The 111808-nt window shown below is 49.2% G+C and carries 132 protein-coding genes and 1 pseudogene (2 of these 133 only partly in view); 71 read left to right on the forward strand and 62 right to left on the reverse strand.

All coding sequences use genetic code 11. The features are described from left to right. The 20 genes from P5704_026450 to P5704_026545 form a co-directional block, all read left to right on the forward strand. Positions 1–58 carry the final stretch of a hypothetical protein gene (locus P5704_026450; GenBank protein ID WOF81440.1) on the forward strand. The gene continues 92 nt to the left of window position 1, outside the view, so the window shows 58 of its 150 coding nt (coding positions 93–150); its start codon lies beyond the left edge, outside the window; its stop codon occupies positions 56–58. Positions 59–60: 2 nt separating this feature from the next. Then, on the forward strand, positions 61–363 hold the full coding sequence (locus P5704_026455) for a hypothetical protein (protein WOF81441.1): 303 nt from the start codon (positions 61–63) through the stop codon (positions 361–363). Positions 364–484: 121 nt separating this feature from the next. Beyond that, complete coding sequence (locus P5704_026460; GenBank protein WOF81442.1) at positions 485–973, forward strand: hypothetical protein; 489 nt, start codon at positions 485–487, stop codon at positions 971–973. Positions 974–1238: 265 nt separating this feature from the next. Then, on the forward strand, positions 1239–1634 hold the full coding sequence (locus P5704_026465; GenBank protein WOF81443.1) for a histone-like nucleoid-structuring protein, MvaT/MvaU family: 396 nt from the start codon (positions 1239–1241) through the stop codon (positions 1632–1634). Positions 1635–1721: 87 nt separating this feature from the next. Further along, positions 1722–1970: a hypothetical protein gene (locus P5704_026470; GenBank protein ID WOF81444.1), complete on the forward strand. Its 249-nt coding sequence runs from the start codon at positions 1722–1724 to the stop codon at positions 1968–1970. A gap of 42 nt (positions 1971–2012) precedes the next feature. Then, positions 2013–2255: a hypothetical protein gene (locus P5704_026475; GenBank protein WOF81445.1), complete on the forward strand. Its 243-nt coding sequence runs from the start codon at positions 2013–2015 to the stop codon at positions 2253–2255. A gap of 218 nt (positions 2256–2473) precedes the next feature. Continuing rightward, the gene (locus P5704_026480; GenBank protein ID WOF81446.1) at positions 2474–2620 is read left to right on the forward strand and encodes a hypothetical protein; all 147 of its coding nucleotides are present in this window, start codon (positions 2474–2476) and stop codon (positions 2618–2620) included. 50 nt (positions 2621–2670) lie between these two features. Further along, entirely contained in the window at positions 2671–2871 is a 201-nt protein-coding gene (locus P5704_026485) for a hypothetical protein (protein ID WOF81447.1), read from the forward strand. Between the two features lie 232 nt (positions 2872–3103). After that, a complete protein-coding gene (locus P5704_026490) occupies positions 3104–3325 on the forward strand; it encodes a hypothetical protein (GenBank protein WOF81448.1) in 222 nt (73 codons plus the stop codon). A 24-nt stretch (positions 3326–3349) separates the two neighbouring features. Then, the gene (locus P5704_026495) at positions 3350–3556 is read left to right on the forward strand and encodes a hypothetical protein (protein WOF81449.1); all 207 of its coding nucleotides are present in this window, start codon (positions 3350–3352) and stop codon (positions 3554–3556) included. 153 nt (positions 3557–3709) lie between these two features. Beyond that, positions 3710–3982, forward strand: a complete 273-nt coding sequence (locus P5704_026500; GenBank protein ID WOF81450.1) for a hypothetical protein — start codon at positions 3710–3712, stop codon at positions 3980–3982. A 246-nt stretch (positions 3983–4228) separates the two neighbouring features. Beyond that, the gene (locus P5704_026505; protein ID WOF81451.1) at positions 4229–4501 is read left to right on the forward strand and encodes a hypothetical protein; all 273 of its coding nucleotides are present in this window, start codon (positions 4229–4231) and stop codon (positions 4499–4501) included. Between the two features lie 175 nt (positions 4502–4676). Beyond that, positions 4677–5666 carry a hypothetical protein gene (locus P5704_026510; GenBank protein ID WOF81452.1) on the forward strand — a complete coding sequence of 330 codons (990 nt, stop codon included), beginning with the start codon at positions 4677–4679 and terminating at the stop codon, positions 5664–5666. Positions 5667–5745: 79 nt separating this feature from the next. Next, complete coding sequence (locus P5704_026515) at positions 5746–6051, forward strand: hypothetical protein (GenBank protein WOF81453.1); 306 nt, start codon at positions 5746–5748, stop codon at positions 6049–6051. Positions 6052–6102: 51 nt separating this feature from the next. Further along, positions 6103–6297 (forward strand): hypothetical protein, encoded by a 195-nt coding sequence (locus P5704_026520; GenBank protein ID WOF81454.1) that lies wholly within the window; start codon positions 6103–6105, stop codon positions 6295–6297. 21 nt (positions 6298–6318) lie between these two features. Further along, positions 6319–6543, forward strand: a complete 225-nt coding sequence (locus tag P5704_026525; protein WOF81455.1) for a hypothetical protein — start codon at positions 6319–6321, stop codon at positions 6541–6543. Positions 6544–6562: 19 nt separating this feature from the next. Then, the gene (locus P5704_026530) at positions 6563–6784 is read left to right on the forward strand and encodes a hypothetical protein (GenBank protein ID WOF81456.1); all 222 of its coding nucleotides are present in this window, start codon (positions 6563–6565) and stop codon (positions 6782–6784) included. 203 nt (positions 6785–6987) lie between these two features. Next, positions 6988–7443 carry a hypothetical protein gene (locus P5704_026535; protein WOF81457.1) on the forward strand — a complete coding sequence of 152 codons (456 nt, stop codon included), beginning with the start codon at positions 6988–6990 and terminating at the stop codon, positions 7441–7443. A 47-nt stretch (positions 7444–7490) separates the two neighbouring features. Continuing rightward, positions 7491–7943, forward strand: coding sequence for a hypothetical protein (locus tag P5704_026540; protein WOF81458.1), 453 nt, complete (start codon positions 7491–7493; stop codon positions 7941–7943). A gap of 3 nt (positions 7944–7946) precedes the next feature. Further along, complete coding sequence (locus tag P5704_026545) at positions 7947–8420, forward strand: hypothetical protein (GenBank protein WOF81459.1); 474 nt, start codon at positions 7947–7949, stop codon at positions 8418–8420. 137 nt (positions 8421–8557) lie between these two features. On the opposite strand, the gene P5704_026550 is transcribed toward P5704_026545, so the two are convergent. Genes P5704_026550 through P5704_026575 form a run of 6 tightly spaced genes read right to left on the reverse strand, consistent with a single transcriptional unit; the run spans position 8558 to position 10513 of the window. Then, positions 8558–9013, reverse strand: coding sequence for a hypothetical protein (locus P5704_026550; GenBank protein WOF81460.1), 456 nt, complete (start codon positions 9011–9013; stop codon positions 8558–8560). A gap of 24 nt (positions 9014–9037) precedes the next feature. After that, positions 9038–9286, reverse strand: coding sequence for a hypothetical protein (locus P5704_026555; GenBank protein WOF81461.1), 249 nt, complete (start codon positions 9284–9286; stop codon positions 9038–9040). A gap of 19 nt (positions 9287–9305) precedes the next feature. Next, positions 9306–9500, reverse strand: a complete 195-nt coding sequence (locus P5704_026560) for a hypothetical protein (GenBank protein ID WOF81462.1) — start codon at positions 9498–9500, stop codon at positions 9306–9308. Positions 9501–9510: 10 nt separating this feature from the next. Then, entirely contained in the window at positions 9511–9729 is a 219-nt protein-coding gene (locus tag P5704_026565; GenBank protein ID WOF81463.1) for a hypothetical protein, read from the reverse strand. A 23-nt stretch (positions 9730–9752) separates the two neighbouring features. Further along, the gene (locus tag P5704_026570) at positions 9753–9995 is read right to left on the reverse strand and encodes a hypothetical protein (GenBank protein WOF81464.1); all 243 of its coding nucleotides are present in this window, start codon (positions 9993–9995) and stop codon (positions 9753–9755) included. Between the two features lie 17 nt (positions 9996–10012). Next, positions 10013–10513, reverse strand: coding sequence for a hypothetical protein (locus P5704_026575; protein WOF81465.1), 501 nt, complete (start codon positions 10511–10513; stop codon positions 10013–10015). 136 nt (positions 10514–10649) lie between these two features. Here P5704_026575 and P5704_026580 point away from each other — a divergent pair, with 136 nt between their 5' ends. From P5704_026580 to P5704_026615, 8 genes are all read left to right on the forward strand, one after another. After that, complete coding sequence (locus P5704_026580; GenBank protein WOF81466.1) at positions 10650–11063, forward strand: hypothetical protein; 414 nt, start codon at positions 10650–10652, stop codon at positions 11061–11063. Then, positions 11056–11325 carry a hypothetical protein gene (locus P5704_026585; protein WOF81467.1) on the forward strand — a complete coding sequence of 90 codons (270 nt, stop codon included), beginning with the start codon at positions 11056–11058 and terminating at the stop codon, positions 11323–11325. The genes P5704_026580 and P5704_026585 overlap by 8 nt, the downstream gene beginning before the upstream one ends. Before the next feature lie 82 nt (positions 11326–11407). Then, positions 11408–11860, forward strand: a complete 453-nt coding sequence (locus P5704_026590; protein WOF81468.1) for a hypothetical protein — start codon at positions 11408–11410, stop codon at positions 11858–11860. Positions 11861–11866: 6 nt separating this feature from the next. Continuing rightward, the gene (locus tag P5704_026595; protein WOF81469.1) at positions 11867–12034 is read left to right on the forward strand and encodes a hypothetical protein; all 168 of its coding nucleotides are present in this window, start codon (positions 11867–11869) and stop codon (positions 12032–12034) included. A 216-nt stretch (positions 12035–12250) separates the two neighbouring features. Beyond that, positions 12251–12766 carry a hypothetical protein gene (locus P5704_026600; protein ID WOF81470.1) on the forward strand — a complete coding sequence of 172 codons (516 nt, stop codon included), beginning with the start codon at positions 12251–12253 and terminating at the stop codon, positions 12764–12766. Positions 12767–12993: 227 nt separating this feature from the next. Continuing rightward, positions 12994–13494 carry a hypothetical protein gene (locus P5704_026605; GenBank protein ID WOF81471.1) on the forward strand — a complete coding sequence of 167 codons (501 nt, stop codon included), beginning with the start codon at positions 12994–12996 and terminating at the stop codon, positions 13492–13494. A gap of 38 nt (positions 13495–13532) precedes the next feature. Beyond that, positions 13533–13985, forward strand: coding sequence for a hypothetical protein (locus tag P5704_026610; protein WOF81472.1), 453 nt, complete (start codon positions 13533–13535; stop codon positions 13983–13985). A gap of 125 nt (positions 13986–14110) precedes the next feature. Further along, complete coding sequence (locus P5704_026615) at positions 14111–14467, forward strand: hypothetical protein (GenBank protein WOF81473.1); 357 nt, start codon at positions 14111–14113, stop codon at positions 14465–14467. A 60-nt stretch (positions 14468–14527) separates the two neighbouring features. Here the strand turns inward: P5704_026615 and P5704_026620 are convergent, their stop codons facing one another. The 3 genes from P5704_026620 to P5704_026630 form a co-directional block, all read right to left on the reverse strand. Further along, the gene (locus P5704_026620; protein WOF81474.1) at positions 14528–14818 is read right to left on the reverse strand and encodes a hypothetical protein; all 291 of its coding nucleotides are present in this window, start codon (positions 14816–14818) and stop codon (positions 14528–14530) included. A 14-nt stretch (positions 14819–14832) separates the two neighbouring features. Beyond that, entirely contained in the window at positions 14833–15042 is a 210-nt protein-coding gene (locus tag P5704_026625; GenBank protein ID WOF81475.1) for a hypothetical protein, read from the reverse strand. 154 nt (positions 15043–15196) lie between these two features. Further along, complete coding sequence (locus tag P5704_026630; GenBank protein ID WOF81476.1) at positions 15197–15577, reverse strand: hypothetical protein; 381 nt, start codon at positions 15575–15577, stop codon at positions 15197–15199. A gap of 118 nt (positions 15578–15695) precedes the next feature. Between P5704_026630 and P5704_026635 the strand changes: the two genes are divergently transcribed. Further along, complete coding sequence (locus P5704_026635) at positions 15696–16136, forward strand: hypothetical protein (GenBank protein ID WOF81477.1); 441 nt, start codon at positions 15696–15698, stop codon at positions 16134–16136. Between the two features lie 124 nt (positions 16137–16260). Here the strand turns inward: P5704_026635 and P5704_026640 are convergent, their stop codons facing one another. Together P5704_026640 and P5704_026645 are read right to left on the reverse strand one after the other, a co-directional pair. After that, positions 16261–16917: a hypothetical protein gene (locus P5704_026640; protein ID WOF81478.1), complete on the reverse strand. Its 657-nt coding sequence runs from the start codon at positions 16915–16917 to the stop codon at positions 16261–16263. A gap of 9 nt (positions 16918–16926) precedes the next feature. After that, positions 16927–17193, reverse strand: coding sequence for a hypothetical protein (locus tag P5704_026645; protein ID WOF81479.1), 267 nt, complete (start codon positions 17191–17193; stop codon positions 16927–16929). Positions 17194–17732: 539 nt separating this feature from the next. Here P5704_026645 and P5704_026650 point away from each other — a divergent pair. Continuing rightward, positions 17733–18179: a helix-turn-helix domain-containing protein gene (locus P5704_026650; protein ID WOF81480.1), complete on the forward strand. Its 447-nt coding sequence runs from the start codon at positions 17733–17735 to the stop codon at positions 18177–18179. 67 nt (positions 18180–18246) lie between these two features. Here the strand turns inward: P5704_026650 and P5704_026655 are convergent, their stop codons facing one another. Next, positions 18247–19563 (reverse strand): HDOD domain-containing protein, encoded by a 1317-nt coding sequence (locus P5704_026655; protein WOF81481.1) that lies wholly within the window; start codon positions 19561–19563, stop codon positions 18247–18249. Positions 19564–19618: 55 nt separating this feature from the next. Next, positions 19619–19834 carry a hypothetical protein gene (locus tag P5704_026660; GenBank protein ID WOF81482.1) on the reverse strand — a complete coding sequence of 72 codons (216 nt, stop codon included), beginning with the start codon at positions 19832–19834 and terminating at the stop codon, positions 19619–19621. Here P5704_026660 and P5704_026665 point away from each other — a divergent pair. Further along, positions 19833–21086 carry a hypothetical protein gene (locus tag P5704_026665; GenBank protein ID WOF81483.1) on the forward strand — a complete coding sequence of 418 codons (1254 nt, stop codon included), beginning with the start codon at positions 19833–19835 and terminating at the stop codon, positions 21084–21086. The two genes, P5704_026660 and P5704_026665, sit on opposite strands and share 2 nt — an antisense overlap. A gap of 114 nt (positions 21087–21200) precedes the next feature. Here the strand turns inward: P5704_026665 and P5704_026670 are convergent, their stop codons facing one another. Continuing rightward, complete coding sequence (locus P5704_026670; GenBank protein WOF81484.1) at positions 21201–22358, reverse strand: hypothetical protein; 1158 nt, start codon at positions 22356–22358, stop codon at positions 21201–21203. A 132-nt stretch (positions 22359–22490) separates the two neighbouring features. Between P5704_026670 and P5704_026675 the strand changes: the two genes are divergently transcribed. The 6 genes from P5704_026675 (at position 22491) to P5704_026700 (ending at position 28496) form a co-directional block, all read left to right on the forward strand. Continuing rightward, positions 22491–23414, forward strand: a complete 924-nt coding sequence (locus P5704_026675) for a hypothetical protein (protein WOF81485.1) — start codon at positions 22491–22493, stop codon at positions 23412–23414. A 72-nt stretch (positions 23415–23486) separates the two neighbouring features. Beyond that, positions 23487–24080, forward strand: a complete 594-nt coding sequence (locus P5704_026680) for a hypothetical protein (protein ID WOF81486.1) — start codon at positions 23487–23489, stop codon at positions 24078–24080. Between the two features lie 119 nt (positions 24081–24199). Continuing rightward, positions 24200–24550, forward strand: a complete 351-nt coding sequence (locus P5704_026685) for a hypothetical protein (protein ID WOF81487.1) — start codon at positions 24200–24202, stop codon at positions 24548–24550. Positions 24551–24671: 121 nt separating this feature from the next. Then, positions 24672–27224, forward strand: coding sequence for a VWA-like domain-containing protein (locus P5704_026690; protein ID WOF81488.1), 2553 nt, complete (start codon positions 24672–24674; stop codon positions 27222–27224). 55 nt (positions 27225–27279) lie between these two features. Then, positions 27280–27642, forward strand: coding sequence for a hypothetical protein (locus P5704_026695; protein ID WOF81489.1), 363 nt, complete (start codon positions 27280–27282; stop codon positions 27640–27642). Next, entirely contained in the window at positions 27633–28496 is an 864-nt protein-coding gene (locus P5704_026700) for a hypothetical protein (protein WOF81490.1), read from the forward strand. Before P5704_026695 ends, P5704_026700 begins: the two co-directional genes overlap by 10 nt. A 195-nt stretch (positions 28497–28691) precedes the next feature. Here the strand turns inward: P5704_026700 and P5704_026705 are convergent, their stop codons facing one another. From P5704_026705 to P5704_026715, 3 genes are all read right to left on the reverse strand, one after another. Then, a complete protein-coding gene (locus P5704_026705) occupies positions 28692–29039 on the reverse strand; it encodes a DUF805 domain-containing protein (GenBank protein WOF81491.1) in 348 nt (115 codons plus the stop codon). Positions 29040–29205: 166 nt separating this feature from the next. After that, positions 29206–29592, reverse strand: a complete 387-nt coding sequence (locus P5704_026710) for a hypothetical protein (GenBank protein ID WOF81492.1) — start codon at positions 29590–29592, stop codon at positions 29206–29208. Further along, positions 29592–30173 carry a 3'-5' exonuclease gene (locus tag P5704_026715; protein ID WOF81493.1) on the reverse strand — a complete coding sequence of 194 codons (582 nt, stop codon included), beginning with the start codon at positions 30171–30173 and terminating at the stop codon, positions 29592–29594. Before P5704_026715 ends, P5704_026710 begins: the two co-directional genes overlap by 1 nt. A 130-nt stretch (positions 30174–30303) precedes the next feature. On the opposite strand from P5704_026715, the gene P5704_026720 reads away from it, so the two are divergent. Next, complete coding sequence (locus tag P5704_026720) at positions 30304–30939, forward strand: hypothetical protein (GenBank protein ID WOF81494.1); 636 nt, start codon at positions 30304–30306, stop codon at positions 30937–30939. Positions 30940–30994: 55 nt separating this feature from the next. Here P5704_026720 and P5704_026725 read toward each other — a convergent pair whose 3' ends face one another. The 11 genes from P5704_026725 to P5704_026775 all read right to left on the reverse strand — a co-directional run bounded on the left by P5704_026725 (position 30995) and on the right by P5704_026775 (position 40002). Further along, complete coding sequence (locus tag P5704_026725) at positions 30995–32149, reverse strand: hypothetical protein (protein ID WOF81495.1); 1155 nt, start codon at positions 32147–32149, stop codon at positions 30995–30997. A gap of 32 nt (positions 32150–32181) precedes the next feature. Beyond that, entirely contained in the window at positions 32182–33336 is a 1155-nt protein-coding gene (locus P5704_026730) for a hypothetical protein (GenBank protein WOF81496.1), read from the reverse strand. Positions 33337–33397: 61 nt separating this feature from the next. Continuing rightward, the gene (locus tag P5704_026735) at positions 33398–34558 is read right to left on the reverse strand and encodes a hypothetical protein (protein WOF81497.1); all 1161 of its coding nucleotides are present in this window, start codon (positions 34556–34558) and stop codon (positions 33398–33400) included. 64 nt (positions 34559–34622) lie between these two features. Then, entirely contained in the window at positions 34623–35186 is a 564-nt protein-coding gene (locus P5704_026740) for a hypothetical protein (protein WOF81498.1), read from the reverse strand. A gap of 105 nt (positions 35187–35291) precedes the next feature. Further along, on the reverse strand, positions 35292–35513 hold the full coding sequence (locus P5704_026745) for a hypothetical protein (protein ID WOF81499.1): 222 nt from the start codon (positions 35511–35513) through the stop codon (positions 35292–35294). Positions 35514–35552: 39 nt separating this feature from the next. After that, the gene (locus P5704_026750) at positions 35553–36953 is read right to left on the reverse strand and encodes a hypothetical protein (protein WOF81500.1); all 1401 of its coding nucleotides are present in this window, start codon (positions 36951–36953) and stop codon (positions 35553–35555) included. A gap of 138 nt (positions 36954–37091) precedes the next feature. After that, positions 37092–37340, reverse strand: a complete 249-nt coding sequence (locus tag P5704_026755) for a hypothetical protein (GenBank protein ID WOF81501.1) — start codon at positions 37338–37340, stop codon at positions 37092–37094. A 16-nt stretch (positions 37341–37356) separates the two neighbouring features. After that, entirely contained in the window at positions 37357–37749 is a 393-nt protein-coding gene (locus P5704_026760) for a hypothetical protein (protein WOF81502.1), read from the reverse strand. 60 nt (positions 37750–37809) lie between these two features. Further along, positions 37810–38253 (reverse strand): DUF6283 family protein, encoded by a 444-nt coding sequence (locus P5704_026765; protein ID WOF81503.1) that lies wholly within the window; start codon positions 38251–38253, stop codon positions 37810–37812. Positions 38254–38273: 20 nt separating this feature from the next. Further along, positions 38274–38606, reverse strand: coding sequence for a hypothetical protein (locus P5704_026770; GenBank protein ID WOF81504.1), 333 nt, complete (start codon positions 38604–38606; stop codon positions 38274–38276). Between the two features lie 55 nt (positions 38607–38661). After that, positions 38662–40002: a hypothetical protein gene (locus P5704_026775; protein WOF81505.1), complete on the reverse strand. Its 1341-nt coding sequence runs from the start codon at positions 40000–40002 to the stop codon at positions 38662–38664. Between the two features lie 11 nt (positions 40003–40013). Between P5704_026775 and P5704_026780 the strand changes: the two genes are divergently transcribed. Next, on the forward strand, positions 40014–40193 hold the full coding sequence (locus tag P5704_026780; protein ID WOF81506.1) for a hypothetical protein: 180 nt from the start codon (positions 40014–40016) through the stop codon (positions 40191–40193). Here P5704_026780 and P5704_026785 read toward each other — a convergent pair whose 3' ends face one another. From P5704_026785 to P5704_026805, 5 genes are all read right to left on the reverse strand, one after another. Next, positions 40194–41414 carry a hypothetical protein gene (locus P5704_026785; GenBank protein WOF81507.1) on the reverse strand — a complete coding sequence of 407 codons (1221 nt, stop codon included), beginning with the start codon at positions 41412–41414 and terminating at the stop codon, positions 40194–40196. Between the two features lie 79 nt (positions 41415–41493). Then, a complete protein-coding gene (locus tag P5704_026790) occupies positions 41494–42339 on the reverse strand; it encodes a hypothetical protein (protein ID WOF81508.1) in 846 nt (281 codons plus the stop codon). Then, positions 42336–43811 carry a hypothetical protein gene (locus tag P5704_026795; protein ID WOF81509.1) on the reverse strand — a complete coding sequence of 492 codons (1476 nt, stop codon included), beginning with the start codon at positions 43809–43811 and terminating at the stop codon, positions 42336–42338. The genes P5704_026790 and P5704_026795 overlap by 4 nt, the downstream gene beginning before the upstream one ends. A 32-nt stretch (positions 43812–43843) precedes the next feature. Next, the gene (locus tag P5704_026800) at positions 43844–45346 is read right to left on the reverse strand and encodes a hypothetical protein (GenBank protein ID WOF81510.1); all 1503 of its coding nucleotides are present in this window, start codon (positions 45344–45346) and stop codon (positions 43844–43846) included. A 28-nt stretch (positions 45347–45374) separates the two neighbouring features. Next, complete coding sequence (locus P5704_026805; protein ID WOF81511.1) at positions 45375–46751, reverse strand: hypothetical protein; 1377 nt, start codon at positions 46749–46751, stop codon at positions 45375–45377. 108 nt (positions 46752–46859) lie between these two features. On the opposite strand from P5704_026805, the gene P5704_026810 reads away from it, so the two are divergent. Continuing rightward, entirely contained in the window at positions 46860–47120 is a 261-nt protein-coding gene (locus tag P5704_026810) for a hypothetical protein (GenBank protein WOF81512.1), read from the forward strand. Between the two features lie 469 nt (positions 47121–47589). On the opposite strand, the gene P5704_026815 is transcribed toward P5704_026810, so the two are convergent. The 5 genes from P5704_026815 to P5704_026835 form a co-directional block, all read right to left on the reverse strand. Then, positions 47590–48177 (reverse strand): hypothetical protein, encoded by a 588-nt coding sequence (locus P5704_026815; GenBank protein WOF81513.1) that lies wholly within the window; start codon positions 48175–48177, stop codon positions 47590–47592. 1 nt (position 48178) lies between these two features. After that, positions 48179–48430, reverse strand: coding sequence for a hypothetical protein (locus tag P5704_026820; protein ID WOF81514.1), 252 nt, complete (start codon positions 48428–48430; stop codon positions 48179–48181). A gap of 73 nt (positions 48431–48503) precedes the next feature. Next, positions 48504–49097, reverse strand: a complete 594-nt coding sequence (locus tag P5704_026825; protein ID WOF81515.1) for a hypothetical protein — start codon at positions 49095–49097, stop codon at positions 48504–48506. Positions 49098–49516: 419 nt separating this feature from the next. Continuing rightward, on the reverse strand, positions 49517–50200 hold the full coding sequence (locus P5704_026830) for a DUF3841 domain-containing protein (GenBank protein ID WOF81516.1): 684 nt from the start codon (positions 50198–50200) through the stop codon (positions 49517–49519). 10 nt (positions 50201–50210) lie between these two features. Continuing rightward, positions 50211–50741 carry a hypothetical protein gene (locus P5704_026835; protein ID WOF81517.1) on the reverse strand — a complete coding sequence of 177 codons (531 nt, stop codon included), beginning with the start codon at positions 50739–50741 and terminating at the stop codon, positions 50211–50213. A 1215-nt stretch (positions 50742–51956) separates the two neighbouring features. On the opposite strand from P5704_026835, the gene P5704_026840 reads away from it, so the two are divergent. From P5704_026840 to P5704_026850, 3 genes are all read left to right on the forward strand, one after another. Next, complete coding sequence (locus tag P5704_026840) at positions 51957–52832, forward strand: RepB family plasmid replication initiator protein (GenBank protein WOF81518.1); 876 nt, start codon at positions 51957–51959, stop codon at positions 52830–52832. 286 nt (positions 52833–53118) lie between these two features. Further along, positions 53119–53673, forward strand: coding sequence for a hypothetical protein (locus P5704_026845; GenBank protein WOF81519.1), 555 nt, complete (start codon positions 53119–53121; stop codon positions 53671–53673). A gap of 13 nt (positions 53674–53686) precedes the next feature. Further along, positions 53687–53965, forward strand: a complete 279-nt coding sequence (locus tag P5704_026850; GenBank protein WOF81520.1) for a hypothetical protein — start codon at positions 53687–53689, stop codon at positions 53963–53965. 13 nt (positions 53966–53978) lie between these two features. Here the strand turns inward: P5704_026850 and P5704_026855 are convergent. Continuing rightward, positions 53979–54458: pseudogene (locus P5704_026855) on the reverse strand (transposase). Between the two features lie 17 nt (positions 54459–54475). On the opposite strand from P5704_026855, the gene P5704_026860 reads away from it, so the two are divergent. The 7 genes from P5704_026860 to P5704_026890 are packed head-to-tail and all read left to right on the forward strand — an operon-like array spanning position 54476 to position 58528. After that, positions 54476–54703, forward strand: a complete 228-nt coding sequence (locus tag P5704_026860; protein ID WOF81521.1) for a hypothetical protein — start codon at positions 54476–54478, stop codon at positions 54701–54703. Positions 54704–54722: 19 nt separating this feature from the next. Next, complete coding sequence (locus P5704_026865; GenBank protein ID WOF81522.1) at positions 54723–55475, forward strand: hypothetical protein; 753 nt, start codon at positions 54723–54725, stop codon at positions 55473–55475. Positions 55476–55528: 53 nt separating this feature from the next. Next, on the forward strand, positions 55529–56068 hold the full coding sequence (locus tag P5704_026870) for a Fic family protein (GenBank protein ID WOF81523.1): 540 nt from the start codon (positions 55529–55531) through the stop codon (positions 56066–56068). Continuing rightward, on the forward strand, positions 56065–56451 hold the full coding sequence (locus P5704_026875; GenBank protein ID WOF81524.1) for a hypothetical protein: 387 nt from the start codon (positions 56065–56067) through the stop codon (positions 56449–56451). Before P5704_026870 ends, P5704_026875 begins: the two co-directional genes overlap by 4 nt. A gap of 39 nt (positions 56452–56490) precedes the next feature. Continuing rightward, positions 56491–56952 (forward strand): hypothetical protein, encoded by a 462-nt coding sequence (locus P5704_026880; GenBank protein ID WOF81525.1) that lies wholly within the window; start codon positions 56491–56493, stop codon positions 56950–56952. A gap of 29 nt (positions 56953–56981) precedes the next feature. Then, the gene (locus P5704_026885) at positions 56982–57260 is read left to right on the forward strand and encodes a hypothetical protein (protein WOF81526.1); all 279 of its coding nucleotides are present in this window, start codon (positions 56982–56984) and stop codon (positions 57258–57260) included. A 50-nt stretch (positions 57261–57310) separates the two neighbouring features. Then, a complete protein-coding gene (locus P5704_026890) occupies positions 57311–58528 on the forward strand; it encodes a hypothetical protein (protein ID WOF81527.1) in 1218 nt (405 codons plus the stop codon). Positions 58529–58540: 12 nt separating this feature from the next. Here P5704_026890 and P5704_026895 read toward each other — a convergent pair whose 3' ends face one another. Then, positions 58541–59161 (reverse strand): hypothetical protein, encoded by a 621-nt coding sequence (locus P5704_026895; GenBank protein ID WOF81528.1) that lies wholly within the window; start codon positions 59159–59161, stop codon positions 58541–58543. A 75-nt stretch (positions 59162–59236) separates the two neighbouring features. Between P5704_026895 and P5704_026900 the strand changes: the two genes are divergently transcribed. The 3 genes from P5704_026900 to P5704_026910 are packed head-to-tail and all read left to right on the forward strand — an operon-like array spanning position 59237 to position 61119. Next, entirely contained in the window at positions 59237–60094 is an 858-nt protein-coding gene (locus tag P5704_026900) for an ADP-ribosylglycohydrolase family protein (protein ID WOF81529.1), read from the forward strand. 27 nt (positions 60095–60121) lie between these two features. After that, positions 60122–60607, forward strand: coding sequence for a hypothetical protein (locus P5704_026905; GenBank protein WOF81530.1), 486 nt, complete (start codon positions 60122–60124; stop codon positions 60605–60607). A gap of 26 nt (positions 60608–60633) precedes the next feature. Continuing rightward, positions 60634–61119 carry a hypothetical protein gene (locus tag P5704_026910; GenBank protein WOF81531.1) on the forward strand — a complete coding sequence of 162 codons (486 nt, stop codon included), beginning with the start codon at positions 60634–60636 and terminating at the stop codon, positions 61117–61119. 8 nt (positions 61120–61127) lie between these two features. On the opposite strand, the gene P5704_026915 is transcribed toward P5704_026910, so the two are convergent. The 3 genes from P5704_026915 to P5704_026925 form a co-directional block, all read right to left on the reverse strand. Next, a complete protein-coding gene (locus P5704_026915; GenBank protein WOF81532.1) occupies positions 61128–61691 on the reverse strand; it encodes a hypothetical protein in 564 nt (187 codons plus the stop codon). Between the two features lie 66 nt (positions 61692–61757). Continuing rightward, the gene (locus tag P5704_026920; protein WOF81533.1) at positions 61758–62750 is read right to left on the reverse strand and encodes a hypothetical protein; all 993 of its coding nucleotides are present in this window, start codon (positions 62748–62750) and stop codon (positions 61758–61760) included. 5 nt (positions 62751–62755) lie between these two features. Then, positions 62756–64237 carry a hypothetical protein gene (locus P5704_026925; GenBank protein ID WOF81534.1) on the reverse strand — a complete coding sequence of 494 codons (1482 nt, stop codon included), beginning with the start codon at positions 64235–64237 and terminating at the stop codon, positions 62756–62758. Between the two features lie 137 nt (positions 64238–64374). On the opposite strand from P5704_026925, the gene P5704_026930 reads away from it, so the two are divergent. From P5704_026930 to P5704_026955, 6 genes are all read left to right on the forward strand, one after another. Next, positions 64375–64785, forward strand: a complete 411-nt coding sequence (locus P5704_026930; GenBank protein WOF81535.1) for a chemotaxis protein CheW — start codon at positions 64375–64377, stop codon at positions 64783–64785. Between the two features lie 55 nt (positions 64786–64840). Further along, a complete protein-coding gene (locus P5704_026935; GenBank protein WOF81536.1) occupies positions 64841–65194 on the forward strand; it encodes a hypothetical protein in 354 nt (117 codons plus the stop codon). A gap of 76 nt (positions 65195–65270) precedes the next feature. Beyond that, the gene (gene tnpA / locus P5704_026940; GenBank protein WOF81537.1) at positions 65271–65678 is read left to right on the forward strand and encodes an IS200/IS605 family transposase; all 408 of its coding nucleotides are present in this window, start codon (positions 65271–65273) and stop codon (positions 65676–65678) included. Further along, the gene (locus tag P5704_026945; GenBank protein WOF81538.1) at positions 65675–67096 is read left to right on the forward strand and encodes a transposase; all 1422 of its coding nucleotides are present in this window, start codon (positions 65675–65677) and stop codon (positions 67094–67096) included. Before tnpA ends, P5704_026945 begins: the two co-directional genes overlap by 4 nt. A gap of 95 nt (positions 67097–67191) precedes the next feature. Beyond that, positions 67192–67506 (forward strand): DUF4031 domain-containing protein, encoded by a 315-nt coding sequence (locus P5704_026950; GenBank protein WOF81539.1) that lies wholly within the window; start codon positions 67192–67194, stop codon positions 67504–67506. Positions 67507–68568: 1062 nt separating this feature from the next. Beyond that, on the forward strand, positions 68569–68949 hold the full coding sequence (locus P5704_026955; protein ID WOF81540.1) for a hypothetical protein: 381 nt from the start codon (positions 68569–68571) through the stop codon (positions 68947–68949). Positions 68950–69974: 1025 nt separating this feature from the next. Here the strand turns inward: P5704_026955 and P5704_026960 are convergent. From P5704_026960 to P5704_026995, 8 genes are all read right to left on the reverse strand, one after another. Then, a complete protein-coding gene (locus P5704_026960; protein ID WOF81541.1) occupies positions 69975–71231 on the reverse strand; it encodes a hypothetical protein in 1257 nt (418 codons plus the stop codon). A gap of 13 nt (positions 71232–71244) precedes the next feature. Continuing rightward, the gene (locus P5704_026965; protein WOF81542.1) at positions 71245–71844 is read right to left on the reverse strand and encodes a type 4 pilus major pilin; all 600 of its coding nucleotides are present in this window, start codon (positions 71842–71844) and stop codon (positions 71245–71247) included. Between the two features lie 87 nt (positions 71845–71931). Then, positions 71932–73071, reverse strand: coding sequence for a hypothetical protein (locus P5704_026970; protein WOF81543.1), 1140 nt, complete (start codon positions 73069–73071; stop codon positions 71932–71934). Next, entirely contained in the window at positions 73068–74810 is a 1743-nt protein-coding gene (locus tag P5704_026975; protein ID WOF81544.1) for an ATPase, T2SS/T4P/T4SS family, read from the reverse strand. The genes P5704_026970 and P5704_026975 overlap by 4 nt, the downstream gene beginning before the upstream one ends. Positions 74811–74819: 9 nt before the next feature. Next, positions 74820–75410, reverse strand: a complete 591-nt coding sequence (locus P5704_026980) for a hypothetical protein (GenBank protein ID WOF81545.1) — start codon at positions 75408–75410, stop codon at positions 74820–74822. Then, entirely contained in the window at positions 75400–76695 is a 1296-nt protein-coding gene (pilO2, locus tag P5704_026985; protein ID WOF81546.1) for a type 4b pilus protein PilO2, read from the reverse strand. The genes P5704_026980 and pilO2 overlap by 11 nt, the downstream gene beginning before the upstream one ends. A 2-nt stretch (positions 76696–76697) precedes the next feature. Then, positions 76698–78419 (reverse strand): hypothetical protein, encoded by a 1722-nt coding sequence (locus tag P5704_026990; GenBank protein ID WOF81547.1) that lies wholly within the window; start codon positions 78417–78419, stop codon positions 76698–76700. 2 nt (positions 78420–78421) lie between these two features. Next, a complete protein-coding gene (locus P5704_026995) occupies positions 78422–79504 on the reverse strand; it encodes a TcpQ domain-containing protein (GenBank protein ID WOF81548.1) in 1083 nt (360 codons plus the stop codon). Between the two features lie 191 nt (positions 79505–79695). On the opposite strand from P5704_026995, the gene P5704_027000 reads away from it, so the two are divergent. Beyond that, on the forward strand, positions 79696–79902 hold the full coding sequence (locus P5704_027000) for a DUF4031 domain-containing protein (protein ID WOF81549.1): 207 nt from the start codon (positions 79696–79698) through the stop codon (positions 79900–79902). Between the two features lie 10 nt (positions 79903–79912). Here the strand turns inward: P5704_027000 and P5704_027005 are convergent, their stop codons facing one another. Next, complete coding sequence (locus P5704_027005; GenBank protein ID WOF81550.1) at positions 79913–80656, reverse strand: hypothetical protein; 744 nt, start codon at positions 80654–80656, stop codon at positions 79913–79915. Positions 80657–80699: 43 nt separating this feature from the next. Between P5704_027005 and P5704_027010 the strand changes: the two genes are divergently transcribed. Together P5704_027010 and P5704_027015 are read left to right on the forward strand one after the other, a co-directional pair. Then, complete coding sequence (locus tag P5704_027010) at positions 80700–80945, forward strand: hypothetical protein (protein ID WOF81551.1); 246 nt, start codon at positions 80700–80702, stop codon at positions 80943–80945. Positions 80946–81047: 102 nt separating this feature from the next. Then, entirely contained in the window at positions 81048–82532 is a 1485-nt protein-coding gene (locus P5704_027015; protein WOF81552.1) for a hypothetical protein, read from the forward strand. 68 nt (positions 82533–82600) lie between these two features. Here P5704_027015 and P5704_027020 read toward each other — a convergent pair whose 3' ends face one another. Continuing rightward, positions 82601–83203, reverse strand: coding sequence for a hypothetical protein (locus P5704_027020; protein WOF81553.1), 603 nt, complete (start codon positions 83201–83203; stop codon positions 82601–82603). Between the two features lie 216 nt (positions 83204–83419). Between P5704_027020 and P5704_027025 the strand changes: the two genes are divergently transcribed. Next, complete coding sequence (locus tag P5704_027025) at positions 83420–84109, forward strand: hypothetical protein (GenBank protein WOF81554.1); 690 nt, start codon at positions 83420–83422, stop codon at positions 84107–84109. 84 nt (positions 84110–84193) lie between these two features. Here P5704_027025 and dcd read toward each other — a convergent pair whose 3' ends face one another. From dcd to P5704_027045, 4 genes are all read right to left on the reverse strand, one after another. Continuing rightward, a complete protein-coding gene (gene dcd / locus P5704_027030) occupies positions 84194–84727 on the reverse strand; it encodes a dCTP deaminase (protein ID WOF82223.1) in 534 nt (177 codons plus the stop codon). 222 nt (positions 84728–84949) lie between these two features. Next, complete coding sequence (locus tag P5704_027035; GenBank protein WOF81555.1) at positions 84950–86317, reverse strand: hypothetical protein; 1368 nt, start codon at positions 86315–86317, stop codon at positions 84950–84952. Between the two features lie 16 nt (positions 86318–86333). Beyond that, positions 86334–87791 carry a DUF6384 family protein gene (locus P5704_027040; GenBank protein ID WOF81556.1) on the reverse strand — a complete coding sequence of 486 codons (1458 nt, stop codon included), beginning with the start codon at positions 87789–87791 and terminating at the stop codon, positions 86334–86336. An 11-nt stretch (positions 87792–87802) separates the two neighbouring features. Then, positions 87803–89080, reverse strand: coding sequence for a hypothetical protein (locus P5704_027045; protein WOF81557.1), 1278 nt, complete (start codon positions 89078–89080; stop codon positions 87803–87805). A gap of 144 nt (positions 89081–89224) precedes the next feature. Here P5704_027045 and P5704_027050 point away from each other — a divergent pair, with 144 nt between their 5' ends. The 3 genes from P5704_027050 to P5704_027060 all read left to right on the forward strand — a co-directional run bounded on the left by P5704_027050 (position 89225) and on the right by P5704_027060 (position 100655). Further along, positions 89225–94339: a hypothetical protein gene (locus P5704_027050; GenBank protein ID WOF81558.1), complete on the forward strand. Its 5115-nt coding sequence runs from the start codon at positions 89225–89227 to the stop codon at positions 94337–94339. A 187-nt stretch (positions 94340–94526) separates the two neighbouring features. Then, positions 94527–95198: a hypothetical protein gene (locus P5704_027055; protein ID WOF81559.1), complete on the forward strand. Its 672-nt coding sequence runs from the start codon at positions 94527–94529 to the stop codon at positions 95196–95198. 3 nt (positions 95199–95201) lie between these two features. Continuing rightward, complete coding sequence (locus tag P5704_027060; GenBank protein WOF81560.1) at positions 95202–100655, forward strand: hypothetical protein; 5454 nt, start codon at positions 95202–95204, stop codon at positions 100653–100655. A 92-nt stretch (positions 100656–100747) separates the two neighbouring features. Here the strand turns inward: P5704_027060 and P5704_027065 are convergent, their stop codons facing one another. Continuing rightward, positions 100748–101542, reverse strand: coding sequence for a hypothetical protein (locus P5704_027065; GenBank protein WOF81561.1), 795 nt, complete (start codon positions 101540–101542; stop codon positions 100748–100750). A gap of 168 nt (positions 101543–101710) precedes the next feature. Here P5704_027065 and P5704_027070 point away from each other — a divergent pair, with 168 nt between their 5' ends. Genes P5704_027070 through P5704_027085 form a run of 4 tightly spaced genes read left to right on the forward strand, consistent with a single transcriptional unit; the run spans position 101711 to position 108002 of the window. Continuing rightward, positions 101711–102823, forward strand: coding sequence for an efflux RND transporter periplasmic adaptor subunit (locus P5704_027070; GenBank protein ID WOF81562.1), 1113 nt, complete (start codon positions 101711–101713; stop codon positions 102821–102823). Then, a complete protein-coding gene (locus P5704_027075) occupies positions 102820–105918 on the forward strand; it encodes a multidrug efflux RND transporter permease subunit (GenBank protein ID WOF81563.1) in 3099 nt (1032 codons plus the stop codon). The genes P5704_027070 and P5704_027075 overlap by 4 nt, the downstream gene beginning before the upstream one ends. Before the next feature lie 2 nt (positions 105919–105920). Beyond that, complete coding sequence (locus P5704_027080; GenBank protein ID WOF81564.1) at positions 105921–106610, forward strand: hypothetical protein; 690 nt, start codon at positions 105921–105923, stop codon at positions 106608–106610. Between the two features lie 6 nt (positions 106611–106616). After that, positions 106617–108002, forward strand: a complete 1386-nt coding sequence (locus P5704_027085; protein WOF81565.1) for a TolC family protein — start codon at positions 106617–106619, stop codon at positions 108000–108002. A gap of 519 nt (positions 108003–108521) precedes the next feature. On the opposite strand, the gene P5704_027090 is transcribed toward P5704_027085, so the two are convergent. The 4 genes from P5704_027090 to P5704_027105 all read right to left on the reverse strand — a co-directional run bounded on the left by P5704_027090 (position 108522) and on the right by P5704_027105 (position 110895). Beyond that, positions 108522–108803: a hypothetical protein gene (locus P5704_027090; protein ID WOF81566.1), complete on the reverse strand. Its 282-nt coding sequence runs from the start codon at positions 108801–108803 to the stop codon at positions 108522–108524. Next, entirely contained in the window at positions 108800–109030 is a 231-nt protein-coding gene (locus P5704_027095) for a hypothetical protein (GenBank protein WOF81567.1), read from the reverse strand. The genes P5704_027090 and P5704_027095 overlap by 4 nt, the downstream gene beginning before the upstream one ends. Positions 109031–109062: 32 nt before the next feature. Next, positions 109063–109440, reverse strand: a complete 378-nt coding sequence (locus tag P5704_027100) for a hypothetical protein (protein ID WOF81568.1) — start codon at positions 109438–109440, stop codon at positions 109063–109065. Positions 109441–109695: 255 nt separating this feature from the next. Next, complete coding sequence (locus tag P5704_027105; GenBank protein ID WOF81569.1) at positions 109696–110895, reverse strand: hypothetical protein; 1200 nt, start codon at positions 110893–110895, stop codon at positions 109696–109698. Between the two features lie 177 nt (positions 110896–111072). On the opposite strand from P5704_027105, the gene P5704_027110 reads away from it, so the two are divergent. After that, a protein-coding gene (locus P5704_027110; protein ID WOF81570.1) for a hypothetical protein crosses the window boundary here: on the forward strand, positions 111073–111808 show its 5' portion. The gene runs 134 nt beyond the window's last position; 736 of the gene's 870 nt are visible here — the first part of the coding sequence; the start codon lies at positions 111073–111075; its stop codon lies beyond the right edge, outside the window.

Raw genomic sequence — 111808 nt, forward strand, 5'->3', positions numbered from 1 at the left:
AACGGGGCTCAATGCTCTGCTCGACGCGATTGCCGCCAAACTCCCGACAAAGGCCTGATCATGTCAAACACCCTCGTAATTCGCGTAATGAGCACAATGCTGCTCAATGGTCGTGCTGAAGGCCCTGTTGTCGTCACAGCCAGCGATGCGTACGGAAGCGCATATCGGGACAACTGGTCGGGGGATAAGGACTTCCTTGAGGCGTTCCCGACGCAGCAAAGCCTGATCAATGAAGTCGCTGGCTGGGAAGAGTTGAGCTTCGAAGGCACCAATGACAGCGACAATGAGTTTGGGATCGCTATCGAGGGTGTCACCAATATCATCATTGAGGGCTACCCCGTTGATGGGGTGTTCGCCAGCTAGTGGATCGCATGCATGCAGCTCTAGGGAATCGTCACTTCCCCCTGGGGCTGCTTTCATGTATTTAGAGTGGTTGGAAGACTGAGCGCAGCATCATCAATGATCTCTACTGAAGGGCATCACCATGAGCCGTCATGCTTATTTTAAAAGCCAACTGATCGGCTTTTACTTCACGATCAATGATTGTGCGGCTGACGTGGACGTTGAGTCTGATGTCTATGCTGCTGCCTCAAAGATTCATCACCAGGCCTACCAGCTGCTGGAAAAGACGCTGCCAAATCAGCCTTTCTGGGTCAAGCGGGATGCCGATAATCCAGAATTTGAGCATTTTCCTTACGAGCTCTGTGAGGAGTCGTACGAAACTGATTCACACAAGGATCTGATGACATTCAGCTACTGGCTGTATAGCGTTCAGCCTGTGGAACAAGAGGATGCGAAAGCGATGCTGATGGAGATCAGGACAGCTTACCTGGCAACGGCTGCCGTGCTCGGCGGGTCAGTGCGCCTCGTCGGCGTTGAAGCTCAAGTAACAGAGCAGGTAGTGACGACCAGCGCATATCATATCGACTTGGAAGCAGATGAGGCGCCTTGCACAGATAGCAATGGCAATTAATTGTTGACTTGAGAGTATAGGATTAATATACTCAAGATAGCTTAAAAGGAATCACCCTCGCGTCTTCTGGCGCACGATCAAGTCCTCCGCGTTGGACTGGTCTTTAGAGCCCTCCGGGGCTCTTTTTTTTGGGCACAAAAAAGCGTGGAAAAAAATCATAGGAAACTGAAATATTTTATTGACAAGTATCTCAAGTATAATTATATTACACATGCACTGGCGGAACAGCCAAAGTCAAAACCCAACGCATTAAAGGATGGATCTTATGAATATCAAGAAAATCGCTGAGTACCGTGAACTCCAGGCCAAGCTGGAGCAGATGCAAAAAGATCGCGACCAACTGGCTCCGGAAGTTTCCGTGGCAATCCAGTTCCTGGAGAAGGTCGAGGCTGAAGCCAAGGAATTGGGTCTGAGCCTGGTCGAAGTGGCTCTGTATCTGGCTCCGGAACTCAAGGTCGGCGCTCCGGAAAAGACCGCCAAGCAGCGCAAGCCGCACAAGCCGCGCGAGATGAAGGTGTACGTCAACCCGAACACCCAGGAGCGCATCGAGACCAAGGGCGGCAACCACAAGCTGCTCAAGCAGTGGAAAGCCGAGCACGGCGGTGATGTAGTCGAAGGCTGGCGCGAAGTCGACACCGAAGGCGAAAAAGAAGTCGCCTGACGGCATGACGGAAAGCCCCTTTCGAGGGGCTTTCTGCTTTGTGGGGTTGCTGTTAGGTTTTAGAAATTTCAATAAAGGAAAAAAATCATGGGCAGACAGGAATCTATTCAAGAAGAATTCCCGATCTGGCGATTTTCTTTTGCAGTGATGATGCTTGCTCTGACAGCTGCCGCGACAGTTTTTTTTACAACAGCATATCTGCGTGGTAGCAGCTTGAGTGGTCACATTGCGTTGCTGTCGGGATATCTTGCCTGCAATTGTTTTGTGGGCGTGCGCACCTTGTACCAAAAGCATCTTGCCGATGCGATTCAGCCGGGCTTTTCCTCGCACCATTAATTAGAAGGGCGGGTGAAAGCCCGTTTCTCTGTGGGGGTTCTCATGAATTCTTTACGCTCAATCCACGCTCTTTTTGTGCTGTTATTCTCACTGATTTTCTTGGTATTCGTTGTCAAGGCGGGGCCTCTCGTTTATCAGGTCTACGCCGTTCGCAATTCCTACCTGCTCGTGATCTCTGTGGCCTTGTGTCTGTCGGTCGTTGCAAGCTTTGCGCTAGTCATTGGCGTTCTACTTACCAGTTTTGGCTCCAGCCGCGAGCAGGCTTCTGATGAAGCGCGTGTTTAAGCGAGTCGAGCAATTGCTCACCTGGCTCATGATCATTTTGGTCGTATGCCTGGTGTGTGCCTGGGAGCGTATTTTCCCGCCTATCGGCTCGGACAAGCCCAGGGCCTACGAGTGAGTAAGTGGTACTGGATCACTCATGACGGCCTGGGTTAGACTAAAACCTGTGCTGAGATGAACAGGCGCATGGTGCGCATTGTTTGATCATATGAGGTGATTACATGAGTGCTGAAGCAAAACCCGTAATGAGCTGGGACGAGTCGGTTAACGATGAGATGGATGGTGATGATTTCCTGAGTGACACAGAAGCTCAGGATGTACCGAAGGCATGCTCGCTTGACAATCCTGATTGTGAAGCCTGTCAATAAATGCGTATCGAAATGATGGTCATCCGCACCAGCATTTAAGGGGATAAGAGATGCAAAAGCTTTCTAATACCGAGCGATTGATCGCAGACCTTGAAAATGCTGAAAAGCTTGGCCATCAGTCAGTGCATTTCATGACCGGCAAGAATACGGGCAATGGCCCCTCGGTTGTAGCAGCGCTGGCAAGGCGCGGTTTCGATGTAACGCGCTCGGGGTCAGGCTATCTGCTTCGTCGTGGATCTGTGCAAGCCTGATGTCTAAATCAAAATATTGACAGCGGCAACAATGCCTAGTAAGCTCTAATTTTGATTGGGCAATTTTACTTGCTATTCCACCTGACGCGTGAGGTGTTCTATGCGTGATGACTACCAAGGCTTTTAGGTCTTCATAAAAACCGCTCCGAAAGGGGCGGTTTTTGTTTGTATCGGATTGACATTCTAAATTGTTGTGCTACAATAATTGGAAATCGGGATCAAGGGGTTCATCATGGCCTACGTCGTACAGCGCAGCTACAACAAGCATGGCCGAGATTACCTTCATGCCTGGTGCGATGAATGGGGCACCTCGTGCATGATTTCGAAGAAGATGGCCATGACGTTTGATACCGAGGCTGAGGCCGCAGCGGCAGCAGAGAAGGCTCAGGCGGTATGCAAGGGCGCTGATGGCAAGCCAGCAATTGGCTACACCTTCACCCCGGTCGCACTTTAATCCTGTCAGCAAGAGGGCTTCATAATGAGCCACCTGACCGATGAGGTCTTGATTTCCATGGCGCTGTCTCAGTGGGCCAACCACATCGAGACAGGCAACCGGACTGTTTCGGCAGAAAATGCCAAACTCATGGGGCATGAGGAGCAGGCGCTGACCGATCAGCAGCGCAAATTTGCCCAGCGTCTCCGCGATCTGGCCAAGACGGCGTTAAGGGCAGAGAATGGGCGATAGGTCGAAGTCTGCTGTATCCATTGTCTTTCTGCTGATCGTAGCGCTAGCGAGCGCTCTGGGGCCTGAAACGGGAAGCAATCCTGCGACTGGCGTCATTGATCAGCAAAGCTATCTTCCGTAGCATCTCAACGCGCATCCGCTAAGGTGAATTTCATGTCAAATGATGTGATCAGTATCCACGAGGAAAGCTCCTGCAACTGCAATCATGCTTGCAGTTGCCCGGCTTACGACTCGCTGGTGTTCAGGGTCAATGGTATTGGCGGTTATGGGTCGGGAGAATGGGTTGAGTCCATGGGCACTCCCTCGCGCCGTTTCTTCGCCTGCAAGTTCATGGGCCTGGAGTTCGAGGCAAGGAACAAGGCCGATGCGCAGCGCCAGCTCGCTGAGCGCTTCAGTGGATTCAATCATGTAAAGGTAAAGGATTGAGCCGATAATGTGGCGCCAGGTGATACCTTATACAGGATAAGGTGTTACCGGATAAGCGCTTATGAACATCGCCCAAAGGCCACACGACTAAAATACTCGCTTCGGCGGGTATTTTTTTTGGATGCAAAAATATTCTTCAAATATGTAGCACAACTATTGACGATATTAAGATACCTGGTATACTAGGCACCAGATTCAGGAGCATACCTGAGCAGCTTTCTCTGACCAGTCATTCTAGGTGCAACCATGAGCAAAACCACTTCTACTGTCGCCAAACCTTATGCAATGAGCCATCTGAATATCATCCTCGATGACAACCAGGGTGGTCATGCTGTCAAATGCATCCGCATCAAGGGCCATCCGATGAGCCAGAGTGGGTACGCTCGCGCGGTGAAAGAGATCTCCAAGACGGTCAGCAACGGAAACAAGATCCTTGCGGCCAGCATGAGCCTGATCAGTGAGCAGCTCAAAGAGCAGTGCTGCCGAGTATTCCAGCCAGACGTATTCAAATCGATCTGATCCTGGCGATAGAAGAGCCCGCGCCTGCGGGCTTTTTGCGATTATCGTTTAATTTCAATTGGCACGATTTAATTTTAAAATGTTGTGCCACAAGTATTGACGGGTTACGGTATGCTGAGTATACTAGAACCCATAGCCGCAAGATAGCGGCCACAACCAACGCGAGGATGATCGAATGAGCCAGACTGACCTGATGGACAACGTAGGTGTCGCCGAGCAATACGGGCTTTCCACCACCCTGGAACTCAACTATGTGGCTGGCGCTGGCAAGGCTGCCATGAAGAAGATCGGCACTGCAAACGACCTGTTCATGGTCGATGCGCGCAAGCTCAAGATCAAAGAGGGCTTCAACACCCGAATCAAGGATGCAACCTATTGGGAAAAGGTTGAAAAGCTGGCGCTGTCGATGAAGGAAAACGGCTTCTACCGCGATAAGCCTCTGGCTTGCATCGTGGCCAAGGAGGGCGGTGAAGATGTGATTTACGTCGTCGAGGGTGGCCGTCGCCGTGATGCGGTGCTCATGCTCATGTCCTGGATGAAGCCCGATGGCGCCGACCTGTTCCGTGTTCCGGCAGTAATCAAGGATCGCGAAACCTCCGAAGTCGATCTGGTGTACGGGCTGGCGCAGGGCAATAACGCCGAACCGTTCCGCCCTTATGAGATGGCAGTGCTGGTCAAGCGTCTCAAGCAGGTTTACGGTCAGACCGAGCAGCAGATTCTGACCAAACTCGATGGCATCGTGTCGGCCAGCTACCTGAACCACTTGCTGATCGTCTCCGGCGCCCCTCGCAAGATTGCTGACTTGATCATCAGTGAAAAGCTGTCCGTGACCCAGGCCGCTCAACTGATGCTCAAGCACGGAAGTGATGCGGTGTCGATCCTTGAGCAGGCAGAGGCCAATGCCAAGGCTGAAGGCAAGGAAAAGATTACCAACCGCTTCATGCCTGGCAAGCGTCTTGAGGCTGCGTTGAAGAAAGAGGCTGGCGAGCTTTACAAGTCTGCCAAGCAGGTCATGGAAGACCCAGGTTTCGCCGGTCTTTCCGAGGGCACCCGCGCGCTGCTGGAGGATCTGATGAAGGATCTGGCCAAGGCTGAGGATGCTCAGCTGCCACTGGATCAGGCGAACGATGCAAGCATGGGCGATACAGACGCAAACGTGGCCTAAGGGGATGTGCCGAGGGGAAACCCTCGGTCTCTTTATTTGTCAATACCTTCTGTATATAATAAAGCAAAAAGAGGTTTATATGTCTTTCGTGCAAAAATTCAAAAAATTCTTGGCCAATGCCTTCGATCAAGGCGTTGCTCAGGCTCAACCGTTGACCGAGGTTCAGCTTTCAGGCTTGCTGGCGCAGATTTCAGCGGCTGGCGCCGGTCATACCTCTGCAACGCTTGCGCAGGCACGCGGCATCCAGAACATTCGCCAGGGTGACTGCCGTCGCGCGGCAAAGGCTGCATCCCGTGCGATCAAGCAGCGCCGGCAAGGCAGGACGGCGAAACGGGGAAGAAATCTGGATATCTCAAGTTTTCTTCCGATCCATCGAGCGATCTAAACTCTAAGACAAGGCCTAAGGGCCTTGTTTCGGTTATTCAGGAGCTACTTCATGAATGTCACTCAAAAACAGATTCTCCAGAACGTTTTGGATAAGGATCAGGGGCACTGGGTGATGGTCGGTCACAAGCGAGAGTGGCAGGCAGGGGCGAAACTGGTTGAGGCCGGCATTCTGAAGGTGGTGGTCGTAAAGCGCCGCGATTCTGATGGTGAGGTATGCGGCCACTTGCTACAGTTCAATATCTAGGGTGTATCAGGTGGGGGACGCATGGAACTCAAGCAGGATGAGGTAAAGACGCTCGGCGGCAACGTGTTCCGAAAGTTGCGTGAGCAGGCGGGGTGTCAGGAGCTTGAATGCACGCACTTTGCCGGGCTTGAAGATCTTGGTGACGGTATTTGCGTTGGGCATTTGGGGCAAAAGCTCTGGGTTGCCAATTATTTCGCCAGGCACTTCAAGGGCGAGGGTGAGCATTTTAGATCGGAGGTGCTATGAACTTTTGGGGCCTGTGGGGATGAGTATTGAACTTGATGAGGGTGATGTCTCACTCCAGAAAACATTTACCCTGGAAGGCAAAACGCCTGAGGGGGTAGTCACCGCAATGTTTAAGCCACCGAAAGGTGAACGCTTTGTCGTCATGCTGCTGGGATCAATTCCCAATGGTCAGGAGCTTACACGCGAAGGCGTGGAGCGCATGCTTGATGACATCGGCTTCAAGCGCAAGGATGCCGAGTAATGGCGCGGCGGTCAGCCTCAGGGTTGGCCGTTAGGGGATCGCCCCTTCAATCGTAGATTGGCTCGCTCGTTTCGTTTCCTCCGGGCTTTGAAATGTAATACCTGCCCTCTGTCGACATGATCCCGGTTGGCTTTCGCAGCATTCTCTGATCAAAACCACCAGGAGCGAAGCTTCCGTCTCATTTCGGCCTTCAGGCGGCTAGTGTGAATGCCTGGCGCCTGGGCTATCCATATGCATCAACTAAAATAGTGGTTGCATTAAATAATTGTTGTGCTACAATAAATAAAACGAATCCAGGGGCTGGTATGGACATTCTTCCGCTTTTTGTTGATCACTACATCAAGACACTTTTGTGGTCTACGTCTGGTGAAAACTCCGAAGACCTCAGTGCTTATGAGCTAAGTGAGTCGGCGAAAATGGAGATTGCTGAAGAGTGTCAGCAATTTATTTTTGACAATATTGAAAACATCAAGAAAGCCGAAGCCGTTTACGGCCTTCAAATGGTTGCCCATGATTTTTGTCTGACCCGAAATGGTCACGGAGCTGGTTTTTGGGATGGGGATCTTCCGAGTGAGCTTGGGGAGGCACTTACCAAGGCAACAAAGGCATTCGAGCAACAGGATGCCTACGTGGGCGACGATGGGCTGGTTTACGTTTAAGCCGCGTGCGTGGCGAGATAACAGTCGGGCGAACGAGCCTGCTTAAGGTGATTGAAGTGGACAGAGCGACATCAGATAAATCAACGCGGGGCCGTAAGGCGTTACCCGAACAATTGCGCCAGAGCGGGATGATTCGTGAGCGTGTAACGCCGGGTGTTGAAGAGTTGTACACCAAGCTTGGCGGGAAGCTCTTTATGCTTGAGGTGCTTAAGCTGCGGGCAAGGGATTACCGTCAGGGGCGTCGCGTAAAGGCGACATTTGTGCCTCAGGCGTGGGTTAATGATCATGCTGTCGATGTCGATGCAGAGGGGCCAACAACATTCGATGTCACCCATATCGTTCTTGCCATGGGCAAGGAGGCCGCGCTCCAGATTCAGGATAACCGCGATTCGAGTGACGTGCTGCGGGAAAGTGACACGGCGCCCAGCTGGATCGGGAATTGGCAAGGGCCTTTTATTGTCCAAGTTGAAGAGTCAATTAAGGACTATTTTGAGGAGTGACGCATGTGCGATGAGATCTGTAACGTTGTTAAGAGCAGTATGCGAAGCGTGATGGATGTGCTGGATTCGGTAAAGCCTCTGGAGGAGGCCGCATCGAGCGATTATGAGGCGTTGCTGGAGTCGGTGATCAAGGAGGCAACCCAGCGGCTTAAAGCCCATCGTGGGCAAGCTGGAGAGGCCTACGAACCCAATGCGCTGGCTTCTCATGGCCTTCAGCTTCGCAGCATTCTCCCGATTCAAGAGATGGCCTACGATTGCGTCGAAAAGGGTCGCTATGATGAAGCATTGCTTCACCTGGGCATGATGGGCGTCTATCTTGGGCGGCTATCGAAAATGCCATTCATGCAGCTTACAGATGCCGATCTGTCAAAGATCAATGAGTCACTCGAACATGAGTGCCGAGACTCGGTTAGTCAAGAGATGCAGAACAAGTGCATGGCGCTGCTGAACAAGCTCAATGCCGTGGTGCAGTCCTAGCTTTTCGCTCGGTCGCAAAAGGCAGACGTGAGAGATCATGGTCTGCCTTTTTTGTTACCAAAATCGAGTAGTCTGGTATAAAAAATAACCCCTAAAGCCGTCAGGCTAGAGGGGTTGTGTGGTGATGTCAGGGGCGGTTAGAAGTCAGGATCCGGCAGGCAATTGCTCATACGGCAATGGGTAATAGCCTCTTCCTCTGAGGTAAACCCTGCGTGCGAGTGAGATTCTGGCGAAAGAATACTTTCCCAGCGCCAGCTGCCGTCATGACCTCGGGTCACTGAGTAGCCTTCTGGAATCATGTCTCGGCTGTTACGCGGGGGCTCTGTGTCATCCAGTTGCAATGGTTCGCCGACCTTTGCCGGGATGGGCTTGTGTTCTGGGTAAAGAGCGCTTCTGATGTCCGCCTCTGGTGCCGACAGGGGGATGATCGCAAGGCAGTCAAATTCTCCAGAATCAGAATATTTTTTGAATTCGCTCTGGAGGTAGTCAGGGTTATCCGACTGTCCGTTTTCATCCATGCAGCTGAGCGCCTCAAGGGCATATTGACCAGGGTAGCGGCACTTGCGCTGGCCAAATAGTACATATACTTCCATTTCGATATCTCCCTTGAGATGGGTTCAATCCAGTGTCAATAGATTGGTTTCGTTCAATTCCGATCTGTATCGAGATACAAAAGGGGCGTAATTGAGGTTGTATTTACAAGCCAAGGCTTTGGCATGCTCAATCGCATCAAGGTGATCGGAAAAGTTCTGATCATTGACGGGCGAGAATTCGTCTCGCTCGTAGGAAACGCAGTGATCGAGGTCGATCACGGTGATCGTCGTGCGATCCATCCCCTTGAATGAAACGAAATAGAACTGGGTCATGACAAATACCTGTCAATACCTATGGGCAATATGGGGTTTTAGCATCTGGAGGTAATCCACGCGAATCCCGAAATTCCTTCGCCATGGCCGCACGACGCATGTCCGAGAGAATATCGAATTCTCGCTCGTATTCGGGGTTAAGGCCGTTGGTTTTGGCGTATGCCGCGTTGACCTTTTTGGCCTGTGCTTGGATCTCTGGGCTTTCAGTCTTCATGGTTCGTCCTTCAGCCTCCAGTCGGCTGGTAGCTGCAAGGGCTTTCGAGCTCTTGCTCTCGATCATAGAGATCCGCGAGCTCGCGACAGCGTGCGCGCAGCTCTTCAAGCTCGGTTTTAGGATCATCCACAACCGGATTATAGCCAACATTTTCAACGTACCAGGCGCAGAGATCAGCCATCGTCATCTCTTCAAAATCAGGCCCGGTGTGACTCAGTGTAGTTGGCATGAAAATGATCCTGTGTGAGCGTGTTAGCGCTTTTGCTTCAGGGTTGATAGCTTGATCAGATTGTAAAGGCATACCAGCATACAGCCGGCATTAAGTGCCCCTAGCACCCAAAATTCAATAAATGCATGACTGTCAGCAAACTCCGAAACCATCGGGATAAATGCTGCTACCAGCGCCAGCAAAAACAGGCATTTCAGAAAAACTCGCCTTGAGCACCTGAATTCGCTCAGGTGCTCAATCGGCAATCCTTTGGTGGAAAACAGCATCTAACCTCACAGCTTTGTTATGTAGAACTTGTTTTCATGTAGAGGGTGGGGTTGTTCTCGGTCGCCTTGAACATCTCGATGGAGTCCAGTCCGTTAAAGGTAGATCCATCGCCTTTTCTTACTTTTTGATCGACCCATGCCCGATGTTTCGCCTGTTCATCAGGAAATCCAAGGGGGAAGGTTTCGCAAAGCTGTTCAAGGGTGAACGGCTCACCCTCTTTTCTGGATGGCGAATGATACATGGCATGCAGATACATGACCAGCTCGGCAGGCGTCGTGCTCAGTGTACAGGCGAGCAGAGTTGCTGCTGGATCCACTTCAAAGCCGGCCCATTCGCAGCGTAGTGACAGCATGCGATAGCTCTGTTCATCCTTGACCTGATCGGTAAGCTCGGCGATGTCGCCATTTTTGGTAGCCATCAGAAGGCTCAGCAGCACCTTGCTCTCTGTCTCACTCATTGGCTTGACTGGGTAGAGAAAAAGAGGTTTGAAGAAGATTTTTTGAGCAATCTGCGTCATGACATTGAGCTTCAGTGGCCGCTTTGTGCTGTCAATTATAACTGTTCACAACCAAATGTCAAGTATTTCTGAAATTTATGTAGCACAACAATAAAAGAATGGGTACAATGACCAGAAACCAAGCGCTGGAGGCATTATGGAGAGCATCAGTATCAGTCTTGAGGCAGAAGGCTATCTGGAGTACGGACGAGATCCGAAAGCCTTTACTCATGTCACCTACATGTATACCTGTGGTGCTAATTACAAGCATGTGAATGATGTTCAAATTCAGGGCGTAATCAGGCCAGAGGTGTTTGCTCATCTGGATTCCGTCCTCTTTGATGGCGAGTGCTTTCTGCCAAGGCAGCTTGGTCTACCTGCACTGTCTCCTGAGCCCTTTGGCGAGGGATACGACGATGAAGTTGACCACTCGCTACACACGGTTGAGCTGGTGTCGTGGGGGCTTAAAAAGGAAGGCGTCAAAATGGCGGCGGTTGATGCGAAGGCGTTCACTGAGAAAGTGATGGCCGTCACCCGAGAGGCTGACTGGGATTTCGTCAATTATGGCTGATAAGCAAGAAAATGATCCGGTGAGAATTCTTATTATTGGCGATTCAGACAATCTGCACACGAAGGCCATGGTCGGGAGGTTGAAAGAAAGTTTTGGCGCAAGGGTTGTCGTCGCAGAGCATGATTGCCGCGCTACTGGTGATCACAGGCAATACATGATCACTCACTCAGAATGTTCACGGGTGAGGGAGATTTCAACAGACCTGTCACCCAAGATGGGCAAGGGGCAGCGCAAGAGAAATCGCAAAAACCGCTGGCGCTGATGGTTTTGCAAACAAATGATTATACCTGTATTGACATTCCTTAATTTATGTGGCACAATAATTAAAAATCGAGGGAGCCATTATGGGCGTAGCATTTGAGGCATTCAGGGATACCCATCATCCCGTGACTGGCGAGGCGGGCTATGATCGCATGGTCGTCAAGGCAAAAACGGCAAAGGAGCTGATTGGCTTTGCGGTAAGCGCTAAAGACAAGCAGTGGCATCTTGAGTCGGTGAACGAAGAATCCAATTCGCTGGTATTGTACAAGCCAAGCGGCAAACAGATTGGCTGGCACGACCCGGATGCTCCGCAAGTGCCTGGAGCGTTGGCGAGCGAGATTCGTAGCGCGATCAGCAGTGCCGAGTTCGTTCAGCGAACCAAGCATCGAATTGCAATGGGTGAGGTGTATGTCATCTGTTCAGATTGCGGCGGAAAAATTGGTAGCGATGATGCAAGGCCCGGAGAAACCGAGGATCGGGTGGTAAGTTGCCCGAAAAAAGATCGGCTTACCGGAAAATGTGGTTATGACGGGTGATAAAACATGGAGCTGTTGATGTATTTTGTGGCGATGGTTGGTGGCTCGATGGATTACGAGCCACAGTTTTTGCTCAAACTGCTGGGGGTGGTTATCCTTGTGACAGTGGTATTGAGTGGTGTGCTTGATTACGTGGGCAAGCGCATGGACAAGAGCAAGTCCCGTGTAGGGTAGCGGGCATTGAAGAGGGTGAGTGCGTGGCCCTAGGGTAGCGCGTATCGCTTGGTGGCCAATCGGTAGCCAGTAGCTGGGGATTAGCGCCAGCCACCTTCTTGAATGCCCGTAATGATTTCAAAATTAAACCCGGTTTTCCGGGTTTTTTTGTAGCACAACTATTGTAAATTAAGCATGTGCTGGTATACTCCAGATACTTAACGAAGAGATCTGATTATGTCTTCCTTGGTTCAAGCTCTGAAAAAACTAGAATCATCGTGCCGCGTGATTCTTTGTGATGGCACGCAATCTTCGTGGATGCTTGCTTTTGTGGCTGGGCGAGATTTTGATCTGTACGACGATGTGCTTGAGCATGCCGATGAGCTAAAGATCGAACAAATGGCGAACCAAGAACTGATCGATGAGGGTGTCTGCTTCATCGCCGTGAAGGATGGCGTACTGGGCATTATTTTCGAAAGTGAGAATCCCGTTATCGAGAGTGATCAGGATAATGAAGATTTCGAGGGGATTGAGCTGGTAACTCGTGCTGAGATGGGTGAGCGCCTGCGAGGGCAAATCAAGCAGGTAAGCGCCATTTATCCGCAGGTCGAGTTCTGCGTGGTGCTTGAGGGCATGTGGGACAATCGATCCGGGGCATGGGGATTCATGCCGTCCGGTGCGCTTGATCACCAACAGCAAGTCGCCCTCGCCAAGGTATTTGGTTACTTGGGCCAAAAGGACTTCGGTCTCTGAGGGTGTTATGAAAAATTCAATCAGCTGCGCCTTCTCAGAGCCTGCGACATCCCTGAAGGGGGTCAAGGGCGAGGCCTGCAATGTCACTCATTGTCAGGCGCCGAAGAGTGCTCATCATTACAATCGGATCACTCAGGCGTGGTACTGCCTTGATTGCGCCACTCGCATCGAGCGCGCAGCAAAGTCAGACGGTATGTCGTTTTACAGTGACCTTGGTGAGGCCTGCGATGAATAAGCATGAGCGCGCTTTGTTCGAGCTATGGCACAACGAGGCGGTAGAGTTGCTGATTCTCAGGGGTCAGACTGAGCAAGCCAGCAGCCTGGAGGCGGCAAAGGAGGATCGCTGGGCGCTCTGGAAGTCGATCAGGGCAGTCGCGGCAATCGAAGATCCAAGTGTCAAAGTCGGGCCAAATGGATTGCCGGAAACCTTTGAGCAGCATTTCGAGCTCGAATATGCCGGTGGCGTACATGCGTTCGAGCGCCTTGGTGATAGCGCAAGGGTCGTCATCTTCCATGCCAGAAGGGCATGGGACGCTGCTGTTGAGTCGATGAAGCCTCGGGCAAGCGTTCACCAGTACAAGGGCTGGGATGTCGGTGACAAGGTGCGTTGGACGCTTAATGTGGAGGCCTGCAATAAACACTTCGCAACGCCGGGTGAGGCCATCGCATGGGGCATGAAGCGTGGTTACCATATCAGCAACGGTAAAGAATTTGGTGCCGCTGCTTAATGGCGGTATCGCTGATCATTGCCAACAAGGTGAGCTAAATGACGACTCGAAAAATTATCATCAATGGGCATACTCTGAATAATTCAGAAGTCGAAATTCTTCTGGGCGCTTTTGCGTCAAGCAAGGCGGCTATTGTCTCCGGGCCCTCGCGCAACAAGCCCGGCGCGGACGCGATGGTTAAAGCCATCGAAAAACTTGAGGAAATCGCACTCAAGCCGTTGGCTGCCGTGGAAAGAAAAATTCCTGATGTAGCTACATCTCCCACCGGCTTCAATGCGCTTGGCCACCCAGTGCCAGCCACGCGCAAGCAGGCCGGTTACGAGCTTTGCCTCAAGATGGGCATTCAAGATAAGGATGTCGCTTGGCACCTGATTGAAGACATGGCGCGGCTAATCGAGCGTGACAAGCCTTTCGAGGCTCAGGAGCTAGGGCTCAAGCACCTGGATCTCACGGGGCACTATCGGCTAATGGCGGTACTGATGAGTGCCTAAATAGTGACTGCAAGCCCTGCGCAAGGGCTTCACTTCCCATAATAGGGAATGAGAAACTATACGGTTTAAATTGACAGATTCGTGCATTTCGATATCATCGAATTAAACGAATAACGAGGTGTTTTATGTTCTTGAAGAAGTTGGCTTCAGTTCTTGTTCAGGCCGATGATCTATGCAACAAGGTAGTGGATCTGGTCGATCAGGCAAAAGCCCATGTCCGCTTTGAGCGAATGGATGTGGTTTGTGATGGAAAGCGCTGGGTAGGGCGCAACCTTGAGGTATGCCGGGAATGGCGTACTGTGGATGCGGATGATTTTACGGTTACCGTTTTCCACGTTTTTCTCTGCAAAACCAAAGCAGGCGCATTTGCTCGGGTGACTATCGATCACTTGGGGGACGTCAGTGTCGACGAGCTTTCGCGCGAGCAGTTTGATGATCAGATTTTGAAATGCGATGAGAGACCTTCAGCTCAAGAGGCGTAGGTTCGAAAGGGAATGAAAAAGCCGGATGATCTCCGGCTTTTTTATTGTCCCGCCACACTCTCAGGGATGGCGGCGAGCAATGCATGTTGTGTGGTTGACGTAATAATCTGCACCGCTCCGGCGCTTATTGCGGGCGCGTTCTTTTGCAACATCCTCCTCGTCTGCGCAGGAGTCATAGAGTTCTGCGACAAGGTGCTCTTTGGCCTGTTCGGAGTCGCGAGCCTGCACGATGACGAGGGTGTCATCGTCATCAAATGGAATTCGTCCCGTCAAGACGTAGATGTCACCTTCTGGGTCAAGCACGGTGACGTTGCCATTCACGATACTGAAGAGAGTCTGTTCTGTTTGCATTGCCTTGCTCCTGTTCAGACGATCAGCGCGCTAACATTGACATACCCAACCGAATAGGTGTCATAGTATTCGGTGCTTTGAGAAGTGAAAAAAGCCTCAAACTTGGCCGATGCTTCCTCCTCGGTTTCAGCCTGAACCATTCGGATTTCATCGGTTGTGGACATAATGTCCGACCTGTACGCGGTGACGGTTACATTGGCCCGACAAAGAAAAATGCTTGGCATTTTAAACCTCCTGCTTTAATTGCTATCTATTATACCAGGGATAATAGATTAGGCAATATAAATTTTCTTATTTGAAAATTATTTAAAAAGTTGCGATGAGGTAGCTGCCCGAGGGGATCGCCCCTTCGGCATCGCCGGATGTCTCAAGCAGACTTCAATGTCTCGGTCTTGGGTAGGCTATCTCATCATGCCTGGCCAGCTGGGTTGCCATGGAGATAAGTACGGATTCGAGCAGAAGCATTGCGGCATCACCCATGCCTTTTGCAATAACGTTGATTTCCTGCCTGACAATGGATTGCTCATCGTGGATTTTTGAAAACCGCGCGTCATTTGGATTGCTGTCGAAGTTGGCAATAATCTCCTTGAGACCGCTGGAAAAGCCTGCATGCAGCAGCGCAATGACACGATTTACACCCTTGTCATCCAGGATGCACACGTTCCTTAAGTGCTCGATCAGAAGAGGGCGGTAGCGATTTTCAAAAATGCTTGCGGCAACTTTCGGATCTATATCCTGGAGTGTTGGCCTAATATTCATTTGCGGCTCCATATGTCAATAAGAGCAAATTAAATCACTTGCAAATAATTGGCAAGAGAAACTTGACGGCAGGTCGTTGTTCGTTATTATCAACGCATCTTGGGTAGGATCAGCACACATGGAAGCGAGACTGAAGCAACGAGCAACCAGGGAAGAACTCTTCGAGGCGGATGAATATGCGCCAGACTGGAAAACGCATCAGCGCTTTAGGTTGCATAGGATCACCGAGATCAAAGCCAGGGCGTTGTCAGTTCCAGCAGAGTCCATCAGGCTTGGATACCGCGACAAGCTCAAGCTTGAACTGATGAACAAGCATGGTGCGACCATTCGCTACCGACCAGAAGGCGTCATCCTTTATCACGAGCAGGCCGACGACGCCCTTGGGATGATGGAGTTCGAGGTCTGCTGGGTAGACCCATGGGGATATGCGCACAGTGCACAGAGGAGCTTCCTCGATATTGTGATCAACCCGGTTGATGAAATCAGTTACATGCGCATGCTTCGAGAATATCGCAATGCCGTGGCCAAGCATTGGCTAGGCAGCCATTCATCGGTCTAGAAAAACGTCCGGTCTGCACCCCTGCGTCAGGATGCCGTTCGGCGCGAAAGCGCGGCTATCTTGAGCCCGTAGGGCGAGCTGATTTTGATCTCAAACCAGCTTTGCTTTGAGAACAAAAAAGGCTTCAAAGGCACTTGGTGGGGTGCTCCCAGCGTCTGGCACTTGCCCAGCGTTTTGTGGCTTTCAGGCATTGCTTGCAGGTTACCTGGGGCACATAGGAGTCATCGGCACCAATACTGATCGCCGTAGGATTCACCCAGCGCTTACCGTCACTGCCGGATGCAGCTGTGCACAGAAGAGAGCCTTCAGATCTTACGAGGCGGCCATCTCTTAGATCTTCTAGCAGTAGAACGTGCATGACCGTGCGGCTATTGAACCCTTCGCTGAATGAATGCTCTTGCAGGCCGCTAAGGACGGCCTTATACCCTGATGTCCAAGCCACGGGGATGTGGAGTGAAGCATTCACAGCGTTCGCCTCCCTCTCAAGTTGGCGGCGCTGCTCTTGATCTCTGGCAAACTGCTCAGCCTCACGGGTCTTGCGGTGTGCAGCAAGGGCTGCAAGTTCGGCCTCGTGTTCTTCGCGAGTCTTGGCGATCAGATGATGGTCGCCAGCGAAGATCAGCAGCTCCGTGCCAGCCTTGGGCATCACCCCTTCAATCACATGGTCAAGCCGATCCCATGCTGCAACCGTGCCATCGTCCTGGACGATGGCCGAGTGAAGCTCACCACGCTGAACAAACCAGCGTGGGTGAGGAAATGATGGGTACTTGAGGGTGATCATCGCAAGTTCTCAGCTATCGAGCAGCCAGTTTTTGCTGTCGTTTTTGAGGTTCCAGATGCAGCCGCTTGGATCATTTTTGACACGTGCATAGCACTCGTCTGTAACGATGCCGATGCGGATCTCTTCTGTCCTGGAGAACTCTGCCCCGGTATGGCGGTTGATCATTTCAGCCCTTTTCTCAATGGAGGGCCTGTCCACGGCGATAAGGTATCCATCGGGGCGATTTCCCCACCCGCTCTCGTATTCGGTTACGGCGCAGAAGTAAACGGTATTCATGGATGCCTCTCTTCGATGCTTTGGCTTTGCTTTACTGGATTTGGGAGCTTTGTTTTTAACGACCCTGCTTTTGCTTCTGGATTTGCATGTATGCTTACTATACTAGAGTAACTAGTATAAGTCAATTGGAACAATTGATAAGGTTAAACCGTTGCAAGGCAATCGGATGATTGAATCATCGAAGCGCTTCAAAAAGCATGCAATCGTTTTAGAAATGCCGGGGAGGGCAAGCTGAACAATGTGTTTGGTGGGGTGCCGGGGAGCGAAGGGAGAGAGGCTGGAAAGAGCATAAAAGAGGAAAGGGCCAAGACGCTCATCCATCATTTCTTCGGTCGGTTTCGCACAACATGTGAGGATGTCGTATGTGGCAGTGCTTACAGGGCTAGACCCTTCTCACTTAAACCCTGGGGCGGTTTCGAACAAAATACCACGTAAAATGTTCATACATAGGGTGAAGATGCTCAATTGATCACGTTCTGTGTTGATTGCGATGGCGTGGCTCGTTAGAATCACAGTCTTCTCCATGCACTTGGTGTCTTATGGTCAATCAGTCTGGTAGCGAATTTGAGGCTGTGGTCAGCCGACTTGGGCACTTACTCAAAACCAGCAAGGATGCCGATATCCATCGCTTTCTTGGCATGTCTCAGTCGTCGTACAGTAACCGTAAGAAGCGCGGCACAATCCCCTACGAGGAGATTATTCATGCCTGTATTCGTCAGGGTTTTTCGCTTGATTACGTGCTTGCCGCACGCGATCCGTATGACACATCTCGTGTGGCCCCCATCAGCACGGATTTCGCTATCGGCTTCATGATGAATGAGGGTGGCACATCAGAGCGCAAGGCGGGCAAGGCCTTCCGTGGGATATATGCGCACCTGGTCAGTGACGAGGGCAATCTTACCCATCAGCGGATTTCCGATGCGGTTGGGGCGGTCAATCAAGTTCTTTGCGCGCAGCAGGAAGATCAAGACTCCTTTCCTGTCTAACCTTGGGCGCTTTTCAGGTGGTTCCATGGTGAGAATGCCGCGTCCTGCTGGATGATGCGGCTATCGCTTAACGGGCACTTTGGGCCACGCTGGATGAGAAATTCAAAAACTCCTGGATCTTGGCTTCGCTTTTCCTGGCGATTTCTTGACCAAGTGGGAAGCTCGACAAATGCTCCCACCCAAATGGGGCATGGGCATAGGGCATCCTGCCTGCGTCCAGCATATTGACCTGCCAGAGGCGGATGTCTGCGGCAACCTTGTTTTGACCTTCATCGTTGTAGCTTGCAAGGTCGCGCGCCGCAGCCGAAATGGCGGAGGGCATGGCCCAGGCGTCCATCAGCAGATCTGTCGAGCTGGCAAAGCTTACCTTGAACATCTCGCGCGACAAGAGCTCGCGTGACAGGTGAGGGTTGATGCCTTGCGTGATCAAGTACTCTCTTGCCCTCTCCGGGAAGCACTGGATCATCAGCAGCTCACCAAGGTTGTACATCAGGCCTGCGAGGTAAGCTGCGTGCGTCGCCTCATCATCGGTCTGGTGCAGGCTCGAAACAGCCTTGGCACCATGAGCTGAATGAAGCGAGTTGAAGCAAGCAAATTGAATCAGTGGAGCCAGGGCCCTTTCAGTCCTGAACGACTTCATCATGGATGCCTGGAGCGCATAGTCCATGGTGGCGCGTGTACCTAGCCGCTGAATGGCGCCGGTCAACGAGCTGACTTCACCCCTGGCGCCCTTGACGGCTACTGCGTTTGCCCAAGACAGAAGACTGGAGACAATGGGGGAGTCGCGGTCGACAATCCTGACAAGTTCATCAATATCGAATTCTGACTTTTGGCTTAGCTCAATGATGCCTCTAGCAGTCACCGGGAAGGGTGGAATCGATGAAATGTTGTTCATTGCCTGGCGAACCCGAGCTCGACTGAAATCAGATCCGTCAAGCAAGTCGTCAGGCGTGATTTCAAGCGCTGGTAGTTCAATAACCTTAAGCTTTTCACCCAGAATGCTGATCAGATCCTTGGTCAATACACTGAGGTAACGGGTTTTATCACCGACAGGCAGTGTAAGTCTTGGTTCGCTGAGTAGCTTGGCATCGAAATAAACCTGTGCCTTGCCACACAGCAGGGTCATTTTCTCAAGCCCAAGGTTCTTCGAGAGCTTGCGCTGGTCTTCGGCATTGAATGTCTCAAGTTTACCGATTCCATGCGGAGCATTCCTGAGCGTAAGAATGGAATCTTTGGCCATCAGGAAGAAGCTGATCGTTCCAGCGACCTTGGCCAGTACAGGAAAGGATGGTTTGGCAAAAGGTGCGCGCGGCAAGCCCTCGCCAAGTAGTTGATAGTCAACACCGAGAGCATCGAGTTGCGCGTCAAGCCTAGACGTCTGCATGGGCCTCATCCAAATATGTTGCGATGGTTATTTATAACCATTTAATAGCAATTTGTCAAGTTGTGATTGCTTTTAAGCCCTTGAAAAACACATGGATTTGTGACATCGGAATGATTCCATCAAATGATATGAAAAAATTGACAAAAAAGCGTGCAATGCCTAAATCTCCACTGGTAATGTAAAACCATAAGCCTGGTGGGCGGCGCTGATCTCTGCTACCCTTTTCCGATCCCACTGGCGACCAAAAAGACACATAGAGGCTAATTTCCATGTCGCACAAACACCTTAATGCTATTCCTCGCCAGGAAAACGGTCGATTCAGGGGAGTCATCCTGACTGGTCGCGCCGGTATCGGTAAAACCAGTTGCCTGATGGGCATGGTTGAACCAGGAGACGAATTCTGCCGTATCCCAATGGCCTCGCGTACGGCTGAGGACTTTGGTGTGTATCCGGTGCCAGATAAAGTGGGTATCTATAAAGACCCAGAAACTGGTGTTGAAAGAAATATGTGGGAGATCGCCCAGCCGCTCATTGAGGCTCAGCTCAAGCCGTTTCTCCATGATGCGATTGGTGACAAGTACGGCGTTGTTCTACTCGACGACGTGACACTGGGTGATCCACGCTTGCAATCTGGCTTGCTTGAGCTGGTGCAGTTTGGTCGGATCGGTGATTTCCAGTTGGGCAAGAACGTTGTGATCGCCATGACCGGTAACGGTATCGATGATGGCTGTTCGGCTGTTGAGTGGAACAAGGCACTTCTCGGTCGTTCGATGCTGGTCGAATACGAGCCAGATTTCGAAACCTGGATGGATCTTGATTGCAACAAGAACATCGACCCTTCCGTGGCAGGTTTCCTTAAGGCTTTCATTGGCAACTTCGCGCCAAAATCCGATGATGACAAATTCGCTGACGAGAATGGCAAGTGCCCATCTCCCCGTGACTGGACGTCCCTGGGTATCGAGCTTGCTCAGAAGCATGGCGGTGGACGTAGCTACCAGAAGAGCCTTCTGTGGCCAACGCTGTCCAGCTTTGTTTCCTCGATGGTGGGCAAGAAGGCAGGTTCGGCTTTCATCAGCTATGCCAATATCATCATGAACTACCCAACTGCCGAAGAGATCCTCAACGATCCTAAGAAGTGGGCGAACCTGGAGCCGGAAAAGAAGAACAACAAGGCAGCCGTTTACGCAATTGCGCACGCGATTCGCTCGCACGTTCTGATGGCCAACGAGAAGTTCAACAACGAGCACGGCGTGGCAGCAAAGGGGAAGAAGGCCGAGGAGTTCAAGAGCAAGCTGGTGGGTCAGTTCTCTCACGCTGTGGCGGCTCTGATGCAGAACGACCGTGAAATGGGCGCCTTCTGCTTCCGCTTCCTGTTGTCCAAGACCGATGACAAGGACATCATCGGTGGCGTTATCGCTGACTACTGCTACAACATCAACGATATCGATCCAGTCCTGAAGAATGCTGGCATGGACAAGGTGCTGGATGACATCAAGAAGATGAGTGCTACCCTATCGCGTTAATCACGCGTGAGACGAAAGAGCCCCTGCAAAGGGGCTTTTTTGTAGGCAAAAATAACTCCAAGGAACTTGGTAGATCTCCATCATTGCTGTTACCTACGAGTGCTGATTTGCGCGCTAAATATCCATGTCGTAGGAGAGCATCAGGCGTTTCATGCCTGGATTGTAAGCAATGGCCTTATCGGCTCCAAAAACCTCCTTGAAGACCAGCCAGTCATCTTCAGTTAAGCATGAGCCGGCAATCACATCGCTTCCATAATATTTAAGTAGCATGGTTTGCTTTCTGCTATTTAGCATCTGGCTTCTGTTGCCATATAGAAACGATCTAAATGCATTCAACTTATCGGCTGGAATGTTAAAAGTATTTATACTGCTATGTCTGGAATATAGATTTAATAATGCACGAGGCGTTCCAGCGTCACCCAATTGTTTAATTAGTAGCCTGTACCCGTCAATATTGCTCGTCTGTTCAATGTAATCCAGAAGATGGTTTTCAAGAATAGCTGGGAGCGGTTTTATGCTTGTGGCAACAGTTTCATGCGCTAAAAGTGAAATTTCGTGGTTGAGTAATATCTCCCCAGTGTTTTCGATGTTAACTATTTGTCTTTCAGTTCTTATGCTTACCGCATGGTGCATTAGACTTGGCGTGCAGGCTGAGTCAGGAATGTAATCAAGCATCTGTAGTGATTTTGTTAGAGCGATCAGACACAGTGATTCCGTTAGCCTGTCTTCAGGAATAAATGCAATGTCCTTTGGACTCTGTTCAATGAGGTTAGGCCATGTATACTCGGGGCAAAAAATAATATCAATTGGTCTTTTTTTGACCGCCGCCTGGCAAAGATCAAGCGTAACTTTATCTTCTGGAATCAGCCCAAATGCGCCACGTGCAACCATACACTCAATCACTCGATGATCGAGCCATGGCGATTCAAGCTTGCCAAATGAAGCCATGTCCCCAAAAACAATCTCGTCATTGGCTTCTTTAAGCCATCGGTTGACCTGAGATATTTGTTTTAATGCAGATGGGTGATGTTCTTTATCCGGCGAGTCATATACCGGATCTTTGATGTATATCGATAATAAACAGGCACTAAGATCAGATTGTGCGGCGAACCAGTAGCACATTTCTTTGGTTATAAGGTGGGGCGGCACTGAGTGGAAATTGAGAGGGTCAGCGAGAACGAACGCCTCACAAATCGTTGGGCTGCGCAAAGAAGAGGGCACCCAGTGCAGAGCGATGCCTATTGCTGCGAGCTTATTCGCAATTGAGCGCATGACCCATAGCCTGCGGTGCAATGTAGATAGGAGATTTATATACAAAACCTTGCGCGCTGTCAATAAGTCTAGCTTCTATAGCACTTGCTGGGTGCCCCTCTCCTTGCAGATAATAAAAAAAAGGTGAAACCAATGAACTACGAAATCCATGCGCTAAAAAATTTCTTCCGACTGCTTCGGCTCGACAATTTCGATGATGTTGAAGCCTTGCGCTGGAAGGATCGCTACCTTTCAGACCTTTCTCGTGGGCAGGCGCCAGATCCTGTCGGCCTCGCGGCAAGTGTTCTGCATGAAATGTATCTCAGTGGTGATAATTCAGATCGAACTAATCGGGGTGTGGCTAGATTTCTTGATATGGTTGATGAGGCACCCATGGCAAATGGACAACGGGCTGCTCTTCTTCTCAAGCTGGGCCCCGTGTGTGATAGAGATACCCTGTCATCTTATTTTTCCGGGAATGGATGCTTTGCGGTAGAGGCTCAAGCGCTAAACGATGCGCATGATGCCCCGGCGCCATTCTTCTACACTGAATTCATGCGACGCAGAGTGAATTCGAGCGGTTTTGGCTTCATGGCCTCAAGCCTGTGTCAGTGGGATCGTTTCATGGACGCCCTGGTCGATAGGCTAGGTTTTATAAGGGATGCTGATCTTGTTGCCTCCGTCCTGGAAGATCCTTTGATCGCCGCGCGGGCATCGCTGGCGCCGTTCGTGTTCAACGATGAGGCGTTAAGCTCCTTGCCTGTCATTGAGTTTGCTCTCAAACACGACAAGTTTAGACTGAGTGCGCATGGAAGAATGTTGAAACACCTGGTGGAAAATCAGGGTGGTGAATTAGTTACTGGCGCGGTTGATGGAATCTTCAAGCAAATCATGAGGATCAATGACAGCGATGCATTAAAGGCCAGCACGCTTGGCTCTGTAAGGCTTTGGTTTAATGACAAGGTTGATCAGGGCAATGCGGAAATGATTGAACTTGCAAGCCAGGTAAATGTATTGCTCGACGCCAAGCGCCATGCTCTGCTCGATAGAGATGCTAGTCCATCATTTAATCCATAAGAGATAATTGACAAAAAGCCGCTTTGCTTGTTAGCGTTGAGTTATAAAAATAATAATAACAAGTAAAGCGCCATGTCTCATAGCACACTCCATTCCAATGGTTGGATATCTCTGCCTGTTGATATACGTTTCGAAGAACATGCTAAACGAATACGCGCCGAGCGTGATGCGTTATATGGCAATATATTCCAAGAAAAAGATACTGATCTGCGCTGGGTTGGGGATCTAGGGGAGATGGTATTCAAAAGCTGGCTTTCTCACCAAAAGATTCAGGATTTCCAGTGGATCGTGGACGAGGCCAGTGGCAAGCCTGATTTCATTATTGCGGGCAGGCATAAGGTTGGAATCAAGACGGTCAAGCGAAAGGATGACCCGAAACCCAGCTACGCGGCAGGCATGACGGCGCGTCACACAGCTGAACCTGTAGATCATTTCTTCTTCATGACCTACGTTCATACCGAGCGCAGAATGTGGATGATTGGAGGAATTAGCCGTGAGGCTTTCATAAAAGGGTCAACTCACTACAAGGCTGGTGACTATGTTCACCCGCACTACCAGATTCGGGCTGGCCATGAGATCAACAATATTGACATGAAGGCGCTTACAGCGCCTGGGGCATGGCTTAACAGCCTATATCAGATAGATGCCAATGAGACGGCAGCATGAGCTTGCGCTCTGTGCTCTTATCAATTAACGTGTATCCAAATCGAAAGGTGAGCCTATGATCAAGATGAGCGAATACGTGACCTCTCGAACTTGACCTTAATGTCGAGGAGAGCGTCAACATGGCAAGAACATACCGAAGGGGCCCGAGGGGCCGCGACATCAATCACTATAAGTCCCTGGGCGTCATCTGGCATGAGAACGAAGGTTTCTCCTGCTACGATGGAACTTGGAAAGCGTATTGGGAGCACACCTATACGGGAGCTGACACCTACCAAAAGTACGTCGATACGGCGATTAGCGAGTACCACAGGGAAAAGCGTAAGCACGACGTGCCGAGGTATGTCAGAAAGCTTGATGTGAAACGGCAGAAGCGCCTGCATTTCGAAGCTATTCAGGCAGCGTTGGCGTCGGGTGACTGGGACGTGGCGCTGGACAGGCTCCAGAAAAATGCCGTTTGGGCTTATTGGTGATGTATTGAAGAACCCGCCTTAGGGCGGGTTTTTTGCATCTAATTTATTGTTATGGGCTGGCATGCGGGTTATCGCACGTGCCAAAATGAATCATAGAAAACATTTGAGTGAGCCATTCTCAATGAGCAATCAACCAACAATTATTAAGCCAGAAGTTGTAGATGAGAAAGATTTCGACAGAGATTTTCTAGAACTCATCAAGATGATGCTTCTGGAGTTGCGTACTCACAGTCCATTCTTTGGTGTTTTGGCATCTGAGATGTGGATCGCCGGGCCAGCCAAAAATATCAGTACCATCGGGGTTTCTCCGCGTGGTGTTGTTGTTTACAACGAGGAGTGGTTGAAGTCACTTGAAATTGGTCAGGTCGTTGGCCTGCTGCTTCACGAATCACTGCATATTGCCTTGGATTACTGGAGTCGATTCAGTGGTCACAATATGGAAATTGCAAACTGGGCTCATGACTACGCCATCAACGACATTATCAAGAAGGGCAGTAGCAACATGGTCATTCGCAAAAAGAATGGCGATGTATTTAAGTTCCGTGTTGATCTGCCGTCTGGCGGCTTGTGGGATCAGAAGTTTGATCAAATGGCTTCTGAGGAAATCTACACTCAACTTTTCGAAGAAGTTGCCAAAAAGACCCAGGAAATTCGCAAGCAAATTGAAGCGCAGATGACCGATCCTGAAATGATCGAGAAAATGAAGCGCGATAAAGCCATTGCTCAGGAGATGAAGAAATCACTGGCAGAAGGTGCCAAGAAGGTACAGGAAAAGCACGACGAGGCAACAAAGTCAGCTGATCGTGCTCCTATTAGTGAACAAGACCGTATCGACGAGGAGCGCTCTGAAGCATTGTCAGCACTTCGGAGTAAGTCCGAGGTGTCTCTGGAGGATATTCAGCCTGAAAGCCAGCCAGAGGGCGATGAAGGTACTGCTCCGGAGTCCGATCAATCGAATGACGCTGGTCAATCGGCTGAGTCGGGCGATGGTAGTCAAAACCCGCAAGACCCATCCAGCAATGACGGTCAGCAGGCTGGGGATCAAAGCCCTTATGACAAGGCTTTGGAAGACCTCAACAGTGGAATGATGCAGGCGCTTAACGACTACATGGGCAAGGAGCACGAGCGCATTGGTAGCGAGTATGACAAAACGCCTAATGGAACCACTCGTGATGAGCATCTTGATCAGTTGTCAGAAGATCTTGATGCGGTTGCTGAAAAGTACAAGGACGAGGTGAAGAACGCCAAGGAGAAAGAAGCGTCGGAAGAAAATTCTGACGAGGGCCAGAGCAAGCCAGGCCAGGATGGCGAGCAGCCAGGCCAGGATGGTCAGGGGCAACCAGGTCAGGATGGCGAGCAGCCAGGTCAAGGTCAGGGTCAGGGTCAGGGTCAGGGTCAGCCAGGGCAAGGGCAAGGGCAAGGGCAACCAGGCCAGGGTCAGGGTCAGCCAGGGCAAGGACAACCAGGTCAGGGTCAGGGTCAGCCAGGGCAAGGGCAACCAGGCCAGGGTCAGGGTCAGCCAGGGCAAGGACAACCAGGTCAGGGTCAGGGTCAGCCAGAGCAAGGACAACCAGGCCAGGGTCAGGGTCAGCCAGGGCAAGGACAACCAGGTCAGGGTCAGGGTCAGCCAGGGCAAGGACAACCAGGTCAGGGTCAGGGTCAGCCAGGGCAAGGACAACCAGGCCAGGGTCAGCAGGCACCAACGGAGCGCCAGGTTGAGCAGAACATTGCTGATTCTTTGGACAGGTTGATGGATCAGGCGTCGAATGCGCTTAACGGCAAAAAGAACGACGTCAAAGGCATGACCTCTGGTGATGACATGTCCACTCAGGGTGCTTGGGATGAGGCCATGAGACAGATCGCCAAGGAAAGGGGAGTGGGTGATCTTCAGGGTGACGTGAACGTTGACTGCTCAGAGATTCCAGGAAACCCATTTGCAAAAGAGGATAGGGAAGAAACTAAGGAGCGCCATCGCCAGACGTTGCAGCGTGCGGTAATTTCGGATGCACAGCTGGGTGGTCAGGGATGGGGAAGTCTTCCAAGTTGGGCAAGGCAGGAGATTGAGGGGATTCTGCATCCGCCATTGACGTTTACCAAAAAGATGAAGAAATTCATCGGTGCTTATGGGCGAGCGGATTTGAGGACGTTTAAAAAGCGGAACAAGAGAAACACGTTTGAGGAGAACAGGGCCATCTTCCCTGGAACCAAGCGCAATAGCTCAAAGGTTTACGTGCTGATGGACACATCCGGTTCCATGATGAACGGTTCAGACAAGGATACGCTCCGTCGCTCGATGGGCCTGGTTAAGCGCTTGGCTACTTCGCTTGGGTTGGAGGTCGTGGTGGTGCAGTGTGACACTGAGGTGACCAAGGTAATGGACACCAAGCAGGCTCTTAAGGAGATCAGTCGCAACCGGTTTGATGTGGTGGGTCAGGGTGGCTCGGACTTCAGGCCTGGATTTGAGTTCATCTGGGAAAAGATGAAAGAAAGCGATCCAGGTTTTGGAGCTCCAATCATCGTCTTCACCGATGGTGGCATCACAGTGCCTGAAATGCCGCCCAAGCACATGAAGATGCAAGTGCTCTGGGTAACAAACCCAGGCCAGCATGCTCCGACAGACCGCTGGGGCCAGCACATTGTCATGGATGATATTGGCGCACATGAAATGAACTGATAGCAAACAAAAAGCATGGCCCGCGTGAGCGGGCCTTCTTTTAAGAGAGATTGTGATGTTAGCAACTGAAAAAGAGCTTGTTGAGTACGATAAGATTTTTAATAGGCTGCCAAAAAGTCTTCGTATGAACTTTGTGTGCGAGCTGGTTCAAAAGGGTGCGCTCGAACTGAACATGGATATAGGTGCTGAACATTTGCTTCTTGCAAGAATCAATCTAGGTAAAGACTCTTTGATTGGGATGCATGCGCTCTTGGTAATAAGGAACAGGGGTGTGGAGGAGGTGGGTAGCCAACTCGACGATGTTTCTATGATTAAAGAGTTCTGTGAGATTTTCGGGGAGGCGGCTGTAAAATACTTAAAGCCAGAAATGCTCTCAGCACATAAAAAGCTAAAGATCGAGGATGAGTTGTGTCTTTAAATCCACTTCCGTTTGTGAAATTACACGAGCACATGATTCTAAGCTGTCAGCAAGCTGTAAAAGCCATTAATAATGGAAGCTTGAGCAAGCTCAAGAAGATCTTGCCCATTGAGTCAGGCTTGATGCGAGTCTTTTTGAATGAGCACCTTGGAGATGGCGAGCGACAGGATAGTGCTCGACTGGAGTTTCCTGGGCATGAATTCAACTATCTAACCGAGCAGATTGATGAAGCTGCCAAGTATTTTTATGAACAAGTATTTAGCCTGATCAAGCCAAAAGAGAAAAGTGTAGAGTGTCTGCGTGTATTTTTGCAATGCGCATACATAGATGACATTGAGCTCATATCAAGACTTGATACAAGCGATAAGTTAAATAATGTTTATATAGAAAACCTGGATTTCGAATTTTTCTCGGAGCACTTGCCTGGCGCCATCGCATGGGCTATCGGGAAGCTATGCTCGCTTAATCAAAAAGAGGGCGCAACGCGGCTTTGCGATAAATATTTCTCAGGCCCTGTATTCTTGATTAGCGATGATTCAAGAAAAATATTATTGCAGGCAAGTGAGCTTTGCGTAGAGGGAAGGATTGATCAGTCCGCTCTATGCCTAGTTAAGGGAAAATACTTCTCCGAGGCTGGTGTTCTGTCAGGCTTTAAGGCTTTGCTTTCAAATATAATGGATGAAAAAAAGAAAAAAGATTTGATTGAATTGTTTATCAGTAATGCAATGAGAGATCCAAAGACAACCGCAGCAGCTGCGATCAAAAATATGAAGCTTATTGGCGTGGAAGAAGGAATTATCAAAACATGCCCATCCGCGAAAAAGGAATACTTATCAAGTGAATTTGGTCTTTAAGAAAAAGAGCGGGGAGGGCAATCTGGCCCATAGTGTTTGGTGGGGTGTGGGGAGCTTGGCTTGCGCAAGTACTTAATTCGCTAATATTATGGGTCGCTTTCGAACAACAAGTGTATGGTTTGAGTGAGGCTTGATTCTGTTGACCAGCCACTAAAGTGACTGGCTTGCGTTGGGTCAAAAAGGCAGGTGGCTCTATTAATGCTGTGGGCCGAATCGGTTTTCACCGCTGTCACTTTTGATAGTCCACATGACCAATAGAGCGATAATGCCCACAAGGGGAATCAGCATGATTAGTTGGAACCAGCCAGACCTACCGGTATCGTGTAATCTTCTGGCGCCAACTGCAAGATAGGGCACTAGCATAAACAATGCAAATGCGTTGCTAAAGTTAACGAGTCCGTTAAAGCCAATCAAGGCATCAACGATACCAAGGGCGATGTTTATAATGAGATAAGCAAGCGCGAAGTACCAGAATTCACTTCTAGTTGCTCTTCCTTCAAAGTTTGAATAGTTACTTACAACACTTATAAAATTATTGATCATACTTCACCTGTGCTGAAGTTTATGCTGGCAGCTGAATTGCGGTCGGGAGATAACTTCAATAACTTTAAGTATGTCATTCTTTCAAGAAAATGGAATACGTTGCTCGCTTGATGTAATTGAGATTCTTGATATAGTCTTTCCCTGGTTCTAAAAGCGTAAACGGCTCCTAACTGCTTAAAGTGTTCTTTGCGTAACGACGCCTTTTCCAGTCAAACCCGATGGCTCTGTAGAAGTCCCAGATGGACTCGTGCTGAATTTTTTCTATTTTCTTGTGCTCAGCATCCACGCCAAGCGAGGCCAGTGTTTTGAATAGAATTTGATCATCCGCCTCCCACTCGAAAGTGGGTTTAAGTGAATAATGAAAATCCGGATAGCATTTCATCTTTTGCATCGAGTTATGCAAGCGCGTATTTTCAAAATTACGAAATGCGTCGTAACTTGCCGCTGCTCTATAAAAGCCTGGCTCACCAACGCCAGGCAATGAAAAGATATGGGCCTGTATTGTCTTCCATCCGCTTTCACGTGTTCGCAGTCGAGCTTCAATGTTGTGCATCAACAAACCTTTTTGATGTGGCTGATTGCACGATCAATGCCGCTCTCGGCTAGCATCGCATCCAGTACCTTCGCAGTCATGAGGACGTCCCCAAGGGCCCTGTGTGCGTTTTCAACAGCAATCCCGTAGTGAGCAGCTGCATCGACCAGTTTACCCTTGCTGGTGCAGCGCAGTGTCTTCCAGATATCCCTGGCATCGAGTGCCTCGGCATTACTCATTGAAGGATATTGGTAGGTTTGTGCATTTTCCCTGATGACGCGCATGTCATAGCTGATCACATTGAACCCGGACACAAGTCCTGTGCTGTACATGGTGTCGATGAATTCGAGGTGGCTGGAGAATGCCTTTTGACCATTTACGTCACGAGCGGTAATGCCATGCACTGCTGATGCGCGTGGATCGATTGGGCGTTCTGGGTCAACCAGCGTACTTTTGTACGCAATGCTGCCATCAAGCTTTGCCTTCAGGCACGCGATCTCAACGATGCCGGGCTTGATAAATCCGGTCGTTTCGAGGTCGATTATGAAAATCGGCTTCTGAATTCGGTTGGCCAAAAGGCTTAGGTTTGGTAGGCATAGCATAACGTATACTCCATATACAAAAGAATATAAATTTATTCCTACACAAAGTCAATAAATACGTTTGAAAGGGATGCGTGAGCTCATGCATACTGATGTTAAGAGCTGTTCAAGTGAGTTTGAGGAGAGATCAATGAGACGCACCATCGAGCCAATCGGCTGGTCAGACATGACCCAAGAAAAGAAAGAGGATGTGGTTGCCAATCTGGCCCGCGTAGGGTTGCTGGATCTGGAAATGAAGGCAACCAGCAATGAGCTTTTGGATGTCATGTACACCGAGGCGGCAGGCACCATGAGCTACATCAAATCGAAGCTGATTGTCGAGAATTACGGGGTGGTGAAGGCGGCCAGGGAGGTTAAAACCCAAAAGCAGGCGATTGCACTTAATACAGCATTTGGAACGAATGTCGTCGTTGAGCAGCGGCCTTATCGTGAGCCAGTGAGCTGGGCCGACATTCCTCTTAAGAAGAAAGAAAAAATCATCAGTGGCTTGAGCTGCGCCAGCATCCTGGATAATGAGACCTCAGAGCCAAGCAATGCCATTCTTGAAAGAATGATGATGGCAAACCAAGATGGTGTTGGTTATCTGAGGGACAAATGGACGCTGTTAAGCCGGGGAATCGATGAGGTAGCCAAGGGTGTCCAGCATAAGCTTCAGGCAGTGGCGTTGGTAAAGGCATTCGGTAATGAAGTGATACCACTAATGCCAAAGGAGGCGCTCAACCGCAGGAAGTCAGAGGTGATCAACGACACGGCCTTGAGTCGTTAACTGACAAGCAAAAGACCAAGACCCCGCCATGGCGGGGTTTTCGCTTCCTGTTGGATCAAAACGAAATTGGGTTACCGTTCCATTCAATATCGTGGGTACTGGCCTCAGTTAGCTTGAGTCCATGCCTGATTCGTCGCCAGGCAAGCTCAAGCATGGCCACTGAAGCAATACGGCCAGGCATCGGGTAGCCAGGCGCAGCCAGGACATTCATCACCTGACCAACCTCTGCCTTTTGGCAATCATCTTCCTTATTCAGAAGGCCTAGAGCTGAGTACAGTCGCATGATCTGTTTAAAGGCTACTTCCTTGTGAGAGGCTCTGCCAACTGTCTTTTGACTCACAAGCGCTTCACCAAGATCCTCCAAGCATAGAAAGAAAATGCCGCTGGTTGCGCGAGGATTGCACTCAATGACATAAACGCCCTCAGCTGTTTCAATGAAGTCGAATGCGACTTGTCCTGTATAGCCGTGATCCAGGACAAACGCCTGGGTGAATGCCTCAATATCAGGTCGCTCAACAGAAGCCATGTGGAGTGCGGCAGAGTTCTTTATGCGAGATTTAGCGTGATACACCGAGTGCGCCAGCAGTTTTCCGTTTATGGCGATGGCATAGTTGCATAAGGATTTTCCCTCAAGACGCTGCTGCTGCACCCAGTGGTCAGTCCCGTTCAATGCTGTCGCTCCGTCTTTACGTGCATCCATGATGACTTGTGCCCCAAATCGAGAAAAAACGGGCTTCATGATCGATTCAAGGTCTAACATAATGTCGTCGGGGCGTGTTACGAGCTTTGTAATGGGCTTCAAAATACCGCCAGCTTGCGGGATGCAATCAAAAACTGAGGATTTATTATGCAGCTTGGCCAAAAGATCATGGGGTGGGCAGAATACCTGGCAGGGTAATTCGTCCATGAATCTGCTTAGGTAGAACACTTCCTCGCATGTTGGGATAATCAGTTCGATGCTGAGTTGCTGAACAATGCAGCGGATATCATCGCGAAACTGCTTAGGATCAACAGCTGGGCCTGCGATGAGGTGAAAACGCGAATCAAATGGCGCAAATCGGCAGAATGAGCTGTGCAGGCTGTCTGCAAAGTGGATCGTATGCTGCCCCCTAAGCGCCAGTGCCCAGTAGTAGGCTGGGTATGACCGGGCTCCAGTGATAAGAATGCGCATGCCTTTCCCTTGCTTGGTGTGGATGCCTGCAAGGATCATCTATCAGTACATGGCTGTCAATATTAGCCAATCTAAAAGCTGGGGCCGTCGTTTTTTGTGTAATGCCTGAGGATACCCTTTTCAGAAAGGGGGCCTGAAAGATGGACTTTTCCAGGTGCGTGGTTTGACAAGTAGGGCTCTGACAAGCCAATTTTCTCAAAAAACTTGTCCTGGTGTTCTTTTGTTTTAGCATACAGAGTTGCAGGCATCTTTTCTCTGTATGATTCCAGCTGTTCAGTCAGTGTCTTCTTTATTTCCATGCGCAGATTTTTAACATCCTGCCTTTCAATGCTATTTATGCTTAGTCTGGATTGCAATTCAGTCTTCAATGCCTGGATTGCGGGGTGCTTGGCATAGTCAACCGAAGCTCTTAGTGTGTTGTAACCGTGCCCATCCACATAAAAGTGCTTTACCATTAACTCACTTGTCTTGTTAATGATGTGCTCAGGCGTAGCGCCAGACAACTCATGAGGATCTACATCCTTGAGAATCTCTTCTAGTGCATACACAGTTGTATGACTGTAATCCTTAGGGTGCGCCATTCTGAATGGCTTGATCACATCGGTAACAATGTCTTTTCTTCCAGTTAGGCGCATGTAGTCAAGGGTGGCAGCTATATCTGCGCCAATTTCCTGAATGCTCGATAAATAGTAGGCATCATGGCTTTTTGGGCTTGCTTTTTCTAATTCAGGGATAATAAACGCACAGTGATATGTTTCGTGGGATTGAATGTAGAGGTCAAGTTTGTTCTTCTCATAAGCTACGACTGGCTTATCGTACTCGTAGAAGTCATTAGAATTAGCCTTCTGCGTGCTTGAAATGATGCAAGTGTCGCTCTTGGAGTACAGCCATCCATTTTTTGATATTTCAGAAAATCCTGCTGGGCCATTATTTGCGAGGGTGGCTGGGTATTTATGGGCAAGCCTTACATACTCCAGAGCCGATCTTACGGGATTATTGTATTCTCCAAAAATGGCAACGTGACTTTTGATGGCCTTGGTGCCTTTTATGTCAGTATGAATCAAAGGTCTTTCCGAAAATTCGACTGAAGATATGGATTCGGCGTTGCCAAGGTGGCTTTTCAAAAGTTCACCGGCTTTGTAGGTCAGAGCGCCCGTAGATATTGTCGCGATAAGCACTGTATATTTGTGACGTGCGAGAAACTCGGAGACTTTACTAATTAGCATGTGCGCATTGTCTTTTTATTATTTTTGATTTGCATTCAAAATACATCTTCAGGCATCAAGGTTAACGGGTGAAATGCGCAAGCATTCCTTTATCTGCCAGTGGTTGAGATGGTTCAGCTGTGCGAGGATTATAATACTCAACCTCAAGCTCATGAAGGTCAAATTTTTCAAAGATGCTATTCTGCGACCCAAGGACTTTCATGTAAACATTTTCAGGAAGTCTGTGCTCATAGGCTTCGAACTGGTCTAGCAAGGTTTTCTTTATTTCCTCGCGGTAAGCCACAACCTCCGGGTTATCCATCTTGCCTTTTATTAGATTAACTCTAGCATAAAGCTCACCAACAAGAGCAGAAATAGCTGGATGATCATCATTGTTGTAAGGTTGCCCAAGGGTTTCGTACCCGTATTCTGGTATGTAAAAATGCTTCATCATCAACCCGGTAGCGAGCGTTGGTATCTCATCTGCGCTTGCCGCCATGAGGCTTTGTGGATTGACATCCTTCAGTATTACATCAAGTGCTGCCACCGTCGTATGCCCGATGTCAGCTGGATGCGCCATTCTGAATGGTTTTACTAGGTTTCGGTATATCTGATCGTCGCCGGTAAGGCGCATGTAGTCCAGAATACCTGCCAAATCTGAGGACACTTCCTTTAAACTGGATAAGTATTCATGTTTAATCGTGCCAGCCTTAGGGTAATGGCCTTTGGTCGTTATCCTGAAAAAGCAGTGTTGCGCCTCATGAGATTGAACAAAAAGATCGAACAGGTTTTTGTCATAGATAATTCTCGCTGTTTTATCATTATAGAACTCATCGCCTTTCGCCGACTGTTTTGTAGATACAACGCAAATCTCGCTATCGGAGTAGAGTGTTCCTTTTTCAGCAAGTGCAGAAAACCCCCTGATGGAAGAGTCGCCTATTAGCCTTAGGTCTTCAAAAGCAAATGAGGCATATTCGCTAATTGACGTAATCGGGTTTTGATATTCGCCGTGCCTGGCAATCCTAAAATCAGTTTTTGCGATCCCTGGAAAATCCACATACACATGGGGTCTTTTGTCAAAATCGACTTTCTTTACTTCATCCGAGTTGGCTAAGTGGCTGTAGCCGCCCATCAGCGCATAACTAATTCCTGCTATCGATGCAGCCGCTCCGGCAAGAGCAATGCAGTCAATCGCAATTGTTTTGGATTTTGCTAGAAAGCTTTTGGGATTGCGGATGAGCATGACGAATTCTCCGGCGTCTATAATTAAGTTTAAGGCGGGCCGGACATCGGTGTAAACAGACTATTTAAATTGAACAGGCGCCACTGCCTGGAAACTTTTTCTGTAATATGTATTCGATATGCAGATACATAAAGACTGAGGATCCCGTGTATTTATCCTCAAGCCTATTAAGGCATGCAAGAAGCGCTTGCTGAGTTTTAGTATCAAATCCTGGATTACTTGAAATAGCCAAAGTGATCTCTGACATTTCCCCAATTTCATCAAAGTCCTGGCTTATTCTTTGACCAAGAGATTTGTTGTCAAAAAGGATGCTGAAGCGGGACAAAAGAATATACGAGTCCAGGTCGGAAGCTCCTTTCAGAAAATCCAGAATGACCCTGTCACGAAGAGAATGCTCACCTTCCTGAGCATAATGAAGCGCTAAAGCCGATGCCGCGCCAACCTGTTTTTGCTCTGTCATGTGAATGAGGTTCTCCAAAGGAGCGCTTTCGCTGCCTGCGGCTTCTGCGAGCAGAAGAGATTCTGACGCTTGGGCGTCAATTGAACTCACAGCACTGACACCATAGATACTGAGCAGGGCGATGCTACTTAACGCCATGGCGATAATGATATGGCTAAACTTTTTCAAAATGGATTGCTCACGAAGATGCAGGATTATAATAAATAACGCGAAGATTGATGGCAATAATTACATATCAAATGCGCGGGCCGTGGCGGTGCCTTGAGGAATTTGCTAACTATTTTGTGCCAGCTCTCGATCATGGATGCCGCACTGTCGCCAGGCCTCAAGCGTGGCCACAATCCATATAATCAGCCCTGCCACAAGGTAAGCAAGCAGGGTGTCATCACCCCTGGCCTGCGCCAGAAGCGCAAAGGCGCTCTCAAGTTCGGTTAGGGCAAGCGTGATCAGCATTACTCCAAACACGGATATTTGCACAAGAAGCCAAACGTACATTACTGATCCCCGTAAATCTCATTACTTAGGATGATGATCTTATTTTTGGCATATGCCAACCCATATTCGATGTCGGTTGTGTGTAACAGACCAGTCTCCAGTATCAACCTTGCTGGTTAGGTTGTAACCGCTTGGGCAGGGTGGGGTGCATGAGCGCCCCTTGTTAAATCCACAGTCCGTGCACAAGCAGCTTGAAAGCACGGAAGCACCTGCCGCGCTGGTAGACCACTTGCCTTTGTTGCATGAGAGGATTTCGCCGCTGGCATTTCGCGCCATCGCACCAGTTTCTGAGCATGACGCGTTTTGGGTGACGATCTTATTGAGTGTTACCGTGTCGTCAAAGTAGGCCTTTCCGTTGACCTGGAGCGTGGATTTGATGTTTAGGCTGGACATGAATGAGAGCCCTGAGGGCTCAATGTAGAAGCTGTTATTTTTGGCATCGTAGAAGCGATTAGCGTACATGTCCTTCTTGGCCACTACATTTTTATCAGCTGTAATTGACTCTCCAGCGCTGATAGATTTGTCGCTTTTAATAGAGCCTTTCGCTGTGATGGTGCTACCGGATGATATGGAGCCAAGCGCTGAGATGGAACTGTCTGTTGAAATCGAGCCCTTTGCTTTTATCGTAGAAAGAGCAGTTAGACCCTTTCTAACAATGAGTTGGCCATAGATCTCCTGATCAGCATCAATGACCACGTCAGCACCCTGGCTGGAGCCTCCAGGGCTGCCAATGAAAAGGGTCTTGCCGATTACGTTCTGGATCCTCGAAAGGTTGTTGACTTGCCTAAGGCCGTCTGGCTTGGATGGGTCGAAAGCAATGTTGCTATGCATTTGGTTGCTGCCGTCCGTCCTCAACCACGGATCGTCAAAACCGTTGTTACGAACCCTCATCGTAATGATGGCAGTCTTGGGGTCTGACTTGTAAGTGCTGTCAGTGGTTAGCCCAAGAGCCCCTTGTGTCGATACCTGGCTGGAGGCGGCTACCACAGCTGCAATACCGGCGAGATCTGATCGAACCAAATCACCTGTCAAGGTTAGGGGTGAGGTTGTGGTGATAACCTCTGTGACTTGATTGGGCGGCGATCCACTCGTTTTGATCGTGCTCGTGAGAGATATTTTTCCGTATGGAATGGGCGAGGTTTCGGTGGCATCTGGAAAGTCGCAGGGAAGGTAGCTGATGCTATTTGGCCCGCCACAGGATGTGTCTTTCAGCCATAGACTGCCCTTTCGTTCAGCGCTCGGCTCGCCGACATGACTTGCCAGCCAGGCCCGTGCTGCATTGTTGTAGGTGGTCAGTTGAGTGCCAAGCTTTTTGGCCTGTGACTGTTCAAGCTCGATATTCTGTTTCTCGAAATCGAGTATTGTCATAAAAGAAATGAGCCCTATGACCAAGATAAGCTCAATGAGGGTAACGCCCCTCTGTCGATAAAATGTGAACATGGCCCCTCCAATCCAATATTCACAATATGGGTGAATTGATCCTCGTCAATTGATCGCCATCAATTACGCAAAATTATGTTGGGAGGGAAATAGCCTTTATGGCAGCCGTTGCTCAGCGTCTTGCATCCGATATGACACCTAAAGGAACCGGTTGTCGTCACCAGCATCCATTCTAAAATCATCCTCGATACGCATATCGTCGATGCTTGAAACCATAGGGGTATAGCCCTCGTCTTCCATTTCTTCCGTGATAGACGAGTGGGTGCTTTTTCTGGACAGGCGTTTACCGCTGAGGCGATTGTATAGCCACTTCAATCCATCGAACAGGAGTGAAAAAGCAGGCCAGGATAGAACAAGAACAATAAACAAGATAACGTATACAAACATATCTATGTTCCTATATTCAGCTTTGGCGACTATCACTGTTAGCAATCGCCAGAAGACGCTCGTGGCAATCGCGGAATGCGTACTTGAACTCGTTTATTTTTTCAGGCGTATGCTTGAGTAGCGAATACAAGACTTCATCGTTCTCGGACAAATGCTTGAATATGGAAATAATTTTGTCGTCGACTAGGAATCTATTACCTGTCTTAAGCGCATCAATCCCAATTTTAAGATATATGGTCAAATCAACCGCTCGATTGTATTCGAACTGATTTTGTTCTCGGATGCTAAGCGCATATCTCTCAAGCATCCAATTGGTTGCTCGTACGCGCTTAAGGTTTGTGTCGCCTACATTTCTCACGACGAAAAACCATCCAGCGATCAGCAAGCCCAGCCCAACCAGCCATTCCATGACACCCTCCTAGCATTCCGATCAACTGATGGGGCACCTTAGCATGAGCGGGCTGATTTGCTAATCATCCCGGCAGGGCTTCAGGCGTTCGTCATCAGGATCTACACCGTTGGCGATTGCCATTTCACGATAGTTCTCATAGAGCTCGATACCGTCATCGCTGACCTCGTGAAGATCAATCTTGCCTTCCATAAGCCCGAGGCGAACAGAGAGGTTGTGGGCGGCGCCACGAAGCAGGAAGCCGGCACACGTGGCTGGCTTATCGGTGCCACTCTGATGGCAGGCGAACGTCTCCTGGGCCATGTCGTAGGCGGTTCTGGCTGAATGCTGATAGGCCTCCACCGGGAACTCTCCGATCTTGGCATCCTTGCGCCAGGGGCAGTCAGAGCATGGCTTTCTACGATAAACGCGATTGTCTTCGCGTTCTGACTTAATGGTGACCACTTGATGGTCTGGGCCTGCTGGTGCAATGCCAATGACCTGGGATCGATTTCGGTTTTTCATTTCGCTGTCCGCTTGTTTTCTTAGCGCTGGTGTTCGCATCCATAGCGAATGCTGGTGCCGCATTCTGTGCAAAATGGAGTTCGTTTGTCAGCCATCTCTTCGTAAACAATGAGGACGTCAGCTTCATGCGCAACGCGTGTGAAATAGCGAAACCGGCCATTTTCCCAGTGCCAATCGTGCCCGAAATCCTCAAGGAAAACGGTTGAATGATGAATGACTGCATGCCCCGTTTCATTGAAAGCTTTCTCATCGACAAGCGTGGCGACGCGCAAAGGCTTGTGCTCAAGCGCAATGGAGATTTTGCCGTCAGCCTTGATGCCGCGAAGGATTTCAAATTTGGTAGCAATGAGCATGAGTCACTCCCTAGGTTGTGTATACACAGTATACCTGTGCGCAGCATTAGTCAACCTAGATGTCAAAATCAGCAGAAACCTTGATTCTTTTGTAGTTTGCCGACCCTGTGATGATCTCCTTCAGGGATGGGTATCGATTAAGGTATTCATTAGCGTAGCGATCCATGGCAAAGACTTGCGAACAGGAATCGAGTGCGTATTCAAGGCGTGATCGGTGATCTGGGTGGAGCTCACCCTGTTTTAAAAGGGCGATTTGCTCAGCCAGCATTCTCGTCAAACCTGGGGTATACGAGCCTGGATATTCAATGAAAGCCGTAACGCAGCGGTCTATCACAGAGAGGGCTTGCGCCTGATTAACCTCAGAAACTTCAATGTGATAAACAACGCACGACATTAGGTCGTGTTTTGATTCACGGTTTGCCCATGCTTTATTTGGCGCGTACAGATTTTTAACTACTGTCTTTGCGGCTGTCTGCCCAAGACCAACATCGTACATAAGGCTAAGGAGTCGATAGCTGCATTCTTCATGACTGCAATTGGTGTTTACTGCGTTGGATTGTTCTTCGTCAATCTCATAATCAACGGCAATGAGGTCATGAGCCAGGTCTGTCATTGAGTTGCGGTGGAGTTCGCTCAAGAACCAGACCGAAAAATGCTCATGACTTGGTCGTTTATGGCCATACTTTTTGGGAATGGGGTTTCCTTCTGGGTCTAGGTCGCAGCTATGATAGGCAACATTGAGCACCAGATCCTGATTTTGCTTGATCAGCGCCGCGAGCTTAGGTGAAAGCGCCGTTAATGTGCAGCCTTTTTTTGCAGGCAAAACTTTGAGAAAGCTTTTCATGAAGCCAATTTTGCTTAACTGTACGTAGCCAAGAGGAATCTCTGCAAAGAATTCAAGTGCGGCACCAGCCAGCCTCATAGCTTTATCAGGAGCTCTATCTGAAAGGTGGATAGTGTGATGATCCTTTGACCCATTGGCGATAAATTGATGGAGCCTGGCCTCGTAAAGGGCGACTTCCTCATCCAGCTTCAGCCTGGCCTCATCATTATGGCTGCCTGTTATTAAATAACGAAGCTCATAGCAACCAAGTTGGTCAGCCATGCGAGTGATGTCATTTGCTGCTATTTTTTTGTCGTCAAACAGCTTTTTGACGAACTCACGGTAATTAGTGAGTGTTTGACGCACTTCCTTGGTAGAAATATCAATGAAGCTTCTTTCTGACGACTGAATGCAGCGAATCCAGTAATCATCAAGCGTGTCCAACGCTTCAATTAATAATGCAGCATCAGCGTTAATACATGCGGATGCGAACTTTTGAGTGATATTATTGAGCTCGACTCGCAGCGCAAGCAGGTTGCTGATGTTATTATCAATATTGTTTCTACTTGTCATGGAGTCACCCGGTGAAGATATTTTTAGTTATCGGTATGGTCTTTTGTGTCTCAGGCTGTACCAATTATTACGGCGTTAATTATGGCCACGAAGCTGTAGATGCCTTTGCTGACGGCTTTTTTTACAGCCGCGATCAGGTTAGAAATGTATTCGAGGCCGTTGGTCGGGATATAGGCAAAGTGACTCGCTGACTACATGTCTAGTGAAAACATCAAGCTGGTGCGGCGGTCTTGCTGGTTCATTAGTTTAATGAACCGCTCATCCGGCCTGTAGGTGTGAAGCTCCAAAAGCGTCTTTGAATCATCTTTGAAGAGTTCAATAAACACTTCGGTGTCAACATTAATTACGACAGCAAGTGCAAAGAGGTGAGTGCCATAACTTTCTTTTGCATTTACCTTCTTGCAAGAAAGCCATACAAGTAGAGTGCCGTTAGCATGCGGGTACTGGCTCAGCAGTGCCGGTGGGTTCAGGAGGTCAGCTTCTTTGGCCGCGAAGCGATTTGAGGCGATAAGCCGCCAAAAGGAGCATACTTCATCCATTCTCGACTGAGTCAGTTGCATGGCCTCAAGACTGGCTTCAATATCCCTCTTTGAGTAATCTCGGCCACTGGACGTGCTGCGGTTAAGGGCATTGGCAAAAGCCTCAACGACAATGACTTGATTGGGGCTGCCCTGAGCATGTGTAATCCAATCAAATGCGTTGTTAACATCATTCGTGCTCACATGAATGTGTTTACTCAGTAAACGGTCGATAGTTGAATTCAAGACGATGCTTGCAAACCCTACCTGTTGCGGGCGAGACGTAAAAAGGTGATCAAATACTGATTTTCTGTACGCTGTTAGTGGGGGCAGTGGCTTGTTAGCAATGCGCTCGAAACGTGAGCGCAGGAATGTCATCGAGTCCGCATCGATTGATGCAAGTTCTTTCAGTGCTGCTGGAGCATCGGATGAAGGCAGGGATGGCATGCCTGAGGATTTTGCTTCAACCCACTCAAAAAACTTATCAGCAAGCTCAGTACGACTGCCACGTCGCTCAGAAATCATCATTGCCGCAAGCAAGCGCTTGGGGCTAGGCGCATATCCCTTGTTTAAAAACGTGGATTTGCCGCCCATAAGAACTCGAACCCCGAGATCCTTGATCTTATGGATCCTTGATGGGTTGCTGACCATGTATGCCCATGCATCATCGAGATGCAGCCCTTGCTCAACCTTGTCGTGAACGGCGCAAGTGATCAGCGCATCTTCGAATCGGTCTCGAAGATCTCCTCGTCTGTTAGGGTGTTCGTTGAGCATCAGGTTTAGCAGGCGCGGCAGATTAGAGTCGATTAGCCGTGCGCAACCGATACACTGGACAGCATCATCATATGTCCCACAGCTGAGGAAAGCTTGACCAAGTGAGGCGGGCGTGTCCATGTGTTCCATCCTGATTGTGACACTTAGGAAAGCTAGTCCTGTCAATTACAACGTAATATAACCAGGCTTGATGAAAAGGTCAAATATCCAGTGCGCTCGCAAGATAGGCTTTCTTTCGGTGGTTGAGGCCAGCCTTGTTCGCTGACTCGTGGGCGTAGGAGAGAAACTTGCCTGAATCTAGAGTTTTGTAAGCTGTGGGTCGATCCGATCCAAGGGTGTATTGCCAGCTGATCTGATTGTCAGAGTATTTGCCGTAGGCAAGTGTGCTCTCGAAATGCTTCACGATCATCTGAATTTCACCTTGACCTTCATGCGCGATAAGCCACTGTGCCGCATCATCAAGCAAAACATTCAGTAGGCCATGCGATTTATCACTTGCGATGGCGCGATCAATGCCAATGCAAGAAACCAAAAACTGGCTGTGAAATATTGGTTCGGATACCCATCCGTTCTGAACAGAGCATTTTATGTAAGGTACGTGTGCGTTTGTGTACCTATCCAGCCCTTCAGTACCGTTCATTTTAAAGGCTACAGCTTCCTTGCGATACAGAAGATCAGGGGTGCGGAGATCCTTTCCGAGTAGCACTCCCATCACAGCACTGATGTTATCGTGCTGATTTACGAGGCGATGCATTCGCTCCCAGTTGACGCTATTACGAGGGTTTAGCGGGTTGCCTCGTGCATAGGTGTTTGCATTTATCTGTTCAATCATGAATTTAGCAAGGTTTAGCGGCGTAGGGGAGCGCGTAAAGTCACTGCGATTTAACTGCGTAACCGTCAGGCAGTTGAGTAGCGCGAAGAAGCGCTTTTCTCCTAAGGGCTCAACCAATTTAGCAAGCTCATCGAGATTAACCGAATCAGCGTTATAGCAAAGCTGGTAATCTATATCACGAAAGGCGGCGAGTGGAATTACTGAATCATTCACAGCGACAAATCCCCTGAAATTTTGGATCTCTTGTATGCCATGGTCTGGTATATTTCAGATATATTGAAACATCTCGCGACCCTTTTCAATTCTGACACAGATCGCTGGTGCTCTGGAAGCGTGTAAATCGCATTGTCTATTTGTTCAACCCACCATTTTGTCTCGAAGGCCTCACTGCCTTCCTCTCTAGCCATTTTCAAGGCCATCCCAATATTCTTCAGCTCATCAGCGTAGGTTAGGTGAATGATGCCTGGATCTTGTGCGCTCACCCAGGGTAAAGTCGAACCGGTTTTGTAGGCATAGTAGACAAACGCACCAACATTGTAGTTTTGATGTTGCCATGCATGTTCTCGCCGTCGAGCTTTAAAAATTGTATGCAGGTCATCATCACTGAATTTGCCGAAAACAAGGGATGCCTGATAGATGCTGTCCGCTTTTACCAGGACAGCACTTGACTGAAGGAATATTTCTTTGGCAATTCGTGTCGCGCCAAGGTGATGCAAAACTTCTGCATTCTCCGTTGAGATGTTAGATATGTTGGCAACTTTCTTAATGGAGCCATTGCTCGCAGAAACAATAGTGGGGTGTGATGGCATGCAATCCATATTATTCGGTATGGGTTCGCTTAATGAACTAATAGCATCCAGCAAGTTATTTTCATGCTTTACGATAAGTCCCGCATAGATTGTCAGGTCATCCATTGGCATGTCGTGAATGAGATCTGTTAGCTCGAAGTTGCTGTGCTTTAGAAAATGACCGCCTATGACTTGATCCAGCAATAATGACGATGAGCGCTTGCACTTATCGTATAACTCTAGAGCCAGCACGATGTATGCGCGAGCATCATAAATAACCTGATGACCTATTTCCGGCATTCTAGCTGAAAGTATTTTTGTACGATCATACAACTCTGAATTGCCCCAGGTTGCTTGTCCGGTATAAGCCACCAATCTTTTATCAGCCTGTAAGCACTTTACACATCTTTCAGGTTGCAAATTATGTATCGTAATCAGATCACGGGCATAGTCTGGATGAAGCGGAAAGTGACGCGATAAGTAATCTAGCCGATCTTCAGTTCTGCATGCTGAAGTTAATTGTGCGCTAATCTCATCAATTGCCACATGAAAATCAGGATGTTTATAAAATGCCTCTTTGAATAAGATGGCCAAATTCTCAAAAGACTGAAAATCTTCTTTTACGAAAGTCAAAAATACGCCAAGACTCAGCTTGTCTATGCCTTTGTTAATCTTGGAGTAATATTCCTCAAAGGAGTTTACTATGTCACTATCATTGAGAAGTCCTTCGTTTAATAGCATGTCGAAAATCTTGTCAATGTAGCTTATGTCAATAGGCTCTCCAGAGTACTCCTCGGCGGCACAGTGTGCACTTATCGCTTCATCGATAATATTCCTGAATGGAGTGATCTCTCCCATTCTTGCATGATGCATCGCTTTATCTAGTGGTGATGGCATATCAATCTTCTATTTATTTAGTTGTGAGTAGATTATAAGTCTAGATCGTTGCTGATTGTATGCCGCTTGAAAAAAGGTGTATTTCTGATCTCTGGAATGTTATCCAGTATTTGTTTTGATTCGAGAACAGATTTCCTGATTTCACTGTTAGATATGCTATACAGTGCACTGTTTAGGTTTTCGATCCACCATTTGTCGTTACCGTTAGCTTCTAAAGATTCTCTACGCGCACCAGAGTATTGAACAAGCTGTGCAGCAGCATACAGAAACAGGCCTTCACCCTCATTTCCTGAGCGCCATTGAAGATCAACATTTTTTTGTTCGGCATAGTGGAGAAAAGCCCCCAAATTGGTTGGGTATTTTTCAGAAAAGAAATTTATCGGATTTCTATGTGAGGACGTTGCAGCGTAAATTGTGGAAAGATCTTCGGGCGAAAACTCTCCTAGTATTTCTGCGTCTTTTATGAGCTGGTCGACCGAACTAATGCGATCTTTAGTCAATAGATAAATAAGCTTGCCCAACGTCTTAGCCCCACACTCGCCCATGTGCACCGCGAGGTCACGTGAAACCTCTGTTATTTCTCCGGCACTACCTGTCCCAAACTGCTTCAACTGAGCAATTGTCAGGTTGGACAGAAGTGAGTCAGGATAGGGCTCCATGGAAATTAGCGTGTCCATGACAGAAAGAAGCCTGTTCTCGTTTCGAGCGAAAATAGACATGAACTCAGGGTCGCTCCAGGTGTGAAGCATCACAATTGAATAGACAGCATGAAGTGAAAAGTTGCTTTGCTCAAGAAATGGGGAGTTAATGAGCCCATCTATCAACTTGGCGGCATTCTTTTTATCTCCATTCCTAAGCATACTTGTAGCCAGGCTTAAGTGTGAGGATGCATCATAGACCAGGGGGTGTTTTGCACCTGGGTTATTCTCATGAAACCCCTTTAAAAAGCCATTAGTTTTTGAGTCCTGAACGGCATACATATGACTACTGAGATGAAGAGCTTCAATTATTGCCTCTGCCTCTATACCCCGCTCATACAGAATTTTTCCTGTCGCTGGAGTAATAGGAACTACATTGGACATTGCCTTAAGCGCTTCGGATGAGGTGATTTCTTTCGAAGCCAAGTAGGAGAGGCTTGATAATTGCCAATCTAGAATATAAGGCGCAAGATTCGAATCCTTTATAAAATCAACTATATTTTTGAACGACTCCATATTCCCCCGCTCTAAATTAACCAGAGCCAAGAATTTGAAGCTATCTGCGTAAGCCGAGTTTCTAAACAGATCAGACGCAAAGGCGCTGAAAATTTCTTTGTTATCAAAGTAGTTTTCGTTGTTAAGGTGCTCCATTATCCGCATGGATGGCCTAGGCTCATAATCGGCAGAATCGCAATATTGCAACATTCCTTCTGAGTTTTCGAAGTTCTCAATGAGTAACTTGAGCGATGCGTGGTCGCTTTCCTTGGCATATTGCATGGATTTTAGTAGCACTGATTTATACACTTCAGCTTCTCTTTCTACTTGGTTGCTGTTCATATGGAATATCCATTAATTGAAAAGGAATTTATAGTTCGAACTTTACTGATATCTCGTATCTTTTAATCCGAGGGTTTTTGCTCAACAATTCATTGGGCAGTAATGCCTTGAGTGAGTTAATTGATCTATCCAGGTATCCATCACTTAGATGGTTGAGGTCTTTGTTTATTCGGTCATCAAATAATTCAACTATCTGATTAATGTTTGCTTCCTTGGCATCGTTTCTTGCGCGAGCCAGCAGATCAAAGTACTTTCTTGGAAATCCTCGACTCTCTAGCTGTAGCTCAACATTAAACTCTGACGCGTAAGAAACAAATGAAAATAGGGTGGAGGCGTTTTTCAACTCGTAATCGAGGGCTGAGTCATACGTCTCAATCATTATTTTTTGGAACTGATGGTCGTCTAACTTACCATTGGGGCAGATTATTTTATGAATCTCGTACACAGACTCGCCATTCTTGACAGACAGGAAGCACTTGTCTGAGTACATTTGTAAAAGTTCACTACAATGATTTTCGGAAAGCGCTTTGAGCTGGTCGAGAGTAATCGACTTTATTTCTGTTAAGCTCGTTGCCGTTTCTGAGTGGTTACTGGGGATCAGATTTACTACTTTTTTAAGCAACTCATGAGTTTCAATAAAAAAACGCTCATGCCCCTTTATCACATCCATCACTACCTGCGCATTCCCGGAGCGGTTGTGCATTGCGTCTAGAATGACCATGTTATTATGCAGCGCAAGCATGTCATTCAACTGAAACTCGGTAAAAGCAATGTCTTGACTGTTAAGAAGGGCGGTTGCGGTTCTTTTGAAAAGTTTTCCGCTGGCATCTTTTTGAAGTGCAATACTTAGAAGTCTGATGAGAGATTCTTTGTTGAACAGCGGAACTCTGTCATTGGTTCTTAATTTGATGATTTTAGAGACATCAACAAGTCCTTTTTCAATATCCATAGCGTCAATGATGAGGTCATCCATGCCCGTTGTGGTGCTTAGTAGTACGCTTGCATTGTCTGCGCTTAACTGAAGCTTGCCAATGATCAGTTTAAGCCATTCTGGATTCCTAAATGTGTGCATGACACCACTGAAATCATTTGCTGACTTAAATACTGTGAGGCGGGTATCCGAATGCAGCTTTTCATAAAATTTAACGAAACAGTCAACAGATTCAACAAATGCAGACTTGTTACCAGTGGAGAGGTGGTGCTTGTAGCCATCAATAATCGCATGGCCAACCCTGGTGATTGATTCTGTCGACGTGATTATTTCAAGAATCGCTTCTAACGTTTTGGGGTGAAGAATATTCCCAGCCATTTTATCTAAAACAACCTGCTCAGTATCATCGCCAAACGCGTTTTCTTTGACCGCTTTAATGATCTCGAAATCTATTTCTGACAGGTACTGGTTCATGATTGCTTCCTGGTGGGTCTCTAATTCTATTTTTTCATGGGAGGGTGGGTTATTACAATTGAAGTCTTTCTTGCAAGGCAATATAGTGGAAACAGGGGAGGTGACACGATGAATGAACGGATTGATCGCGTAGCAGTGATGCTTAAGGGTGAGGTGTATTCTTATCCACGTCCTGCAAGGCATCACAACGTAATCGCGATCATGGTTAACGCCTATGGCGTGAAACCGCCAGTCAAGGGGGTGTTTGGTTTCTTGACTGATGCGGGCCGATTTGTCACTCGCAAAGAAGCTGGGCGGATTGCGATAGGCGCCAGGCAGGTCGAACGTCTCGCCGCACCACCTCATCTGCATAGCGAAGATTTGTGGTGAGAGTAAATGATTTAACTTAATTGAAGGAACGGTGTATGTCGGTCAGTGCAGCAATCGAAGAGATCAGAAAGGTCTACGAGGGCAAAGGCTATCCAAACAGAGACTTGAGCTTGTGTTGTTTCTGATCGATTGGACTCACTGTGTGAAGACGGGGACATCAGTGACCGGGGCTGAGTGGAATTCGTTGCTTGGCATGATGAGTGCACCACAGCTGGCTCCACAGTACAGGAATTCGCTGAGCCATGAAGGCAGCCGCACGGTTCTGGACGAAAAGGTCGCGCAGTTCTGTGCGAGAGTGGCCAGCGTTACCCTGGGCCTGGACTTTGATCAGCTGGTGCGAGCGGTCGCTCAAACCTATCCTATGTCATCTACAGAGCGATACTTCGTTCTGGATTTGTCAAAGCTCGCAAAATCGTTCAAGCAGAACGAGAGCTCCCAGCAATCCGACTCATCGCCAGGACTCTGAGTATTAGTGGTTGTCGGTCAGGTCATTCATCATGCGATACGTTTCAGGGCTTGATCCATGGCCATCTCTCCAGTTTGGCGCCTCCTGATCCATGGTCGCACAAAGGGCCTCCCAGTGATCAACCAGGGCATTCCAGATGGGGGACACAGACCTCATCAGATAGAGCTTGTTTGCGAATTCGGGAACCGATTCGAGCAGCAAACGGCAGCGCGCCAAATCAGACGGATCGCGGGGAAAAGCCGCAGGGTCATCTGTGATGCTTTTTACGCCAGAGAACCTAGCGAACATCGCCTCGGAGCTCTTTCCGCGATTGCCTTGCTTAAGCCATTGTTGGGCCTGCTCTGACAGATCGTGCCCATTAGTATGCTGACTGACCTTCTCATCGACTGCGTGCATGATGCCAGGTTCATTGCGCAGTGCCTTAAGCGCCGCTGGTGGGCCGATTACCATGTTTGCGCCCAGTACTGTGGCCAGGGACGTGTCCATGACGCCGTCTTCGTAACGCTGCATCAGGTTGACCATTTCCATAATCGGTACGCTGCCATAGATGATGGTGCAGCCACAGACTTCTTCAACGGTGTACGACGACATACTATGTACCTCTTCTTGCGATATAGCCGTGCGGCTCATCATCGGCGGTAGTCATTGAGTCAAGGCTCTGTTTAAGCGCCTTCATGTCCTTGTAGCAGTATCTGCGTTCCCAGCCCGTTAGGTTGATGCCGACATAGAGGGCCGTTGTGAACATGAGCTTTCCTGTTCCGATGATGGTGCCGTCATCAAGGACGCGTAGGTTTTCGTAATAGTCCTCGCGTTTGATTGCTTCGAGCAGGGACTGAGTATCCATTGCGCACATCCGTTGAAAGAGCCCCTATCCTATTAAACCTTGTTGCCTATGGCTACTACGGGCGGTTGCTCGATTAGAACCCTGCCACCATGCCCATCTCGTCATCAGATCCTTCCAGGTCGTCAAGGTCTTCAAGTTCATCGTTGACGGCCTTGTCAGCCTCGCGCTCAGCCGCCATTGCCATTTCAGCTGCCCTGGAGACGGTAAATGCCTCCACTTGCGCCCACAGTTTCGGATTGGAAAATGGGATTTCGACAGCCTTTTGAAACATCACGAACGAGGGGTCATGGGCGCAAGCAAACACCACGGACACTCGATTTCCCTCGACAGTTACGCTTTGCAGGGAGACATAAGGGGCGAATTCGTATTCTTCTGCCTGGATGATTTCCATGTAAGCGGCTCGAACAGCAGGGTCATCCACGGACAAGGCGCGACGATTCATCATCTGCTGCACTCGCCCGCGAGGCATTTCATTGCGAAGCTCGTAAAAATAAGGAATCAGCAGCTTGCACTGATCTTCCATGTAGTGGGAGATCATCTCTGAGCGCTTGAGCATTTCAGGTGTGTTAACTGTTCGCACGAGTAGCTCAACGCTAAGCTCGGGCTGTGTGACATTCTCGATCATGGAGCGCATGTAGGCGCGGTTATTTGATGTGACCAGTTCCATCGCCACTCTCCTTTGATAGGCATTAATTGACACGGATTATTATTAGACTTGACAGAGAAATCAAGCCCTGTTGTGAGCGTCATTTAAAAATAGCGCGGAGGGGATCGGCCCAATCTCCTAAGGGGTCATGTTTCCATGGAAACACGTAATGGAAAAATAGCGCGCCAAATCACTTATGCTGATCGCCAAAAGGGCATCGGCAGGATCATGTTTCCATGGAAACATGCAATGTTAGATTGAAACTATCAAACAATATGTCAAAAATCAGGGAGAGACTAACAAGCCAGGGCGCAGGCGCCGACAACCTTGACCCGCACCTGAATCGAAGATTGCAGGTGGGGAATGCGGTTGTCATTGTTCAAGCAGTGTGTCGAGCTGCTTATGCTGGCGGCCTTTGGCTAGCTGAATCAATACAACCGTCAGATCTTCTGTGGTGCGAGTATCGGCGTTATGCATGTGATGGCCTCTTTATTCAGTGTCCAAAATACACCCTGGATCATGCGATCCTCCAGCGAATCTTCTTTATCGCCAAGCTGATAAAAATCAAGCTTGAAGATCTGTCGCCAGCTCGCCTGGATGTGCTCATGGTGGGGTGTGGGGAGGGGCTTGGTGCGATAATAGCTCAGCCCTTTCTCAAGCAGAAAATCGTCATAGCGCTCTGCTGCATCCACGCTCATGGCCAAGGGCCAGTAGTTCATGCAGTAGTGCCAATAGTGAAACATTGAGCAGAGTATTTGCTCGGGCGGAATTCGGAATTCAACCAGATAGTGACCTGACTCATGCATGTCTTCAGAGGGTTTTCGATCAGGGGTGCCGCAACTGATCCAGCACCACAGAGGACTGATCCCCTTGGAGGGAGGAGGCAATCCTACCTCTGCCATCACGCCAATCATCCAGGGGTAGGCACTCGAAAAATCCGGATTGACTGATTCCTGTGGGCAGCAGAGTGCCCCATTCTCCTCTAGTACTTGAAATGCCTCAGGCGACAGGAATGTCCAAGCCGTGATCGTGCCGTCCTCATTGAGGTAAGGCTTAACCCCTGACGCTCTGAGTTCAAGCAGCTGTGCATGACTGATATCGCTAAAAATGTCGGTCGCTTTCATCCAAATATTCTTACGACGCGGTTTCGCAGGAGGGCTGCCGAATGAGTGTCTTAACCGCATCCTTGACGGCGTTTACCACCTTCTCCAGATGGATGTAGGTTGGGTTGGCCTTGTAGGGCATGTCGTTCCACCACTGATCACCAAACACTTCATACATGGCATTTTGGTGATGGTGAGGGTTTTCCATATCCTTAATCTCCTCATAGAGCTCACGAGCCTGATGGGCCGTCAGGTCATCGGCTTTACGCAGCTCCAGAACCTTGGCCTTACTGAGGTTGCGCATGGCGTCATGGTCTTCTACTTGGCTCATACAGTGCGTCATGCAGTTGATCATGTAATCGGGACTGCACGTGGCGACAAATTCCGCGACGGTGTCTTTTGGCATCGCATTCCAATAGGCCGAATAGGTTTGGGAATGGGATCTTAAGAAAATAGAGCCTTTTTTTGGCCCAAAATCCTCTAGCACAATCTCAATCGGGTCGACGAGGCCTGGGGCGTCTTCGATAAGGATCTTGGTGACCAGGTTTTTGGTGACCTTCATGAGCGGCTCCATGCTAGCGACTAACCTCGACGGGTTATGATGGCAGGCATGCTAACGATCCTTTGACGACTTGTCAATTAAGCGCATATCACATAAACGAGTTTGTTGTGTAAAGTGAATGGTTTTATTTGTTCTTTATTTCTATTTCTTTTTTATTTTAGTCAGTCTAACTCATTGAAACATAAGAGATTATTCCGCTTAATGTGGTCAAATACCATGTATGAAGTGGACGTTTCGCTTGTTTGATGTGGGCGCAAGCCTTGAGTTATGTGGACACCGTCCTTGCGCAGATGTGGTCAGATGCCTTGTTGGATGTGGACGCCTTGCTTGTGGATAAGTCATGAGCCATGGACATCTGCCTTGTTGTGAAGCTGCACCTACCTTCAAGTATGCCCATTGTGGTCAGATGCCTTGCTCAAGGAGGCTCTGAGCAAGGTATTTGTCCATATTATGGAATGCTGCACGGCGACAACACGGCTAATGTCCATATTAGGGAGGTCTGGCCTATGTGATCATCGATGATGTGGACATATTCCGTGACCACGAACCACGAACCACGAAACACGCGGCCCTGCCAAATGTGGACGGATGGCTTGTTGATCCGAGCAGTGGCGGTGGCGATGGCGTAGATTCCACTCTAAATGTGGTCAGATTCCTTGCCACTGGAGGTCATTATTGGCCCCTAAATATGGACAGATGCCGTGCTAACCTCTTCCAAATAGCTTTATGTGGACAAATGCCTTGTTGTTAAGGCTGATGCACTGGTCGTTTGTAAGCAAAAATCTGGGAACCGCATGAGCCAAAGGTGTAAGGCTCTTGATACTGGGTCTTTTCGGCCCGTATCGGCGGGCACGACCGGTGTTTCCACATGTTAATGTGGTCAAATTCCTTGCATTCTCCTGGCGGCGCGACCGTTTGATCCGTATGACGGAGTGTTGCACGCCTTGCAGGATAAGCAACACGGCATATGTCCATGTTTAGGGCGCTTCAGGGTCATGTGAAGAGGCTATAGCTCGCATTCAGACCAAGGCTAATGTGGACGGACACCTTGTTGTTAAGCCAAATGTGGACATTTACCTGACCCGCCCATCGTTTTTTTTGGTCGTTTCCAGAATAAACCATGGCACCAGGGAACATTCCCGCTAATCTGTGGAACACGTTAACGATGTCCACATCTTTATGGGCGATAGGTTTTTTAGGGCGAAGGGTTTAGGGATGTCAAACCTCCAGGTATACAAATCAAACGATCTGATGACGGCAAGCTACCGACTCTCTGTCGCCGAAAGCCGGATAATTTTGACCTGTATCGCCAAGATCAACCGAGATCCCACCCAGACGGTTACCGATGCGGTGATGTACTCATTTACCGCAAGAGAGTTCGCCGAGCTCAGCGGAATAAGCCTGATGGCTGCCTATTCAGAGCTAAAAGAGGCTATTGATCAGCTGTTCGACAGGCGTATTCGATTTCACATGAAAGACCGGGAGCGCAAAACGCGCTGGATCCAGACGGCTGATTACATTGATGGGGAGGGGAGGGTTGAGCTTCGGTTCTCAAAAGACGTGCTGCCCTATCTGGTCAACCTCCAAGGCAACTTCACCAAATACAACCTCAAGGCTGTGGCCAGGCTATCGAGCGCTCATGCGATACGCCTGTATGAGCTGATCGTAAAAAACCGGTACTCTGGCTTCAAGACCCTGATCTCCATTGACCTCATACGGTTTGGCCTGAACCTTGATGATGCGTATCCTTTGTATGCTGACTTGAGGAAACGGGTGATTGAGCCCGCGATCAAGCAGATCAGTGAGCACAGCGACATCACAATTCATGGGTTTGAGCCAAAGCGTGAAGGCCGGAAGATTGCCGCCATTGAGATCAGTTTTTCGGACAAGCAGGGGTTTGGTGGCGAACCCGTCCAGGAAGACCTTCTGCCAGCAGAAGATAAGCCTAAATATTCCAGATCGCCTCGCAAGAGCCCAAAGGTTAAGGACACCTACAGCGAAGCTGAGATCATGAAGGCAGCGCGGCCTGGTGAATCCAAGGCTGATGTCATCCAAAGGCTGAAGAACGAGGCAGTGCGCAAAGCTGGCTAATGTGGACAACTAGCATGTACGGCTTTGCCTCTGGACTGGTTTGACAATATGTCAATAAGTGGCTAAATTAAACCATCTAATCCTTGTGGTGGGCCTTGTGGCTGCTGTGTATGTTTCATCACCTTCCTATATGCTCCCAGGGCCTCGGGTGATGAGGTATGTCATCTTGGATCGGGTTTGCCCAGCTCGCCTGTTGCACACTCGGGCAAAAAACCTTTCGATTAAGGATCTTCCGCTCAGTCGTTTCAGGCTCGATATTGCCGTTCGCCTGCTAAGGGACTCCTTCATGAACTGGAGGCTAATGCCCGAGTGCTGGCGCTGTCAGCCCGGTGTGCTGGAGTGCAGTATCGAAGAGCTGATTGAGCCAGAGCGGCGCACCTCCGGCAATCTTTTGGTCGACATGATGATTTTCATGCGTGAGGAGGATATCGGATTCTTCAATGGCCAGGAGGAGTACATCAGGCTATTTGGAAATCGGTTTATCGAAGCTGATCGTGAGCTATTTTTGGGTTTGCTTCTGAGTGATCTGGCCAGTCTTGATGACTCCATCGTGGATTTTCGTTCCGCTGTCCGTTTCTACCTCAAAAATCCCGTTTTCCGCTCAGGCCAGCAAGACAATGAGTCCATGTCGTACGTCAGGGGAAACAACACCACGGTTGTTTGCAAGGAAGTGGCAAGGCACATCAGGTATCTGTTTGACTACCATGCCTTCGAAAGCATCGTTAGTTTGCTGACAACGAGTGATCATTGGATGATGATTCACCGAGATTTTCCAGGGTTTGACATCTCCAGGTATCCTGGGGGAAGGCGGTATCTGGTTGAACGTGATTTTCATGTCTAAAGGCAGGTGATTAATGATTAAAGACAACGGGAAAGGTGGATCGTTTAAGCAAGCAGTTAGCGGGGAGGTTGTGTGCCAAAGAGAGGTAGCCAGGCTTTATGCCTTCGCCAATAGAACTGAGCTTGCGAGCGACCTCATAAGCTGGTGGGACGCCGGAATTCTCCCTGAAGACGGGAAGTTTCATGAGCTGGCCAAGCTATGCGGTGCCTATACCGTGAGCGGTGATGGCTATATTGAGGCCGAGCGGCTCATTTCAAAGATGGCGGTGGTAGCTCTGGCCGGTGGTGATTGACATCCTCCCCGCCCTAAAGAGCGGGGATTCCCCCAGCGGGACGCTCATGCCCGAGCGCGAGAATGTTCCTGGCCGCGTTAATATCGCGGTCGTGCGTGACACCACAGGCACATGTCCATTCTCTTATTCCAAGCCCTGCGATACCTTTCGGCCTCGTGCTGGGGAGTGAACCACAGCTCGAACAGGTTTGAGAAGTGTAGGATTCGTTGACGACTTTGAAAACACTGCCTGCGTAAGCGCATTTATAGTCCAGCAGTGTTTTCAATTGGCCCCATCCGGCATCGAGCACGGACATGGCCATCTTGGTCTTGACGAGTTTTTTCGAACTCACATTACCCACAACGATCAGAGCGTGACCCTTGACCAGGTTGGTTGTGAACTTGTGTAGCGCGTCTTTTCTTCGGTTGCGTATCTTTGCATGGGTCGAGCGAACGCGGCCCTTCCGGTTGGCGCGTTGCGCCACCTTCAGCTTTGGCAGGAGATCTCGATAAAAGGAGTAACCATCGGTTCATGGACGAGGTTGATGCCGTACAGGTTGGCGAGGCATGGATTGAGGAGCTCGCTCAACGCTTGGGTGCGACTGCCTGCCATTCACTGCGGTGTGAAACGCCAGGCGGTGTCATTACCATTTGGAAAGATCGTCAATTACTCGCTTACTACCTAGTGGTGAGGGATGATATGAACTGGACACGGCTGGTGCGCCATGATGTGTCGAACGAAACAGATGTTTCCTTTTAATTTAAATTGAGAAATTGCCATGTCCGAAAACCATGAAATCAAGCTCAGTCCCGATGATCAAGCCGTTGTGCTTCGCACCATCAGAGACATCCAGCTAGGCTTGCAGACGCTCGATAAATCGCTTCAGAAAGAAGGCTCCCTTAATCACGAGCTTGCCAGAAATGTACTCTCGGTCACCGAGTACAACATTTCAGAAATTGGCCAGAAGCTGGGTGTCGCGACTGAAACGGAGGCGAAAATCACCAAGCGCCATGCTGACATCCGTGCAGCCAACCTACGTATTCGCGACCTTGAATCCCAGCTTGGGTCAAGCCAGGCTCCAGCTGCGGTGCAAATGAGCCTTGGTGTTCTGACGGAGCGTCTGCATGAGTGGTGGAGGATCAAGGGCTTTGGTCATGTCAGTGAGGAAAGCTTCGGGCGTTACGGCTGCAAGGTGAAGCTTTCTTGCCATCTGTTTGGCGACTTCTCGCCGATCCAATCGGAAACACCTATCTCGGATAAAGACCGCTGGAAGCTATGGCTTGAGCAGCTCAAGGCGCAGGGTTTCATGCTGGGTGGCAACCGTGAAAAAGAAGTCATCGATTGCGATAGCAACCGCATGCTCCTCATTGATCTGATCAGTGACGCTCTTCCGTCGAGCAAAGTCATTTCATTCAGCAATCATTTCTCTGAATCTGGCTTCAAGCTCAGGGATGTAGACATCATCATCTACAAGCTGGATGACATTCTCAATCTGCCACAGATGCCACAGCCGAAAAAAGTTGACGTGTAGGAAAAGGTTGGTCAATATCCGCGAATCAAATAACGGATTGATCGAGTGTCACCATGGCTATCCACACCAGCACGGCCCACGCGCTAATCAACGCCTATCGCAAGACCTTTGCTCTGCTGCAAGGGTATGACGAAGGCTTTCAGCAACCTGCCGAGCAGCACGCTCAAGAGGGCGTCTGGCCACTCGAAGATGCACGCCAGGAGCTTGCTGTACTTCGCACGACGCTGATCGGCTCGGGTGAGGCTACCGAACTGTTCGGCAATGAGCGAGGGGATGCCTTCGAGGCGCTGTGGGGTAATCTTCAAGCCACTGTCTTTGGTTCCGAGGCCTATCCGTCGATTGAATGTCGTGCTGCGCACTTGCTTTATTTTGTGGTCAAAAACCACCCGTTTTCTGACGGCAATAAGCGAAGTGGCGCGTACCTGTTCATTTCTTACCTGCATCGCCAGTGCCCAGTGCCTGGGGCCGTCGAGAGGCGCATCAATCCGTATGCGCTGGCAGCCCTGACGGTACTGGTGGCTGAATCAAAGCCCGATCAGAAAGAGCTTCTGATTGAGTTGATCATTCACATGCTTGAGGGTGTCGGTCAGTGACTGAGGTGAATGATGATAAGCGCAAGGTGCTGACGGTCAATGACCTTTCCGCCTTGCTTGATGCTGCTAAAAAGCAGGGGCATGGGCATAAGAAAATCCGCATCCCAATCGAAGCGGGGCGGGTGACGATGGGTAGCTCGCCCTCTGCGGATGTTTTGGCTATTCATGCAGGGTTTGACTGGAACAGTCAGTCCATGTTTCTTGAGGTTGATCAGCCGCTAGGGGTGGCCGGAGAGAAGCTCGAATCGCTCAAACGCTCAAGTGGCCGCGCTACCGACACGCTGTATCGCCTGGACTCAATCTTCAAGGATGATCGCTACAGCCAGGAGGCAAAATTGGAGTTAATGGGTGAGTGGCTGAAAAAGTTCTGGGCGAAAGAATAATCTTCGCCTGTTCAAACTGAATTAGGAAATGAATCTTATATGAAATATTCAAACTCTCTTGAAAGCTACTGCAAGAGCCCCCTATCCGCCTACAAAATTAATGAAATTGAATCTAAGTTAGCTACTTTGGTATCAAATCACAACAAATTACTTGTCTGGTATGTCGGTGTCATGGCTATGCTCAGCGCTGCGCTTATTACATTTGCCGTTATGGAAAAAGGGCCGACTGGAACATTCGTTGCTACGCCGGTAATCTTGACTGTGGTTATTGTGTGGGCCATTGTCTGGGAATATAAATTTAACCCTGAAAAAAACATGCCCGTTGAAATCATGGGGATAAATTATGCAAAAGTAGAAGGATTCATGGACACCGTTCAGACTCCGGCACTTGAGCAAGTTTCCTCTCCTCTCGGCAAGCAGTTGATTGAAAGCATCAAGAAACAGGAGCGGGAAATGAAAAAATTCGAGTTGATGTTAATCGAAAGCCTTTGCAAATTCTGATATTGAGTCTCTAGCCAGTAGGTGTTGCGATGAATAAAGATGCGGCTTTGGTTGATCTGGACGCTGTTCTCACCGACAAGCAGTGCGACGAGTTCAGGCGTACACGCGGCTCATTTAACACAATGATCCGAACGGTATATCAGGCTGGACGTGATGCTCAGCTCAAAGAGTTGATAGATGAAATTCAAAACATCGGTCGTGGTTGTGCAGACTCTTGCGAAGAGGTTCATGCAATTCATGAGCTTCTGGAAAAATTAATGGAGCAGAGTCCGCTGTTGCGCTCAACCAATGGCGGTGATGAGGCATAACGCTTGATGGTTCAGGTTTTGTAACGGCTACGGGCAAAAGGGAAGATCATATGAATCAAGATGCACCTAGTCAGGGATCCATGGAAAGCATCTTGAATGGCTTCATGGAAAGTGGTGACGCCCAGAGCTTTATGGCCATGGCTCTGCGTATCAAGCAATCAGCCATCGCCATGATCGAGCACAACGCGATTTCCGATGCAATCAGCTGCCTTGATGAATACAAGCTTTACCTCAGAAGCCATCAGTCGGGCGATGCAGGATTCAATGAGCGCGTCATTTCACTCTATCCAGTGAATGAATCCTGTACCTACAGAATGCTGGGGCAATCGGATACGCTAGATCAATTCATATTAAGCAAAAAGACAGACATCAGCTCAATGGTTGAGATGAGAAAGCCGCCGTATGCCGAGCTTTTTCGACACGCCTTGCTGAAAAGCGATTCTGCCCTGTTCAACCTATTGCTTGGAGAAATGCTTGCGTCCATCGACACGATGCCACGTAATAGCTCTTATACGCATGCTGTTGGGCGAATTCTTGTCGCCCTCACTTACTCAATTGGTAGTACAGAAAAGACACCATTAGCCGTAAAGGTAAATCCAGAATTCGACAGCATTCTGTCTGCCGAGGTAAGGACTGATTCTGACCACGGCGTGCGATGGAGCACACTCTCCAGGATGGTTGAGTTTGGCTTTGCGCGGACTGTCAGATCCTGCCTGGTCAGCGGTCGCGCAAAGAGCCAAGAGGCTAATGACGATCCGTATCTTCAGAATATTCTTTCCGTATTCGAAGGGGAAAGTCCATTCACTGTGTTCTCTGCCATGGCCTTGGTCAGGGTTCATTCCAGGCGCGACAAGCACCAGCTTGCCTTTATTAAAACCCTATTGGGTGATAGCCGATTTGATTTCGAGCGATTCATTGAGCTCAGCGCTACCGCTAATCAGTTCAGGGCTTTTGGGCTCGTAGCCATGAACCCACGTCTGGGTTTTCATCATCTAGCGTATTTTGGGAAATGGCTCAGCCCTGAGCACCTGACCACGGAGCTTGAGCGCAAACGCGCAGGGTGGTTGGTCAGACAGGTTTGCGCCGCTGAAACAGAAGCCTATATCGACGGCAAGCTGTGTGTAACCGGTATGCGCATGAAAAATAGGAATGAGCCCGTGCTCACCTATGTGAAGAAGATGTTGAACGATACCGGGATACATCCAGGTTTTCATCAATTCGCGGATATCATCAAACGAGATGCCCTGAGCGTCGACCTGAATATTTAACGAATATTAATTCTAGCGCAGGCGTTCAGGGTCATTTGATACGATATTCATGATTATATCGAATGGCTTGTGCACACGACTCCATACAATCCTTGGGATGTGTAACTCGGCTTTAGTCTCAATCAGTTGGGCATAGTGAACTCGAAGCTCTTCAAGTCGGTCTGAGCCGACAAGCGTGATGCCATCTCTTGGGAATGAAAAACCAAAATCTTCCTCTATTTCATTGAGGTCTGACTCGGTCATCCATGGGCTAATGATGTAGCACTGGCTCAAATCAATGCCATGATCAAGGGCTTTGAAGATCTTGCCGCGAAGCCTGGCGTGATTGTCGTCGAGCGCATGGATAATGCAGGCCTGCGTTGGCTTAATGGCGTCCGTTGAACGATAGGAGTGCAGGGTTGTTGCGGCTTCACCTGCATTTGGAATGAGCATCACATGCTGCCACAAAACGATCCAGAATGCCTTATCGATTCCTAGTTTTTCAACAAAGCCTAGTCCAAACGTGTCGGTGTCGATGTAATCCATTACAACAAGGGTCTTTTCTGGTGAAATAAATTGGAGTAAACAGTTTGCTTTATCATTGCCCATCTGAATTAAATCAGATTCTACAAGGTGTTGTTTAATCTCGTTCATAATACACACTTATGGATGTTTTATATCCATTGTAGTATATTGCCATGAGTTTAACTATAACAAGAAGGCAGTATCATGATTGGCGCAATCATTGGCGACATCGTTGGCTCTTATTGGGAGTTTCGTGAGGAAAAGGTTGGTAAGGATGAGATCATTGACTTGTTCCGAGTCGAGTCGACTATCACCGATGACTCAATCATGACGGTGGCGACTGCTGAAGCTATCCTCTTCAAAGCCTTCTACTCAAGCTCTTACCAGCGTTACTGCCGAAGCTTTCCTACCTACGGATATGGCCCAAGCTTCATGGAGTGGGCTCATACCAATAGCAGCTACCTTAAAGAAAGCCATAGCTGGGGAAATGGCTCGGCCATGCGTGTCTCACCCATTGGCTGGGCGTTCAACAGCCCGCAGCGCGTGATGATGGAGGCTCAGCAGAGTGCGTGTGTAACGCACTGCCACCCTGAAGGCATAAAAGGCGCTCAGGCCACGGCTATGGCTGTCTACATGGCGCGCACGGGTTCGTCGAAGGCCGAGATCATGGAGTTCATGCAGGATTGGTTCGAATACGACCTGGATCTCAATCTTGACACGCTTCATGAAGAGTACGTCTTCGATGTCTCCTGCCAGGGGACTGTTCCGGTCGCATTGGCCTGTGTGCTGCAAGCAGACAGCTTTGAGCAGACGCTGCGCAATGGCCTTTATGTAGGCGGTGATAGCGATACGCTGCTGGCGATTGCTGGTGCCATTGCAGAACCGCTTTATGGGGTGCCAGAAGACCTTCGAAAGAAGGCTGAGACCATCGTTCATTCGCATAGCCCAGCGCTACTTGGAATGATTCATGAGTTTGAAAAAAATTACGGGAAGGGTAAAACTGCCGCGAGTAATCCTGATTCAATTATCGATGTTTTGCTGAAACTAATCAGGCGTAAGTGATAAGCTAAAAACAAAGAGAGGTTTATCATGACTAATGATGCACTGGATGGAAGAAATAACTTATATACGCTCATCATGGATTGGAAAGATTTCGATAGAGCTGTCGAGATGTTCGAAAGCATGCACAAAGATGGCGGAACACCCATTCAGCCAAATGGCACGTCTGAATGCCAGAGAATGTTGATCAGGCTTAGCCTCCTCAGGCCTGTAAAAGTGCCGATTGAGTACTTCAAGATTCCGATGAGGGATAATCGGCTAGCTATCTTGTTTGTAATGCTTAAGTTAATGATGCAAGAGCATCGAAATGAGATTACTGACGAGCGCGCCAATATTACTCTCGATACGATAGCCCAGGGATGCTTGAGCATCGTTCCTGAAAGTCTCAAGGCGGCAGCGACCAAAGAATTTTATGAGCACGCGCTTAGAAAAGGCTTTCCTCAAAAAGTTTTTTTGAATTCAGATCGCCCAAAAGAGTTAAAGCGACTCGCGGCAGAAAGTGGCCTAGATATTTAAACCGAAAAACAGAAAAAGTTTTCGAAATGAATACGAAATTAGATCGCGTCGGGCATGACGAAATAGAAAGATTCGAAGAACTTGTGGATAGCAAAATGTGGGATGAGGCCAAAGAGCTTTTCATTTCTATTCACAAGGGCGGGGAAAATCCGCTGGTGCTTTGCCATAACACGAGAGTCAGGCTTTTGGAGTTGAGTCTTAATAGGGATGTGAACATTCCATCTGAATATTTAGCGCTATCGACAAAGGGACATTCAATAAGGGTTGCGCTAAAAGTTATTAAGTCCGAGATGGATCGAGATCCGACAATATCTGATGAGCGAGCCCTCGCGACACTGGATTTGATGGCCAAGGCGTGCTCGGAATTTCACGCCGAAAAAGCCAGATCATCAGCTTCTTTTGCTGTAATTAAACTAGCCCTGGAAGTAGGCTTTCCAGTAGACACTTTTCGCCGGGCTGGACGATTTCATGAGATCAAGCGTCATATGGTTGAGGTCGGTTTTGGTATTTAAGGTGGCAATCAGTGTAAGGTGACCGCCTCAGCCTTCTCAGCCATGGCGTCATCCACCATTTCGTTGACAGGCACAGTCAGTGAAAACTCGATACTGACCAGGGCGTCTCCGATATGAGGGAGCGTGAAGTTTGCAAGCCCCATATTTCCCTTGATGAAAATCTCGCTCATGAACAGCAAATCTTGGATGCTCTCTCGGTTTGACCGCAGGTATTTGCGACCTGCTGTGCACGTTGAGGTGATCGATTCGTTGATCATGACATAGAGGCTGTCTGGCATTTTCCCAGCTTCCATTTCATCTCGTGATTCGACTTGAAATTCCTCCGCCTCCTTGATTGTTTTTCTCAGGTTTTTTCTAACCTGGGCGAGATCAAAACCTTGGGCAGCATCGTACAGCGCTCCGACCATTTCAGAGCTGGTCGCGCTCATGAATTTTGCAATGGAGTAGGCCCGCTTGAACTGGTTAAGCCCACCTTCAAGTTGGACGTCAACCTCGATGTCAGCATCAATTTCACATGGATTTTCAATCGCGAATTGAAAGCTATTGGTTTCGTCATCGTAAGCAAGTTGCATATCGAGTCCTCATGGCATTGGAGAATCATGCTGTTTAGTCAGATGAATGTCAATTAATTCAAATGGCTATGGTGCTTTTGGCGACGCAGCCTGGCTTCGCTCCAGTCTTTTTCTTTCGCGTTCGTTTTGTGCATGGTTGTGCAAAATGTCATCAATGCGGTATTTTTCGATTGTGTGCATGACTGAAAGACCGCGCAAACGCCAGCGTAACGACTTTGCGAAAATGATGGGATTGTCCGCCATTTCATTGAGAATGACGAGCGCCTCGTCACCTTCAAGCTGTTTGCACAACTGGTCGAGCGACTGATTGGAAAAGGTGTCGCGCCCACTGGTCAGCTGACAGTACTCATCAAAGGTAACAGGGGTGAGAAAGCGGTTTATCTTCTCGGCTTTCTTGCGATTGATGAGCTCCTGTTCAGCGAGCGCGGTTGCAGGGTAGGCTGGCCAGTCTGGGAGCAGCGGCCTGGCCTCTCGATCCACCTTGTAGCGCTTTCCCGTAAGGTCAAGGCTTTCACTGATCCAGTCATCGAGCATCAGTAGGAATGAAGCCCTTCCCAGGTGGCTGGCGCCGCGTGGACAGTTGATGCTTATCCCATTCTCATGAGTCATCCATTGATTGATTACGGCGATCTGAGCAAGCTCTGGGGGCCATGATCCGTGTATGTGTAGCGTGCATACCGAGCCAAGTGGGTGTTCGCTGCCCTTGTTGTAGCGAATGACAGGGTTTCCCCGCTGCCTGAACGCCTGGAAGTAGGGGAAGGCCTGTGGGTCATAAGCTTCGAGTGATAAGCGATCAGACAGCCTCCATGTTGGCGTGGTGTCAGGAACCCTGAAGTACTCCCTCCATGCCTTGTCGTGCCGAAAGAACAGAAGCGATTTTCTGATTTGATCAGTGTTTGGCCTGGTTGCGTCAAACAACAGCTTGTAGCGGTTTTTTTCACCATCTCTTACATCGACGCAAAAAAGCGGCACTGAATGAGAGTAATCATTTCCAGATGAAATGATCTCGGCCCTGAAGCCATCAGGGCCCCTGAGTTTTTTCGGTAATTTAATGTCCATGGTTTTTACCTAATACCGAACGAGAACACGTCCCTTAAGCTTCTGGATTTTTCAGTTCTTATGGAGGGCTGATCTGCCTGTTGCAGTCCACTCACCATGTGGTCTGCCGGTAGTTGGTCATTTCCGTGAACCTGCGCCAGCATCTGCTTGACCCGATCCTCGGCGCCTCGGATTTTCTCGGCGGCGATCTCATCACCTGGCGGCGTTAGCGTTTCTGCCAGAACTTTCGGAAGCGCATCGCGAAGGATCATTGATCCATGGGCTTTGGCAAAGTACTGGTGCCAATTCTCTATGCCTTTTCTGGCGGCCTTTAGGCTAGGCGCATCACCCGTCAAATCACCTTCGTACATGGACAGGATTACCGCAAGGTTCTGGCTTTTTCTGTCGTTGTACTCTTGAAAATCTTTCAGCTGTTGGTCACCCAGTTGGGCACCGCCTTCTACAAGCTGGTTCTGTTGCTTAAGAACAGTTTGCTTGAGCGCAAAAAGAAACGTCACATCTGACAGATTGGTCAGTTCACGGGCAGGCATCATTGTTCCAGCGAACTCTCGGAACAGGTGGATCTCTGCGAGAAGCTGCTTATCCATCTCTGTCTGGAAACTCTGATTGACGATGTAGGCCTCGTTCTCAAGGCCCCCGGCATACCAGTCTTTCATGATGTGCCTGGCGCCAATCGAATGTGGATCAACCATGCCGTTTTCATCCATGAACTGTTTTTTGAAAAGCTCATTCGATAGCACAGCGATGGCTTCATACGACTGACCCATGAGGTGCTTGGGATTGATCTCATTGACAATCGCGGTTACCGAATTGGCTGTCGCATGGGTTGGGTCATACATCAGGGCGCGCATTGGCAAAATGGCTTTTTCAAGCACAGTCCAGTCACCCGTCTTGCTGGCACCCAGGAGTGCCGCAGAGAGGTCGGCGTGAACCTCGCGGATCGACATTTCAAGAGCGGACAGGGGCGTTATGTACTTACTGGTCGCGGGATCCTTGGCGAGGTCAACGAGCTTGGTCAGGCTTGAGTAGTTGTCATGGTTCAGGCAGTGGCTCATCTCGTGAGTCAGTACGTAGTACATATACGCAGATCGGTCTACGAGGCTCAGCACGCCTGATTGATCAGGCCGCATGTTCACCTGGTATGGCTTGCCCGTTTCCTCTGTATCGACAAACAGCACACAGGCTGCCTGCCCTTTGTACAAGCCGTTGATGGCGAAGTTCTCGCCCATGTGCGCCTTGTACGACAGGGTGTCTTGAGCGTTCATGGCATGGTGGGGTAGAAGCTTCACCTCCCGGCCCATGACGTTATTGGCCCTAAAGCTCATAAGCCTATCCAGGCTTTCATCGAAGCTTTCAAAGGCAGTCGCAGTCAGTGCGGTTTCTTGGGGTGATGGCGACTGCGCCTGAGCACCAAGCGGGGTCATCAAGAGGCTTGAGCCGACAATAACGGCGGTAGCCAAGAAGCGCGACACGTTTTTTATAATCATTATTTTAGCCTGCTGGTTCTCACTTTATGGTAGGCATTGAGGATGAATTTCGTCAAAGGGAATGTTAATGCGGATAATTGACAAAATGCCGGAATAGGTTAGTATTTTGCTGAATTGAACTATGGGGTAAGCGTAAAATGGAAGTACTGGTTTTTGGCTTGGGGACTAAAGAGCAATTTGCTGTTGATGTGCTCAGCGTGCGCGAAATCATGCCCATCGGCAAGCTCACCAGGATCCCCGGCGCATCTCAACAGGTCAGCGGCTGTATGAACGTTCGAGGCCAGACTGTCCCGGTGATGGATTTGTGCAAAGCGCTGCTAAAGGAGCCCAATGAAAGAACCTCAAGCATGGCCATCATCCTTGATCGGCAGGAGCATTTTGCACTGGCGGTATCATCTGTTGATAGGATCATGAAGCTGAACCAGGATCAGCTTGATAGTCTTCAAAAAGTCACGTCGGGAGGGCTCATTGAGGGGGTGATCAATGACCCGGATGGCATGGTTCAGATGCTGGATCCTGAGCGAATCATTGCCAAGGCCGTGGCGTGAGACGTCCAGCATTCTAAAACGACAATATTGATTGCCAATGGCAAGGTTAAAATATATGAATGAGCTAGAACAACGATTTACGATTCGAAAAAATGAGCGTGGCGGTCGGCTGCCGTGGTCAGTTGTAGATACCCTGAGTCCTGATGCTCCGCTTCCGATCTTCCCAAGCAAGAAAAAGGCGAAAATCTATGCGTGCCGGATGCTTCTGGCTGATCACCAGGATATTTTTGCAGAGTCTTACCGAGCGATGTGTCGAGAGCAGGGCGATGAGTACACCTTCCGAGATTCCCTTGATGCCTTGATTCATATGGCAACCTATACGCCTGACATGTTCATCGCATTGCTGCCAGGCCTTCGTGAGCGGGGAGAGGGCATCAACACCTACGAAATCGAGTTCATTGACCAATAAAGCCGCGCAAGCCCATGGATTCATCCATGGGGTCTAGCGGCTTGCATTATTCTGATCTTAATTGTATAATGCAGCCATGTCCGAATACAAGCTACGCTATAAGCACAAGAATAATGTGGTGTACTCATGCAAGTACCACGTTGTATGGTGCCCCAAGTACCGTCGACCTGTTTTGGTTGATGGCGCTGATGCTCGGCTAAAAGAGATTATACAGATTGTCTGTGTAGAGCTTGAATGTGAAGTGATTGAGCTTGAAGTGATGCCTGATCACGTCCATCTGCTGGTTGAGGTCGACCCTCAATTTGGCATTCATCGTCTGGTGAAGCAGATCAAGGGACGGTCATCCCGCATTCTGCGCTCCGAATTTCGCTTTATAAAATCCCGGTTGCCCTCGCTTTGGACGAATAGCTATTTCGTTTCCACTGTCGGTGGTGCGCCGCTGGAAGTGATAAAGCAGTACATCGAGCAGCAGAAAAGCGTATGAAGAAAGCCTCAACCGCAAGCTTTGTCATCACCCTGCCGCTCGTGACCAAAGGTCGCGATGTCGCAGTGATGCGAAAACGGTTTGAGGCAGCCAGGCGGCTCTATAACGCCCTGCTGTCAGAAGGCTTACGCAGGCTCAACGCTATGCGACGAGACTCCGAATGGAAAGCATTGCAGGGGTTCCCGAAAGCCGAGGACAAGAGGGCGGGCTATAAGGCGCTTCGGGAGAAATACGCCTTCTCGGAATATGAGCTTTCAGCGTTCGGCACTGCGCTTAAAAACAGGCTATGGAAGGATCATCTGGGCGCCCATGAGCCACAGACCCTGGCTAAACGGGTGTTTTCATCCCTGGAGCAATACAGCTTCAAGAAGCGGGGCCTGCCCCGCTTCAAGGGCCGCAAGCGGCCCCTGCATTCGATAGAAGGTAAAAGCGCGGCGTCTGCTATACGCTATCAGCCAGAAACCGCCTGCCTGTATTGGGCAGGCCTTTTGATGCCTGTCTTATTACCCAGGGCGGGGAAAGATCCATACCTCGATGAAGCGCTCCATAAAAGAGTCAAATTCGCTCGGGTGCTCTGGCGTAACATCAAGGGCAAGCAGCGATTTTTCGCTCAGTTAACCCTGGAAGGCATTGCTCCAGCCACCTGCCAATCAGTGAATGCTCTAGGAGGCCTCGATATCGGCCCTTCAACCGTAGCCAGCTTCAGTGATTCAGGGGCCTCCCTTCACCGGTTTTGCCCTGGTGTCGAGCCATGCACCAAAGAGCTACGGCGCTTGCAGCGCAAGGCTGATCGTTCGCTGAGGGTCACAAACCCCCATGCCTTCGATGATAAAGGTCGCTGGATCAGAGGACAGAAAGTCCAAAGCTCCAAGCGCCTACAGCGCTTAAGAATCCAGATCGCTAATAGTGAGCGAAAGCTACAGGCGCGCCGCAAGAATGAACATGGTCAGCTTGTGAACGAGCTGCTCAGTCAGGCCAATACCTGGCAGATCGAGAAATTGTCATATCGAGCCTTCCAGAAGAGTTTTGGAAAGTCCGTAAAAAACCGGGCTCCGGGTTATTTTGTTGATCACCTGAAGCGCAAGGCTGAAAGTGCTGGCGGCAAGGTGGTTGAACTGGATACCTGGAAGCTCAAGATGTCGCAATACGACCACTGCACTGAAACCTTCAGGAAGAAACCGCTTTCACTTCGCTGGCATACGCTTGGCGATGGAAGCGGGTTAATCCAGAGGGATATCTATTCAGCGCTGTTGGCGTATTGCACTGATGGAAAAAGCCATAGTCCATCCAGCATCACTCTGATGCTGGCGGCTCAGGAGTCTGTGCTGCGGCGTACCGGTCTATGGAAAAATCAATCTGCGAGCGTGGTGGCAAATGCTACTGCCCCGGCGCAAGCCGGCAGAGCGGATGGTACGTAAAGAAGGGTTGCCTGCGGATACAGCAAGCTTGAGCTTGAAACCCCGCAGAATTCACCTTCGGAACCCCCTGGATTTATCCATGGGGAGACTCAGTGATGGCTGTCTATGTTGATGACATGAAGGCCCAATTTGGCTCCATGGTGATGTGTCACATGCTTGCTGATACAGACGAGGAGCTTCAGGAGATGGCTGACAGAATTGGCGTATCCAGGCGCTGGCACCAGTATCCAGGCACGCCAAAGAGCCACTACGACATTGCCATTAGCAAGCGTGCGCTTGCGGTCAAGGCTGGGGCAGTCGAGATCACCATGGGTCAAACAGGGGAGATCGTGCGAGCCAAGCGTGAAGGCAAGCCGGTGAGCTCGCTGGGAATCGGATTGATCGGCAATACGCCAGATCTTTTCCAATAGCACCACGAGCCTATTGGCTTGGGGCTGGATCAGCAGGTGCTTTTTGCTGAGGCTTGTCGAGCACCTTGAGCAAGGCGCTGTCAAAGCCAAGGCTGGTTTTACCTTAGTTGGAGAACTCAATCGCTCGTTTGAGCGTATTGTTGACCGGCTTTATTTCATGGGCATCGGCCCTGCGTTCCCCAAAGGGTCGAGAGCGTCACCGGTATTCTCGGTGCTGCGTAGGAACTTTGGCCTTTCGCAGCCTGCTCATCCTTTCGGTGAGTCAGTTTTAACACCATGGCCCAATAACGGGCCGCAATATTGTAGCTGGCATTCAAGTCACAGTTGTATGTTTTGCCTGTGCTGAAGGTCGCTAGCTCATACTGTTTGGGGTCGCGCTTGAGTTTTAAGAGCCATCGTACGCCCCAGGTGCAGATCAAGGTTGTCGGGTCGATGAAATGGAGTATTTTTAGACTTTCGCACGAAAGGCGCTTGGCCCTTGCCCATGTCTTAAAACAAAGGGTTTCTTTTTATCGCCCAACTCGTAAAACTTAATCAGTCATGTCGGTGAGGATGTCAAACTAGATAATGTTTATGGTATCTTGTATGAAATAGCGGGGCATAGTAATGATTAAACATGCGGATTGGCTTTTAATAATAGTACTCTGGCTAAACTGGTTAGGGTCGTACAGCTTTGCGCTAGATCAAAATACCGCCGATATTCAAATGACGACATCAACCTACCCAGCCAGTCTTGATTTCAACCCAGGTGGCAGAGGTTGTTCAAATGGGCAGATGTGGGATGTTGTCATGGGTAAATGCACAACAGCCAGGGCGCTAGGAACAAGCACATCGTCATGCTCTTGTTCTTGCCCATCAGGATATTCTGGTTACTGTTCAAGTTCCAGGACGGGAACGATTTATGGATGGCTAATTCCACCTACAGGTGCTCAGCAAACGAGTAGCATATCTTGGGGCTCATGCCGTCAAACCTATAGCAGCTGCAAGGCGCCGCCTCCTCCGCCACCACCGGCGCCCCCTCCTTCTGGCGGTGGTGGTGGAAGTGTTGGCAGCGTTTTTTACATGTCTGGATTCATTTGCAGTAGCGCACAAAACGGCTATTACCAAGGCCCGCTTCCTCTGTCCAACAAAAATTGGATCATTAGCATCTACCGCAGCTTCAATTGGGCCGGTCGATGCGCTGAGCTTGGTGGTTACCTATACTGGCAGAATATATGGGTTTCTGTTGCTGGAGGAACGGATCCTGCGGCGCTCTCTGCTAAGCAATCGTATATGGAAGAACAGATGCGAAAGGCAGCTTATGCAAATGGCGAACACTTACCCTCGCACAAGGCTTCGGAAGACGCCCTTTGCACATCTGAGGCACAAAAGAAATATGGCCGTAGTGCTCGTGCTGAGTATGTGGTTTTTTCCGGCTACCAATGCAAAATCACGGGTTTTTGACTTACATCTGGTCAATCAACAGGCGCTGGATAGCAAGGCGCTTGAAAGACACGGGGGATCGCTTATGATCCCCCGACTGCACGTGCGCTGAATGTGTCGCTGACAGGTTTTTCTTAACACTCGCCCAGAATGACCATTCATGCTTCGCCCGATTCCTTGCAGGTGGGGCAAAGGTGACATGAATCCGAGAATTGCCTAATACTAGAACGTAACCAGGCATTTATTGCCAGAATTGTTGATGTAGGTTGATTTGGCGTAGTTACCAGAGCCATGCGCTCTATTGGCCGCCTCTACGCAGATCAGGTTGACGATGCGTATCTGCTCTGACAGCGGATTGGTTGAGTTTCGAATGTCGGTCAAGACACTTTCAATTCCTCTTGTCTGCTCCTGGGCCTGCCAATGTGTCCACCCGCTGTATCCAAGCACGTCCTGCTCCGGACACCGGCCAACGTGGTTTGGATGATTTCTGTACGCATTGATAATCTTGTTCTTGTTCACACTGGATGAAGCCCCAAGCCAGTAGAGAGGGTTGGATGAGTCGCATATCAGTGCGCCGGAGACAACCTGTGTTGTTGAGCCTGGTGGAGGCCTTACTGGAGTGGGAGGAGTGGGAGGAGTGGGTGCAGGCGGCGATGCGCAATAGTCCGTGGTTTTGTAGCAACTCCCCCATGATGTGGAACCTGTTGAGCTGACAAGCTCTGTCCCAATTGGCGGCACTTTCCAGCCATAGACAGGATATGAACCGGTGCGCTGTGATGAGCAGCTTCCACCATAGGCGCAAGAGCACGCACATGAGCTTGTTGTGTAGAGCGTTTTTAGACGGTAGGCAGAGACGCACCGACCAGCAATCACATCCCACCGCTGAGATGCCGCGCAGCCACTTCCAGAAGGGTTGAAATTCAGCGCTGCATTAACAACCACGTTTTGCAGAACGATCTGCGCCGTGTTAGGAGCTTGAGCCTGGCATATGGTGGAGACCATTAGCATTAGGCATAAGAGTGGTGAGTAGCGCATGCAGGCCCCGTCTAGATGAATTTGCAGCCCTGAATAACCTGAGCACGCGCACCAGCGCCTGCTGGCGCTATGACGACACGGTTACCTACGATAGATGCGCTTTGAGCAACGCGGATCTTGCTGGCGCTTGATGAGGAAGTCGTTCCACTGAAGGAGCCGGTGACCACTACAGTGCCTGAGGCGTTAGTAGAACCTGTACCAGACATGCTGCCAGAGAGATTGCCCCTGATATCGATATCCGATCCTGTCATGGTCGCATCCATCGTGCTTAACGATGCCATGGCAAAGGGTTGGGTATTAGCAGGGCAGGTAATGGCTGGAAGAATTTCGTTGTTTTGCAGAATGGATGAGGATTGCACCGAATAGGCATTCATCGGGAACCAGCGAGAGCCCATGCAGCTCAGCAGTGCATTGTTGGCGCTTGTTACATACAAGCCTTCTTCGTTGCATGAGGCGCCTGGTACAGCCTTTTCGGTAATCTTCATGCCTTTGTCTGTGGTTAAAGTGCCCTTGACGCCAAGATCCCCGAGGAGTCTGATGTTTCTCGTGTCGCCCTGGCGCACGTACTGGTTATGCATGGTGCTGTTAAGCGATGCAGAAACGGCCAGGTGTCCTGGGCTATTTGCGGGCAAACCAAGGACGCTTGAGTCAATATTGAACAATGGCCCATTAAACTTTGAAGCGTTGATGCTGTTGCTGCCGCCATAACCATTGGTTGCCATGATGGCGCTTCCAATAAGGTTGTTGTTGAACTCCACTCCACTAGGGGGTGGCGAGCACGTATCGATATCTATGTAGCCTCGTGGCTTTGCCGTTGAGATGGGCCAGCAGGTGTAGACGTAGGCATCAACAGAGCAATGTAGGCCTGGACAGGCTGCATCGCTTCGCTGAAGGCTGATATGAACAGATCTGCCAAGTGGCGGGGCATCAGGAAAATCGGAGCGTAGAAAACCTGCATTCTTAAGGTCTCTAACTGAAATAACGGTCGAGTCACCTTCAAACACTGCCCACGAAGGAGGCTCTGGAAGTGTTCCCAAAGGAAGCCCACTGACATCATTCTTCTGAAGCGCATCGATGTGTGCAGAGATAGCGCTTAAGGTGGCACCACGAACCGACAGCATATACTTGCCTGTCGATTCAGCAGCAGATTCGTTTATCAAGGTTGCCCATTTACCTGCCGCAATAGCGGCGAGCAGCGTCGAAATCAAAATAGCAATCATCAGCGACGTGAGCGCAAATCCTTTTTGCTGGATTGATTTCAAACGCATGGTCAAAGCCCTATCAGTTTTTGATGGTGAAAATGAATTCGTTCACGTCACCATCTGAGCACGCCGAAGCTGCGGTCGATGCGATGTATGCAAGTTCGACGTTCATGTCGTCATCAGTTGTCTTGACAGCTGTTCCATTGATGCTGATGTCATCTACCGTGCGTTGCAGTGCTGTGGCCAAAGAAGGGCAGGCTGCCTGGTTAACGTTTTCAAATGTCAAGGCGAAGGCATCACCTGTTTCTGAAATTTCAATGGTGCCAGCCGAGCCGCCGCCCAAGCCATGACGGACGACTTCACCTCCGGTGCCTTGACCGGATACGTCACCAACTTGCAAGGAACCGCCACGCACGGCACGTGCAAAGTATTCTTGATCGAGTCCGGTGAAAGGCTCAGTGCCTGAACCTGCTGAGTTGATTTTGACCTTAGCGATAAAGCGCTGCGTTTCCTCGGCAACAGATGGAATGGCACCTTCGATCAGGTAGTCCTTAATCTTGGGGACGCCCCAAACGGCAAGGATGGCCATGACCATGATACCCATGCCGATGGAGAGGAGGTAATTACCCCGCTGGGATTTCTTACCCTTGAAACCAGATAGATTTCTGGCGTTTTTCATGATGCAGCCCTCATTTTTTATTGTTATTGGTATCAAATAGAACATGAAGCGTAGTTACTGTCAATAAGCGTAATTCGTTACTTTTGTTCAAGACAAAAAGTTTTGCAGGGCGTAGCGCATATCATCAATAACGGCGATATGCCAGAACATCAGATAGCCTGCAACCACAATGGCTGAAATCATCAGTACCCAGCTAAACAGAGTGCTTTGCAGTGTGATCTTTTTCATCACCCGGTCTTCAAGCCTGAGTCTTACGAACTGAAGCGCATCTTCCAGACCTCTGGATTCGATAAGGTCAGCGATATACCACTCCATTTCCTTGACCAGGATGCCGGTGCAGAACAATGGCGCACCAGATTCTCCCGTATCAATCATTTCGATCATCTTGTCGACATGGTGTCTTTTCCATAGGCTGCCGCCTTCTCGTTGCAGCAATATGGCATCTCTGAGCTTGTGCGAGGTGTTTCCTCGCTTGCGGGCGAGGGAGGCAAGGTTGGATAGGAAACTGATACTCTGAAAGTCACGGTACATGCCCCAGATGATGCCATACTTATCCAGAAGCTGACGAACAGGGCCAGTGACTCTTCCAAGCGACAAGCCTATGCCCACTACAAGGCCGATGACGCCAAGAGATATGAGTGACCAATACGCGGTGACAAATTCAGAAAAAGCAAATAGCTTTTTGGCAGAGATCGGGTATTGATCAGGTGGCAGAATCGAGAAAGCCTGTGCCAGTTTTGGCGTGGTGTAGGAGGGCATGGCAAAGACCAAGGCCAGAAGCATAACCATACAGACCACTGAGGCCATCAAGGTGGTTATGATGGTGCCCTTGGCTTTGGAGATCAACAGCCTGTTTCGCGCCATATCCCTGAGTCCTTCCTCAAGGGCGCCTTCAAAGCCCAGGCTCTGAAGCATATCCATGATTGCGATATCTTCACGAGGCAGTGTGCCTGCAAAGGTGCGCTTAAGACTTCCGCCTTCCTGATAACGCTCATGCCAATGTTTGGCCAATGTGCCACGGGTCGTACCAGCGTAGCGCTGTGCATCGCCTGCCAGGATCTGCTTGAGCGACATAGAGCCACGTGTGCCCTCCATCATGTCAGCAAGATAGAGGTAGTAGTCACTGCGCTTGGAGGCAAAGAGGATTGAGGCGATTTTCACCGCGAAGGGAATCGCATCCTCATTCGTGCGTACTGATTGGCCCATTCTTCTGCGCAAAAGTGTCATGGCCTATACCCCTTTTGCAGGGCAACGGTTTCAAATGAATGCGTTCTTACTTCAACGTCACGTGGATCGAAAAGCCCCATTAGCATCTTGTAAACTGCACATTCCATTAGACTTTTGCCGGTCATATCAGGGTCATTGATCGGCGCCTTTGGGTAGTTTTCAAAGTACTGCTGTAGGCCAATGGTATCGCCGTTGCGAATGAGTTTAAGCACCTGGAGGTCTGTACCAGGCTCGATCATCTCGGCCACCACCGTTCTGCCTGAATAGCCATTGAGCTCTGGTAGATCGGCTCTCTTGCAGTGCTCACAGCCATCAGTGTTTCTGACCTTCAGTTGATCAGTACTAACGCTGTACATACCGCCGATGAGTTTCTTATAGGCCTTCCAGTGAGCAGGGTCATGCATGATGCCGCGAATGTCCTGGCCACCTTTTTCGCAAAGTGTGTCGAGGGGCAATGCGCAATGTTGACACAAGGTTGGGATAAGGGCCTGAAACACGAGAAGGTTCAGAATGCCGGGAGAGCCAAGCAGGTCTCTTGGAATACCAATGGACGATGAACTCAAGCGTTCAGGTATATGCATGGCTGATTTCGCGTGAACTGTGCTGTAGATGCTCGTACCCGATCCCACGATGTCGACAAATGCCTTGGCCGTTTCAGGGTCTCGGATTTCACCGATCATCAGATCATGAGGTGCTGAGCGCTTGATGGTTCTTAGCTTTGATTCAAATGCTTGGCTATCATTGCCCTCAAGTGAACGCGAAATCGTGTTCTGAAGAGCGTTTGGGATTCGGTATTCGACTGGATCCTCAAGAGTGATGACCTTGCGAGTGTTAGGTAGGGCGCTTAGCAGGTTGGCAAGCGTGGTTGACTTACCCGATCCGACAACCCCTGCAATGATGAACGAGCCACCCTCACTCATCTGGACGCGTTCAAGCATTTTGATCTGGCTTGGTAAGTAGCCCTGATCTGCCAGGCTCTTGTTAACGCTTTTTACGTCGATTCTGAGCAGCCGAAGCGTGACTGACGGGCCACTGTCTGTTGCAAGTGATGCCCAGCGCGCCATGACGCGTGAATGATCAACCAGTACCTCGATACGACACTGCTGCTCGGAGTCTGCACTGAAAACGGGGGATGATCCTCCTTTGCTGTCCATCCAGGCTACGTTCAGAATCTCAATCATTCTGTCGGTTTTGATTTTCCATCGTTCAGGCGCAATGTATTTTCCTTCGATTGAAAAGCAAACCTGAGAATATGGCTCATTGAGGTGAACATTCAGATGGGCGTCGGATGCGTTGTTTCGAATGCCCCAGGTTATGATTTCGTGAAAGGCCGCCTTGTATGCGGTTACGGTTTCCTTTTCACGGTAGCTGCTGCTCTTGCTTGGATCGTCTTCACGCAGGGTCAATAGCAGTGTCGGTGTAATCATTTGAATCAGCGGCTTTTGCTTTGATCCGCCCTCAATGATGCTTTTCTCTTCAGCGGTTTTTACAAGGTCGCTATTGATGTAGTCAGGGGTGACGAATATGACCCATTGGCCAGAATCAAGCTGTGCCGGGCACACTTTGGTTGATAATTGCTCTCCAATGAGATCATCACGAAACCGTGCGATAGGTGATGGCAATCCTGCAAGGTCTTCATGGCTGGTAAAGATAAGCGCTTGGGCAGATAGGCTTGATGGTGCGCTGGCATCAGCCTGATGTGCTATGGATTTCTTGCCAAGGTTAGAAAAAGTAAGCATGGGATGACCTTATTTGCCGAGGCACAGTTCAATTGGCGCGTCATTGCGCTTGAGCGCTACACAGGGCGGCGCGATGCTGTCAAGCGAGTAACCCATGTCATTGGTGCTTGTCGACCCATTAGTGAAGCGATACCTGGCGTCATTGATTAGCACATCGCTATAGAGCCTTGGGGCTGTGCCAAAAATGCTAACGAGCTGAAGCCTGGGTTCATCTTCGATAGGCTCCATGACAAGCTCTGGCTGCTCTACTTCGATGGGTTTGTGCTCTACTTCGATGGGTTTGGCATCATTAAGTGTGGCATCAGCCTCGGCAGCGGCACTGTCTGTAACCTGCTGCGACACAGGGGCGGCCAGGGTGGTGGCTGCTTCGTATTTCTGTAGATTATCCAAAATGAGCTGCTCCATGCTGACCTGCGCGTAGGAGGCAAGCTTTGCGTCAAGAATCACCAGATCCTTTACATACTTAATCTCAGGTGTTCCAGATTCATCATTTTCAAAAATCTCTTGATAGTTAGAATTATCGGCCTCGCCTGCAAAGCAAGGCATGGCCAGCGCCACCGCAAGCGCGAGTACGTATTTCGATGTGAAATTATTGCGCATAGTATTCACCCACAAGCTTGGCACTTATCATGCTCTTATTGATCGTTACGTTTTCAATGGGGTTTAGCTTAACATTAATTGACAGGATCTTCGTTGATTCTTCAATAGGCAATATTGATAAAGTTCTGATTGGGCTGCTCAATGAGAACGAAATCACTGTGGGTATTTTTAGATCATCTGCGGGTTTGGCGGGGAATGGAATCTTTGTGCGCTGACCCTTTGCATTTTGTGCATAAGGTTCTTCCACATTGATTTTCTTGGGTGTCTGAATCTTTATTTCATTAATAGCGGCCATGACAAGCTGGGTTTTGCTGATGTGATCGATCTGAATTTGTTCTTCACTTCTAATGATCGTATCAGCCAGATTTTTTCGCTCGGCAGTCATGAGCCAGCTGGCCCTTACGGTGTTTAGATCAACCCATTTGGTCGTCCAGCCTGATGGTGCCTGGTCGGCAAATGATCGGTTGGACGACGCATTAGATCGAGCGTAGATGGCGTAGCAGTTAAACCCTTTATCTACCGCATCACATCCGACCTCGCCAAGCACCCAGCTGCCAACTTTCAGGGGGATTTTCCCAATGGCAGAATACAATGCGTCCAGTCCACGCCTGCCATCGACTTTGATTTTTGTCTTGGACTCCTGAATTTTCAAGGCCCATTCCTTGTGGGCATCGACGTGGCGCATCGGGTTTTGTTCGGCAATCCTGGCATCCTGATATTTCTTGAACTGGCTCATACCAACGTCATAGCCTGCGACGGCTATCACGCCAAAGAATGCCATCTTTATCCATAGTGGTACGGTTTCGAACTTGTTCTTAGTGCCTATGAGCTCGGAGCGGCTGTTGCAGTACTGAGTGATGTCGATGTCGTCGATTACGACAATCGCGTTTGCATACCGCTTTCTAAGATCGCTGATATGAAGATCGGCCTCTTCACGCGAGCAGATGATGTCAGTGCCTGTCACCACTACGCCGTCATGCGATGCGATGACCCAACAGCGCTTATCATCAAGCTCTACAAGCGAGAGAAAGACCCCGTTAGGATGGCTTTGCGCGAAAATGGCGCCAGCAGAATAAAGCTTGACTTTCTTTGGTTGGCGCTTGAGTTTCACAAAGCCTGCGGCGGATGAGCTGCTTCCCGCCTGAGTGTAGTGAGTGGACTTGAGCTCCAAGGCCTTATGAAGCGACTGCTTCTCAAGGTTCGAACCAATAAGCGCCAGCCAGCGTATGCCAAAGACGATTTTCCTGGTTGGGTTAATATCCTGGATCAGGTAGCCGACTGTCATGATCAACGCTCTTTTACATATGCAGTCAGAACCATGACGGTCAGCACTTCACTTTTCTCCGCTACGTCGGAACCCCCCAGGATCTTGCTCAGCGTCTTATCGATACGGCGCTCATCTGATGTTGTCTTCTTGTGTGTGTAGGCGTTGACGATAAAGGGTTGCCCTGAGCGCACGATAGTTGAGCGGACAAGTACTTCGCTACGGGTCTTTGGCGACTGTACGTAGCTGCCATCTGGAAGGGTCTGCTTTTCAAGCACAGGGTCAGGGGTGTTGTCGTACTTGATGGCAAGGTTAATGTCTCCATTGCTGTAAGCATGAGGAAGCACGGTCAGCAGGCGGCCAGAGACTTCTTCAGCCTGGCTCACCGATACGGTTGGCGCCGAGTTGTCGGAGTAGCTCTTGGTCTGCTCAAGCTTGTCAATGTACTTGATTTTTGCGGGCCTCCCAGATGTAGCAGGTTGGCCGTTATTGGAGCCGAATGTGTTGGTTTTTCGGTCAACAATGGTGCCGATCTTACTCAGCGCCTGGATGGCAACAGATGAGCCTGCCCACTGACCCGCGCCAACTTTGGCACCAATACCAAGCGCAGAACCTTCCTGCTCTAGCAATGAATTGAGGCCATTTATATTGAAGCTGTTCCCGTTTCCTGCTGAACCGAAGGCAATATCCCAGTCAACACCCGCCTGAGAGCTGGACAGATTTTCGATGGTGATCTCCTCAAACATGAATTCAATAGTTCGCGAGCGAATATTGTTTTCAGCTTCGATGTAGGCGGCGATATTGTCCAGAGCCTCTTTGGTGTCGGTGACCACCAGAAGGCCGTTGCTGCCTTCTGAAATCTTGCCGGGCAGGGTCATGAACTGCTCAATCTTATTGATGATGGCATCCATTGGGCCTTTCTTATCATCTTCGAGCGCCATGCTTGCGTTCGATTTGCTGGCGACGCCTCTCGAACCTGAACCGTCAAGCTTACCGGACAAGCCGACCGTCATGCTTGATGAGGATTTTAATTCAATACCCTTGATCTCGAAGTAACGGGTTTCGGTGCGATAGAACACCAGGGCCGAGATGGCTGGGTCGTATTTCCAGTAAACGCCAAACTTGATGGCGATTGCATCGAGAAGGGTAGGTAGCTTGTGTTGACCAACCGGAAGGGGGTTGGGTGATTGTCTTCCGTAACCAACGGAGGTAGGGCCTTGAGAACGTGCCTGGTCAAATGACAGGGCATTGTTCATCATCATGTCAAACGATGAGTCAGACAGTGCAGGGAAGTCCTTGAGCTCTGTGTCGACCTCTTTCTTGTCCAAGCGGGGCATGAATGCCTCATAAGGTAGCAGTGCATCGGGCGTGATTTTGACAAGAATTCCGGTTGCATCCTGAATGCGACTGGCAATGGTGGGAAGACCGGCCTCGTCACGGTACAACATGACACTGTTTATCTCGCCTCGTAATGCTGGTGGTAGCTGCATATCGCGTGACAATGGAACCGATTTACTGATGATGTAAGGCTTGTCGACTTCCTGAGAAAGACGCTTGGCCGCGATACTCAACCCTTTATTATTTTCATTGATCAGCCTCGAAGTGCTGATGGATGAGGAGGTTGCCTGCTGCTCGTATTCGCGCTTTTCATCTATAACCGAACAGCCTGATAAGCCAACGAGCGCGCCGGAGACTGCAACGCTAAGCAGTGATGTTTTGAATTTTGATAATTGCTTGGCTTTCATGATCACTTGGCACCGTCACAGACTTCGTTGAAATGGATGACCCTGAGGACTTTATTGGAATAGAAGCAGGGTTGAAGAGGGGTGTCGCCAAGCTCGGTCGCGCTAACGAGCGAGCGAACCGCATCTTTGAATTCACCCTTGAAAACTGCGCTCGCTGAAATCGGTACGTCCCTATCAACAGCCCAATGCTCAACCTCGAATGTCCAGCCTGTCTTTTCCTTCCACTTGATCAGTGCTTCGCGAATGGTGCGGTCTGCTGGGCTAATCGACCATGTATTGAGATCAACAGCAGGCTTGGCAGGAGTCACTGAAGCAGGCGCTTGCAGAATGGTCGCTGGAGACGCTTTTGGCACCGCTGGAGAGATAGTGGGCACGGTCACCACTTTCGATGCGTCAGCAGTCGCAGCAGGGCTGGGTGTATGGGGCATTGGCTGGGCGGGTGCCACGGATGCAACCGTTATGGTCTTGACGCTACTGACAGACTCAGGCGCTTTTACGGCAACAGGGGTATTGGACAACGACTTGGCGTCGGGTTGTGCTACACGCTTGGTGGCTTCGGTCGATACCTGACCCTTGTTTGCCTGAACAGCCTTTTTGATCCAGTAGGTGAAATCATTCGAGGCAGTCAAAGGCTCAACAATCGAAAGGGTGGCAACCTTGGCTTTCCAATCAAGCGTAAACTGAAAGCCGTAGCGCATGCCTACATCATTGAGTACCTCAGTCCATGGCTCGCCGTACACGAAGTCGATCCGTGCTGGCGCTGTGAAAGGCTCAGTGCTCGCATACGCAAGATACCATCCTTCTGGAAGGATAGCGCGCATAGCCTCATTGAAATACATCCCGTACTGGACATTTACAGGATTAATTGGGCTGTAGATTTCTATTTCGCTCTGCTTGCCAACATTTGAAACAGGTGTGCTGACGTTTCCGATATGAGAGATTCTAGGTAGATGGGTGTCTTGAGAAATCGAACTCTGCTGCGTTTGGTTCGACTTATTTAGCGAAAAAATGCCTGCATGACCAGATATTGGGATAATGCTTAACGCCAACAGGGATAGCGCTGAAGCCGCGACGATGCGTTTCACGTTGACACCTCTTTCTTATAATTTTGTGCCGGATTTCAAAACAATAAGCTCAAAATAAAATCGTGTCAATATCATCCATAAAATAATAAGTGCACCCATAGTGAGAGCAAAAACACGTGAAGGTTAACGTCGTGAAGCGGGCCTCATTGCCAGTGGCTGGTTTGTACGTTATCGATGAGCTTGAGATCTAATTGACCAGGCGCTGGCGCCAGTATCCAGGCACGCCAAAGAGCCACTACGACATTGCCATTAGCAAGCGTGCGCTTGCGGTCAAGGCTGGGGCAGTCGAGATCACCATGGGTCAAACAGGGGAGATCGTACGAGCCAAGCGTGAAGGCAAACCGGTGAGCTCGCTGGGAATCGGATTGATCGGCAATACGCCAGATCTTTTCCAATAGCACCACGAGCCTATCGGCTTGGGGCTGGATCAGCAGGTGCTTTTTGCTGAGGCTTGTCGAGCACCTTGAGCAGGGAGCTGTCAAAGCCAAGGCTGGTTTTACCTTCGTTGGAGAACTCAATCGCTCGTTTGAGCGTATTGTTGACCGGCTTTATTTCATGGGCATCGATGACCGATTCAATGTCCTTGAGGCTAATGGGCGTATTTTCATGCCGCAGTAACTTATCGTTCACAATGTCGCTGATGATCCTAGCCATCGTCTGCTGAGATGCCTGATTGTCGCCTGGGGTGCTTGAAAATATCTGGTCGTGGTTCTTTAGGAAATATTGCTCAATTGACTTTCCCTCTTCAATTATCGCCTTGGCATTATCATTCAACCCGATGTTGGCAGCCAGGCTAACCCCCGCCAGGTGTATGCGATTGATTGTGCTTACAAGTCGCTCTTGCTTGTTAGGTATCAGGTCAAATGCTTTTGTTGCCAATGTTAGCCCAGTACGGGCAACGAAAGCCGAAATCCCTGAGGCGACTCCACCGATCATGCCTGCGCCTATGACCATGGGGGCTGGCGCCGGACTCAGGGCGGCAATAGCCAGTGATCCGGTAATGACGGTCAATGCAGTCCCATACATCAGAAGCCATGGGTCTGTGGATTTTCGTGCTGTTGGCCATCCACCCCACTTTACGGGGCGGTGAGATTGAATGAGACTGGCTGAATCTCGAAGCACTTCATTTCTGGTTTCAAGGATGTTGTTCATACGATTTCCGTGACATAATTTGAATATAAAGAGTGAGTACCACATGCTAAAAACAATTGAACAAAGTCTCAGTCGTATTGCTCAAAGCGCTGAGCGTTTGGCCTCTATTGCGGCCACCCCAGGTCTTTCGGCTGAAGAGACTGCTGCACTTATTGATCTGAATGCTCACCTTCAATCCATAAGCGCGAGTCTTTTGTCGCAACTCTCCGTGAGCGACAGTGAGGCACTTAAGCTAATTTTGCAGCTTGAAAATAATGCAACAACAAAAATATCCATGATTAAAATCTAACAGTAAATCAGCTATTGAGACAAGCCCTCCGACAAATTGGCATTAAATGGTATATGAAATGCCAAGCACCACTGGTTATGATATAAAAAAGCAGGAGAGATCATGAAAAGCCTGATGACACTTGAAGACTTTAATAAGAAAATCACAAATTATCTGAATGGACGTGAAATAGAGTCCATTACGCAAACGATTGAGGAAGGCATTGAGCTGATAGAAAATGCTGTGGCAAACCGTTCCGGTAATCCGCGTTCCAGGGTCGAGGCTTTTCATGCTCAAGAAATCGCCAAGCGAACAATTGAATCGCTGGCGCCCTTGTTATACAAGCTTGATTTGTTGGAAAGGTATTATGAAGTATACCCAAATCCAGCCGTTTTCAGCAGGTCTATACTAAGTGCATTCTATGATGACGCACGAAACCCAAATCTGTCACTGGCAAGAAAGGCAATCGAATTGGGCGGCGTTATCGTTGCTAAAGATTTGTCAGGCACATCATTTAATTTTAACAAGACCCCGCCAGCTGATCTTGTTGAGTCTCTTTTCAAAAATATAAAGGAAAATTACTGGGCTACCGCTGCACTTGGAAGTGATGCCATTTACTCTTCAGGACTTGAAAGATTTTACACCAATCTACTCACTTCTCTTTTTATTGGAAAACCGCATAGGGCTGTAGAAATCACTCAGAAAGACCCTGAGTTCTTTAACAAGTTCGTAGTGGATGGACTGTTTTTTAAAAAAGAAAAGCATGGCGTTTTGAAGCACATGATTTATGATCAATGCACGACCAGCTTGTTCCTGGCTATTCATAAATACTCAAAGGATTTGTACAAAGAGATTCTTGACGATATGCAAGTCGTATCAAGGCTACAAGGTGCTGTGGCTTATCGACGAAGCGTTGACCTTAGTCGGCTACCCGCGCATGCCAATATAAACGCGGCGTTCTGCATGGACGCATTCTGCACGGGAATGCATTCACTAACCCTAAGCGACGAAAATTACAAGGGTCTGATGAAGCATTGGGCTTTAAATGGGCAGGAAGAAAAACTCTACAAAAAAGTCAGTCGAAGAAAGCAGATAACTTCCCTTGTCGAATGCTACCGTGAGTACGCATTGGCTATCAGCAAAGATAATTGCGTCATTGCTGACATTAGCGTACGGAAAAACAACAGATTTCTCAAAAATGTAGAGCTTTTTGAAAAAATATATATAAGGCCAGAAAACAGAATTGCCTCTAACCCCATTGCTATGCAGAATCACATTGTTTTCGCACTGAACAATGGAGATGATGAGGATTGCAATAGAATCTGCGATACCTATGCCGGACAGATGTCAAGTCGCAGGGTCGTTGACGAGCTGCTTAGACTAAGTATTGCAAGCCCAAGCGGTTACAGAACTGAAAGGTTCGACAAGTTCATACACAAGATGATTGCGGACAAAGAAACAAGGAGCGCATTCGCGCATATCTCCAAAAAAACGTATGATGACGCTTTCTCAGGCTGGAACGACATTGGCATGAAGGTTTTGAAGACCATAAAGTGGCAAGACCCGGAAATCAAGAGGTCTTGGATCTCATCTGATATGGAGATTTAAGTGTTCGGCAATTACTGCATTGATTGCTGCAATTGCCGATGCATGCCCCTAACTTTTGAAGTTAAAGCCTAAAGTTCAAAATCGACTTTTGACAGCTGGTGTCGGATTTTGGAACTACCGACCTTTAGTAGGCGAGTACGGCCAATTGCATTTTCAAGGTATCGAACACAATCTTTTTTAGCGTCAAGGTTTTCAATTCTCGATATGACTTCATCTGCCTCTTGCGAGATAATTCGGCAGGCTACGGCAGAGAGTAAATTGCTACTGTTGCTGGCGCAGGTGTTTATTAAGTTTTCAATGACCTCGTGCCGCTTGCCTTCTTTGAGAAGTAGCCGGGTATGGCCAAAACGCTTTTTAGACATATCACTAAGAAGCATGGCTTCTCCGTCACGAATATCTTTCTTGATGAAATTGAGGAAGCTATCAATTTGATCCAGCCGCGTTTCTGGCACATTCCAGGGATTACACTTATCATTGCCTGCCAGTATTGGACTTGACTTGAACAGATTAGCCAGTGACTCGTCGATAAAGTCAGCAACAACCGCATGGCCTAGATAATCCTGATCTTTTCGAAGCTCGTCCAGGTCAAGCTCCAGCGAACATTGGTCTTCATATTCAGATTTTGCAAAGCCTTGTACTACTTTTCGAAACAAAACGTATGAATCAGCCATTACGGACTCCTTTTTCTAATAGTTTAATGCTTTTGGAAGCATTTTCACAAGAAGCAGGGGTGGATCACCCAATAGTGGACAAAGGCATTTACCTGCATTAAGTGCATGCGGCTGTAAATTTAACGACAGCTCTTGCAATAAATATCAAATGGAATGGTTATTTGTAATACATCATGATAATTTCTTGCAATAACTATATCGCAGGAGCTTGACAACATGCCCTTAATTAGAACGCCCAATACCAATATTCAAGAGATATATGACCGCCTTGGAAATGCCAGTGGGCTGCTTGATGTATTTTTTTGCAGGGTACATCTAGATGGCTCACCGTTCATGGTTGGAACAGATGATTCTGTTCCGCATGTAATGCATGGATGTGTTTCATTGGGATCAGATTCATTTAATAGTCGATCTGCTTTAAATATTTCCATTTCACACCTATCAGACCTGGCAGCAATTGAGGGTGTTTTTTCAGACTATCTGGAGTATGACAAAATTGTTCGTGATGGATTCGTGCCGCCCGAACACTTTTCGACCTTCTGTAGAACTGGAGAGAATCTGAGTTTCAGACTGATCGCCCAAGCCCCGCAAGTTGAGGGTGCCCCACTAAAACGATGCTATCCAGAAGAAACGTTAGTCAATTCCTTAGATATTGGGGCAATGGCCAACGATGTCTTCATGCCTGTTGTCAGCATGACGCTACACAAGGGGCGCTATACGGGGATTTGTTTGGCTCACGACCTCGCGTTGTTAAAGGCGATCAGTGAGGGTGTTTCGCCAACTGAGCTTGATAGACAATTTAAACTAAACAAGAAGCGACTCGTAAAGCAGGATTACGATCTCGTATGCAAAATTGAAAATGGGATAACGAGCTTCATTCGAGTGCCAAAGTCCAAGGCTGAATGAGTCCGGCGAGCACAGACAGAAAAGCCCCGAGAGGTCTGGCACACAATGGTGTCATCCAGGCATCTCGGGGCTTGGGGTTGCGTATCAGGAGCGGGGAAGGGTAACGCCGCGCTGTCCCTGGTACTTGCCTCCACGATCACGGTAGGAGGTTTCACAAGCCTCATCGGACTGAAGGAACAGCATCTGAGCGACCCCTTCGTTGGCGTAGATCTTGGCAGGCAGGGTTGTTGTGTTGGAAAACTCAAGCGTGACGTGACCTTCCCACTCGGGCTCAAGCGGAGTGACATTGACGATAATGCCACACCGAGCGTAGGTGCTCTTGCCCAGACAGATCGTCAGTACGTCACGCGGGATGCGGAAGTACTCGACAGTTCGCGCGAGGGCGAACGAGTTTGGTGGAATGATGCACACATCGCTTTGAATATCGACGAAGCTTTTTTCATCGAAGTTCTTCGGATCGACGACTGCCGAATGGATGTTGGTGAACACCTTGAACTCATTGGCGCATCGCACATCGTAACCGTAGCTGCTGGTGCCGTAGCTGATGATCTTTTTGGCCACATCAAGATTGCCTTGCGTTTCGTAGCGCACCTGAGCGGGATTGAAGCCTTCGAGCATCGGTTTCCAATCCCGCCAGAGGTGCTCAAGGCCGGGGAGGGGGGTGAAGAGAAGATGTTCAGCCTGACCAACCTCGTGTGGCTGTAGGCCATAACCGGGGACATTGAGGCGAGTAGGGTGGATGCATTGCTGCTTGATCCAGCGATCAGATTTGATGGTCATGAGGTTCTCCAGAAAGGTGACCACTATAATTGTGACCACCTTTATTGACAAGTTGTTTAGTTAGAAGCGATCCGAGGTGTCCCAGGTAGAGCCGCCCGAAATAGAGTCAGAGGTCGACCAGGAAGATGAACTGGAAGATCTGTCTGACGTAGACCAGGCGCTGCTTGAGCTTGAACTGCTGCGCATGACTTCAGGCTCTCGATACGTCGAGCTGTTGCGCACCTGTGAGTCGATATCATGCTGGCTCAGGGAGCCTGCGATGTAGCCATTAATGAAGTCAGATACATCGAATGACTCACGGAATCGACGATTTCCACTGTCATAGGAACTGCGAACAAAGTGATCTCGCAGCTCCTTGGCACGGCGGAACGTGTCAGATGCTTCGCGAAGCCTGATGCGCAACGTCTGCTCCTGAACCTTAAGGCGCTCCTCGGCAGCGGTCAGATCCTTGTACTGATCCAGAGCTTGTTCATCCCGCAGGCTACTGGTGGCCTTGGTCATGCGCTCAAGGGTCGGGATGCTGAGCTTGGCAAGCGTGCTGCTCATGGACTCTTTGATGCTCATCATCAAAGGGTCTGTGTTGTTCAGGTGCTTGTTTAGCGCGTTTTGCAGGGTCGAGATGGCTTGTCGGCGCTCACTCAGCCGATCCTCGGACTTGCGCAGACGACCTTCAGCATCCGAAATGCCAAACTTCGACTGGATCTGATACTCCTTGGCCCTCAGGTCATCAGCTTTTTCTCTGTGCAGCTTGACCTGCTCATCAAGACGTTTTTCTGCAAGGCCCGGAAGCTTTTGCAAAATATCGTAGTCATGGCGAGACTGATCAAAATCGATCCGTTTGGCCAGCCACTTATCCATGAGGCGAAAAGGCCCCATGCCACTGTAATCGGCTGTACCGAATTTGCGCCCCAGCAAATGCTTGAACGCCTCGCTTTGGTCGAATGGCTTGAGCTTGGCCCGGCACTCATCAGCGGTCGCATCGAGTGTCTCACTCAGGCGCGCCACATCGGAGCCAAGGAGTTCCAGCTGTTCACGCAAGAGCGTGATGGATTCATCCTTCGCGATTTCAGAGGAAGCCGCCGTGCGCTTTTCAGCAAGCATGCGGGTGTTGGTAGCCACTTCGAGTTCAGATTGCTTGATGCGCTCGCGGGCTTCATCCATCTGAGTCACGATGCCGTCATGCTCTTGTTCACGCTGAGCCAGCACATCACGGATGCGCCCGGTAACGTCGCGAGCAGTTTCGCCGCTGATGATCGAGTCGATCTGCGTATCGGCAATGGCCTGCATCAGCACGATTTTCTTGTGCGTGATGGTTTCGAGCTCAACCTGTGTTTTATGCAGGTTGACTTCAATGTCTCGCTTGCTCTTGTCCGCGCTGTCAACGTAGGACTGGATTTTACTTTTTACATCGCTTCCACGAATAGACATGGTCAGATCCCTTCCCTTACCAGCGTGTCACGGACGAGCCAAGCGTCGGCGTGCTGTACTTGATTTCATAATGACCAGCGGGCTTGGAGCCGAAGGCTGGATTGTCGATGACACCGTCCGCCACCTTGTCGGACTTGACCTTTTCAAAGACAGCCTGATCAACGCGCTGACCCCAGCGATTCGTGACTGAGATAGCGTTTGTTTCAACGTTCTCGACTTCACGATTGAACACCTTGCCGTTGCTATCAATCGCCTCCAGAACCACATAGTAGCGCTTGGTTCGGTCATTGTTTCTGGCAAAGCCAGATTCAACCCCTGGGCGATCAACGATCCTGATGCGCAGATCGGCGGACACGTACTCCTGAAGCGACTTGATTTTATCAAGCGTCTGGTTAAAGCCCTTGGTGTTACCCGAGCGTGCATCCTGGCGCGCTGTTTCAATCAGTGCATTGAGCCGATTGGTGCCAGCCTGGTCTTTGAAGCCTGCGCCAAGGGTTGGTGCGACGTCATCAATCATGGCAAGCAGGGCTTTGCTGCTGTCTTTCAAAACAAGTGTGTCGTTGATCTTCTTGATCGAATCCTGAGCCGATTTGCCTTGCCCCGACTTGATGCTCAAGAGGGTTCCAGCGCGCTGAGTGATGATGTCAGGCTCTTGCTTGTATTGACGATAGAGCTCAGACGATTCCATCGCTTGAAAATCAAGATCGGCATTCACAAGGCTTTCGAGGTTTTTGCCTGCACTCTCCAGCTCCCCCGTCCGCTTGGCAATATCAGCCATATAGGTCTTGCGGTTATTGAAATAACTGAGCCAGCGAGCCGATTCCGCTTCGAGCGTTTCCGTCGAACCATCTGGCTTGGCCAGTTCAAATTTTGAACCAGTATCAGAAGCGATTAATGAAGAGAGCTCGACCATATGATGACGAACTCCCTGCTTCATTGTCATCGCAAGGCCATTGGCATGCTGCATTTTTTCAATGGGTAGGGCTTCAAGCAGCGTGCCAGCATCTTGCGTAGCCTGGACTGCCTTGACCGTAACATCGGCGTTCTTTCGCCCAAACTGCTCAGCTTCGACAGTGAGCGCCTTCAGCTCAGCATCCACGCGAGACTTGTGAATAACAGTCCCGATGATAGGCGCACTGACCATAATCACAACAATGGCCGGTGCTGCCACGCTGATGATTGCACGATACTTGAATGCACGCAGGTAAAGGCTGGCGATCTTTTGAGCCATCCATCCACCCTGAACACCCTTATAGGTGAAGCGGTTCTTTTCGTACGCCTCAATCCCAGCCTTGATCATCTCGGGCGTCACATCAGTGATGCCCTGGCGCTGATAGAATTCGGTCAGTGCTTTTTCAAGCTCAGCCCGAGATTCATGCTGATTCAGGTACTTCTCCATCGCCTGACGCTGATGCCGGTATTGATCGACCAGCAGAGCAACATTCATCGCGGCCTGGGTATTGAGGATGGTCATCGTCGTCTCTCTTATTTAGCGTAGGCAGCTGTCTTGCCGACCAGCTGAGCAAAGCGCTGCTTGCCTTCTTCGGAGATGCGGGCCACTTCGTTGGCGTTTTGAGTCGCCTCGACGCGCAGCTCCTGAATCAGCTTGTAGCTACTTTCCTGGAAGTCGCCAACAGCATCAACCAGCTTCTTGATCGAATCGGCCTTGAGTCCTGGGCCATAACCGGCGCGCAGACCTTCCTCAAGCACGCGACCACCCATGCTAGCCAATTCTTCAAGGCCCTTGTTCATGCCATCTTTCATGGCATTGAGGGTTTGGGTGCCTTCATGCAGGCCCTGGGTCGAGTTGAATGCAGCCGCCTGGCCGGTGAAGACGATCTCGTTTGTAGCAAAGAAGGTTACGCCCTGGTTGTACAGGCGATTCTTGACCTGATTGGTCTGCTTCAGGCGAGCAAACACGAACTCGGAGGCGTTGTAGGCCACACGCAGTTGATCGGCCAGATCCTTGGCAATCTGATAGCGTTCATCGACCAGCTGATGGGCGCGAATTTTCTCGTCGCGTGCCAGCTCCAGTTGAGAGCGTTCCTGATCAGAAACACCAACAGCTGTTTTTGTGTCCAAATCGCTCTGTGCGCTTTGAAGCTCAAGACGAGCCACTTCCAGCGCCTTGGTTGCATTCTCAAGCAGAACATGGGCTTGGCTTTCGGCGTCTTTCTGCGCAAAGCGGAAGTCGGCATAGGCATTGAGAATGCGCGTTTCACGATCCAGCTGACCGTGCAGGGACTTGGATACGTCCACATAGACCGTCTTGATCTTTTCGAAGCGCGCCGGGATGGTGCCCTTGCGCATGTCGCGCCATTTCATGGCCAGCTTGTCAAAGAAGCCGACCTTGCCGTTTTCGATGTACTTGAGCTGCTTACCCGTGTCTTCGCGGATAGAGGTGAAGCTGGAGGTGATTACCTCATAGCGGTTGGCGACTTCCATGCCTGAAATCTGCTGGCGAACTACTTCATTGAATACACCCTGGCGAGCCAGCACCAGCGCAATGGACATGGCCTGATCGGAGCCGAATTCACTGACTTGAGCGATCAGGTTCTGAACAGGCAGGTCTTCCTGCTTCTCGGCCACGCCCAGCTGGGTGAGGGTGGAAACGGCCTGGTTGAGGTAGCTCAAGGCTTTGTTGCTGGACATGTGAAGATTCCTTCGGGGGTTGATGGGCGTAATCATACGCATGAATTGACAGCCTGTCAATAACAGCTGTTTTGCGAGGCAGGGGCTAGAATTCACCTGCGTGTGATGCATCCTTGTATTCGTGGTGATGTGGAGCGCAGGCTAGTCAATAAGAGCATATAAGTTAAATTCATGCCATTTATTGAATTTAAAAACCATATATTGAAACAGCGTTGCTGCTTTGTTAAAGTCAGAGTACTTTGAAGGGTGAATCGCGTGAAAACTAAAATAATAAATTCCCTATTCATGCTTGTTGCGTTATTGGTGTGTTCTTATAGTGCTCAAGCAGAACTCATTTTTCAGAAATATGTCCCTGAGTTGAATTTTGGCAAGGGAGAGTATTTCGATGAAAAAGTGGATGCCGTCATCGTGGCGCCAAAAGGCTATACGTGCCGCCTGCCGAGTAAGGATGGCTACTGCAAAATTCCTTTGATATGGCTTACCAATCTTGATCACCAGGCATCGCTCTGGAGAACCACTGATGATAAATCCTTCAATGTCGCCTATGGATATGATGGCTTCGTTGAGGCTTATGTGCGTTATGAGCAGACACTGACCTATTCCCTGCATGACGGAAAGGAGCAGGGTGCCAGGCTACTGGATTCAGTTGACCTTACTGCCATATGGGACGGAACTGATGGATCAGCTCAGGAGAAGACGGGTGAATTATCCGCTTCCGAAAATGGTGATTGTCAAATCTACACCGATATGGATTCATGCGAGGTAAGCCTAAGCTGGACAAGTCAAAACGTGGAGTCAGCCAGGGTCTGGCAAAGAACCTCCAAGGGGCTTGTTCCGATGGGGTCGGCCAAGAAATCTGGTTCGGTCGTAGGCTATGCCTTTGATTTCTCGACAGTGTATGAGCTTAGAGAGGGAGATTCCGAATCAGGCAGCGTGTTGTCAGCAACCGTCACCAAAGGCCACAGAGCAAAGCCTGTTACTGGCTCAATCACATTTCCCGATGGTAACAGCTGCATAACCAGCAAAGAGGTTGGGGTCTGCGAAGTCTATGTTGAGTGGACAACCAATGACGTAGGTCGGGTGTGGATGCGAGAGAAACCCTACTCATCGCTACGAACAGGAGGCAGCGACTTTGTTGAGGTTGGTCTGGATGGTGGCTTTATCGACTTGCGGCTTGGCGACAGTGGTGCGGGAGACATCCTGGCCAGGGAGCCGATCAAGGCGGTTATTGGAGATCATAGTGGCTCCATGAGGGCCAAAGGTTCATCAGAGTGTGAGGCAGGATATCAGCGAGGTAGATGTACGCTTGAAGTCGATTACAGTGCTACAGAGCGCGCGAGTATCTGGGATGATCGAACCAGAACGCTGGTAGCCGGTGGTTCAAAGTCTGGAACCGTTGAAGTGCCCGTCCTGAACCATGATGGCATGGGCTCGACAGAAAACATTTACAGCCTACGTGTTCATGGCGGCGGGATACCTCGCTACTCGAATCCACTGCTGGCGCGCCTACGCTTGACTGCTACAAGGCCAATGCACACAGGGTCACTCACCCCTGTGCTTCGCGATAGCTGCAATATGCTCTATTCAAAAAATGAATGCAAAATTGCCGTGAAGGTTGAAACCACATCACCATTGTCATCCATCTGGAATGCGCAAGGCCAGAGGTTGTGGAGCGGTCACAATCTCTCTACAGTTGAGGTGATGGTGCCGGCAGGACAATCTGAATTCCTGCTTCGTGAAGGTGATGATGTAACCAATGCCGTCCTATCGAAAATAACGCTCTCGGCCCTTCGCCCCAGCTATTTTACCCAGCTGTCCTCGGCGCCAAGCTGCACGTCCGACACATGGAATGGCTCCTGCACTATTACGATAACTGTTAATTCAAATACAACGTCGTCGCTCTATTATCGAGAAATTACAAATGAAACCGAGGGGCAGTGGGCCTCATTCGCCACTGGCATTGCCAGTCGCCCCGTTGGTTTTGGTCGAAGCGGGATTACATCGAATAAGCGGTATCAGATCGAGGCCAGGCAGCATGCGAGCCCCTATGAGGTGTTGGACAGGATTGAAGTTGATGTAAACGTCAATGAACCACATTCATTAACCATGAAGTCAGTTTCACCCGTGGTGAAGCAAGGCTATCCATGCTCGACGTACTTTAACTCTACCTATTGTTCGGCAGGCGTCTATTTAACCTGGGATACTGATGCAAACAGGGTTACGCAATGCTGGTATAGAAGTGATTCGAATACGCCGATGGCAAAAGAACTGGTTACCAGCACAACTGGAGCTATGGCCTCCAATACGAGGTATGGCTTTGAAGTGGGTGTTGAGTATGACCTGCATTTATTTGAGGGCGATGCTACGTGTCCTTCCAGGTCTTCCCTTGAGACAACAACACTTCGGCGCATGTGGTCGGCAAATGCCGGATCTGTGCGAGTCATGCCAGCTGCCCAAACCCCGGCAAGTATTGTCGAGGACACGTTAACCTGTCAGATAAGTTACACGGGTGCCGGAAGTTGTTCAGCCTCTATGAGCGTTTCACTATCTGCAATGGGGGCTGCAAATCACAGATCGTATCCTGGCTTGTATATCAGGAGGTCTGATAATGTATTTAGTTCAAATAATCTCAGTAGTAACAACGGGAACTATTACAACTATACGGGGGTTATCCGTGAGGGTGAAAAGGATGTGGTGTTTGAACTAAGGGTGATGGAGGGTTCGGTCAAGAGCGAGTCTGATCCGATTGTGGACACGCTTATCATGAATCACACCATGCAGAAAGTAGTTGGCAATGTCATGCTCGGAAGAGTTTATTCTTATTCGAGATATTATAACACGACAGATTACACGAAATTGGCAAGCCCCTATTTCTTTAGCCGGGTATCTGAATCGAACAACTTTAGTGAGACTTCGGATGACTGTTTAATTCATATAGATGAATCAGAATGTAGTGCAACTATTTTTTCAAGACTTGGAACGTCAAGCAGTGCGGCCAGTGTGTTTATTGATGGAGAGTATAAAGGCAGTTTCTCATATGTGATTCCTGATTCAGCCGATTGGACGAGGGTGTCTTTAAGCATTGGATCTCACAAAGTCGAGCTGCGCGAAGGACTTGGGGAAGGTTCGTATAAGAATAAGCTTCTTGATTCGTTCAGTATTGAGGTGGCAAGGCCAGTTTATCAAGGTTATATAGCCAGGATGCCTGTTTTGCCCAATATCCCCTATATAAACGCTCCTGTTGAGATTGAACTTCCTGTTCAATCTAACACCAGGGCTTGGTTGTACAATAAGAAAACCGGAGGCTTGATATGCGGTGTAAATAGTTGGTACACAGCTGAGTATTGGCAGAGTCATGGTAAAACTCTATGCAAAGTGACTTTGACTGAAGGTGATCACGAGTTTGAATTAAGGTCGCACAAAGATCCCATTGATTCTAACAATGTTATTTTCGATAGCTATTCATTCGAGTTGAGTCATGCGGAGCAAACTGCATCAGTCAAGCCGAATCAAACTTATCCGAGCAACTTCAGTGAGTGCAACAGGACGTTCGCTAATTTTAGATGCTATATACACTTCAGCTATATTAACAAGTACGCCGTGCAGGATAGTAGCGCACTTTCCATTTGTGTTAAAACGGTAAATGGCACATACAGTAAGCGTTCAAGTTTGCTTGCCTACTCTGATAGATACTATAACGGCAGCTTTTTCCTTTACGAAGATAGTGCTACCGCAATGCTGGTCGATGGGCCAGCATGTCCATCATCAGAGTCAGATGAAGCGGGGAAGGTACTGGCGTCCTGGGAGGTCGCATCCAACCCGCCACTCAACACTATCAATGCGTACGTCACATCGTACCCAGGGTGGGTTACCACTAAATCAACAACAGATCCAGACTGGTCGGAGTGCCAGTTGCGATTTGAGGGTGATTATTGCACGTTCTCCATACGAGCCAATTACCCATTGCCAATGAATGAGCCAGGCCAAGAAGTTAAAGCTTATTTGGCGGTATTTTCTGATGCAGGGTATGTGACCGGCTATCATAATGACTTTAATAATATAGCGTACAGCACTAGCTCGGCAGGTACGTATCACATAGTCTCGTGTCCGTCATCCAACGTTAAGAGCAGCACATGCTCCCGGACTGAGGCGCGCACGCTTGCTACTTTGAAAGTGCGGTATGCATTACCAGACTATACCGCCAGCATCGAAGCGCCTGATGGGGATTATTGCCAGGCTGAATATAAGCAGAGCACGTGCAATATCCGCTTAAAAACAATCACAGACAGTGCAAACGTGAGGCTATATCGTGACGGAGAAATGGTTTCTGAAATAACAGGAAAAGTTGGCGACACTGTTTTCGCAGTGCCCGTAAAAGGTAAGGGTGAAACAACTGAATTTGTGGTGCGGGACGGTAAATCGTCAACCGGTAGGATACTCGCAACCAAGATCATTACCGCTGAAACATATGATCCATCAAGGTTTGCGTTCAAGCACTCTCAGCGACCTGGAAGTCCCGATATATTGGGAGAGTACTGCTTTGTTTCTGGGTATGTGGCATCGGAAGAAACTAATGAGTGTAGTTTCACTATTGGCTACGAGTCAGACACTTCAACCAAGTATTTAAAAGTGGTAAAAGGCGATGGGGCAGGTGGATCAGCAGTTGAGATCAGTGGAAATGGCTCCTTTGTTGCAAAAATGAGTGCCTCTGTCATGCCTTTTGCATTGTTTGAGTCCTATAAGTATGTTGCTTACCAGGCCGAAGTCTACTCAGATAAAGAGCTTACTCAGCTAATGGACGTTGTGAGTGTTTATCAGCGCAACACGGTATTTGATGAAAGATCACTTGTCGTTGCTGGGGCTTCATATGCAGTCTCTAACATCAGAGTCAGTACATCAAGCTGTGGTTACTCATGCACCACTTATTACTTCCTGACCACAGATAGTGGCAAGGGTGTTGCTCTGTACGCTAGCCCAAAAGAGGCAGATGATCTTGTGCTGAAAACGCCTGAGCGCTGTTCCCAGGCTCAGCGCCAGCCATTTAGCTCAAGGGTATGCAATGTGATGGGTTATGGCGTAGCGACCAAGACCATAGCAGCAGGCAGCCAATCAAGCTTTACAATAGGTTACTCTGGTGAACAAAGGGTCAAGCGGATCTTTTACTCAGTAAATAGCGATCCCGCTAATTTCGCCGACCCCACCTATACGTTGAATGGTGTTGTTAGGCCCCTCCTGATGGACGGAGGTTGGCATTACATTGATATGAATGATGAAACATCGGCAAGCATTGCAATTTCGGCAATCAATATCACTTCAGTTTCGCAACAGCTGCGGGTGAACCTGGTGGCAGAGTACTACACCGAGCACTAGACCTGACGATCCTCTCGCTCATGGGCGGAGGATCTGCTCTCCAGCCCGAAAGGTCTTTACCTGCAAGATGACGGAATATTGATTAGCGCACTAATGAATTGAACTTAAAATAGAATTTAATTAAGCTTATTGAAATTTGAGTTTTGGTCGCCTTATGAATGTAGGGCCATATTTTTGAGAGTTTCTGATGAGCGAGAGTAACAAGGCATCGAACATAGTCGAAGAGATCGTAAGCAGGCACGCGAAAAAATCGTTGTATAAGATTTTGGCGGCAATCTTGTTTTCGGCAGTGGCGTCATCCTGCTTTTTACGGCTGTCACTATCTGATGAGCCGAAGTCAGCACCAGTAGCTGAGCAGGTGCAGAAGACAAATGGGGGCGCCGATGAACCCGTGGTGCAGTTCGATACCAAGCAAAAGCTTATCGGATACATCAATGCTGTGATGTCCAAGCCTATTTCGGATGACGAGGTGGCTATGGATTTTGCTTTCGGCTTGCTCCATCGCCGCCCGGCTGAGGCATGGGGCCTGGCCAATGACAAGCGGATTGAGCTCGATATTCAGGATCTTCAAGACGCGCAAACGCTGCTGAATGCATTTAACCATTACACAGTGATGCTGGATGTAGCGCCCGCACAGGCCCGCTGGGCTGAGGAGTCTGTGCTGGCAGAGCTGTCGAAGGACGTATCGCAATCAAAGGATAAGCTTGCCATCCTGACCCAGGTATCAAGCTTCATTGACCTTTGGACAACCTATTACCAGGCAACCCCGGCAACAGATGAGCAGCGGTACGCCAAAAACCTTTACGCCCAGCGCGCCAAAGAGAAGATCTTGTCGCGCCTTGATTCAAACCGGATGTAATGTATGAAAACCAAATTGATCGCGTTGGCTGTAGCTTTATTTTCCCTCTCGGCATCTGCTGAATTCAGGATTTATCGGCACGTACCTGAGCTTAATTTCAAGAGCGAACAGGAGACTGCCAAGGAAGAAGCCAGGGATGCATTCTTTGTCGCCATGCAGGGCTACACCTGCTATTTGCCTTCGGAGGACTCCTACTGTACGGTTCCATTACGCTGGCATAACAATATGTCTGATCAGGTTTCGGTTTGGCGTGATGGGAACCGACTGGCGACTGGCTACAGTGGGGAGATACAGGCTACGGTTCGCCTTAATCAATCATTTGATTACTACATCCGAAAAGGCGCTGGTGAAGACGGCGAGGTTGTAGATGCTGCGAATGTAAAGGCGATTTATGACCCGAACGCAATGACGGGCCTTCTTAAAACACCAAACGATGGCGTTTGTGACATTACCTATGGAATGAAAAGCTGCAAGCAGGCCGTAAGCTGGGAAACGAATTCGCCAATAGCCTCAATCTGGATTGCAAAAAAAGGTTCGCCGACCAAGATCCAGGACGTCATGACAAAGTCAGGCAATCTTGAGATTGATATCGGGCCTTTTGCGAATCTCTATGAATTGAGGGCGGGGAAAAGCGCCGATGGCAACCTTATGGCGTCTGTCAGTGTCGAAGGAAAGCCCGTGCAGTATGCAGGCACGCTGGCGCTTGATGATGGCGCGACCTGCCTGGTTGGAAGCTCCCAAGAAAGCTGCGACCTCCCAGTGTCATGGGCTTCGGAAAAGCCCACTTCGGTTTGGGTTGACAATAAGCGCCAAACAGAACCATCAGCTGGAGGAAAGGGAGTCGTTAGGGTTCCTTATGGCTCGCACAGAGTAGTGCTTCGCCCGGAAAATGTGTTGGGCACAGATCTTGTGACACTCAAAGCGGAAGCGAAGCTGAGTGATATCAAAGCCTCAATTGCCCTACAGGGCGAGCCATGCACAATCGGATATGCTGACACGATGTGTCGCGCGACCGCGACGATCTCGACAAACCTGCCTGTGGCATATCTGTTCAAGGGCGACACACGCCTTCAGGAAGGATCTCATTTTGCTTACAGCCTGGAGCATACCGAACAAGGCAATGTCTACACCCTTAGACAAGGCCCTCAGCGCGATAGCCAGTTATTGGCAACTTACGTCGCCAAGGCCGAAAAGCAAAAATCTTATGGCGAACTCATTATCGAAGGGGAATGTGTTTTTCCCTACAAGGGTGCCAGTTGCACGCTTCCAGCTTCGTTCAAATCCAATGTTGAAGGAATAGTGATCGACAGCGCTGGAAAGCATTATAGCGACTACAGTAGCTTATATAACCACTCCTACCCTAAGGAAGATGTATTTAATGTAACGCTTAAAAACGACGGAAATAATACAACCACACAAACATTCATGTTAAAAGCGGTTGATAGAAGCAAGCCTTGGCTCCAATCAGAAACCATCGCGCAGCAATCTGTTACCGGAACTCTTTTTGAAAATACGGGAACTATGGCGCCGCTGAATGCAACAACTTGTAATTTGCCATCAAACAAAGAAACTTGTTTTGCTAGTCTGGCTATAACAAGCACATCTTCTGTCGTCAGTATTTGGAGGCATGACGGTGTAATGGTATATGCTGGATATGCAGGAAGCGAAAGCAGGGTGTTATCTGTTCCAGTGGTTGAAGGTGAAAATACATTTTATTTGAAGGAAGGGCGCGAGAATTTCGATGGAAGTCTTGCAGAGACCAAGATTACGGGTCTGAAAATTGATTATTACGCCAGCAAGGATCCGTCCATGATTGATACTTGCTCGGTAAGGTACATGGGCTGGCATTGCATAGTCACCATCAAAACATTGTCAAACCTAAAGACAGAGCCATATTCAGCATATTATCTATCTTCAGCGAATGAAAAATATGATGTATACCATCAGATAGAAAGCCACACCTATGGAAATGGCAGCTTTGCTATTACAATCAGCGTTCCAAAGGATCAGGAGCAGGTTAAAAAAATCATAATTGCTTCTGGCACTAGCAGTTATCTTTATGATGAAAAAGTGCCAGGATCTGTTAACGGCGGGTCAAAGCTTAATGACAGAATTTTGTATGATCAATTTGAGGTTTATGGAAAACCAAGTCGCTTCAATGTCCGCGACTATTCTGATAGTGGTGACTTCGGCTGCACCTTGTATCCAGGATCCACCTATTGTGTTATAAAAGGTTTAATAAACTACTCATTCAATACTGACTCAGACAACTTTAATTCGATTGCTTGTTTGTTAAATGGGACTGCAACAAAAGGAGAAAAATCCTTTGCAGGCATTTCCGGGCCTGTAAGTGGCGCTATTGAATATAATGGCACTTTCTATCCTGATAGAGAATCCAGGATTGTAATAAAGAACTATCAATCATCATCAACTTGCGCAAACGACGAACTGTACCCAGCCGCCCATGGCAGGATGGTGAACGTAACTTATGAGTACACTAAGCCTGAAAACGTTAAGGCTGCGTTTTCTAAGGATTCTTTCTCATGTAATTTGTCTTACCATGGTGAACCGTCCTGCTTGGTTGACATGAATACGGGTTATCCTTTAACTGCCGACAGGGATGCGACTATTGGTACTGGAAATGGAAAACCAATGCTTTATGTAAAGCGATTGGATAATGGCCAGCTATCTACACCTATTGCCCAGAACGATGCGATATTTAGCGGCAAAACCACAGGTGGTGTAATACATAAGGTCACCATCAATGAAGGTGATAAAGATGTAATGGTCGGATTAATGGTAATGGCAGGTGATGCGCCGGCAGATAATGATCCAATGATTGATACAGCTGTAATTAACCATGGTTATGCGCCTGTTCAAGCAAAATTATATATACAGCGCAACGTTTTGGATGGGTCTTTATATCAAGTTCTAAATCGAGTGCACACGCTTTGGTATTATTATAATGATAACTACTCGATACCATCTTTAAATAGCATGTTTCCTGGGATTTTTACCACAGGCCAGGAGTGTTTCATTCACAAGGATGCGACTACCTGTAAAGCACAGGTTGCTGCACAGCTTACTAAAGGCTCTGCCAGTCTATTTCTTGATGGGTTCTATCTTGGATCTGTCAGTGAGTATTCCTCGGCAAAGTGCTCAACAGACAGATTGCCCGATAGTTGTGGCTATATATGGAAAACACTTGATCTCGCCGAAGGGAGCCATCTGATTCAGTTGTATGACGGCGTTGGCGAGTCAGCCAAAAATAATCCTCTGGTGGCTGAAAGAACGCTCGTTGCCTCAAGGCCTGTGTACACCGGATCGATTACTCTGGCTCCCCGAAAGCTTCGCAACTACGGTGCTTCCGAAGATTTTGTAATATCGGCTAAAGCAAATCGCAAGGCATACCTATTCAGGAAAGGGGTGGATACTGTTTTGGGGCAAAACACTCTTAACACGTATGTAGATTTTGAAGTAATAAACTACACAGACCACTTATCGGCTGGTGCATACACCTACGTGCTTGGGTCGCATTCAAGCTTGAATGATCCTGACTTCGAGGTGCTCGATGAGCAAACACTTATCGTAGAAGCTGAGGTCAATACCATTGAGCTCACCAAGGTGGTAAATAAAGAATTCTACTTCAACTCATGCTATCAAGCGGTTTATGAAGAAGGATGCGAAATCACTTTCGCTTACAAAGGTACTTCTTCGCCTGCCTTAAGCGATGGGAAGCCTTATGCTTCGATGTGCCTTGTCGACTCTAATGGTGGAATTTCTAATGTTGGCAGTCTTACTAGATACTCTTCGTTCAGAAATGCTACGGCTAGAATCAATACTGATTCATCGGTTTTGAACATCTATGATGGTCTTGAATGCCCTTCGAGCTTACAACAAAGCGATATTCCACTCATTGGGAAGATTGAAGGACTCAACGTTAAAACGGGCATTACGCCTTCCGCTACTTTTGGCAAGCACGCGTCTTTCAATAATTACACGCTCAACGAGCGTGGTGAGTGGCAGTGTGTATCGTCCTACGAAGGAAATAGTGATTGCAGGTTTTATTTCAATGCCACGCCAACCAATCAGGTGGTCGATGGAAAATCATTGTATAGCATTGCAGCCTGGGCAGATGGTCAGGAATTCATAACAGGTTCTTCTTCTGGCGTGCTAAACGGGTCTCTGCTGACAACAAATATATCGACCAGAAAAATAGATATTGTTGTCTGCGAGACCCAGGCCGCGACAAAGGAGGGCTGTCCATATGTTGCAGATCGAGTTATTGTTTCAGCCAAGGTCTTGGTGGACATCAAGCCCTATGAATATACTGTGGACTTTCCTAAGGGTGATACGTGTTTACTGACTGCTGGGGAATCAAAGTGCTATGCAAACTTTGAGGTCAAATCAAACTCGCCATACATTAGCGTGGTAAACGATAATGGCGTTGTGCTGAAGTCGCACAACAACTCCACTCAAACGGTTATTAACTTCACTGACCTGATTGATCTTTCGAATAACGGTGTACACGAATATAAGGTTGTAACAGGCACTAGCCCTACCAATAAGGTCATGAAAACGTTTAGTTTAAATGCTCGTCTCATGACCAATGACGACTTTAGAATTATGGATGATCAGGGCAATGTTATTGTGCCAAAAGCGACTCATGGCGCTCCTTATGTTATAGATCCACTTGCAAATAATGGCTCTACAGTCTTCAGTGTGCCGGATGGTTCGGTAAACTATCACAACGAGATTGGGCCAGTGAAACTCTTTGTGGATAACGTCACTCCAGAGCAGTCTGTGATTGAAAATGGAGAGGGCAAAATAAGCTTTACTTCACCAAGTTATTCGATTGTTAATGAATTTCTAGCTTCAGCAGCTAAAAAGAATTTCACAGTGAAGCTTACCTGGTTGAATGAAGTTGGAAATAAAAATTACAACATCCATGAGTTCAGTTCACCGTATAAGTTCATTGGGTATTCGTATGAGCCGTATACGGTCACCATGTCGACCGGCACCAGTGGGATGTATACCAGTACTGGAAGCCCATACGGAACCTGCTCATTGGCCAACTTGTGTATTGATTTGAAGAACGCTGAGATGAACATCGAAGGTACATCCATGAAAGGTGGATCCAACTGCACATATTGCGCCAGGATCCCGCTGCGTTCGGTTTCATTTAACAATGCCGTAGGTGTTCAAAAACAGTTCAGCGTTGCGCTCAATAGTGGCTTTACTCAGCATCGCTTCTTCTATCGCATCGTGGACACCAATACGATCAGTGATCCAACCGTAACCTTCCAGGGTCAAGTGCGGTCGTTGAACATGGATGGTGCCTGGCATGCCCTGGAGTTCGAAACGATGAAGGGCGGCGAGGTGCTCGACTTCTCATGGCTGGGTAACGCGACAGGGAAGGGCGCTATCGAGTTCTTCGGGCGATATGAAAGGGATTGATGGGATGAGGTTCTGACCTACAGCGTTTCAAACCCGAGGCAAAGAAAAAGGCCAGTCACACAAGACTGGCCTTTTTGTTGAAGCCCAGGTCGTTAACCCTGGGTGTTATCCAGGCGCCTGAGGATGCGCTCACTCATGATCTTGTAGTTCGCGCGGGCCTGGTTTCCATCTTCCTCGCCGTAGTACTCAGAATCCGTCCACATTGCATTGAACTTCTTCACCTGACCCACCATTGCCTCTGGATTGTTGACACCGGCAATCGTGTTTTGGATTTTGTTGATCAGGCGCTCTTCACGGATGCTGGTGTCTTTACTCAGCGGCTGTTTTTCGGAGCTGAGGAGGCCGAAGGCCTTCACCTCAACACCTTCAGTCAAATATCCAATGCTCAGCTCAAAGGCCTCAAGCATGGCTTCTCGATCCAGGAGTTTTCCGGATTGCTCGTTAGGCACGGCGCCCATGGCTTCACCAATGTCATGGTCGCGACGCTTGCTGAACATCTCGATGGCTTTTGTCAGCTCGGCAGATTCTGTTTTGCGGTCGGTGTAGACCATCAATGCCGCGTTGGCACCAACAATGAACTCCAGAGGATGTTCTTCCTGCATCAGTACCGGTTTACTGATCATTTCCTTGAATGCCGCTTTGGCTGTTGGCGTGTGAGTATCGCTATTCTGGTTCTTAACTTGCATTGCAGCCAATGCCATACAAAACGCACCAGTAAGCGCAAAAACTACAACGCCACTCCAAATGATAGTGGTCGCGTGATCACGCTCTCGCTTCTTTACGGGCTTGGCTTCTTTCTGTTCCAGCGCAAGATCGACCTCGCCACGAATGATCTCCCGCAGCTTTTCCTGGGGATTTGGCTTTTTCTCTTCAATGGATTCTGACACGGGATTCACCTTTGGTTGCTACGACTGTTTTGGTTATTTCAAATGAAATAAAATAGATAATCGGATTATGGTCATAGGTAAAAACAATGTCAATTTCGCCATTATGAATTGAGGTATCGAGCATCCTGTGCGATCATACATTCACTAACGAATGTTTAAGGAAATTGTATGAAGGTGTCCTTTTTGACCACGGCTCTTGCAGCTTCAATGGTCATTCTCACAGGCTGCGGTGCAGAACAGAAGCAAAGCGCGCCCCCAGCGCATGCAGCGATGCCCGTCACAGTGCTTGAGGCAAGCCCAGAGGTATTGGCATCCAATGCCCTCATCATGGGTCAAATCAAAAGCTCATCCGTAATTGAGATGCGTGCGAAGGTTTCTGGCTATTTAGCCAAGCGAAAAGCTATGGATGGGCAGCGTGTTAAAAGAGGGGATGTGCTTTTCGAGCTAGATGAAACCGATTTCAGGCTTTCTGTTGAAAAAGCCCTGGCCCATGAGCAGGTCGCACGCGCATCTCTCGATTTGGCAAACACTGAGTACCAGCGGGTTCTCAACCTGTTCAACAATAACGCGATCAGCAAGCAAGAGCTTGATACCGCTCTAGCCAACAGGGCAATCAAGCGTGCCGAGTATCTTAGCGCCCAGACGATGCTCAAGCAGGAGCGGCAGCTTCTTTCAGACTCGAAAATACGGGCAACTTATGACGGTATTGTCGGCGTCTCGAATGTTCAGCCGGGTGATCTGATTCAGGCTCAATCTACGGTTTTAGCAAGGCTCACCAAAATGGATCCATTGTGGGTCGAGGTTGGTGTTTCTGAGACTCAATACAAGGCGCTGTTCGGTGATGACAAGGCCAATGGCGCATTAGCCTTCACTGTGTCTGGGAAAGCCTTTGAGGCCCCAATCACGTTCCAGGCATCCGAGGTGGATCCGACCCTCGGCACCATCACACTGCGGGCAGAATTTGCTAATGCCGATCATGCTGTTACACCCGGCATGTTTGTACAGGTGTCGGTCGTCGGCAAAATGCGCCACGGTGTAGTCAAGGTTCCACAGCGTACAGTCATGAATGGCGCGGACGGCCAGTATGTGTACGTAATGAGCGAGGGCACGGCGCAAATCAGGCCAGTTGTTGCCAGCGAATGGGATGCTGGTTCCTGGGTAATCGAGAAGGGTTTGAGTGCCGGTGATCAAGTGATCAGCAGTGGTCACATGAAGCTTCGTCCAGGTGCCCAGGTAATCCTAAAGCCCGCCGAGGCTCAGCAGGCAGGGGTGTCACGATGAACTCCAGCTTCTTTATCCGCAGGCCGATTTTCGCAACTGTATTGTCCCTGGTAATCCTGATCGCAGGACTGGTCTCCTTTGGTGTTCTGCCTGTCACGCAGTATCCCAAGATCACGCCTCCGACCGTAACTGTCTCGGCCACTTATCCCGGCGCTTCCGCTGAAACGGGTTCTCGGGTTGTCGCAGCGCCTATTGAGGAGCAACTCAGTGGAGTCGAAGGCCTTTTGTACTTCAACTCATCAGCATCCTCCAATGGCTCGGTCAGTGTGACGGCCACATTTGAAATTGGCACCGATGTCGACATGGCGATGGTGGAGGTTAATAACCGCGTAAAAATGGTGGAGCCACGACTACCTGAAGAGGTCAGGCGCAATGGCGTGTCCGTTCGCAACCGCGCTAATGACATGTTGATGGTCACCGCCGTTCACTCTCCAGATGCTAGTCGCGACACCTTGTTCTTGAGCAATTTCGCTTCGCTGAATATGGTTGATGAAATCAAGCGAGTGCCGGGCGTTGGTGATGTCAATGTCTTCGGTGCTCGTGATTATTCGATGCGAATTTGGCTTGATCCGCAAAAGCTCAGTCATCTTGGTTTGACCGCCAGCGATGTCATTGCGGCTGTACGCACGCAGAACAATCAAAATAGCGTTGGCAAAATCGGTCAGGAACCTTCGAGTACCGGACAGCAGCTTACGTTCACAGTCATCGCCAAAGGACGCCTTCCCGAGACAGTGGACTTTGAAAACATTGTCATTCGCCAGTCCGCTGATCAAGGTCGCGTGCTGGTCAAGGATGTGGCCAGGATTGAGCTGGGTGCTCAGTCTTATGATTCAGCCTCTTTTTACAACGGCGCGCCTTCTATCGGCATGGGTATCTTTCTTCAGTCCGGCGCCAATGCGCTAGAGGTGGCCGATGCCGTCAAGGCTCAACTGGCTCAAATGAGAGAAGGCTTTCCCTCCGGCATTGAGGTCAGCGTGGCTTATGACACAACCGTCTTCATTAATGCGTCTATTGAAAGCGTCATTCATACCCTGATGGAGGCCATGCTGCTGGTCAGCATTGTGGTGTTCCTGTTCCTTCAGAACTGGCGCGCCACCCTGATCCCGCTGATTGCCGTACCGGTTTCGCTTGTCGGCACATTAGCAGGTCTGTGGGCCATGGATTTCTCAATCAATACCCTGACATTGTTCGCCATGGTTTTGGCCATTGGCATCGTGGTCGATGATGCGATTGTGGTGATTGAAAACGTCGAGCGACTGATGCACGACAAAATGATGAGCGCCCGAGACGCTTCGTTTGAAGCGATGAAAGAGGTATCAGGGGCGCTTGTGGCTATCGTGCTGGTGCTGTGTGCAGTATTTATCCCGGTATCGTTCCTGGGAGGCATTGCCGGGGCCCTCTATAAGCAGTTCGCTGTAACCGTGGCCATCTCGGTAGCCTTGTCAGGTATCGTGGCGCTAACGCTCACGCCAGCGCTTTGCGCCCTGTTTTTAAAGCCGGTCAAAACCACCAACCGATTCTTTGATGGATTCAACAAGGGTTTTGAAAAGCTCGCTGCGCTCTATGTATTTGTTGTCAAAAAACTGATCAGGCATCGAGTGCTGAGCCTGGTCTTGTTTGGCGCAACCATCTTTGGCATTGCATGGCTTTCGAGCAATCTACCCAAGAGCTTCGTGCCAGCTGAAGACCAGGGCATGCTGATCGGATCTGTTCAGCTTCCTGATGGCGCCAGCAAATCACGAACCGATGCTGTACTTGAGCAATACCGCCAGATGCTGAGTCATGATCCTGCAATTGAGGGTGTATTTGGCATCAGTGGATTCGACTTCATTGGTGGAGGCAGTAAATCAAACGCTGGCGCTTTATTCATCAGACTCAAGCCATGGGAAGCGCGTGAGGCCAAGGCGCAAGACCTGGCTCCCAAGCTCATGGGTATGGGCATGGGAATGGATGATGGCATGGTACTGGTGTTCAACCCGCCAGCCATTCAGGGCATCGGGTCAACAGGCGGCATCGAGTTTTACCTGCAAGATCGCGTAAGCGGTGATCCACTGGTGATTGCGCAGCAACTCAATGTGCTGATGGGAAAACTCAAGGAGCATGAAGCCATTGCCTCTGTGAATACGTTCTTCCGTGCTGACGTTCCACAACTGTATGTCGAGGTGGATGAGGCGCGTGCAACCGCCATGGACGTGCCTTTGGCTGCTGTTTACGAGACCTTGCAGTCGACTATCGGCACTGTTTACGTGAACGATTTCAACCGCTCTGGCAAGACGTACCGTGTTCAGGTTCAGGCTGATGCTGGTTTTAGAGATGACCCTGAAGACATTAGCAGGCTGTTTGTCAAAAGCGCTGAGGGCAAGCTTGTGCCAATGTCATCACTGGTTAACGTCAGTTACGTGAATGGGCCTGAGCAGCTTGAGCGCTTCAATGGCTTTCTGTCGGTCAAGGTAACTGCCAATGGCAAGCCTGGCATGAGCTCTGGAGATCTAATCGGGGTAGTGGAATCTCTTGCCGCTGATTCACTGCCAGAGGGTTACCATATCCAATGGACAGGTCAGGCCTACCAGGAACTCAAGAGCGGGTCATCCGGCAGCATGGCCATCGGCTTTGCCATCCTTATGGTCTTCTTGATTTTGGCGGCTCAATACGAGCGCTGGTCATTGCCACTGGTTGTGATCATCACCATTCCGTTTGCGTTGCTCGGTGCTTATGGTGCTCTGCTGGTGCGTGGGATGCCGAACGACATTTACTTCCAGATCGGATTAGTTGTCTTGATTGGTCTTGCAGCAAAGAACGCCATTCTGATTGTCGAGTTTGCACAGCAGAAGGTTGAGCAGGGCATGGATGTCACAGAAGCTGCGCTAGAAGCCGCCAAACTGCGCTTTAGACCGATTGTAATGACTTCTCTGGCCTTCATCCTGGGCATTGTGCCACTTGCCGTTGCTAGCGGTGCTGGCGCTGCATCACGCCAATCCATGGGGACGGGTGTGTTTGGTGGGATGATGGCCTCAACGTTTATTGCCACATTATTCGTTCCGCTTTTCTTCATCTTCTTTTCGTCCAAGCAAAAAGCCTCAAAGGGGGGCGAGTAACCATGTTCAGATCCCGCGCTGTCATTCAACTCGAAGCGCACATGAGTTGGCAATTTACTAAAATAGAATCCTGGCTTGGGGGCAGGCTTAAAGGTTTCCAAGCCGTTGATGATCTGTTCATGCTCATTGATGAGCCAGCGCTAGAGAGCTTTGAAACGCTTACCGTTGGGGATTTTTATAATGCGATGGATCGGCGGCTGGTTAAGTTCGGTATCGAGATGAACGAAATCGGGGCCGACGCTGCCGCACTCGTCATTGATGGCAAAACAGCCTCCCGCCTCGTGCTAGGCGCCATGTGGGAGGCTGCACCTAATATCAAAACGACCAAGCAGGTGGGCGATATGATGCCCATTGTTGAGGCCATGGTTGATGAACTGAAGTCGCTTGTTCTTTTCAAGGACGGGCCTGTCAACACCCTAGAAGATCAGTTTGTCGACAATTACAAGATGTCTGCCAGAATGCAAGCGTCCCAGCAAGGCAAACTGGACGGTTTCGATGATAACCTTGTAGTTTCAAAAGCCAGGAAAACCTATGTAAAAGCGAAAGAACTTTATTCATCACTGCCTTATGAATTCAGGCAAGTCATGGAGTTCATGCACGCTTGCAGGGCCGGGTGTCGTTTCACTAAGACAATGCTGGAGCGTCAGGATAAACATTCCATAGACACGATGAAAAAAATGACCGGACAATAATCTCTTATGAAAAACAAATTATCCATGCTGGCGCCTTTGGCGCTGGCGATCCTCATGGCAAGTGGCTGTGCGCTCAAGCCATCTTCTTCTGCGACTCACATTGAGCTGCCAGCCTCATACCGCGCAGCTAGCTTGAGCGCCGATGCGCTGGTAGCGGATTACCAGAACTGGTCGAACCAATACGATGATCCTGTGCTCAGTGAACTGCTGGCAATGGCAACCGATAACACTCATGGCTCCAACCTTGATATTGCCAAGGCTTACACGCAATTCGAGCAGGCGAGTATTGCCGTAAAATCGGCACGATCAAGTCTTTGGCCAACTCTCGGCGTTGGATCCACAAGCTCAAAGACAGGTCAGCATAGCAATGAGGTCTACAGCCAGGCTCAATCACATTCAGCAAGCGCCATTGCTCGCTATGAACTGGATCTGTGGGGCAAGTTCTCGAACACCGTTGCATCCAGGGAGCTTGAGGCCCAGGGGATGTCCCTTGCCGTTGACATGGTCAGAAAGTCGGTCAGGGGGCAGGTGGCCACACAATACTGGGTATTGCGTCAGGTCGAGGCTGAAATGGCGTTTATGCGCGAGCAGATTCAAGCGCGCACGACCCAGGTTCAGATCAACCAGAACAAGCTTCGTTACGGCACTGGAACTGAGCTTGAGGTTAAGCAATCTGAAGCCAATCTGGCAAATTTCAAACGCCAGCTGGTAGCGCTCCAAGCGCAGCGCAAATCGCTTGAAGAAACGCTGGCGCTCTTGGTGGGCAAGCCGGGATTGACAGTTGCAGCAGAATCTACGTCGATAGCATCTGATCTGATGCTTTCAAGGCAAGATACGCCAAGCCTCATGTTGGCTAATCGTAGTGACATCAAGCAGGCAGAAGCAAGACTTGAATCAGCCGGGCTGAATGTTGCGGTAGCGCGGGCTGCAATGTTTCCATCGATCAGCTTCAACGCACAAAGCGGCTATCAAAATGGGAATTTAAGCTCGCTGGTGCAGCCAACAAGCTCATTTTGGACGCTTGGCTACTCACTGGATCTCCCGTTGTTTGATCGCGGCCTGCGGCTCTCTCAGATCGATCAGGCCAAGGCTGTAGAACGTGAGCGGGTCATTGACTACAGGAAGGTGATCCAAACGGCTTTTCATGATGTGAATCAGGCCCTGATCGACCTTGAGCGGCTTGAGGCGACAACCCTGCATCTTGAACAGGAGGTTGATGCGGCCAACGCCGCTTATCGAATGGCGTCCTTGCAGTACGAAAGCGGATTGATCGGCTACTCGCAGCTACTTGATGCACAACAGGCAAACGATGAGGCCGAGCGAAGCCGGGTCAAGCTTGGATTTGAGAAGAAAATTGCACAGATCGCCTACCTAAACGCCTTGGGGTTCTAAATGAAGATATCTACCTGTGCGCATGGGGCCTTCCCCGACCTAAAAAGCCTGGCTCATTCTGGGCCAAGAATCGCTTTTGTTAACGGGGACTCCAGGCCGTTTGCCGCACGAGGCACTCACGAGGTAGGTAATTTGCTGATTGTGGTTGCGGATGATTTAAGTAGAGATCAGATACATCCTGCTTCTAGGATCATGCTTCAAGCGCCTGGGTTTGTCGCAAGTGTCTACAAACGACTCTATCTCAGGCACTCGGCAGCGAGTGGGAGTCCTCACGTCCCTATGGCAGTCAGCGACGCGCATGCGATTCTTGCATTTGTTGAACGGGTATCGGCAGGTGGGTCAAAAGAGCTGCTGGTCAGTTGCGAGTACGGCAAGAGCCGATCAGTATCGTTGGCGGGTTTTTTGGATCAGCACTTCTTCATGCACTCTGCGGTTGGGAAGGTTCCCAATCCATGGGTATATGGGCTTCTTGAGCGGGCTAGCAAAGGGAGGAGGGTTCCACAGGCTAGCCGCTGATCATCAGGATGGTGTTGCAGCTGCAAGAACACGGGTCACCAGTTCGAACAGCTGTTTGCCATCTGATTCCTGGTAGCCAAACGTGTTGATGAAAGTCGAGAACGATGAGCTTACGCCTTCTTCTTGCAGCCATATCTCGTACTCATGAGCCACGCGCAAGACCTTAAGGCGAAGGGCTTTTTGCTTGGCTTTCAGCGCGTCTTCTTGTCTCATTTTAAAGACAAGTTGCTTCATCAGAAGGACTTCCGTCTCACTGACATCCCCTAGGTCTTCAAGGCCTTTCATGGGCTTTTCTCCATGGCGATATTCCCATTTTCGTACTTGAGATTGGTGTGGACAACGAACCAGAAGGCCAGCGCCATACCTATCGCAGCCCCAACAAGCTCAAGCTCAATGGACACACAGTTTCGCGTAAATATGGAGGCGAGTATTCCACCACCGCCGATAACACCTGGCACGTTCTGATGTGTTGCAGCAGCCAATAGGCGTTTAATTTGTTGTTTCTCGATCATTTGGTGTCGTACTTCCTCGAATTGCGTTGACTTTAACCGAGATCTCTGACGGTCGATGATGATCGATTAGCGAGACGGCCCTCAATTCGCTTGATGGCTGCATTGACCATGAACTCGGGAACGCTGAATTTTTCACTGATTTTCCCAGTAGCCATCGAAAGTGCTTGGGTAGAACTCAGGCTGACGTCGCCTCTATGAGCAGATTTAAGCTCCAGCACCATGTTCTTGATCTCCTTCAGGTCACAGTAGATCAGGTATGGAATGGTCAGGAGGGTGACGATGACCCACACGAGGAGTGAAGCCCATGGTAGCACCCCGTCCGTATAAACGCTTATCAGCCCCCAGGCGACGAAACCTGCCAGGAAAATCAATACAAAGCGGGGGATGTAGCGCTTGAGCAGCATGAGCATGGTCTTGATCCTTATCATGTTTGCGCAGAGGCTATTCAAAACCATAATGGTTGTCAATAACAATAATCAAGAAATGAATATTTGGCAATAAATCAATTTAAAGTTATATTTCTTGGAACAGGTATTTATGCGGGAAAATTGGCAAGGGTCGATGATATTTCATGTGAGCTGGCACCACAGGCACATGTGACTTGATCGGATTGGTGATAGAAATTGTTTTAAGGGGCCTCGCCATGAAGACCCCTTTCTTCATCTCTAAAGAGCTAGTTCTGAAGACCGCTCCTTGCGCGCAGCTTCTTTCATAGAGAACTCCATCTTATCGAGCAGGGCGTGCCGGAAATCCAGTGCAGCGGAAACAACGACTTTCTCAATCTTGTGCTCAATCAAAAGTTCTTGCTCCTCATCATAATCTGGAATCTTCACCGGATCGGCGAGGTTAAGGCTGACCTCGTCCAAATGAACTTCCCACAGCGCATCTTCAAGCCAAAGAGTGTTTTCACCCACTCTTTCCTCAGCATACTGCTCATGCAGCTTGGCTACGACCGACGACTTGGCGCTCTCGATGTCATCGAACGTGCCTCCATCTGGACTGATAAAACTGAAGACGCCAGGCTCTCGCTCGACTGCAACGAATACGGTGCCGATCATGTCGGTCGCATGATGCGTCAGGTCGTTGCAATAGCAGCTTAACAATTTGCCAGTGTTGCCAAACAATTGTGTGTTGATACAGGTAGCGGCTGTTAGCATTGTATCGCTGTAAGGCTCACCATCGATCAGTGGTTTTAGTCGGGTGACGATGTCAGCAATGATTGGCTTTGCCTCTTCAACGGTCATTGCCACCGACCAGGCCTTCTTGAGCATCTGCCTGTTAAGCTCTGCCTCGTTTTCCATCGCTTGCTGGTGCAGACGGTGGGTCGCAAGAAGCGCGCTCGCGAGCCTATTAGCCTCAAGGGCTACCTGACTCAGCTGGACGGGAGCGTCTTCGGACGTTGTGATCTCGTTATCGCCTTTTACGTAGCGGCCATTTTCTTCATCCTCGTTCAGCACGTGCAGATTGATATTGCCATGCTCATGGATGAAGAAGGCTTGATCCAAGGCCTCACCGATGGTTTTAAAATCCCCGACATGCTCATCCAGATCCATCTCCGTGCCATGGGGAGCGTAATCTTTGGCAGTAACCCGGTAGGGAAGCTCATGATCACCGAACAGCTTTGAGACAGTCAGCCAGGTTCCCCATGGGTCGCCGCCGTAATTTCCACCCCGCTTTGGGGTTCTGAACAGCTCAATGCCCGAGTTTTCTTCATCCCAAGGGTACTCATAATAGCCACCTGAGATTTTCCCGAGTTCGTGACGCTTTCTGTCAAACTCATCAATGTTCTGTGTCGCTAGATGATCAATAAAATGCTCGTTATTCAATAATGCGAGCAGATCTTTTTTTGAATTTAATGTTGTCATTTCTGTCTCCCGGATAGTTTATTATTGTTCTTTATTGTCCATAAATGTCAATCAAAACCAATTCGTAAGCAAGGATAGAGGGTATTCAAATGCAATTCACAGATGGCCGGAAGAGGAATATTGACAGGATGTCAATTTCACTGTATCGTTGCGGTCATTCGATCAAGGAAGCCACACATGTCTCCGATTCTTTTCCTTACAGATCTTGACCACAACCTGTTCCAGAGCTTGCGGGTTGACTCGGGAGGTCTGTATCCAATGACCGTCAACAAGACGGGAAAACCTCATTGCTACGCCACCAAGGCTCAGCTTGCGCTCATGCAGCTCATGATGCGTAACGCCTTCTGCGTGGCAGTCACAGCGCGTACACCAGAGCAGATGATGCGCGTCACCGGCTGGAGTACGAATCAGGAGCACAATCTTGCCCTGACCGACCTCGGCATGACGATGCTGTATCGTCACAAGATGGGAGAGTGGCAGATCATCGAGGAATGGTCTGAGCCCTATCTGGCGAAGGCCCGAAGTCTGTCGCTTGGATTGCAGGTCGATTTCGACCAATTTCAAAAAACGCTTAATGACCACCTGTGCGAGTATGACGGCAGGCTTTCGTACAACCTTAATTTCTGCCATGAAGATAAGGACGTGCCGTTCTACTTCTTGGCGCAGCAGACTGAAAAGAACACCGAGTGCCAGATCCCCGTGGATGTGGTCAGGGCTGCCTGCAAGCAGTTCTTGGACGAATGCCAGGGTGAATACTTCTATCATGAATCGGAAGGTACATTTGCCATGTGGCCAAGCTACGTGAGCAAGTTCCTTGCGGTTGAGCGACTGATGAGCGCTTTCGATGAAGGCCTGAAAGATGAGCGTTTCGAGCTGGCGCGCGAAGAAAAGGGCTGCACAGATCTTGTCCTCG

Origin of the sequence: Pseudomonas sp. FeN3W (genome assembly GCA_030263805.2) — a bacterium.
GTDB classification, from domain to species: Bacteria; Pseudomonadota; Gammaproteobacteria; order Pseudomonadales; family Pseudomonadaceae; genus Stutzerimonas; species Stutzerimonas stutzeri_G.

Excerpts from the sequence above, each read along its gene's own strand:
- P5704_026455 (WOF81441.1), top strand. The coding sequence starts at position 61 with ATGTCAAACACCCTCGTAATTCGCGTAATGAGCACAATGCTGCTCAAT.
- P5704_026460 (WOF81442.1), top strand. The coding sequence starts at position 485 with ATGAGCCGTCATGCTTATTTTAAAAGCCAACTGATCGGCTTTTACTTC.
- P5704_026465 (WOF81443.1), top strand. The coding sequence starts at position 1,239 with ATGAATATCAAGAAAATCGCTGAGTACCGTGAACTCCAGGCCAAGCTG.
- P5704_026470 (WOF81444.1), top strand. The coding sequence starts at position 1,722 with ATGGGCAGACAGGAATCTATTCAAGAAGAATTCCCGATCTGGCGATTT.
- P5704_026475 (WOF81445.1), top strand. The coding sequence starts at position 2,013 with ATGAATTCTTTACGCTCAATCCACGCTCTTTTTGTGCTGTTATTCTCA.
- P5704_026480 (WOF81446.1), top strand. The coding sequence starts at position 2,474 with ATGAGTGCTGAAGCAAAACCCGTAATGAGCTGGGACGAGTCGGTTAAC.
- P5704_026485 (WOF81447.1), top strand. The coding sequence starts at position 2,671 with ATGCAAAAGCTTTCTAATACCGAGCGATTGATCGCAGACCTTGAAAAT.
- P5704_026490 (WOF81448.1), top strand. The coding sequence starts at position 3,104 with ATGGCCTACGTCGTACAGCGCAGCTACAACAAGCATGGCCGAGATTAC.
- P5704_026495 (WOF81449.1), top strand. The coding sequence starts at position 3,350 with ATGAGCCACCTGACCGATGAGGTCTTGATTTCCATGGCGCTGTCTCAG.
- P5704_026500 (WOF81450.1), top strand. The coding sequence starts at position 3,710 with ATGTCAAATGATGTGATCAGTATCCACGAGGAAAGCTCCTGCAACTGC.
- P5704_026505 (WOF81451.1), top strand. The coding sequence starts at position 4,229 with ATGAGCAAAACCACTTCTACTGTCGCCAAACCTTATGCAATGAGCCAT.
- P5704_026510 (WOF81452.1), top strand. The coding sequence starts at position 4,677 with ATGAGCCAGACTGACCTGATGGACAACGTAGGTGTCGCCGAGCAATAC.
- P5704_026515 (WOF81453.1), top strand. The coding sequence starts at position 5,746 with ATGTCTTTCGTGCAAAAATTCAAAAAATTCTTGGCCAATGCCTTCGAT.
- P5704_026520 (WOF81454.1), top strand. The coding sequence starts at position 6,103 with ATGAATGTCACTCAAAAACAGATTCTCCAGAACGTTTTGGATAAGGAT.
- P5704_026525 (WOF81455.1), top strand. The coding sequence starts at position 6,319 with ATGGAACTCAAGCAGGATGAGGTAAAGACGCTCGGCGGCAACGTGTTC.
- P5704_026530 (WOF81456.1), top strand. The coding sequence starts at position 6,563 with ATGAGTATTGAACTTGATGAGGGTGATGTCTCACTCCAGAAAACATTT.
- P5704_026545 (WOF81459.1), top strand. The coding sequence starts at position 7,947 with ATGTGCGATGAGATCTGTAACGTTGTTAAGAGCAGTATGCGAAGCGTG.
- P5704_026550 (WOF81460.1), bottom strand. The coding sequence starts at position 9,013 with ATGGAAGTATATGTACTATTTGGCCAGCGCAAGTGCCGCTACCCTGGT.
- P5704_026555 (WOF81461.1), bottom strand. The coding sequence starts at position 9,286 with ATGACCCAGTTCTATTTCGTTTCATTCAAGGGGATGGATCGCACGACG.
- P5704_026560 (WOF81462.1), bottom strand. The coding sequence starts at position 9,500 with ATGAAGACTGAAAGCCCAGAGATCCAAGCACAGGCCAAAAAGGTCAAC.
- P5704_026565 (WOF81463.1), bottom strand. The coding sequence starts at position 9,729 with ATGCCAACTACACTGAGTCACACCGGGCCTGATTTTGAAGAGATGACG.
- P5704_026570 (WOF81464.1), bottom strand. The coding sequence starts at position 9,995 with ATGCTGTTTTCCACCAAAGGATTGCCGATTGAGCACCTGAGCGAATTC.
- P5704_026575 (WOF81465.1), bottom strand. The coding sequence starts at position 10,513 with ATGACGCAGATTGCTCAAAAAATCTTCTTCAAACCTCTTTTTCTCTAC.
- P5704_026580 (WOF81466.1), top strand. The coding sequence starts at position 10,650 with ATGGAGAGCATCAGTATCAGTCTTGAGGCAGAAGGCTATCTGGAGTAC.
- P5704_026585 (WOF81467.1), top strand. The coding sequence starts at position 11,056 with ATGGCTGATAAGCAAGAAAATGATCCGGTGAGAATTCTTATTATTGGC.
- P5704_026590 (WOF81468.1), top strand. The coding sequence starts at position 11,408 with ATGGGCGTAGCATTTGAGGCATTCAGGGATACCCATCATCCCGTGACT.
- P5704_026595 (WOF81469.1), top strand. The coding sequence starts at position 11,867 with ATGGAGCTGTTGATGTATTTTGTGGCGATGGTTGGTGGCTCGATGGAT.
- P5704_026600 (WOF81470.1), top strand. The coding sequence starts at position 12,251 with ATGTCTTCCTTGGTTCAAGCTCTGAAAAAACTAGAATCATCGTGCCGC.
- P5704_026605 (WOF81471.1), top strand. The coding sequence starts at position 12,994 with ATGAATAAGCATGAGCGCGCTTTGTTCGAGCTATGGCACAACGAGGCG.
- P5704_026610 (WOF81472.1), top strand. The coding sequence starts at position 13,533 with ATGACGACTCGAAAAATTATCATCAATGGGCATACTCTGAATAATTCA.
- P5704_026615 (WOF81473.1), top strand. The coding sequence starts at position 14,111 with ATGTTCTTGAAGAAGTTGGCTTCAGTTCTTGTTCAGGCCGATGATCTA.
- P5704_026620 (WOF81474.1), bottom strand. The coding sequence starts at position 14,818 with ATGCAAACAGAACAGACTCTCTTCAGTATCGTGAATGGCAACGTCACC.
- P5704_026625 (WOF81475.1), bottom strand. The coding sequence starts at position 15,042 with ATGCCAAGCATTTTTCTTTGTCGGGCCAATGTAACCGTCACCGCGTAC.
- P5704_026630 (WOF81476.1), bottom strand. The coding sequence starts at position 15,577 with ATGAATATTAGGCCAACACTCCAGGATATAGATCCGAAAGTTGCCGCA.
- P5704_026635 (WOF81477.1), top strand. The coding sequence starts at position 15,696 with ATGGAAGCGAGACTGAAGCAACGAGCAACCAGGGAAGAACTCTTCGAG.
- P5704_026640 (WOF81478.1), bottom strand. The coding sequence starts at position 16,917 with ATGATCACCCTCAAGTACCCATCATTTCCTCACCCACGCTGGTTTGTT.
- P5704_026645 (WOF81479.1), bottom strand. The coding sequence starts at position 17,193 with ATGAATACCGTTTACTTCTGCGCCGTAACCGAATACGAGAGCGGGTGG.
- P5704_026650 (WOF81480.1), top strand. The coding sequence starts at position 17,733 with ATGGTCAATCAGTCTGGTAGCGAATTTGAGGCTGTGGTCAGCCGACTT.
- P5704_026655 (WOF81481.1), bottom strand. The coding sequence starts at position 19,563 with ATGCAGACGTCTAGGCTTGACGCGCAACTCGATGCTCTCGGTGTTGAC.
- P5704_026665 (WOF81483.1), top strand. The coding sequence starts at position 19,833 with ATGTCGCACAAACACCTTAATGCTATTCCTCGCCAGGAAAACGGTCGA.
- P5704_026660 (WOF81482.1), bottom strand. The coding sequence starts at position 19,834 with ATGGAAATTAGCCTCTATGTGTCTTTTTGGTCGCCAGTGGGATCGGAA.
- P5704_026670 (WOF81484.1), bottom strand. The coding sequence starts at position 22,358 with ATGCGCTCAATTGCGAATAAGCTCGCAGCAATAGGCATCGCTCTGCAC.
- P5704_026675 (WOF81485.1), top strand. The coding sequence starts at position 22,491 with ATGAACTACGAAATCCATGCGCTAAAAAATTTCTTCCGACTGCTTCGG.
- P5704_026680 (WOF81486.1), top strand. The coding sequence starts at position 23,487 with ATGTCTCATAGCACACTCCATTCCAATGGTTGGATATCTCTGCCTGTT.
- P5704_026685 (WOF81487.1), top strand. The coding sequence starts at position 24,200 with ATGGCAAGAACATACCGAAGGGGCCCGAGGGGCCGCGACATCAATCAC.
- P5704_026690 (WOF81488.1), top strand. The coding sequence starts at position 24,672 with ATGAGCAATCAACCAACAATTATTAAGCCAGAAGTTGTAGATGAGAAA.
- P5704_026695 (WOF81489.1), top strand. The coding sequence starts at position 27,280 with ATGTTAGCAACTGAAAAAGAGCTTGTTGAGTACGATAAGATTTTTAAT.
- P5704_026705 (WOF81491.1), bottom strand. The coding sequence starts at position 29,039 with ATGATCAATAATTTTATAAGTGTTGTAAGTAACTATTCAAACTTTGAA.
- P5704_026710 (WOF81492.1), bottom strand. The coding sequence starts at position 29,592 with ATGCACAACATTGAAGCTCGACTGCGAACACGTGAAAGCGGATGGAAG.
- P5704_026715 (WOF81493.1), bottom strand. The coding sequence starts at position 30,173 with ATGCTATGCCTACCAAACCTAAGCCTTTTGGCCAACCGAATTCAGAAG.
- P5704_026720 (WOF81494.1), top strand. The coding sequence starts at position 30,304 with ATGAGACGCACCATCGAGCCAATCGGCTGGTCAGACATGACCCAAGAA.
- P5704_026725 (WOF81495.1), bottom strand. The coding sequence starts at position 32,149 with ATGATCCTTGCAGGCATCCACACCAAGCAAGGGAAAGGCATGCGCATT.
- P5704_026730 (WOF81496.1), bottom strand. The coding sequence starts at position 33,336 with ATGCTAATTAGTAAAGTCTCCGAGTTTCTCGCACGTCACAAATATACA.
- P5704_026735 (WOF81497.1), bottom strand. The coding sequence starts at position 34,558 with ATGCTCATCCGCAATCCCAAAAGCTTTCTAGCAAAATCCAAAACAATT.
- P5704_026745 (WOF81499.1), bottom strand. The coding sequence starts at position 35,513 with ATGTACGTTTGGCTTCTTGTGCAAATATCCGTGTTTGGAGTAATGCTG.
- P5704_026750 (WOF81500.1), bottom strand. The coding sequence starts at position 36,953 with ATGTTCACATTTTATCGACAGAGGGGCGTTACCCTCATTGAGCTTATC.
- P5704_026755 (WOF81501.1), bottom strand. The coding sequence starts at position 37,340 with ATGTTTGTATACGTTATCTTGTTTATTGTTCTTGTTCTATCCTGGCCT.
- P5704_026760 (WOF81502.1), bottom strand. The coding sequence starts at position 37,749 with ATGGAATGGCTGGTTGGGCTGGGCTTGCTGATCGCTGGATGGTTTTTC.
- P5704_026765 (WOF81503.1), bottom strand. The coding sequence starts at position 38,253 with ATGAAAAACCGAAATCGATCCCAGGTCATTGGCATTGCACCAGCAGGC.
- P5704_026770 (WOF81504.1), bottom strand. The coding sequence starts at position 38,606 with ATGCTCATTGCTACCAAATTTGAAATCCTTCGCGGCATCAAGGCTGAC.
- P5704_026775 (WOF81505.1), bottom strand. The coding sequence starts at position 40,002 with ATGACAAGTAGAAACAATATTGATAATAACATCAGCAACCTGCTTGCG.
- P5704_026785 (WOF81507.1), bottom strand. The coding sequence starts at position 41,414 with ATGGACACGCCCGCCTCACTTGGTCAAGCTTTCCTCAGCTGTGGGACA.
- P5704_026795 (WOF81509.1), bottom strand. The coding sequence starts at position 43,811 with ATGCCATCACCACTAGATAAAGCGATGCATCATGCAAGAATGGGAGAG.
- P5704_026800 (WOF81510.1), bottom strand. The coding sequence starts at position 45,346 with ATGAACAGCAACCAAGTAGAAAGAGAAGCTGAAGTGTATAAATCAGTG.
- P5704_026805 (WOF81511.1), bottom strand. The coding sequence starts at position 46,751 with ATGAACCAGTACCTGTCAGAAATAGATTTCGAGATCATTAAAGCGGTC.
- P5704_026810 (WOF81512.1), top strand. The coding sequence starts at position 46,860 with ATGAATGAACGGATTGATCGCGTAGCAGTGATGCTTAAGGGTGAGGTG.
- P5704_026815 (WOF81513.1), bottom strand. The coding sequence starts at position 48,177 with ATGTCGTCGTACACCGTTGAAGAAGTCTGTGGCTGCACCATCATCTAT.
- P5704_026820 (WOF81514.1), bottom strand. The coding sequence starts at position 48,430 with ATGGATACTCAGTCCCTGCTCGAAGCAATCAAACGCGAGGACTATTAC.
- P5704_026825 (WOF81515.1), bottom strand. The coding sequence starts at position 49,097 with ATGGAACTGGTCACATCAAATAACCGCGCCTACATGCGCTCCATGATC.
- P5704_026830 (WOF81516.1), bottom strand. The coding sequence starts at position 50,200 with ATGAAAGCGACCGACATTTTTAGCGATATCAGTCATGCACAGCTGCTT.
- P5704_026835 (WOF81517.1), bottom strand. The coding sequence starts at position 50,741 with ATGAAGGTCACCAAAAACCTGGTCACCAAGATCCTTATCGAAGACGCC.
- P5704_026840 (WOF81518.1), top strand. The coding sequence starts at position 51,957 with ATGTCAAACCTCCAGGTATACAAATCAAACGATCTGATGACGGCAAGC.
- P5704_026845 (WOF81519.1), top strand. The coding sequence starts at position 53,119 with ATGAACTGGAGGCTAATGCCCGAGTGCTGGCGCTGTCAGCCCGGTGTG.
- P5704_026850 (WOF81520.1), top strand. The coding sequence starts at position 53,687 with ATGATTAAAGACAACGGGAAAGGTGGATCGTTTAAGCAAGCAGTTAGC.
- P5704_026860 (WOF81521.1), top strand. The coding sequence starts at position 54,476 with ATGGACGAGGTTGATGCCGTACAGGTTGGCGAGGCATGGATTGAGGAG.
- P5704_026865 (WOF81522.1), top strand. The coding sequence starts at position 54,723 with ATGTCCGAAAACCATGAAATCAAGCTCAGTCCCGATGATCAAGCCGTT.
- P5704_026870 (WOF81523.1), top strand. The coding sequence starts at position 55,529 with ATGGCTATCCACACCAGCACGGCCCACGCGCTAATCAACGCCTATCGC.
- P5704_026880 (WOF81525.1), top strand. The coding sequence starts at position 56,491 with ATGAAATATTCAAACTCTCTTGAAAGCTACTGCAAGAGCCCCCTATCC.
- P5704_026885 (WOF81526.1), top strand. The coding sequence starts at position 56,982 with ATGAATAAAGATGCGGCTTTGGTTGATCTGGACGCTGTTCTCACCGAC.
- P5704_026890 (WOF81527.1), top strand. The coding sequence starts at position 57,311 with ATGAATCAAGATGCACCTAGTCAGGGATCCATGGAAAGCATCTTGAAT.
- P5704_026895 (WOF81528.1), bottom strand. The coding sequence starts at position 59,161 with ATGAACGAGATTAAACAACACCTTGTAGAATCTGATTTAATTCAGATG.
- P5704_026900 (WOF81529.1), top strand. The coding sequence starts at position 59,237 with ATGATTGGCGCAATCATTGGCGACATCGTTGGCTCTTATTGGGAGTTT.
- P5704_026905 (WOF81530.1), top strand. The coding sequence starts at position 60,122 with ATGACTAATGATGCACTGGATGGAAGAAATAACTTATATACGCTCATC.
- P5704_026910 (WOF81531.1), top strand. The coding sequence starts at position 60,634 with ATGAATACGAAATTAGATCGCGTCGGGCATGACGAAATAGAAAGATTC.
- P5704_026915 (WOF81532.1), bottom strand. The coding sequence starts at position 61,691 with ATGCAACTTGCTTACGATGACGAAACCAATAGCTTTCAATTCGCGATT.
- P5704_026920 (WOF81533.1), bottom strand. The coding sequence starts at position 62,750 with ATGGACATTAAATTACCGAAAAAACTCAGGGGCCCTGATGGCTTCAGG.
- P5704_026925 (WOF81534.1), bottom strand. The coding sequence starts at position 64,237 with ATGATTATAAAAAACGTGTCGCGCTTCTTGGCTACCGCCGTTATTGTC.
- P5704_026930 (WOF81535.1), top strand. The coding sequence starts at position 64,375 with ATGGAAGTACTGGTTTTTGGCTTGGGGACTAAAGAGCAATTTGCTGTT.
- P5704_026935 (WOF81536.1), top strand. The coding sequence starts at position 64,841 with ATGAATGAGCTAGAACAACGATTTACGATTCGAAAAAATGAGCGTGGC.
- tnpA (WOF81537.1), top strand. The coding sequence starts at position 65,271 with ATGTCCGAATACAAGCTACGCTATAAGCACAAGAATAATGTGGTGTAC.
- P5704_026945 (WOF81538.1), top strand. The coding sequence starts at position 65,675 with ATGAAGAAAGCCTCAACCGCAAGCTTTGTCATCACCCTGCCGCTCGTG.
- P5704_026950 (WOF81539.1), top strand. The coding sequence starts at position 67,192 with ATGGCTGTCTATGTTGATGACATGAAGGCCCAATTTGGCTCCATGGTG.
- P5704_026955 (WOF81540.1), top strand. The coding sequence starts at position 68,569 with ATGTCTGGATTCATTTGCAGTAGCGCACAAAACGGCTATTACCAAGGC.
- P5704_026960 (WOF81541.1), bottom strand. The coding sequence starts at position 71,231 with ATGCGTTTGAAATCAATCCAGCAAAAAGGATTTGCGCTCACGTCGCTG.
- P5704_026965 (WOF81542.1), bottom strand. The coding sequence starts at position 71,844 with ATGAAAAACGCCAGAAATCTATCTGGTTTCAAGGGTAAGAAATCCCAG.
- P5704_026970 (WOF81543.1), bottom strand. The coding sequence starts at position 73,071 with ATGACACTTTTGCGCAGAAGAATGGGCCAATCAGTACGCACGAATGAG.
- P5704_026975 (WOF81544.1), bottom strand. The coding sequence starts at position 74,810 with ATGCTTACTTTTTCTAACCTTGGCAAGAAATCCATAGCACATCAGGCT.
- P5704_026980 (WOF81545.1), bottom strand. The coding sequence starts at position 75,410 with ATGCGCAATAATTTCACATCGAAATACGTACTCGCGCTTGCGGTGGCG.
- pilO2 (WOF81546.1), bottom strand. The coding sequence starts at position 76,695 with ATGACAGTCGGCTACCTGATCCAGGATATTAACCCAACCAGGAAAATC.
- P5704_026990 (WOF81547.1), bottom strand. The coding sequence starts at position 78,419 with ATGAAAGCCAAGCAATTATCAAAATTCAAAACATCACTGCTTAGCGTT.
- P5704_027005 (WOF81550.1), bottom strand. The coding sequence starts at position 80,656 with ATGAACAACATCCTTGAAACCAGAAATGAAGTGCTTCGAGATTCAGCC.
- P5704_027010 (WOF81551.1), top strand. The coding sequence starts at position 80,700 with ATGCTAAAAACAATTGAACAAAGTCTCAGTCGTATTGCTCAAAGCGCT.
- P5704_027015 (WOF81552.1), top strand. The coding sequence starts at position 81,048 with ATGAAAAGCCTGATGACACTTGAAGACTTTAATAAGAAAATCACAAAT.
- P5704_027020 (WOF81553.1), bottom strand. The coding sequence starts at position 83,203 with ATGGCTGATTCATACGTTTTGTTTCGAAAAGTAGTACAAGGCTTTGCA.
- P5704_027025 (WOF81554.1), top strand. The coding sequence starts at position 83,420 with ATGCCCTTAATTAGAACGCCCAATACCAATATTCAAGAGATATATGAC.
- dcd (WOF82223.1), bottom strand. The coding sequence starts at position 84,727 with ATGCTCGAAGGCTTCAATCCCGCTCAGGTGCGCTACGAAACGCAAGGC.
- P5704_027035 (WOF81555.1), bottom strand. The coding sequence starts at position 86,317 with ATGTCTATTCGTGGAAGCGATGTAAAAAGTAAAATCCAGTCCTACGTT.
- P5704_027040 (WOF81556.1), bottom strand. The coding sequence starts at position 87,791 with ATGACCATCCTCAATACCCAGGCCGCGATGAATGTTGCTCTGCTGGTC.
- P5704_027045 (WOF81557.1), bottom strand. The coding sequence starts at position 89,080 with ATGCATCACACGCAGGTGAATTCTAGCCCCTGCCTCGCAAAACAGCTG.
- P5704_027055 (WOF81559.1), top strand. The coding sequence starts at position 94,527 with ATGAGCGAGAGTAACAAGGCATCGAACATAGTCGAAGAGATCGTAAGC.
- P5704_027060 (WOF81560.1), top strand. The coding sequence starts at position 95,202 with ATGAAAACCAAATTGATCGCGTTGGCTGTAGCTTTATTTTCCCTCTCG.
- P5704_027070 (WOF81562.1), top strand. The coding sequence starts at position 101,711 with ATGAAGGTGTCCTTTTTGACCACGGCTCTTGCAGCTTCAATGGTCATT.
- P5704_027075 (WOF81563.1), top strand. The coding sequence starts at position 102,820 with ATGAACTCCAGCTTCTTTATCCGCAGGCCGATTTTCGCAACTGTATTG.
- P5704_027080 (WOF81564.1), top strand. The coding sequence starts at position 105,921 with ATGTTCAGATCCCGCGCTGTCATTCAACTCGAAGCGCACATGAGTTGG.
- P5704_027085 (WOF81565.1), top strand. The coding sequence starts at position 106,617 with ATGAAAAACAAATTATCCATGCTGGCGCCTTTGGCGCTGGCGATCCTC.
- P5704_027090 (WOF81566.1), bottom strand. The coding sequence starts at position 108,803 with ATGAAAGGCCTTGAAGACCTAGGGGATGTCAGTGAGACGGAAGTCCTT.
- P5704_027095 (WOF81567.1), bottom strand. The coding sequence starts at position 109,030 with ATGATCGAGAAACAACAAATTAAACGCCTATTGGCTGCTGCAACACAT.
- P5704_027100 (WOF81568.1), bottom strand. The coding sequence starts at position 109,440 with ATGCTCATGCTGCTCAAGCGCTACATCCCCCGCTTTGTATTGATTTTC.
- P5704_027105 (WOF81569.1), bottom strand. The coding sequence starts at position 110,895 with ATGACAACATTAAATTCAAAAAAAGATCTGCTCGCATTATTGAATAAC.